At 40.1% G+C, this 115343-nt stretch carries 105 protein-coding genes, 2 tRNA genes and 1 pseudogene (2 of these 108 running past the window's edge); 44 read left to right on the forward strand and 64 right to left on the reverse strand.

The window, feature by feature from the left end:
• The 7 genes from ACE1B6_RS28735 to ACE1B6_RS28765 all read right to left on the reverse strand — a co-directional run.
• On the reverse strand, positions 1–1483 hold the 5' portion of the coding sequence (locus ACE1B6_RS28735; RefSeq protein ID WP_413260733.1) for a glycosyltransferase family 2 protein. The gene continues 722 nt to the left of window position 1, outside the view; the window shows 1483 of its 2205 coding nt (coding positions 1–1483); its start codon is at positions 1481–1483; its stop codon lies beyond the left edge, outside the window.
• 3 nt (positions 1484–1486) lie between these two features.
• Positions 1487–2197 (reverse strand): glycosyltransferase family 2 protein, encoded by a 711-nt coding sequence (locus tag ACE1B6_RS28740; protein ID WP_413260734.1) that lies wholly within the window; start codon positions 2195–2197, stop codon positions 1487–1489.
• Positions 2198–2199: 2 nt separating this feature from the next.
• Entirely contained in the window at positions 2200–2895 is a 696-nt protein-coding gene (locus ACE1B6_RS28745; RefSeq protein ID WP_413260735.1) for a glycosyltransferase, read from the reverse strand.
• Between the two features lie 15 nt (positions 2896–2910).
• Positions 2911–3657: a glycosyltransferase family 2 protein gene (locus ACE1B6_RS28750; RefSeq protein WP_413260736.1), complete on the reverse strand. Its 747-nt coding sequence runs from the start codon at positions 3655–3657 to the stop codon at positions 2911–2913.
• Positions 3654–4739, reverse strand: coding sequence for a hypothetical protein (locus tag ACE1B6_RS28755; RefSeq protein WP_413260737.1), 1086 nt, complete (start codon positions 4737–4739; stop codon positions 3654–3656). Before ACE1B6_RS28755 ends, ACE1B6_RS28750 begins: the two co-directional genes overlap by 4 nt.
• Before the next feature lie 80 nt (positions 4740–4819).
• Positions 4820–5257 (reverse strand): PqqD family protein, encoded by a 438-nt coding sequence (locus ACE1B6_RS28760; protein ID WP_413260738.1) that lies wholly within the window; start codon positions 5255–5257, stop codon positions 4820–4822.
• Positions 5258–5581: 324 nt separating this feature from the next.
• The gene (locus tag ACE1B6_RS28765) at positions 5582–6817 is read right to left on the reverse strand and encodes a nucleotidyltransferase domain-containing protein (RefSeq protein WP_413260739.1); all 1236 of its coding nucleotides are present in this window, start codon (positions 6815–6817) and stop codon (positions 5582–5584) included.
• Positions 6818–7058: 241 nt separating this feature from the next.
• On the opposite strand from ACE1B6_RS28765, the pseudogene ACE1B6_RS28770 reads away from it, so the two are divergent.
• Positions 7059–7543 (forward strand): annotated as a pseudogene (locus tag ACE1B6_RS28770) (RidA family protein); the annotation flags it as partial.
• Positions 7544–7845: 302 nt separating this feature from the next.
• On the opposite strand, the gene carB reads toward ACE1B6_RS28770, so the two are convergent.
• On the reverse strand, positions 7846–11151 hold the full coding sequence (carB, locus tag ACE1B6_RS28775; protein ID WP_413260740.1) for a carbamoyl-phosphate synthase large subunit: 3306 nt from the start codon (positions 11149–11151) through the stop codon (positions 7846–7848).
• A 364-nt stretch (positions 11152–11515) separates the two neighbouring features.
• Between carB and ACE1B6_RS28780 the strand changes: the two genes are divergently transcribed.
• A complete protein-coding gene (locus ACE1B6_RS28780) occupies positions 11516–12244 on the forward strand; it encodes a hypothetical protein (protein ID WP_413260741.1) in 729 nt (242 codons plus the stop codon).
• Between the two features lie 126 nt (positions 12245–12370).
• Positions 12371–13357, forward strand: coding sequence for a CHAD domain-containing protein (locus ACE1B6_RS28785; protein ID WP_413260742.1), 987 nt, complete (start codon positions 12371–12373; stop codon positions 13355–13357).
• Here ACE1B6_RS28785 and ACE1B6_RS28790 read toward each other — a convergent pair.
• From ACE1B6_RS28790 to ACE1B6_RS28805, 4 genes are all read right to left on the reverse strand, one after another.
• A complete protein-coding gene (locus tag ACE1B6_RS28790; RefSeq protein ID WP_413260743.1) occupies positions 13354–15270 on the reverse strand; it encodes an AAA-like domain-containing protein in 1917 nt (638 codons plus the stop codon). The genes ACE1B6_RS28785 and ACE1B6_RS28790 overlap by 4 nt on opposite strands.
• A 295-nt stretch (positions 15271–15565) precedes the next feature.
• A complete protein-coding gene (gene phnE / locus ACE1B6_RS28795) occupies positions 15566–16393 on the reverse strand; it encodes a phosphonate ABC transporter, permease protein PhnE (protein WP_413260744.1) in 828 nt (275 codons plus the stop codon).
• A gap of 16 nt (positions 16394–16409) precedes the next feature.
• Positions 16410–17123 (reverse strand): phosphonate ABC transporter ATP-binding protein, encoded by a 714-nt coding sequence (locus ACE1B6_RS28800; protein ID WP_413260745.1) that lies wholly within the window; start codon positions 17121–17123, stop codon positions 16410–16412.
• 106 nt (positions 17124–17229) lie between these two features.
• Entirely contained in the window at positions 17230–18201 is a 972-nt protein-coding gene (locus ACE1B6_RS28805; RefSeq protein WP_413260746.1) for a phosphate/phosphite/phosphonate ABC transporter substrate-binding protein, read from the reverse strand.
• Positions 18202–18615: 414 nt separating this feature from the next.
• On the opposite strand from ACE1B6_RS28805, the gene ACE1B6_RS28810 reads away from it, so the two are divergent.
• The 8 genes from ACE1B6_RS28810 to ACE1B6_RS28845 all read left to right on the forward strand — a co-directional run bounded on the left by ACE1B6_RS28810 (position 18616) and on the right by ACE1B6_RS28845 (position 29431).
• On the forward strand, positions 18616–20109 hold the full coding sequence (locus ACE1B6_RS28810) for an efflux RND transporter periplasmic adaptor subunit (RefSeq protein ID WP_413260747.1): 1494 nt from the start codon (positions 18616–18618) through the stop codon (positions 20107–20109).
• Positions 20109–23303, forward strand: a complete 3195-nt coding sequence (locus ACE1B6_RS28815) for an efflux RND transporter permease subunit (RefSeq protein WP_413260748.1) — start codon at positions 20109–20111, stop codon at positions 23301–23303. Before ACE1B6_RS28810 ends, ACE1B6_RS28815 begins: the two co-directional genes overlap by 1 nt.
• Before the next feature lie 488 nt (positions 23304–23791).
• Entirely contained in the window at positions 23792–24088 is a 297-nt protein-coding gene (gene fdxB, locus ACE1B6_RS28820) for a ferredoxin III, nif-specific (RefSeq protein ID WP_413260749.1), read from the forward strand.
• Positions 24089–24414: 326 nt separating this feature from the next.
• Positions 24415–25455: a cytochrome c oxidase subunit II gene (locus tag ACE1B6_RS28825; RefSeq protein WP_413260750.1), complete on the forward strand. Its 1041-nt coding sequence runs from the start codon at positions 24415–24417 to the stop codon at positions 25453–25455.
• A gap of 143 nt (positions 25456–25598) precedes the next feature.
• Positions 25599–27272: a cytochrome c oxidase subunit I gene (gene ctaD, locus ACE1B6_RS28830; RefSeq protein ID WP_413260975.1), complete on the forward strand. Its 1674-nt coding sequence runs from the start codon at positions 25599–25601 to the stop codon at positions 27270–27272.
• Positions 27273–27496: 224 nt separating this feature from the next.
• Positions 27497–28129 (forward strand): cytochrome c oxidase subunit 3, encoded by a 633-nt coding sequence (locus ACE1B6_RS28835; RefSeq protein ID WP_413260751.1) that lies wholly within the window; start codon positions 27497–27499, stop codon positions 28127–28129.
• 77 nt (positions 28130–28206) lie between these two features.
• Positions 28207–28689, forward strand: a complete 483-nt coding sequence (locus tag ACE1B6_RS28840) for a hypothetical protein (RefSeq protein WP_413260752.1) — start codon at positions 28207–28209, stop codon at positions 28687–28689.
• A 157-nt stretch (positions 28690–28846) separates the two neighbouring features.
• Positions 28847–29431, forward strand: a complete 585-nt coding sequence (locus ACE1B6_RS28845; protein ID WP_413260753.1) for a DUF2808 domain-containing protein — start codon at positions 28847–28849, stop codon at positions 29429–29431.
• An 82-nt stretch (positions 29432–29513) separates the two neighbouring features.
• Here the strand turns inward: ACE1B6_RS28845 and ACE1B6_RS28850 are convergent, their stop codons facing one another.
• Positions 29514–30989, reverse strand: a complete 1476-nt coding sequence (locus tag ACE1B6_RS28850; RefSeq protein WP_413260754.1) for a dihydroorotase — start codon at positions 30987–30989, stop codon at positions 29514–29516.
• 211 nt (positions 30990–31200) lie between these two features.
• Here ACE1B6_RS28850 and ACE1B6_RS28855 point away from each other — a divergent pair, with 211 nt between their 5' ends.
• Positions 31201–31995 (forward strand): aspartyl/asparaginyl beta-hydroxylase domain-containing protein, encoded by a 795-nt coding sequence (locus ACE1B6_RS28855; RefSeq protein ID WP_413260755.1) that lies wholly within the window; start codon positions 31201–31203, stop codon positions 31993–31995.
• A gap of 206 nt (positions 31996–32201) precedes the next feature.
• Here ACE1B6_RS28855 and ACE1B6_RS28860 read toward each other — a convergent pair whose 3' ends face one another.
• From ACE1B6_RS28860 to modA, 4 genes are all read right to left on the reverse strand, one after another.
• On the reverse strand, positions 32202–32795 hold the full coding sequence (locus tag ACE1B6_RS28860) for a CBS domain-containing protein (RefSeq protein ID WP_413260756.1): 594 nt from the start codon (positions 32793–32795) through the stop codon (positions 32202–32204).
• 849 nt (positions 32796–33644) lie between these two features.
• Entirely contained in the window at positions 33645–35468 is a 1824-nt protein-coding gene (modB, locus tag ACE1B6_RS28865; protein ID WP_413260757.1) for a molybdate ABC transporter permease subunit, read from the reverse strand.
• An 18-nt stretch (positions 35469–35486) separates the two neighbouring features.
• A complete protein-coding gene (locus ACE1B6_RS28870; protein ID WP_413260758.1) occupies positions 35487–36098 on the reverse strand; it encodes a cysteine dioxygenase family protein in 612 nt (203 codons plus the stop codon).
• A 13-nt stretch (positions 36099–36111) separates the two neighbouring features.
• Positions 36112–36909 carry a molybdate ABC transporter substrate-binding protein gene (gene modA / locus ACE1B6_RS28875; RefSeq protein ID WP_459563124.1) on the reverse strand — a complete coding sequence of 266 codons (798 nt, stop codon included), beginning with the start codon at positions 36907–36909 and terminating at the stop codon, positions 36112–36114.
• A gap of 117 nt (positions 36910–37026) precedes the next feature.
• Here modA and ACE1B6_RS28880 point away from each other — a divergent pair, with 117 nt between their 5' ends.
• A complete protein-coding gene (locus tag ACE1B6_RS28880; RefSeq protein WP_413260760.1) occupies positions 37027–37449 on the forward strand; it encodes a TOBE domain-containing protein in 423 nt (140 codons plus the stop codon).
• Between the two features lie 92 nt (positions 37450–37541).
• Positions 37542–37751, forward strand: coding sequence for a TOBE domain-containing protein (locus ACE1B6_RS28885; RefSeq protein ID WP_413260761.1), 210 nt, complete (start codon positions 37542–37544; stop codon positions 37749–37751).
• A gap of 330 nt (positions 37752–38081) precedes the next feature.
• On the opposite strand, the gene ACE1B6_RS28890 is transcribed toward ACE1B6_RS28885, so the two are convergent.
• From ACE1B6_RS28890 to nifB, 18 genes are all read right to left on the reverse strand, one after another.
• Positions 38082–38426, reverse strand: a complete 345-nt coding sequence (locus ACE1B6_RS28890) for a hypothetical protein (protein WP_413260762.1) — start codon at positions 38424–38426, stop codon at positions 38082–38084.
• A gap of 305 nt (positions 38427–38731) precedes the next feature.
• Positions 38732–39040, reverse strand: coding sequence for a 2Fe-2S iron-sulfur cluster-binding protein (locus ACE1B6_RS28895; protein ID WP_413260763.1), 309 nt, complete (start codon positions 39038–39040; stop codon positions 38732–38734).
• A gap of 164 nt (positions 39041–39204) precedes the next feature.
• The gene (locus tag ACE1B6_RS28900; RefSeq protein WP_413260764.1) at positions 39205–39579 is read right to left on the reverse strand and encodes a HesB/IscA family protein; all 375 of its coding nucleotides are present in this window, start codon (positions 39577–39579) and stop codon (positions 39205–39207) included.
• Between the two features lie 64 nt (positions 39580–39643).
• Entirely contained in the window at positions 39644–40390 is a 747-nt protein-coding gene (locus ACE1B6_RS28905; RefSeq protein ID WP_413260765.1) for a HesA/MoeB/ThiF family protein, read from the reverse strand.
• A gap of 11 nt (positions 40391–40401) precedes the next feature.
• Positions 40402–40719, reverse strand: a complete 318-nt coding sequence (nifW, locus tag ACE1B6_RS28910; protein WP_413260766.1) for a nitrogenase-stabilizing/protective protein NifW — start codon at positions 40717–40719, stop codon at positions 40402–40404.
• 2 nt (positions 40720–40721) lie between these two features.
• On the reverse strand, positions 40722–40949 hold the full coding sequence (locus tag ACE1B6_RS28915; RefSeq protein WP_413260767.1) for a CCE_0567 family metalloprotein: 228 nt from the start codon (positions 40947–40949) through the stop codon (positions 40722–40724).
• Positions 40950–40966: 17 nt separating this feature from the next.
• Positions 40967–41449, reverse strand: coding sequence for a NifX-associated nitrogen fixation protein (locus ACE1B6_RS28920; RefSeq protein ID WP_413260768.1), 483 nt, complete (start codon positions 41447–41449; stop codon positions 40967–40969).
• Positions 41450–41502: 53 nt separating this feature from the next.
• Positions 41503–41904, reverse strand: coding sequence for a nitrogen fixation protein NifX (nifX, locus tag ACE1B6_RS28925; protein WP_413260769.1), 402 nt, complete (start codon positions 41902–41904; stop codon positions 41503–41505).
• Positions 41905–41950: 46 nt separating this feature from the next.
• Positions 41951–43258, reverse strand: coding sequence for a nitrogenase iron-molybdenum cofactor biosynthesis protein NifN (nifN, locus tag ACE1B6_RS28930; protein ID WP_413260770.1), 1308 nt, complete (start codon positions 43256–43258; stop codon positions 41951–41953).
• A 112-nt stretch (positions 43259–43370) separates the two neighbouring features.
• Positions 43371–44738: a nitrogenase iron-molybdenum cofactor biosynthesis protein NifE gene (gene nifE / locus ACE1B6_RS28935; protein ID WP_413260771.1), complete on the reverse strand. Its 1368-nt coding sequence runs from the start codon at positions 44736–44738 to the stop codon at positions 43371–43373.
• 108 nt (positions 44739–44846) lie between these two features.
• Positions 44847–45158 carry a Mo-dependent nitrogenase C-terminal domain-containing protein gene (locus tag ACE1B6_RS28940; protein WP_413260772.1) on the reverse strand — a complete coding sequence of 104 codons (312 nt, stop codon included), beginning with the start codon at positions 45156–45158 and terminating at the stop codon, positions 44847–44849.
• Positions 45159–45280: 122 nt separating this feature from the next.
• On the reverse strand, positions 45281–46819 hold the full coding sequence (nifK, locus tag ACE1B6_RS28945) for a nitrogenase molybdenum-iron protein subunit beta (protein WP_413260773.1): 1539 nt from the start codon (positions 46817–46819) through the stop codon (positions 45281–45283).
• A 184-nt stretch (positions 46820–47003) separates the two neighbouring features.
• Positions 47004–48473, reverse strand: coding sequence for a nitrogenase molybdenum-iron protein alpha chain (gene nifD, locus ACE1B6_RS28950; RefSeq protein ID WP_413260774.1), 1470 nt, complete (start codon positions 48471–48473; stop codon positions 47004–47006).
• Between the two features lie 121 nt (positions 48474–48594).
• Positions 48595–49485 (reverse strand): nitrogenase iron protein, encoded by an 891-nt coding sequence (gene nifH / locus ACE1B6_RS28955; RefSeq protein WP_413260775.1) that lies wholly within the window; start codon positions 49483–49485, stop codon positions 48595–48597.
• Positions 49486–49628: 143 nt separating this feature from the next.
• Positions 49629–50513: a Fe-S cluster assembly protein NifU gene (gene nifU / locus ACE1B6_RS28960; protein WP_413260776.1), complete on the reverse strand. Its 885-nt coding sequence runs from the start codon at positions 50511–50513 to the stop codon at positions 49629–49631.
• 124 nt (positions 50514–50637) lie between these two features.
• Positions 50638–51843 (reverse strand): cysteine desulfurase NifS, encoded by a 1206-nt coding sequence (gene nifS, locus ACE1B6_RS28965; protein ID WP_459563119.1) that lies wholly within the window; start codon positions 51841–51843, stop codon positions 50638–50640.
• A gap of 23 nt (positions 51844–51866) precedes the next feature.
• Entirely contained in the window at positions 51867–52214 is a 348-nt protein-coding gene (locus ACE1B6_RS28970) for a 4Fe-4S dicluster domain-containing protein (protein WP_413260777.1), read from the reverse strand.
• A 67-nt stretch (positions 52215–52281) separates the two neighbouring features.
• Positions 52282–53748, reverse strand: coding sequence for a nitrogenase cofactor biosynthesis protein NifB (nifB, locus tag ACE1B6_RS28975; RefSeq protein WP_413260778.1), 1467 nt, complete (start codon positions 53746–53748; stop codon positions 52282–52284).
• Positions 53749–54602: 854 nt separating this feature from the next.
• Between nifB and cysE the strand changes: the two genes are divergently transcribed.
• The 10 genes from cysE to ACE1B6_RS29025 all read left to right on the forward strand — a co-directional run bounded on the left by cysE (position 54603) and on the right by ACE1B6_RS29025 (position 61436).
• Entirely contained in the window at positions 54603–55388 is a 786-nt protein-coding gene (gene cysE, locus ACE1B6_RS28980) for a serine O-acetyltransferase (RefSeq protein WP_459563120.1), read from the forward strand.
• Positions 55381–55644 (forward strand): Asr1405/Asl0597 family protein, encoded by a 264-nt coding sequence (locus tag ACE1B6_RS28985; protein ID WP_413260779.1) that lies wholly within the window; start codon positions 55381–55383, stop codon positions 55642–55644. The genes cysE and ACE1B6_RS28985 overlap by 8 nt, the downstream gene beginning before the upstream one ends.
• A 37-nt stretch (positions 55645–55681) precedes the next feature.
• A complete protein-coding gene (locus ACE1B6_RS28990) occupies positions 55682–55897 on the forward strand; it encodes a DUF2949 domain-containing protein (RefSeq protein WP_413260780.1) in 216 nt (71 codons plus the stop codon).
• A gap of 14 nt (positions 55898–55911) precedes the next feature.
• Positions 55912–57048: a homocitrate synthase gene (nifV, locus tag ACE1B6_RS28995; protein ID WP_413260781.1), complete on the forward strand. Its 1137-nt coding sequence runs from the start codon at positions 55912–55914 to the stop codon at positions 57046–57048.
• A complete protein-coding gene (locus ACE1B6_RS29000; RefSeq protein ID WP_413260782.1) occupies positions 57032–57319 on the forward strand; it encodes a nitrogen fixation protein NifZ in 288 nt (95 codons plus the stop codon). The genes nifV and ACE1B6_RS29000 overlap by 17 nt, the downstream gene beginning before the upstream one ends.
• Positions 57297–57503, forward strand: coding sequence for a putative nitrogen fixation protein NifT (nifT, locus tag ACE1B6_RS29005; protein ID WP_413260783.1), 207 nt, complete (start codon positions 57297–57299; stop codon positions 57501–57503). Before ACE1B6_RS29000 ends, nifT begins: the two co-directional genes overlap by 23 nt.
• 193 nt (positions 57504–57696) lie before the next feature.
• Positions 57697–58302 carry a (2Fe-2S) ferredoxin domain-containing protein gene (locus ACE1B6_RS29010; protein WP_413260784.1) on the forward strand — a complete coding sequence of 202 codons (606 nt, stop codon included), beginning with the start codon at positions 57697–57699 and terminating at the stop codon, positions 58300–58302.
• A 44-nt stretch (positions 58303–58346) separates the two neighbouring features.
• The gene (locus ACE1B6_RS29015) at positions 58347–58754 is read left to right on the forward strand and encodes an ArsC/Spx/MgsR family protein (RefSeq protein ID WP_413260785.1); all 408 of its coding nucleotides are present in this window, start codon (positions 58347–58349) and stop codon (positions 58752–58754) included.
• A gap of 118 nt (positions 58755–58872) precedes the next feature.
• Positions 58873–59250, forward strand: a complete 378-nt coding sequence (locus ACE1B6_RS29020; RefSeq protein ID WP_413260786.1) for a hypothetical protein — start codon at positions 58873–58875, stop codon at positions 59248–59250.
• A 203-nt stretch (positions 59251–59453) separates the two neighbouring features.
• The gene (locus tag ACE1B6_RS29025; protein ID WP_413260787.1) at positions 59454–61436 is read left to right on the forward strand and encodes a PP2C family protein-serine/threonine phosphatase; all 1983 of its coding nucleotides are present in this window, start codon (positions 59454–59456) and stop codon (positions 61434–61436) included.
• A gap of 10 nt (positions 61437–61446) precedes the next feature.
• On the opposite strand, the gene ACE1B6_RS29030 is transcribed toward ACE1B6_RS29025, so the two are convergent.
• The 14 genes from ACE1B6_RS29030 to ACE1B6_RS29095 form a co-directional block, all read right to left on the reverse strand.
• On the reverse strand, positions 61447–62373 hold the full coding sequence (locus tag ACE1B6_RS29030; protein ID WP_413260788.1) for a PrsW family intramembrane metalloprotease: 927 nt from the start codon (positions 62371–62373) through the stop codon (positions 61447–61449).
• Positions 62374–62566: 193 nt separating this feature from the next.
• Positions 62567–63037, reverse strand: coding sequence for a glycosyltransferase (locus ACE1B6_RS29035; protein ID WP_413260978.1), 471 nt, complete (start codon positions 63035–63037; stop codon positions 62567–62569).
• Between the two features lie 167 nt (positions 63038–63204).
• A complete protein-coding gene (cas2, locus tag ACE1B6_RS29040) occupies positions 63205–63477 on the reverse strand; it encodes a CRISPR-associated endonuclease Cas2 (protein WP_413260789.1) in 273 nt (90 codons plus the stop codon).
• A gap of 303 nt (positions 63478–63780) precedes the next feature.
• The gene (cas1d, locus tag ACE1B6_RS29045; RefSeq protein WP_413260790.1) at positions 63781–64785 is read right to left on the reverse strand and encodes a type I-D CRISPR-associated endonuclease Cas1d; all 1005 of its coding nucleotides are present in this window, start codon (positions 64783–64785) and stop codon (positions 63781–63783) included.
• Positions 64786–64792: 7 nt separating this feature from the next.
• Positions 64793–65383 carry a CRISPR-associated protein Cas4 gene (cas4, locus tag ACE1B6_RS29050; protein WP_413260791.1) on the reverse strand — a complete coding sequence of 197 codons (591 nt, stop codon included), beginning with the start codon at positions 65381–65383 and terminating at the stop codon, positions 64793–64795.
• Positions 65373–66200: a CRISPR-associated endoribonuclease Cas6 gene (cas6, locus tag ACE1B6_RS29055; protein WP_413260792.1), complete on the reverse strand. Its 828-nt coding sequence runs from the start codon at positions 66198–66200 to the stop codon at positions 65373–65375. The genes cas4 and cas6 overlap by 11 nt, the downstream gene beginning before the upstream one ends.
• Positions 66201–66348: 148 nt before the next feature.
• The gene (gene cas5d, locus ACE1B6_RS29060; protein WP_413260793.1) at positions 66349–67062 is read right to left on the reverse strand and encodes a type I-D CRISPR-associated protein Cas5/Csc1; all 714 of its coding nucleotides are present in this window, start codon (positions 67060–67062) and stop codon (positions 66349–66351) included.
• Positions 67059–68078, reverse strand: a complete 1020-nt coding sequence (gene cas7d, locus ACE1B6_RS29065; RefSeq protein WP_413260794.1) for a type I-D CRISPR-associated protein Cas7/Csc2 — start codon at positions 68076–68078, stop codon at positions 67059–67061. The genes cas5d and cas7d overlap by 4 nt, the downstream gene beginning before the upstream one ends.
• A gap of 76 nt (positions 68079–68154) precedes the next feature.
• Positions 68155–71547, reverse strand: a complete 3393-nt coding sequence (gene cas10d / locus ACE1B6_RS29070) for a type I-D CRISPR-associated protein Cas10d/Csc3 (protein ID WP_413260795.1) — start codon at positions 71545–71547, stop codon at positions 68155–68157.
• Positions 71531–72001, reverse strand: coding sequence for a type VII toxin-antitoxin system HepT family RNase toxin (hepT, locus tag ACE1B6_RS29075; RefSeq protein ID WP_413260796.1), 471 nt, complete (start codon positions 71999–72001; stop codon positions 71531–71533). Before hepT ends, cas10d begins: the two co-directional genes overlap by 17 nt.
• Entirely contained in the window at positions 71998–72432 is a 435-nt protein-coding gene (gene mntA, locus ACE1B6_RS29080; protein WP_413260797.1) for a type VII toxin-antitoxin system MntA family adenylyltransferase antitoxin, read from the reverse strand. Before mntA ends, hepT begins: the two co-directional genes overlap by 4 nt.
• A gap of 712 nt (positions 72433–73144) precedes the next feature.
• The gene (cas3, locus tag ACE1B6_RS29085; RefSeq protein WP_413260798.1) at positions 73145–75343 is read right to left on the reverse strand and encodes a type I-D CRISPR-associated helicase Cas3'; all 2199 of its coding nucleotides are present in this window, start codon (positions 75341–75343) and stop codon (positions 73145–73147) included.
• A gap of 33 nt (positions 75344–75376) precedes the next feature.
• Positions 75377–75781, reverse strand: a complete 405-nt coding sequence (vapC, locus tag ACE1B6_RS29090; RefSeq protein WP_413260799.1) for a type II toxin-antitoxin system tRNA(fMet)-specific endonuclease VapC — start codon at positions 75779–75781, stop codon at positions 75377–75379.
• Positions 75778–76023, reverse strand: a complete 246-nt coding sequence (locus ACE1B6_RS29095; RefSeq protein ID WP_413260800.1) for a hypothetical protein — start codon at positions 76021–76023, stop codon at positions 75778–75780. Before ACE1B6_RS29095 ends, vapC begins: the two co-directional genes overlap by 4 nt.
• A gap of 176 nt (positions 76024–76199) precedes the next feature.
• Between ACE1B6_RS29095 and ACE1B6_RS29100 the strand changes: the two genes are divergently transcribed.
• On the forward strand, positions 76200–77066 hold the full coding sequence (locus ACE1B6_RS29100; protein WP_413260801.1) for a helix-turn-helix transcriptional regulator: 867 nt from the start codon (positions 76200–76202) through the stop codon (positions 77064–77066).
• A gap of 203 nt (positions 77067–77269) precedes the next feature.
• Entirely contained in the window at positions 77270–78931 is a 1662-nt protein-coding gene (pgm, locus tag ACE1B6_RS29105) for a phosphoglucomutase (alpha-D-glucose-1,6-bisphosphate-dependent) (protein ID WP_413260802.1), read from the forward strand.
• Positions 78932–79197: 266 nt separating this feature from the next.
• On the opposite strand, the gene ACE1B6_RS29110 is transcribed toward pgm, so the two are convergent.
• On the reverse strand, positions 79198–79371 hold the full coding sequence (locus ACE1B6_RS29110) for a hypothetical protein (protein WP_413260803.1): 174 nt from the start codon (positions 79369–79371) through the stop codon (positions 79198–79200).
• A gap of 146 nt (positions 79372–79517) precedes the next feature.
• Between ACE1B6_RS29110 and ACE1B6_RS29115 the strand changes: the two genes are divergently transcribed.
• The 7 genes from ACE1B6_RS29115 (at position 79518) to ACE1B6_RS29145 (ending at position 86177) form a co-directional block, all read left to right on the forward strand.
• Positions 79518–80795, forward strand: a complete 1278-nt coding sequence (locus ACE1B6_RS29115) for a S41 family peptidase (protein WP_413260804.1) — start codon at positions 79518–79520, stop codon at positions 80793–80795.
• Positions 80796–80826: 31 nt separating this feature from the next.
• Complete coding sequence (locus tag ACE1B6_RS29120) at positions 80827–82359, forward strand: DNA phosphorothioation system restriction enzyme (RefSeq protein ID WP_459563121.1); 1533 nt, start codon at positions 80827–80829, stop codon at positions 82357–82359.
• A gap of 146 nt (positions 82360–82505) precedes the next feature.
• The gene (locus tag ACE1B6_RS29125; protein WP_178381606.1) at positions 82506–82679 is read left to right on the forward strand and encodes a hypothetical protein; all 174 of its coding nucleotides are present in this window, start codon (positions 82506–82508) and stop codon (positions 82677–82679) included.
• The gene (locus tag ACE1B6_RS29130; RefSeq protein WP_413260805.1) at positions 82676–84739 is read left to right on the forward strand and encodes an AAA family ATPase; all 2064 of its coding nucleotides are present in this window, start codon (positions 82676–82678) and stop codon (positions 84737–84739) included. Before ACE1B6_RS29125 ends, ACE1B6_RS29130 begins: the two co-directional genes overlap by 4 nt.
• Positions 84729–85370 carry a Uma2 family endonuclease gene (locus tag ACE1B6_RS29135; protein ID WP_413260806.1) on the forward strand — a complete coding sequence of 214 codons (642 nt, stop codon included), beginning with the start codon at positions 84729–84731 and terminating at the stop codon, positions 85368–85370. Before ACE1B6_RS29130 ends, ACE1B6_RS29135 begins: the two co-directional genes overlap by 11 nt.
• Positions 85371–85383: 13 nt before the next feature.
• On the forward strand, positions 85384–85704 hold the full coding sequence (locus tag ACE1B6_RS29140) for a nucleotide pyrophosphohydrolase (RefSeq protein WP_413260807.1): 321 nt from the start codon (positions 85384–85386) through the stop codon (positions 85702–85704).
• 5 nt (positions 85705–85709) lie between these two features.
• Positions 85710–86177, forward strand: a complete 468-nt coding sequence (locus tag ACE1B6_RS29145) for a DNA phosphorothioation-associated protein 4 (RefSeq protein WP_413260808.1) — start codon at positions 85710–85712, stop codon at positions 86175–86177.
• A gap of 49 nt (positions 86178–86226) precedes the next feature.
• Here ACE1B6_RS29145 and ACE1B6_RS29150 read toward each other — a convergent pair whose 3' ends face one another.
• Together ACE1B6_RS29150 and ACE1B6_RS29155 are read right to left on the reverse strand one after the other, a co-directional pair.
• The gene (locus tag ACE1B6_RS29150) at positions 86227–87006 is read right to left on the reverse strand and encodes a Uma2 family endonuclease (protein ID WP_413260809.1); all 780 of its coding nucleotides are present in this window, start codon (positions 87004–87006) and stop codon (positions 86227–86229) included.
• A 131-nt stretch (positions 87007–87137) separates the two neighbouring features.
• Positions 87138–88736, reverse strand: a complete 1599-nt coding sequence (locus ACE1B6_RS29155; protein ID WP_413260810.1) for a DGQHR domain-containing protein — start codon at positions 88734–88736, stop codon at positions 87138–87140.
• A 174-nt stretch (positions 88737–88910) separates the two neighbouring features.
• Between ACE1B6_RS29155 and ACE1B6_RS29160 the strand changes: the two genes are divergently transcribed.
• Both ACE1B6_RS29160 and dndB read left to right on the forward strand, forming a co-directional pair.
• Entirely contained in the window at positions 88911–89192 is a 282-nt protein-coding gene (locus ACE1B6_RS29160; RefSeq protein WP_413260811.1) for a hypothetical protein, read from the forward strand.
• Positions 89185–90228 carry a DNA sulfur modification protein DndB gene (dndB, locus tag ACE1B6_RS29165; protein WP_413260812.1) on the forward strand — a complete coding sequence of 348 codons (1044 nt, stop codon included), beginning with the start codon at positions 89185–89187 and terminating at the stop codon, positions 90226–90228. Before ACE1B6_RS29160 ends, dndB begins: the two co-directional genes overlap by 8 nt.
• On the opposite strand, the gene ACE1B6_RS29170 is transcribed toward dndB, so the two are convergent.
• Together ACE1B6_RS29170 and ACE1B6_RS29175 are read right to left on the reverse strand one after the other, a co-directional pair.
• Positions 90225–92231 carry a ParB N-terminal domain-containing protein gene (locus tag ACE1B6_RS29170; RefSeq protein WP_413260813.1) on the reverse strand — a complete coding sequence of 669 codons (2007 nt, stop codon included), beginning with the start codon at positions 92229–92231 and terminating at the stop codon, positions 90225–90227. The genes dndB and ACE1B6_RS29170 overlap by 4 nt on opposite strands.
• A 6-nt stretch (positions 92232–92237) precedes the next feature.
• Entirely contained in the window at positions 92238–92924 is a 687-nt protein-coding gene (locus ACE1B6_RS29175; RefSeq protein WP_413260814.1) for a hypothetical protein, read from the reverse strand.
• A gap of 165 nt (positions 92925–93089) precedes the next feature.
• Here ACE1B6_RS29175 and dndC point away from each other — a divergent pair, with 165 nt between their 5' ends.
• From dndC to dndE, 3 genes are all read left to right on the forward strand, one after another.
• The gene (dndC, locus tag ACE1B6_RS29180; protein ID WP_413260815.1) at positions 93090–94712 is read left to right on the forward strand and encodes a DNA phosphorothioation system sulfurtransferase DndC; all 1623 of its coding nucleotides are present in this window, start codon (positions 93090–93092) and stop codon (positions 94710–94712) included.
• A gap of 151 nt (positions 94713–94863) precedes the next feature.
• A complete protein-coding gene (dndD, locus tag ACE1B6_RS29185) occupies positions 94864–96864 on the forward strand; it encodes a DNA sulfur modification protein DndD (protein WP_413260816.1) in 2001 nt (666 codons plus the stop codon).
• A 387-nt stretch (positions 96865–97251) separates the two neighbouring features.
• Positions 97252–97638, forward strand: a complete 387-nt coding sequence (gene dndE / locus ACE1B6_RS29190; RefSeq protein WP_413260817.1) for a DNA sulfur modification protein DndE — start codon at positions 97252–97254, stop codon at positions 97636–97638.
• Between the two features lie 72 nt (positions 97639–97710).
• Here dndE and ACE1B6_RS29195 read toward each other — a convergent pair.
• From ACE1B6_RS29195 to murA, 3 genes are all read right to left on the reverse strand, one after another.
• Positions 97711–97794: transfer RNA gene (locus ACE1B6_RS29195), tRNA-Leu, on the reverse strand.
• Positions 97773–98648, reverse strand: a complete 876-nt coding sequence (locus ACE1B6_RS29200) for a M48 family metallopeptidase (protein ID WP_413260818.1) — start codon at positions 98646–98648, stop codon at positions 97773–97775. Before ACE1B6_RS29200 ends, ACE1B6_RS29195 begins: the two co-directional genes overlap by 22 nt.
• Positions 98649–98848: 200 nt before the next feature.
• The gene (murA, locus tag ACE1B6_RS29205; RefSeq protein ID WP_413260980.1) at positions 98849–100216 is read right to left on the reverse strand and encodes a UDP-N-acetylglucosamine 1-carboxyvinyltransferase; all 1368 of its coding nucleotides are present in this window, start codon (positions 100214–100216) and stop codon (positions 98849–98851) included.
• A 370-nt stretch (positions 100217–100586) separates the two neighbouring features.
• Here murA and ACE1B6_RS29210 point away from each other — a divergent pair.
• A tRNA-Leu gene (locus tag ACE1B6_RS29210) sits at positions 100587–100668 on the forward strand.
• 80 nt (positions 100669–100748) lie between these two features.
• Positions 100749–101540 carry a TrmH family RNA methyltransferase gene (locus ACE1B6_RS29215; protein WP_413260819.1) on the forward strand — a complete coding sequence of 264 codons (792 nt, stop codon included), beginning with the start codon at positions 100749–100751 and terminating at the stop codon, positions 101538–101540.
• On the opposite strand, the gene ACE1B6_RS29220 is transcribed toward ACE1B6_RS29215, so the two are convergent.
• A complete protein-coding gene (locus ACE1B6_RS29220) occupies positions 101535–101753 on the reverse strand; it encodes a hypothetical protein (RefSeq protein ID WP_413260820.1) in 219 nt (72 codons plus the stop codon). The two genes, ACE1B6_RS29215 and ACE1B6_RS29220, sit on opposite strands and share 6 nt — an antisense overlap.
• A 250-nt stretch (positions 101754–102003) precedes the next feature.
• On the opposite strand from ACE1B6_RS29220, the gene lpdA reads away from it, so the two are divergent.
• From lpdA to ACE1B6_RS29240, 4 genes are all read left to right on the forward strand, one after another.
• Complete coding sequence (gene lpdA, locus ACE1B6_RS29225) at positions 102004–103443, forward strand: dihydrolipoyl dehydrogenase (protein WP_413260821.1); 1440 nt, start codon at positions 102004–102006, stop codon at positions 103441–103443.
• 156 nt (positions 103444–103599) lie between these two features.
• Positions 103600–104496: an indole-3-glycerol phosphate synthase TrpC gene (gene trpC, locus ACE1B6_RS29230; RefSeq protein WP_413260822.1), complete on the forward strand. Its 897-nt coding sequence runs from the start codon at positions 103600–103602 to the stop codon at positions 104494–104496.
• Positions 104497–104535: 39 nt separating this feature from the next.
• A complete protein-coding gene (locus ACE1B6_RS29235; protein ID WP_413260823.1) occupies positions 104536–104817 on the forward strand; it encodes a DUF5340 domain-containing protein in 282 nt (93 codons plus the stop codon).
• Between the two features lie 362 nt (positions 104818–105179).
• Complete coding sequence (locus ACE1B6_RS29240; protein ID WP_413260824.1) at positions 105180–106331, forward strand: pyridoxal-phosphate-dependent aminotransferase family protein; 1152 nt, start codon at positions 105180–105182, stop codon at positions 106329–106331.
• A gap of 141 nt (positions 106332–106472) precedes the next feature.
• On the opposite strand, the gene ACE1B6_RS29245 is transcribed toward ACE1B6_RS29240, so the two are convergent.
• The 6 genes from ACE1B6_RS29245 to ACE1B6_RS29270 form a co-directional block, all read right to left on the reverse strand.
• On the reverse strand, positions 106473–109109 hold the full coding sequence (locus ACE1B6_RS29245) for a CHAT domain-containing protein (protein WP_413260825.1): 2637 nt from the start codon (positions 109107–109109) through the stop codon (positions 106473–106475).
• Positions 109110–109226: 117 nt separating this feature from the next.
• Positions 109227–112361 carry a two-partner secretion domain-containing protein gene (locus tag ACE1B6_RS29250; RefSeq protein WP_413260826.1) on the reverse strand — a complete coding sequence of 1045 codons (3135 nt, stop codon included), beginning with the start codon at positions 112359–112361 and terminating at the stop codon, positions 109227–109229.
• A 273-nt stretch (positions 112362–112634) separates the two neighbouring features.
• Positions 112635–112970, reverse strand: a complete 336-nt coding sequence (locus ACE1B6_RS29255; protein WP_413260827.1) for a hypothetical protein — start codon at positions 112968–112970, stop codon at positions 112635–112637.
• Positions 112971–113180: 210 nt separating this feature from the next.
• Positions 113181–114008 (reverse strand): DUF928 domain-containing protein, encoded by an 828-nt coding sequence (locus tag ACE1B6_RS29260; RefSeq protein WP_413260828.1) that lies wholly within the window; start codon positions 114006–114008, stop codon positions 113181–113183.
• Between the two features lie 194 nt (positions 114009–114202).
• On the reverse strand, positions 114203–114394 hold the full coding sequence (locus ACE1B6_RS29265) for a DUF2949 domain-containing protein (protein ID WP_413260829.1): 192 nt from the start codon (positions 114392–114394) through the stop codon (positions 114203–114205).
• 881 nt (positions 114395–115275) lie between these two features.
• Positions 115276–115343, reverse strand: the 3' portion of a protein-coding gene (locus tag ACE1B6_RS29270) for a DUF192 domain-containing protein (protein WP_413260830.1). It continues 619 nt past the right edge of the window; the window shows 68 of its 687 coding nt (coding positions 620–687); the start codon falls outside the window, past its right edge; the stop codon is at positions 115276–115278.

Consider the following 115343-nt stretch of genomic DNA (forward strand, 5'->3'; position numbering starts at 1 on the left):
CGACATTTTTCGGGTGTTTGTAGAAGTATACGCGATCGCCACCTACGCGATTAACAATCTCTTGAATCCGATCCTGAATTAAAGCTTCTGCTCCATCATTAATCACTTCTATTTGCATTTGTTCAGGACTATCAGCTTGTTGAAGAACGCTTGTAATCGCTTTTTCAATATGCTGTAATCGATTGTAAACTGTAATCATTACTGACCAAAATGGTCGATGAATATTAGCCGGAATTGGATAAATTTTGGGAAACTCTGGCTCTACTTCTTCTGTGTGCATAATGCCCAATTCTACTAATTGTTGACTGTTTTGCAGCTTCACAGAATGATGGCGATCGTACAAAGTTAAACTCTGATTTTCTGCGATTCCTTTGGCATATTCAGCATACTGCATTCCATTGCCATAATGCTCTTTTCTCGTAACTTCTGTTTCCACATAATTAACAAATGATGAAAAGTATTTAAAGTGCAGCAAACAACCGCTTTCTAAAGCAATTTCTCCTTGGGAACAGTTGGTAAAGTGTTGACCGCCTGCTAACACTCGATCTAAGCTATATTTAATCAGAGGTACTTTACTTAAATAATAACTTCCCTCTTTACCAAAAACTCTTTCTCTGACTCCGCCAAAATAAATTGTTTGATTTTTATATAAACCAGATTGTTCGTATTTGGTATGGTAAAATTTTCGGTCAAAATAAGGGCAGACTTCGAGAAAATTCTGTCCGGGAGTATAGTAAGTTTCCCGAATTGGTTTGTCGGAATACATATCTAGAAGTACAGTATTAAAAGCTTTTTTGTACTTCCGATCTAACTCTTGGCAAAGTTGAGGAATACTTTTGGTTTCGCAATTGGGATAATATAAAAGTTCATCGGCATCAACAATTAAACACCAACGATCTAATCCATAGTTTCTTAACAAAATTTCAAACCAAACAGAACCAAAATTACTTTGATTAAAAGATCGAGTACTATTCCAAAGATAAACATCTGGTTGCTGAATTAAGTAAGATTGGGTGTTATCTGTTGAACTATTATCGACAATAAAAAACTTATTTATTCCTTTTTCTCGATAATAGGACAAGAAATAGGGTAAACGTAAGGATTCATTTCTGACTACTGTACAACATATAATATCATCAGGTTTTTCAACTAAATGATGATTATCTATTCGGGTTAGCTGATAATAATTGAATGCGGCATTTATTCCCTGGTGTTTAATTAAAGCATCGATGAAATTTTTGTGTAATTCGGCTTCATTGGGATTCAATTCAACTGCTTGAGAATAAATCGCGATCGCACTCTCTAAATCACCTAATTCTACCAGTAAACTACCCAGCTTGAGCGCAGCTTTGGCATGATTAGGTTGTAGTTGTAAAACTTCTTTGTAAGTTGCGATCGCAGTGTTTACCTTCCCTTTCAACTGCCAAGCTTTAGCTAACTTAAATCGCACTTCTGCTAAATTATTTAACTCAATATTCTGCATAATTTAATCCTGATTTTCCGTATTTTGATTAGCTGCACGCCGTCTATCTAGTGAAGCTTTAATCATCCGTACATAATCTGTGCGCGATTGCCGTTGCCGAATTCCCAAATTTGTCTCATGCAAACGTCGCCACATTAGCAAATCTGGTAACATTTTCCCTTTAATTCCTAAATCACTTGCCAAGGAATACCAGCTAATAAATTCTCCCATTTGTAAATGTGTTTCAAACTTACCTACCCGCCAAAAACTTTCCCGTTTAATTAGCATTGTTCCCGGATGATATCCTGCCATTAAATCGGGGGGACAATGGATTTTATTCTTTACAGTTTCATCCAATTCTGGACTGTGAAACTGTTGAATATGTCCAAAAACCATATCGATTTCCGGTTCTTCTTGCAAAACCTGCATTTGCTTAATTAATTTATCTTTTACCCAAAAATCATCAGCATCAAGAAAGGCAAAAAAACTACTTTCTGCTAACTCAACTCCATGATTTCTTGCTGCACCTGCACCGCTTTGAGGTTGGTAATAGTACCGTACAGATGGAGCAAAATTCTTGGCTACTTCTGCACTTTTATCGGTTGAACCATCATCTATGATAATAATTTCAATGGGTTTATAAGTTTGATTTAGTACGCTTTCGATCGCTTCTGCTAAATAGCGATCGCAATTATAAACTGGGATAATTACGCTGACTAAAGGAAGGTTTGACATGGTTACTCCTCCGTCAATTGTTGATTGCGTCTGCGTTCAATTGAATTTCGCAAAATCTTTAATAGATTTTGGTTATTAACTGAAGAATTTAAGGATAAATTCGTATTGTGAATATGTTTGTAAAGTAAAACTTCAGGCATCACAGCTACAGGCACATTATGATCCTTAGCACGAGAAAACCAATCTACATCTTCAGCAACAGTGTATTCTGGATTTAACTTGCCGATCGCTTCAAACAAAGTTTTTCTTGCCACTAAAGTTTCCATAATAAAACCAGTATGTTCGCCTTCGAGCAATTCTGGTCTAAATCCCGGTGGAATTGTATGTCCTTCCTCTAAAATAAACTTGACTTTCGCAACAGTATATTGAATTTCTGGATGCTCAATCAAATAATTAACTTGGGTACTCAATTTGTTATTTGTCCAAGTATCATCATGAGAAAGAAAGGCAATTAATTCTCCTTTTGCTGCCTCAATTCCGATGTTATAAGCATTAGCAATTCCCTTATCTGTTTGGAGAAGATAGCGAACTTTTACATAAGACTTCGCAATCTTTTCGGTGTTATCCGTTGATTGACCATCAACTACAATAATTTCATAATGGTCGTAAGTTTGGCTGAGAATACTTTCAATCGCTCTTGCTAAATATCGCTCCCCGTTTTTAACTACAATAATGATGCTAACGAGTGGGTTATTCATACTTCTAAGAAATTTTTAATTATCGCTTTTTGTTTGGTCAATATGAACTAAATTGGGTAGAGTCGCTGCTATTCCTTCCATCTGGCGACGGCGGTCTAGTGATTTTTTCAGTGCTTTGAGAAATAGCGTTTTTTGTTCAGTGCGATCGCGAGTGATATTATCACCATGAATGCGATAATAAAGTGTCACTGCCTCAATTGTTGCCATCGAAATGCCAGCTTCTCTAATTCGCATAAATAAATCTACATCTTCACTTTGTCTTAGCGATGGATCGAAGTAACCCAATTTGTCAAAAACGGATTTTTTAAACAGTCCTGCACCTAAATTAACTCCGATAGAAGGTTGAGCAAATTCTTTAAATTTTACTTCTCCTGCGGTGGTATTTTCCCGCAATAAATACTGAACGCGACCCATGACAATTTCTAGGGATGGTTCTTGATTGAAATAAGCAAGTTGACTACTCAGTTTATTTTCAGGCCATAAATCATCTGCATCTAGAAAGGCAATAATTTCGCCTTCAGCTAACTTTAATCCGGTATTTCGAGCTACTGCTGGCCCTTGATTTTCTTGGTAAACATAGCGTAAAATATTATTGAATTTTTTCGCTATTTCCCAGGTTTCATCTGTCGATCCATCATCTATGACAATAATTTCCAATTGATCGTAGCACTGCTGTTGGATGCTGTGAATTGCTTCTGTTAAAAAAGCGGCTGTATTATAAGCAGGAACGATTACACTAATTAAAGGTAAATGGGAGTTCATCGATCGCCCTTAGTAATAAAATCTAATATAACTTGCGGAATTTCCTGTATATTTGTGCCGAGTTCCAGATAGTAACACTGAAGTTGATTGACTACATTAGTCATAATTTGGCACGCTTCTTTACCCGCACCAGATAGTTGCATCATCGTACTTGGAACCAATGCTGATAATCCAGTAGCGGCAGAAGTTGGGGTTAAAGTAGTGTTAGGTTTTCCAGTAATTCGCGGAATAAAAAGCGCCCGCAGGGGAAAACTCTTGATAATCTTTTCCGGGAAATAGTCGTTTAAGAAATAAACAGCTTTCTCTGTATCTAAGCGATCGCGATTGCTAATTGCCTGATTAAGAAATGGCAATCTTTCCAGATCGTCGGCATTTTTTTTGCCTGTACTGTAAATACTAAAAACGGTGGGTTTCGGTTCGGCAGTGATTAAACTATAATCATCACTGGCATAGAAAAGTTCGGAATTAAGACAAGATAAAGCAGTTGTTGATTTCCCCGATCCTCCTTTACCAACTAATAACACGCCACCACTGGGTAAACCTACTGCACCTGCATGAACTAATTGAATTTTTCGCTGATTCATCCAAATATGAAAAATTGTCCGCAAACAAGCACCTGTTTCCCAATAAGGAATCTGTTCTGTACTATCAACCCAATAAATTGCTAAATTGCGATCGCGATCTAAAGTACTTAAGGTATAAGCACCCCATTGAAAACTTGTATAAATGCGATCGTTAATTAACCCCTGCAATTCCCCGCGTTTGGCAATATGTTGATTTGGACGGGGTGGTGCAGCTGTATTTGTTGAGGCGCTATCCCAAATACAAACTGTTAGTGCTGGATCGGAAATTGGTTCTATTTCCAAATGTGCAATTGCCGGAATTACATAAGGAATTAATGCTTCGCCTGCAAAGCGCAAGCGAATTTTAAATCCTGCCATGCAATAATAGCGATCGATACAACCTCCAACAGAAACCTCAGCTTTTTCATATAATTCATAAACGGTATTGAAAAACTGTAGTGGTTCTTGCTGCTCGATTTGGTTTAAATTGTCCGAATTTTCCCAACTATTTGAAATCATTACAGCTTGATAGTTTTAACTATTTCAAAGTACTAATCGGCAAAAATATGGGAGGCAAACGCCCCCCTTTTGGGAAATAATTAAGCTTCTACTTTAGCACTGGGCCAACCCATTTGTTCGTCAACTTCATGAATCGGATCTAAAGCTAACAATTCTTCCATATCCGTGTATTTGTCCAAACTTGGTGGTTCAAATGGTAATTTTTCGGCGCTGGGAATTGCTTTTGGTTGACTGTTAGATAAATTGTTGTTACTTACTTCATTTGCTGAAGCAAGAACAATCAGTTCTTCTTGTTGTAGTTGGGCAATAAAATTGTTGATAGCTTGCTCTATTGTTTCGCGATCGCCTTCGTAACGCTGAGTTATTTCTGTGACAATCTCGCCTTGAGAAAGTCCTTTTATCAGACCATCCCAAATATCTGCTCCTGCGGTCACTAAACTAAAATAATCTCCTCTCTCTAAATTAACTAGTACTACTTCACCATCAATTGTTTCATGAACAACTTTAGGCTCATTCACTCTAAATTTTGACAACTGATTCATAATTAGATGATTGGTCTTAATGCTAGTTGATATTGGTCAATCGTTAGTTGATTGATAAACTTATCTTAATTATCTGTTAACTTATCTGCCTACGTCAAATAAAATTGTCATTGAGCCTAAATATTTAAACAAAATTTATTTAAATTTAAAGAAAATAAATATTTGTTTCATAAAAGTAAAAACAGGAATCAGCGAAAAGCTTTCGCCCAAGGGAGATAAATAGATCTAGATATAGGAGTAGTTTATATCGTTCTTTTTGACTGTTCGCCACCAACAAATAAAGGGTTAAACTTTATCTTTCTATGTTTGGGATTTTTTCCTTATTTGCTCTCCAATTAACCGGATTGGACGCAAAAAATAGTAAATGAAAGTTGGGAATTTAGCCCTTGGTAATAGTAACCAATCGCAAGTAGTTGGGGTAACGGCAATTTGGTAAAAGTATTGAATTTTATCTTGGATTCGTTCCCTTACTTTCAGGTGAAAGCGAGTATTAGAACCATATTTCAAGGATTCATCGATCTGATTAAATAAAAGCCGATCGCAAACTCGATCTGTCAGCAACTTTACTTCTGTATCGGCCTGTATTTGTTGTAAAATCTTCTCTGGTAGGGGAGTTGACAAAAGATTGTGAGCCAGCATTAAACTTAAAAAAAGCATTCGTTGACCGCCTTTAATGCGAGCTTTTTCTACTAGTTTGACCCAATCTAATTGGGGATGAGAGCGAATATATTCAGCTACATCGCAAATCCGATTAAGTTCAGTCCAACACTCTTTTGTGCCATGTCCGACGATCGCCAACAACGCATTTTCTGGCGAGAGACTAGGTACACTCTTACCAGCAATAGTGACTGATTCCCAGTTTTCCCACAATCCTCGATCGTCGATCGGGTAAGCAAAATATTTAGGCATAATTCCCCAATGAAGTTCTACGATCGCTTCTTTTTGAGGATGGATAAAGGGGTAAGCAGCTTCGCGAATTAATTTATAGATTTGCGGCGATCGAACAAAAATTTCTTCCTGTTCCGCTGTCAATTTGATGCGCTCAATTTTCATCCGATATCCCTGAGCTAAAAACAGCGCCTTCGCCCGTTCAATATCTTCAGCGTGAACCAAAATATCTAAATCACCGAATTGTCGCAGCAACAAATTACCATAAGCAGAAGCTGCTAACACAGGCCCTTTGAAAGGCAAAACTGCAATTCCTTGCTCTTCAAATAAATTCAATAATCTGACTAATTCACCACACAAAAACAAGCAACGTCGAGTATGATACTGGAAGTCTATCTTTAACTTGGTTAAAATCGCTTTCGGTACTGCTTCTGGGCAAATAGAGTTTAAATTCGAGTACAAAAGCGGCATCAATTTGTGTTGACTCGCCTTCTTGAGCAGACTTGCCCAATCTATATTTCCTTGAAGTAAAATTTTTAGCCGATCGACTCTTTCCTCGGTTACTAAAGTAGTGGCACAAATTAGCAGTACTTCCAGTTCTGGACAAACTTTGATTGATGAAACAGATCCAGGTAATATAGCTGTCATTATATATAATCAACAAAACCTATTTTGTTTAGTATTTTATATTAAACAGTATTTTTCTTACAAGTTTATAAATCTTTTGTAACAACTAAAAAAGTGTGTACCATACTAAGCTGTTACGTATTTAAATCACTTATTAAGCAGTAGGGTGCGTCAGACGGTAAAGCCTGATATAAAAAGGAAAATATCCCCTTCTGACGCACCCTACAATATGACTTTTAAAGGCGTAACAGGTTAGCTTGTACTAACTGGTGCGATAATGCCAGATGGAGAAGTTTGTCACCTAGAAGTTTTTCCGGGGAACTTCGCCACCCAGAAGTTTATTTAGAAAAAGTGATAATGGATCGCAAAGTTATCTTTACAGAATCGGCACCCTCGCCTGTTGGTCCTTATAATCAAGCAATTCTTGCTAGTGGACAAATGTTGTTTGTTGCTGGACAAATTGCGATCGATCCCAGAGTAAGCGATGTTGTCCACAAAGAGGATATCACCAAACAAACAGAACAAGTTATGGCGAACATAGAAGCCATTTTAACTGCCGCAGGTGCGAGATGGTCAAATGTAGTAAAAACCTCTGTTTTTCTGGCAAACATGAATGATTTTGCCGCCATGAATGCAGTTTATTCCAAATACTTTGACGAAGCAACCGCCCCAGCACGCGCCTGTGTAGAAGTCTCCCGTTTACCCAAAGATGTCTTAGTAGAAATTGAGTGTATCGCCATGATTTAAATAAGCCTCTTGCAAAAATAGACAATATCCATCTTTCATCCGCATTCATCTGCGTACTAAAAAAAGAACACAGACAAAAACAGATAATTTACATATACCATCTGTGTTCATCTGTGTACCCTACGGGAAGGCTACGCCTACATCTGTGGATATCTGTGGTTAAAAAAAAGCCAGATTTGGAATTGCAAGAAGTCTAGTAATGCAATGGTAGGATGGTGCGTTACGTTATCACTAACGCACCCTACAAATAGAGACTTTGCATAGGTAATAGATAAGAGAAATTCCCGTTACCTATTACCAACCTACACCAAATATTCCTGAATTGCCTTCACGTCTAATGGTGCAGATTGTAACCGAGAAATAGCTGCTGCGATCGCTTTTGCACCTGCAATTGTTGTGATTACAGGTACTTTATAAGCTAACGCAGTTCGCCGCAATAAACGCGCATCTGTTTGCGCTTCTTCTCCAGATGGCGTATTGATAATTAGGTGGATTTTCTCATTTTTAATTGCGTCTACAATGTGGGGACGACCTTCATGTACTTTTAGCACTAATTCAATGCCTTGTAAACCGCTATCTTTCAAGACTCGCCGAGTACCATCAGTAGCGATAATATGAAATCCTAATTCCATGAATTGTTTCACTACTGGAACTACTGCTTGTTTGTCACGATCGCTCATGGAAACGAACACTGTTCCTGATAATGGTAACTTATCTCCGGCACCTGTTTCTGCTTTGGCGAAGGCTTTTCCAAAATCAGTATCTATTCCCATTACTTCACCAGTCGATCGCATTTCTGGCCCCAACAATGTGTCTGTACCTGGGAATTTATTAAATGGTAACACGGCTTCTTTAACTGCGATATGATTGGGAATAATTTCTTTGTTCATTCCCAATTCTTCCAAAGTTTTTCCTGACATAATCAAAGAAGCAAGTTTTGCCAATGGTTTGCCAATTGCTTTAGAAACAAATGGTACGGTTCTTGATGCTCTGGGGTTGGCTTCTAGAATGTAAACTTTTGGGGTGTAGCTGTATGCGTCTGCGATCGCATATTGCACATTCATTAACCCAATTACATTCAAAGCTTTGGCTAATCTGATAGTTTGATCGCGAATTACTTGCAAAACTGCTGGTGATAAAGAAGTAGTAGGTAAGGTACAAGCAGAGTCGCCTGAATGAATCCCCGCTTGTTCAATGTGCTCCATAATTCCGCCAATTACCACATTACCAGTAGCATCAGCGATCGCATCTACATCTACTTCTACAGCATTTTCCAAGAACTTGTCAATTAACACTGGTTTTTCCGGTTCAACTTGTACCGCCAATGTCATATAACGCTGTAAGTCAGCATCAGAATAGACAATTTCCATTGCCCTTCCACCTAATACGTAACTCGGACGTACTACCACAGGATAACCGATTTTTCCGGCAATGGTAATTGCTTCTGATTCATAGTGAGCAATTCCATTTGGGGCGGTTAATAATTGCAGTTTTACCACAATTTCGTCGAAGCGTTCTCTGTCTTCGGCAATGTCGATCGAATCCGGCGAAGTTCCCCAAATCTTCGTTTCTGTAATGTTATGTTTGCTTAGGTACTCTTGCAAAGGAACTGCTAATTTTAACGGAGTTTGTCCGCCAAATTGAATAATAATTCCAGCTGGTTTTTCGGTTTCGATGATATTGAGAACATCTTCTTTAGTTAGTGGTTCAAAATACAAGCGATCGCTCGTATCATAATCAGTCGAAACTGTTTCTGGATTAGAGTTAACCATGATGGTTTCAAAACCAGCATCGCGTAAAGCATAGCTGGCATGACAACAACAATAATCAAACTCAATCCCCTGCCCAATTCGGTTAGGCCCACCGCCTAAAATCATTACCTTCTGCTTACTTGAGGGCCTTACTTCTGATTCTGGCGCTAATAAAGATGTGCCATTTCCTTCTTCGGTCGCTGTCACACAGCCTAATTCATAAGCTGAGTAATGATAAGGTGTAAAAGCTTCAAATTCTGCGGCACAGGTATCCACAGTTTTATATACCGGAATTACCCCTAAATTTTTCCGGTAATGACGTACTTCGTCTTCGCTGGTTTTGGTAGCAAAAGCAATTTGACGATCGCTAAATCCTTGCTGTTTAATCGCATACATTTGCTCTTTGCCAATCTGTTGCAAAGGCGTGCGTTTCAGGAATTTCTCGGTTTCCAATAATTCCTGCATTTTGTCCAAAAACCAAGGATCGATTCCTGTCAGTTCGTAAATGTCTTCTACTGACATTCCTAACTGCATCGCATGGCGAACCGTAAAAATTCTTTCCGGGTTTGGTGTGCGTAACTGGGCGCGAATTTGTTCTAAAGATGGCAATTTTTCCTGTATGTCGCAACCCCAACCAGCCCGCCCGGTTTCTAAACCGCGCAATGCTTTTTGGAAAGACTCTAAAAATGTCCGTCCAATTGCCATTGTTTCCCCTACAGATTTCATTTGAGTTGTTAAAACTGGCTGAGTTCCGGGGAATTTTTCAAAGGCGAATCGGGGAATTTTTGTAACTACGTAATCAATGGTTGGCTCAAAGGATGCTGGTGTTTTCTTGGTAATATCATTATTAATTTCATCCAAGGTGTAGCCCACTGCCAACTTAGCCGCAAATTTGGCAATGGGGAAACCCGTTGCTTTAGAAGCTAAGGCGGAAGAACGAGAAACACGAGGGTTCATTTCAATGACAATTACATCTCCATTCACCGGATTTACGGCAAACTGAATGTTAGAACCTCCTGTCTCAACGCCAATTTCTCGAATGATTTTGATTGAGGCATCCCGTAAGCGTTGATACTCTTTGTCGGTGAGGGTTTGGGCAGGGGCAACCGTGATCGAATCTCCGGTATGAATGCCCATTGGATCGAGGTTTTCAATGGAACAGATAATTACTACGTTATCTGCCAAGTCTCGCATCACTTCTAATTCGTATTCTTTCCAACCTAAAAGTGATTTTTCAATCAATATTTGCGAAACTGGACTAGCGTCAATACCTGATTGGGCAATTTCTTCAAATTCTTCTTGGTTGTAGGCAATACCACCACCAGTTCCGCCTAATGTAAATGCGGGACGAATGATTAAAGGATAAGTACCAATTTGTTGCGCGATCGCTCTGGCTTGGTTAAGATCGCAAGCAATCCCAGAAGGGCAAACATCTACCCCAATCTTCTGCATTGCTTCTTTGAATAATAGGCGGTCTTCGGCTTTTTCGATCGCTTCTAACTTCGCCCCAATCAACTCCACGCCATAGCGTTCTAAAACTCCATTCTTTGACAAGGCTACGGCTAAGTTTAATGCAGTTTGTCCGCCCATCGTCGGCAATAAAGCATCAGGTCTTTCTTTGGCAATCACCTTTTCCACAATCTCTGGGGTTAAAGGTTCGATGTAAGTGCGGTCTGCTGTCTCAGGATCGGTCATGATTGTAGCAGGGTTAGAGTTGACCAACACTACCTCATAGCCTTCAGTACGTAGGGCTTTACAAGCTTGCGTCCCCGAATAATCAAATTCACTAGCTTGACCAATTACAATCGGACCAGAACCCAACAGCAGAATCTTCTTAATGTCGTTACGACGAGGCATAGTTTTTGCTTTATGTTACAACTATACAAATCCCAATCATTTTAAAGGCTTTCACCGCTTTGCGGCCTGCGATTTCACTCTAGTTTTATAAGTTTCGATGACAAATGCTTGGGGACTAGGTACTGGGGGCTGGGGATTGGGTACTAGGAGAATTTTAAGTTTTAAGTTTTGAGTTAAGGAGAAAGATTTTTAAGTGAAAGAATTTCCCCCAGTCTCGTAGGACAGGCATCCTGCCTGTCACTCCCAATCCCCAATCTCTGGGGTGAACTTATGCAACTAAGTATTAAAACTATTGCGATAATTGCATCTGGTTTAAACTTAATGGTATAGGCTAAAGCTAAGTAGTGCTGGGTGGCAATTGTTTATGCTTAATTTGGATACTTTTATTTCTGATGAGGATTTATTTGCTCAACCTCATCCTTTAGCAGAAAACACCAGTTTGTCTCTGGCTAGTTTTCAGGGTGTAACTTCTCCTGAAGAGGTTTGGGAAATCCAAAAACGCGATCGCATTTCCGGTTTACACAAACGTATCTCGCCCTTAGACTATACCAAAGTTTGGGAATATTGGTGGTGTATTCCCGGGAGAATGCTACTGCCAGAAGATATGGAAGTTCTGCGTAGCGATCGCAAAAGAGTAGAAACTATTTTAGAACAACTTGTTTGGTTATTGGGCGGACATTGTTTAGGTGCAAACTGTCACTTTGACGGACAAAATCAACCGCTTTACGATTGGCAAGAAGTTTTACAATTTGTTACTCAATCAGGACTCAATGCTGATATCATCGATATTGATTTCTTCCCCACAACTTTGCAAAGAAATAATAAGCCGATCGCAGATATTCCCCCAGAAGAAATTTCTCACTACGTCGCCATTGAACCTGCACATCTACATCTGGAATTTTTCTCATTGCAAGCCATAGAAGGAGGATTTAAATTACAAGAACCAAAACCTCTGTGTAGCTGTCAAATTTGGACTGGAAAACCATTACTCAAAAATATAAAAACGGGACAAAGTTTTACTCGTTACGATTTGTGTATCTCCTCTCCCTATGATACAATAGGCATTCCTTCAGTAATTTCTCTAAAACATTAAGTTGGTTTTGTACTGAAAGCAAAGTAATTACTAACTAAGTTCACACATCAACCAGATTTTTTTGCAGAGCAAGTTTGTAAAAATAAATTGGTTAACTGAATGTTCCATCTAGTTTTTAAACAACCAATGATGACAGTAGATTCCCCAAAAAAAGCTAATACTTTGGGAGATTGGGCTTATATAGCTGTTGAGAAACACTTCAATAAAACCATGAAGTACGAAGCAGAAGTCCTCAAAGATGAAGACCCAGAAGCCTTGCACCAAATGCGTGTAGGAATGCGTCGCCTGAGAACAGCTGTTACAGGGTTTGCACCTGCTTTAGATTTACCAACCGCAGCCCAAGAAAAGCAAATTGGTAAAATAGCTCGCACTTTAGGAATCTTGCGAGATTTAGATGTACTCGAAGAAGCATTAGAAAATCAGTATCGACCTGCGTTACCCAAGTCTGAACAAAAAGTTATTCATACTGCATTGGATTATTTAGCAACTAAGCGCACGGAAGCTTTTAAACTGGTAAAAAAGACTTTAGAAGGAAAGTCAAATTATCTGAAAATGAAACAAGCTTTTCAGCATTGGTTTAAAGAGCCAAAATATCAAGTGACGGCTCAACTACCAATTCTGGAAGTTTTACCAGATTTATTATTACCAGAAATCAGCGAATTTTTATTGCATCCAGGTTGGTTAGTGGGAGTTGAAAGCAATGAAACTGGAATTCACCCCAAGGCAAATTTAAATCATCAAGCAGTAGAAGAACAGCTACACCAACAAGGAGAAATGCTGCATGATTTACGCAAACAAGCTAAGCGAGTTCGCTACCAAATGGACTTGTTTACCGATTTTTATGGCGAGACTTATGTCTCTTACTGTAAAGATGTCAAAAAAATTCAAGAAGTGTTAGGAAATATTCAAGATAGTATGGTTTTAGGAGAATTTCTCACGGAAGCTTTGCGAACAGAAAAAAGCAAATTACCTGCTAAATTAAGTAAGGAACTAGCAGAAAGTCGCTACCAAGCATGGCAAGAATGGCAAGTTTTACAAGAGCGATATTTAGATTTCTCTGTGCGTCAAGGTTTCCATAAAGAACTGCTACAACCAAAAGGTTTACCGGATTAAAGCTGGTGGAAATTAATTTGATTTCGCCCTAAATTTTTTGCTTGAGCAAGAGCTTCTTTGGCTTTGCGTAACAAGTCATTTGAGCTAGTATTTTTCTTGGGAATAGTGCTAGCTACTCCTAAGCTTACTGTCAATACAGGAGCCGGAAGCCCACCAATTTTAGGATCGTGATTAATTGCTAAACTCACTACTTTTTCGCGAATTCTTTGGGCAACTTCACAGGCTATATTAGCATTAGCATTGGGCAAAATGATGCCAAATTCATCTTCTTGATAACGAGCGACAACATCATGAGATTTTCTCACTAATTGACGTATTACCTCGGATATTTGCTGTAAACACTTATCTCCGGCTTCCTGACCTTGAGTTTTATTGTAAACTTTGAAAAAGTCAATGTCGCAAAAAATTACAGATAAAGGTGATGTTTGTTTGGCTAAGTTTTGCCACTGTTGTTCTAGATATTGTTCAAAGTAACGCCGATTAGCAAGTTGGGTAAAATCATCAATGTTTTGCAGTCGGCGCAATTCTAAATTTTCTCTTTCTAACTGTGTAAAGTTGTCATTGAAAGCATCATTAGTAACATTTTTTTCTGGGCTATGTAAGACTTTTTTCCCAAAATACAGGCGATATAATTCACAGCTGGGAACTACGCGATCGCCATCGATATTCACTAACCCAATACTCTCTAATTTATAGGCAAGTTTAGGATCTAACCGTACAGATTCTTCACTCTTCATTACCTTTTGCAAAGCTACTTCTAATCCCGGTTCTGCTTGCACTGTTGCTAAAGAACAGCGCAGATATTCTTCATAAATTCCTGATTCAGTAGCCGCCTGTTGCAATAATTCTTTGAATTCTACATCTTGGCGATATAAGTGATAGAAAGCTAGTTGGACTAAATAGGGATGTCCCCCTAACAAAGTGATTAATCTTTTAGTTTTTCCATGATCGGTCCAATCTAAGTTATAGCGTTGTGCTAATTCCTGAACTTGCTCAGGAGTTAAAGGTGGTAATTTTAAAGGTAAGCCAATATTAAATGGTGATTGACTCAACTGGATTGGTACATAAATTTCTGTGGAATAAACTACTACAAAACGCAGTTTTTGCCAAACTTCATTATATTTAGCTTGTTCGTGCCAATAACGCAGCAAAGGTAGAAATTCTTGTGCGATTTCGGGATATTCAAAAATCCGATTGACTTCGTTTAAAACTAAAACTAAGGGAGTTTGAATTTGCTCTAGTAAATAAGATTGCCAATAAACAGTGCAACTTACTTTACTGCCAATTTCATCATCCCAGTAATTATCTATTCTTGATTCTAACTCTAACTCTCGGCAAAGATTAGCACTAAACCACCGTAAAAATTTATCAATATTGTCGAAAACTGCTCGATCGGCCTGACGAAAATCTATACTTACAGTGCGATAATTTAAGCTATCTGCATGAGCAACTACACGCAAAACTAAAGAACTTTTTCCCATTTTTCGGGGAGCTTTAATTCGCACTAAACTGCCTGGTTTAGTAATCTCTTCATAGACCAGTTCTTCGATCGGTGGTCGGGGAATGTAAAATTTAGAGTCGATAGCTAGAGGCGCACCAGGAAATTCTATAGATGAAGAATTATTAGAAAAGCTAAAATCTCTAATTAACTGCTGCTGAGCTTTGGTAAGTCGGCGCGGTTCCAAACTAGCCCGAAAGTTGTATTTTGTAATAGCTTCTCCAAAAAATTCACTAAGCAATGCCCATAACTCAGAAGCAGTTTTTCGCAGATATTCATCAACATAATTCCCCTCTGCTGCCATCCGCGAATATGTTTTTCCCTCCCAAGCTTGATGTAATACCCATTCTTGCAACGATGTCAAGGGCTTTTTCTGAGTAGCATTCAACAATTGTACTAATTCATATATGGTCATTGTAAAAACACATTTAAATACAACTTGCGCCCTGGTTAACCACCTAATTATCAGAACTATCTGTGATAAACAGCCTAGTTTGTCACTTTTTAGTAGGTGATGTAGAATTATCGGTAAATTAATTACCTTATATGCGGAAAAATTTACTTTATACGCGACCTGTATTATAACCTTGGAATGACTCCTGCGATCGGCAAAATTTAAGAGATTTATTAATAACTTGGCTGGGGAAAACTTATCTAATTTCCTGTAATAAACTATACAGAGAATTAGTTAGTTAAGTAAAAAGCCTTTGCTAGTTGTTTTTGGGAGTAAAACGATAGCTAGCTTCCAGATGTTGGCGTAATTTACTACTAAGAGCATCAATCACTGTTACCACAACTAATAATACCAACATCATTGTTGTAGCTTTATTGTACTCAAAACCTTTAATATAGTTAACTAGTTCAAAACCAATCCCTCCTGCTCCCACCACCCCTAGAACGGAGGCAGCGCGAATATTGTACTCAAACATATACAAAGTATAACCTAATACCAAAGGCAACACTTGAGGCAGAATCCCATATTGTGCTATTTGTAACCAGGAAGCGCCACAAACCTGCAATGCTTCCAGAGAACGAGGCTCCACTGACTCAATAGCTTCTTGATAAAACTTTGCAAGATAACCAATAGTGTAGATACCGAGAGCCAAAGTTCCCGCAGGTGCGCCGAGTCCGGTAGCGGCGACAAATAATAATCCTAAAACAATTGAAGGAACCGATCGTACTAAGTTTTGTAGAAAGTTAGCCAATAATTGTATCCAACGCGGAGCTAAATTTCGCGCCGAAAGCACTGCTAAAGGTAAAGAAAGAATTGCGCCAATGGTAGTTCCCCAAATTGACATTTGAATTGTCTCAATTAAGCGAACAATGGCGATATCTAAAATTGATAAATCAGGAGGCCATAAGCGAGTGATAAAATCTACTAAATAAGGCCAGCTATCTTTGAGAAGTTTTAAATCTACTTGTAAACCTTGTAATGCCCAAATATAAACTGCTATAACAGCCAATAAAACTGCTAGCCGTTTTAACCATTTAAAGAATAAAGGATATTTAAATTTGACTGTTTTGAAAGTTTTTGTCATTGCTTTAATTTCAGCTTTAACCAGCTTGCATAATTTCTGGTAAATTTTGACTTATGCCGTCATAAATAATCTGTCCGGCTTCTAGGACGATCGCTCTTTGAGCATAAGCAGCCGCTAAACTCAAATCATGCAAAACTACGACAATAGTCATGCCTTGTTCTGCGTGTAATTTAGCCAGAGTTTCCATCACTTGTTTAGCTGCCAAAACATCTAAACCTGTGATTGGTTCATCAGCTAATAATATACCAGGATTTTGAATTAAAGCTCTAGCAATTGCCACTCTTTGTTGTTGTCCACCACTTAAATAAGCAGTTTTTTGATAAGCTTGGTCTTTTAAACCCAACCGATCCAAAAGTTCTAGAGCTAAACGGCGATCGTGCTTGGGAAACCCCCACAAACTTTGCCAAGCAGATAAACTCCCCAACTTGCCACAAAGCACATTTTCAATTGCCGATAACTGACGAATTAACCCACCTCCCTGAAATAGCATTGCCACATCAGGATGATGCTTTTTCTGTTGATTTTGCACTGAGTTATTAACTTTAATTACTCCCTTTGCCAAAGGAACTAAACCAACTATCGCCTTCAGCAAACTAGACTTACCTGCCCCATTTAATCCTAATAAAGCGACAAATTCTCCTTGGTGAATTTTGCAACTAATCTCGTTTAATATTGGGCGATTCAGCGTTGCACTATAGGGAGTTGTTATTTTTTCACATTCAATGGTCATTCGATTTTTAATTTTCAATTTTTAATTTTCGATTTTAGCAGTGATTGGTCATTGGTCAAAAGGTTGAGTCCCACAAATGACAAATGACCAATAACCAATGACAAAATTACGGTTCTATTCCGGCACGTTTCAGTGCTTCGCGCATAGGTTGTAAATGACTGTTGCCGTCAACTTTCACCAACCGGGTAGAATTGTATAAATTTTTCAACAATTGATTGTTTTCTGGTTTATTCAATTCCATCAAAGCGTTAATAATTTTTTCCCTTGTAGCTGAAGAAACACTATCATCAATTGCCACACCATGAGCAGGTACACCTGAGATAGCATACAGTATTCGTAAGCGATTTGCTTCTTGGGGAGTAATATAAGGTGCGCCAAGGGTGTATTCGGAAACTGCGGCTACATCTGCTTGTCCCCGTAAAACTGCTTGTAATGCGCCACTATAACCGTTTCCGTAGCTAACTTGACCAAAGAAATTATTCAAGCGATCGCGATTTGGTACTAAACCTAACTTCACTAATTCTCCCACAGGGAAAATAAATCCGCTACCGGAAGTTGGCGAAGTGAAAGCAATTTTCTTACCCCGTAATTGCTGAAGAGTTGCCGGAGAGTTCCCGCTGCGTAAAGAGCTATCTTTAGGAACTACAAAAATCGATCGGTAAGTGTGTCCTCCAGAATAATTGGGACGTACTTCCGCTAAATACAACTTAGCATTTGCTAACTCTTCCGCTTTAATTGCTGGACGACTACTTAAAAAAGCTACATCGGCGCGATTGGCACGCAGAGCTTCTACCGCAGCCGTATCATCTGCTACGATCGCCTGAACTGGCATCCCCATTTTTTGGGAAAGAAATTGGGCGACTGCATTAGCCTTTCTCTGTAAATCTGCTTGATCTCCCCGCCCAGGAAATGCAATTCTAATTGTGGTGTTTGCAGCTTGAGCAATGGTACTTTCTTTACCATTGGGAATATATTGTGCTTCTGCCTGTTGCTGCTTTTCGGTAGTATGAAAAGTCAAACTAGTTAGCGCGATCAGTGCTGCACCCACACCAAGTAAAAACTTCTTTTTCAGACTCATTAGTAACCTTTAAGATGTAAGACAAATTTTAGACAGCAACTATATTATATGGATTAGTTGAAAAATATTATCACTAAATTTTGAAATTAATTGAAAATTTTCTGCAATAGGAGAAGAAGGGGACTGGGGACTGGGGACTGGGGACTGGGGACTGGGGACTGGGGACTAGGGACTAGGGACTAGGGACTGGGGACTGGGGACTGGGGACTGGGGACTAGGGACTGGGGACTGGGCATTGATTGGCATCTCCTCTGCCCCTCTGCCCCCCTGCCCCTCTGCCCCCCTGCCCCCCTGCCCCCCCGCACCTCTGCCCAAAGGTATAAAGCAAAAGTCTTAGTTTGCAGTTATTCTAGAGAAAGTTAACTTTTGTAAAGTGTTTGAGCTTGGCAATCGGGAGAGAAGTCTAAAGGAAACATGAAAGAAGCCAAGTCGAAATTTTCGTATTCGTACCTTCTCGCTTTTGGCTTTTGTGTTGCGCCGCTGCTGGTTGGGTTAACTGGCTGTAGCGGAATGCCGAAAGCCGAAGCGGAAGCCCAAAATCGGCGACCTGGAGCCGAGAGGGGGCCAACCTCTACGCCAGTGGATGTGGCGATCGCACGTCCCGGAGTACTTCAGGAAGCACCAATATATGTAGGTACAACTAGACCAGCAGTAGAAGTTTCTTTGCGATCGCAAGCGGAGGGGCGACTGCTGAATTTAAATGTGAATGTTGGCGATCGGGTAGGGCGGGGTCAGCAGTTAGGGCAGTTGGATAATACATTATTATTTACCTTAGTCACACAGGCAGAAGCCGAACTAGCTACCCGTGACTCCGAAGTAGCACGCGCCAAAACCCAAGTTAGCAACGCCAAAGCTAGAGCCGAACAAGCTAGAGTTACACTTAAACAAGCTCAGACAACCGCAGCAAGGCGAGAGTTTCTGCAAAAACAAGGGGCAATTTCCCTGCAAGATGCAGAATTAGCCAGAACAGAAGCGCGAACAAACGAGCAAGCAGTTTTAGCCGCAGAAGAACAAATTCGCACCGAACAACAAGCAGTCGCAGCTGCACGAGGCAGAGTTGCTGCCCAAAGAGCCGTAATTGCTGAGTTAAAAGAACGTTTATCTTACGCCAAACTGAAATCTCCCATTGATGGCGTAGTTATGGAACGAGTCAGCGAACCGGGGAATTTGGTACAACCGGGAGGAGAGGTTTTAAAACTAGGAGACTTTAGCCAAGTCAAAGTAGTAGTTCCCCTTTCCGAGTTGGAATTGCCGAATGTTCGAGTCGGACAGTTGGTACAAGTGAAATTAGATGCTTTTCCCAATCAAACTTTTTCCGGCAGAGTTGCCCGCATTTCTCCCGCTGCCGATCCGACTGCAAGGCAAATTCCGGTAGAAATTTTAATTCCGAACCAAAATGGACAAATTGGTAGCGGTTTATTAGCAAGAGTCCAATTTACTCAAGAAACTGCACCAAAATTGTTAATTCCTCAAACTGCTTTGCAAGTGAATAGAGGTAGAGGCAGAGGTGCAGGGGTGCAGGGGAGCAGAGGTGCAGAGGGGCAGAGGGGCAGAGGTGCAGAGGTGCAGGGGAGCAGAGGAGATGCCAATACCCAGTCCCCAGTCCCTAGTCCCCAGTCACCAGTACCCAGTACCGAGTCCCCCAATCAAGGAACGATTTTTGTAGTGATGGGAGAAGGTCGGGAAGGTAAGGTAGCGGCGCGTCCGGTGGTATTGGGCGATCGCGCAAATAGCAGAGTGGAAATAGTTTCCGGTTTAGAAGCGGGGGAGCGGTATGTAGTGCGTAGTGGTAGACCGCTAAAAGATGGGGATGCGGTACGCTTTAGCATTTTGTCCGAAGGAGTGGGAAATCCCTCCTCAGCAGCAGAAAATCGACCAAACAACGCCAGACAAAGGAATCAGCAGTAATGCAGAATACCACTAGCAGTAAATCTGGATTTAGCTTCAGCGCCCTTTCTATCCGTCAACATATTGGGACTTTGATGTTGACTGTGGCAGTTTTGGTGTTGGGAATTTTCTTTTTTACGCAACTACAAGTTGATTTGTTGCCTTCGATTACCTATCCTCGCATTGGTTTAAGAATGAGCGCACCTGGAGTTTCTCCAGAAGTAGCAGTTGACGAAATTACTAAACCTTTGGAAGAAGCTTTAAGCGCAACTGAAGGAGTAGTGCAGGTTTATTCCCAAACTCGTGAAGGTCAAGTAAGTTTAGATTTGTATTTTGAACCTGGGGGAAATATTGACCAAGCACTTAATGATGCAACTGCTACTTTTAACCGTGCTAGAGGTAGGTTGCCAGAAATTGTAGAAGATCCGCGACTTTTTAAAATCGATCCTTCGCAATTACCAGTGTATGAATTTGCTTTAAAATCTTCGTCTTTAAGTGATGCAGATTTACGGGTGTTTGCTGATGAGGAATTATCTCGGGAATTAAATGTGGTTTCGGGAGTAGCTTCGGTTGATGTTTCCGGGGGAGTGCAAGAAGAAATTAGAGTCAAAATTGATTTGAAGCGATTACAAGCTTTAGGTGTGAGTTTAACGGATGTTTTACGAGATTTAGAAGAACGAAATCAAGATGTTTCTGGGGGAAGGTTAAGAGGGGAGGATGCTGAACCTTTAACGCGAACGGTTGGACGGTTTCAAGATGCGGAAGAAATCAGAAATTTATCGTTTAATGTGCCAGCAGTGGCAGGAAGTTCGGCGGTTGTCAATCCCGATCGCAGAGTGTATTTACGCGACTTTGCCGAAGTAATTGATGGCACGGAAGAACAAAGAGTTTTTGTGTTTTTAAATGGGGAACCAGCTGTTAAAGTTAGTGTAACTAAACAACAGGATGCTAATACGATTACGGTTGTGGATGGCGTGAAAAAACGCTTAGAGGAATTGCGAAAAGGTGGTTTGATTACGGAAGAGATGCAAATTCAGGCGACTTTGGATGAGTCGCGGTTTATTAATAATTCGATCGCCAATGTAACTACTTCCGGTTTGATTGGTACGGGGTTGGCGGCGATCGCAGTTTTGCTATTTTTAGGTTCCTTGCGCCAAACTTTAATTATTGTTTTAGCGATTCCTTTGGCAACAGTCGCAGCGATTATTTTAATGCAATTATTTGGACTTTCGATTAATGTTTTTAGTTTAGGTGGTTTGGCGCTAGGTGTGGGGATTGTGGTGGATAACTCGATCGTGATGATGGAGACGATCGCTGAAGGTGCGGGGTTAACTCCCGGCAAAGATTCTCGCTCTCGTTTAAGTTCCAAACAGTTAGTTGAAAGCGCCGTTCATAGCAGTCAAACCGTAGAATCTGCTTTACTTGCTTCCACAACTACTAACTTAGTTTCAGTTTTACCATTTTTGTTAATTGGTGGTTTCTTTTCCCTACTTTTTAGTGAGTTAATTCTCACGATTAGTTTCTCGGTTGCTGCTTCGATGGTTGTAGCTTTAACAGTTGTGCCGATGGTATGTTCGCGACTGTTAGCAATTCGTTGGTCTAGTGGGTTAAGTAACTTTTGGTTTCTGCGAAAGTTCAATGAAAGATTTGAAGCTGCAATGGGTAGTTACAGGCGATTTTTAGGTTTTATTTTGCGGTTTCGGGTGATAGTCATTTTGGCAGCTTTCCTAATTTTAGGCGGGGGTAGTTGGTGGATGGTTGGACAAATTCCCCAAGAAATTTTGCCAAGAATTAGTACTGGACAAGCAAATTTATTCGCTTCATTCCCTCCCGGAACTACCCTGGAAACTAATCGCAAAGTCATGTCAGTTGTCGATGACATTATCCGCAAACAACCTGAAACTGAGTATGCTTTTTCCACTGCTGGAGGTTCGCTTTTTGCGGGAAATACTAATGCTAATCCAACTCGAAGTACGAGTACAATTACACTCAAACCAGGGAGTGATGTGGGTGCTTTTGTGCAACGAGTTTCTAGAGAGTTTGATAAGTTGAATTTAGCGGGAATTCGGTTGCGGGTAAGTCCGGGTCAGGTTCGGGGTATTATTTTAAGTAATTCACCAGTTAGAGGTGCAGATGTTGATATTATTCTGCAAGGTGAAGATCAAAGAAGTTTGGAACGTGCGGGAAGACAAGTATTAGCGGCAATGGATGACAAGGTGACTTTAGCACAGTTTCGTCCTGATGCAGACGATCGCCAACCGGAAATTCAAATTCGTCCCGATTGGGAAAGAGTTGCTAGTTTAGGGTTAAATACAAAGGAAATTGGTGATACAATTCAAACTGCGATCGAAGGTTCGACACCAACGCAATTACAAAGAGGCGATCGCTTAGTTGATGTGAGAGTCCAACTCGATCGCGAATCTGTACAACGCGCTTCTCAATTAGAACAAATTCCCCTGTTTGTTAATAATAATGCCTTAGTTCGTTTGGGTGATGTAGCGACAATTCAACAAGGACAAGCACCGGGGGAAATTCAACGGATTAACCAAAGACAAGTTTACATTATTGCGGGAAGTTTGAACAAAGGTGCTAGTTTAAGTGAAGCTTTAAAACAAGTAGATAGCGTTTTAGCAGAAGTGAGATTACCTGAAGGGGTTTCCCGAATACCAAGTTCCACCGCAGAAACAAATAGAGAGTTACAAAATTCCTTAAAGATTTTGGGAGGTTTAGCTGCTTTCTTGGTATTTGTAGTAATGGCGGTGCAATACAATTCTTTGATCGATCCTTTAGTAATTATGCTGACTGTACCCTTAGCTTTAGCGGGGGGAATTTTTGGACTTTATATTACGCAAACTGCGATCGGTGCTACAGTTTTAGTTGGTGCGGTATTATTGGTGGGAATTGTCGTTAATAATGCGATTATTATGGTGGAAATGGCGAATCAAATTCGGGAAGAGGAAGGACTCGATCGCACCACCGCCATTTTAAAAGCTGCACCCCAACGTTTGCGACCAATTTTAATGACAACTATCACTACTGTTTTAGGTTTATTTCCCTTAGCTTTGGGAATGGGTGAAGGTTCGGAATTTCTGCAACCTTTGGGTGTAGTTGTGTTTTCTGGGTTGTCTTTAGCAACCTTGTTAACTTTGTTTATTATTCCCTGTTTTTACACCTTGCTGCATGATTTCCCTTTCGGAAAACGCTTGTTTGGGTAATAGGGTTTTTTTGAACCGCAAAGGACGCAAAGGACGCAAAGAAAGAAATATATATTTCTTGCAAGAGTAGAGACGTTGTATACAACGTCTCTACAGTCTTTTTTAATGTCTCTACCATCTTTTTTGGAGATCGGTCTGTATTCGTCTGCGGTTGAAAAAAGCTCTATTCGATCGCAGCTAAACTTCACAGCAAGCCCTAATTAAGTTGAGAAAAAATTGTATATTTAATCACAAAAAATTGAGTATTTAAATACTAGTACCCCCTCTGAAAAAATACTCGTACCCTATCCGAAAAATACTAGTACCCCTACCCCAAGAAAATTTGTAAGTGCTTATAAAGAGGAAATTAGAGGCTTTGAGTAGCAGCTTAATTAATTTAATAAGTTTGATCTGCCGTGCTGGGAAACTAGCAAAAAAAGCTGTCTGATATAAACAAATATCAGGAGACAAACACGCACTAATTATTTTAGTTCAAAGGAGAAACACTCATGGCGGTACTAACAGCAACAACCTTTGGCGGTAAAACTTGGACACCACAATTTATTCAGGATATTAAAATTGCTACTTGCTTGGGATGTGGCAGATGCTTTAAGGCTTGTGGACGCGGGGTGATGGAATTAAAATCAGTTAATGAAGATGGCGAGTTTATTGAAGATGAGGATGAAGAAGAAAGTCTTCGTAAGGTAATGACGATCGTCAATGCTGATAATTGTATTGGTTGTGAAGCTTGTTCTAGAGTTTGTCCGAAAAAGTGTCATGTTCATGGCCCATTAGATCTAAATTGATGTTTTCTGCTTTGACTGTTTTCCGATTTTAGATTTTGACTTTGACTCGCCTGAGCGCAAAATCTAAAATCGGCTTTGTTAAATGCAATACATTTCTTCTTAGTGATTTCGCTCCAAACTGCTAATAATCCGGTTTTCGATCGCTTAAATTAAGTAGGATTACTTGCAGCTATTAAGAAATAGTTACGAACGAGACAGCAAATCACTTATGCCTTTACCTTAAATAAGAGTAGGAAACAAGTGCTAAATGGTAGAAATATCTCCATTTGCACAGGCGACTACTCTACCTTAAGGATGAGAGTCGCCCCAATCAAGGAAAAATATCTATGAAACAAATTCCCGTTTCACTCTTAACCTTGGTAGCAGGGGTTGTCATTGCATTTGTTAGCCTTTGGGTTGGTCAAAACCATCATTTGTTGCCCGAACAAGCTTCGCAACAAGCGCCTTTGGTAGATGGTTTTTTCAATGTCATGGTGACAATTGCTACAGCATTGTTTATTGTGGTTGAGGGTGCAATTTTAATTTTTGCGATTAAGTATCGGCACCGCAAAGGTGATGATAGTGATGGTGTACCGATCGAAGGCAACTTCTCTGTCGAAATTTTTTGGACAGCAATTCCGGCAATAATTGTGATTGGTTTAGGAATTTACAGTGTAGAAGTTTACCGAGCAATGGGCGGTTTCGATCCGGCAGGTTACGAGATGGTAGCACATCATCACGGTGGATCTTCTGCAATTGCGAAAATGCCGGGAAGTGCTATAGCTGCACCGATAATCGCTGATTCTGAAGGGATGGTAGCGCAAACAGCTAAGGAACCTGTAGAGAGAAAGTACGGCATTGGTGCGGCACCAGAGGAAGAAGGCAAAGCAGCTAGTTTGGTTGTAGATGTCACGGCAATGCAGTATGCCTGGATTTTCAATTACCCTGACAGCGGAATTACTAGCGGCGAATTGCACGTTCCAGTAGGTAAAGATGTGCTACTTAATATTACCGCTATTGATGTGATCCATTCTTTGTGGATACCACAATTCCGCATTAAACAAGATGCGATTCCCGGACAACCAACTCAGTTGAGATTTGTCGCTACAAAAGAGGGAGATTTCCCGATCGTTTGTACGGAATTGTGCGGTAGTTATCACGGTGGAATGAGAGCAAGAGCGATCGTTGAAACACCGGAAAAATTTGAAAGTTGGATGACAGAAAATCAGATCGCGCAGCAACAAGAATCAAGTCAAATTGTGGCAGCTAATCCCGCTGATTTACCAACTTCAGAGTTTCTTGCACCTTACGCTAAAGAAATGGGAATTGATGCTCATTCTTTAATTCATTTACATCCTGGTGCAATAGTTTCCTCCATGAGTAAATAAAGTCTCTGACTAAATTGGTCATTAGTGATTCGTCATTAGTCATTGGGAGAAAATCCAAGACAAAGGACAAATGACAATTGACGAAACAATTAGTCAGAGAATTTTCTTATAAGAGGCTGATTTTAGCAGACGACAAACGGTTTATGGCACAAGCACAACTTCCCTTAAATACTCCACCAGGTATGTCAGGTGATTCCGCAAAGGAACACCCAAAAGCTTGGAAGTGGTATGACTATTTCACTTTCAATGTCGATCACAAAGTCATCGGTATTCAATATTTGGTGACAGCTTTTTTCTTTTACTTAATTGGTGGGTTGATGGCGTTGGCAATGCGTGCGGAATTGCTAACTCCCGACTCGGATTTTATCGAGCCAACTCTCTACAATGCTTTTTTAACAAATCACGGGACTTTTATGATTTTCCTGTGGATTGTTCCTGCCGCAATTGGGGGTTTTGGTAATTTTCTGGTGCCTTTGTTAATTGGCGCTAGAGATATGGCATTTCCGAAGTTAAATGCGATCGCATTTTGGTTAAATCCACCCGCAGGCGCAATTTTACTTGCTAGTTTCTTTTTCGGCGGTTCCCAAACTGGTTGGACTGCTTACCCACCTTTGAGTTTAATTACAAATAACATCGGTCAATCGATGTGGATTTTGAGTATTGTTTTGGTGGGAACTTCTTCTATTTTAGGTTCGGTAAACTTTGTTGTTACCATCCTATTTATGCGCGTTCCGAGTATGCAGTTGACTCAAGTTCCTTTATTTTGTTGGGCAATTTTAGCAACTTCGGTATTAGCACTTTTTTCAACTCCAGTATTAGCGGCGGGATTGGTATTACTACTTTTTGATATCAATTTTGGTACGTCATTTTTTAAACCTGACGCTGGGGGAAATGTAATTATTTACCAGCACTTATTCTGGTTTTATTCTCACCCCGCTGTTTATTTGATGATTCTGCCAATTTTCGGCATTATGTCGGAAATTATTCCGGTACACGCCAGAAAACCAATTTTTGGGTATAAGGCGATCGCATATTCCAGTTTAGCAATTTGTTTTGTCGGGTTATTCGTCTGGGTACACCATATGTTTACCAGCGGAACACCCCCCTGGATGCGAATGTTTTTTACCATCTCAACTTTAATTGTTGCTGTACCTACGGGAGTGAAAATTTTCGGTTGGGTAGCAACACTTTGGGGCGGTAAAATTCGCTATACATCTGCCATGTTATTCGCCATTGGTTTGTTATCAATGTTCGTCATTGGTGGCATCACTGGCGTAACTTTAGGAACTGCACCTTTTGACCTTCACGTACACGATACTTATTATGTTGTGGGACATTTTCATTACGTTTTGTTTGGTGGTTCTGTTTTTGGTATTTACGCGGGAATCTATCATTGGTTCCCGAAAATGACCGGAAGAATGATGAATGAAACTTGGGGAAAAGTTCACTTCGTCCTCACTTTCATTGGCACTCATTTGACATTTCTACCAATGCACGAATTGGGATTACAAGGAATGCCGCGGCGCGTTGCTATGTATGACCCCCAATTTATCACTTTGAACCAGCTTTGTACCTTTGGTTCGATACTTTTAGGAATCTCGGTAATTCCCTTCTTTTTTAATGCTCTTTGGAGTTGGATGTATGGGGAAAAAGCAGGAGATAATCCTTGGGATGGACTCAGTTTAGAATGGACTACTAGTTCACCACCATTAATCGAAAATTGGGAAGTTTTACCAGTGGTAACTCATGGCCCTTACGATTATGGTATGAATGGTCGTAGTGCGACTACTGATAAAGTGACTGAATCTGTAAGTTAATTTTAATTAGTGGTTTGTGTTTAAGCGTTTTGATCCCCCTAAATCCCCCTTATTAAGGGGGACTTTGAAAAAGGGGGACTTTGAAAAAGGGGGACTTTGAAACAAATTTAAATCTGGTTCCCCCCTTAAAAAAGGGAGTTCTAGTTCCCCCCTTGGTAAGGGGGGTTAGGGGGGATCAAAACCTTGAGTTAACTACAAATCATTGATAATTGCTAGGAGGTACAATGCAAGGCGCAATTGAAACATCAGAAGTTCTTAATTCTTCTGTCGATCCAGCAGCAACTACAGCAGTTGCTCATCATGAGGGACATCCCGATTTAAGAGTTTGGGGTTTGTTGACTTTTTTGGCTTCTGAATCTTTAATGTTTGGGGGCTTTTTTGTCTCTTATTTAGTTTATCGTGGTGGCGCAGTAAATTGGCCTCCCGAAGGTACGGAAGTTGAGTTATTAGTACCCGCAATTAATACTTTCATTCTGGTTTCTAGTAGTTTCGTTATTCATTTGGGCGATACTGCAATTAAAAAGAATAATCTGAATGGAATGAGATTGTGGTATGCTGTGACTGCTTTAATGGGAGCAATTTTCTTGGGTGGTCAGCTTTATGAATACCTAACTTTAGGTTATGGTTTGACTACTAATATCTTTTCTAATTGCTTTTACTTAATGACAGGTTTTCACGGGTTGCACGTTTTTGTGGGTCTGTTGTTAATTTTAGGTGTGCTGTGGCGTTCTCGTCGATCGGGACATTATTCTGCTACTAAGCATACTGGGATCGAAATGGCGGAAATTTATTGGCACTTTGTCGATATTATTTGGATCGTTTTGTTTACTTTGCTGTACATTTTGACGATGTTTTAAGCGAGGGGAAATGGTGCGTTAGCGATAGCGTAACGCACCCTACAAATAAAATTAGCTGTGTTATTAGGTATGAGATTATGCAAGTTACAGATAGAAGTTTTTCTTGGTATGATGTTCCCGCTGATGTGAAAGATTTGTTGGTATTGGCGGCGAAAAATTGGCATAATACTGGGGAGTCGGAAAAGTATATTAATGAGGCTTTGGCAAAAACTGATAATCCAGAGGTTTTAGTTACTGCTTATCGTTATTTTGTTTATAAATATAAGTATCCGCAAGCTTTACGAGTGGCGGAAAAGGTAATGAATATTATTAAAGATGCGGAAAGTTTTCCTGATGATTGGGAAGAGTTGAAGCCTATTTTGTTAAGTCGATCGCAAGACCCCCAAATTAGATTATTTCTTAATGCTTATGCTGCTTCGGGTTTTGTGTTGGCGAAAATGGGGGAACTGGAAAAGGCGAAGGTAGCAACGGCACGAGTTAAGGAAGTCGATCTTAAAAATGAGTTTGGTGCAGCAATTATTTTTGATATCTTGACTCGTCCGCCTGAAGAGGAAGATTAGGAACTTGATTACATATTTAATAGTTGTGTGCGATCGCTTTAGTTTTCTGTTTGCCTAATATGCTGCGGTCGATCGTTCAAAAATCGATCGAAATTGTTGTCTAAAATACATAACTATATGGTAATATAATTATATAAGAAGAGTTGGAGCCAAATAAATGTCTAAAGCATTTACCAAATTTATCATATCGCCACGGAATGCTTACTTTCTAAGTGCAGGAACTTTGTTATTAGGGCTATTTTTACCTACTCCTTTATTGACTTCGCCTACTGTTGCCTCTCCTCTGTACAAACAGGAGACTAGTTCTAGCAGTTCTTGTCGCTTAGTTCGCGCTGCCACTAGCTGCTACCAGATAAATGTTCCTGCAACTTATCACTTTACAATTCAAGTACCTAAGAATGGAAGACCTTTGCAAGCTGTGTCGATCGCGCAAAAAGACAATGCAGAAACTATTAGATTCGATCTGAGCAAAAACCGGGCGTTTATTGGTGGCAGTTTTGCTGGTGGGCCAGAACTTCCTTTAGCTAGTATTGGAGGATCGGAAGTTGCAGATCCTAGTGTAATTACTGTGGTGTTCGATCGACCTGTTGCACCGGGAGAAAAAGTAACAGTTGCATTGCAAGCTGAACAGAATCCGCAATTAGTGGGAGATTATTTATTTGAAGTGACTGCTTTTCCAGTAGGAAGCGATCGCGCTGGTATTGATTTAGGTGTTACTAATTTACACTTTGATTCGGAGTAACAATTCCCATCAAAAAATGAGTTATTGCAGGTGCTTGCGCTTTGGCGCTAGATAAGGGTGCCAAAGCGCAACAACGTACTTTTTATTCTAACGATCGCTTTAAATAAACTCCTTGGGGAGAGCCGATTATTTGAGTGCGATCGAAAATTAAATTACCGCGCAAAAATGTATTTTTCACTTTTCCTGTTAACTCCATTCCTTCAAAAGGAGTGTAGCCTTGTTGGGAAAAAGATTCCGCAGCGCGAACAACAAAAGTTTCATTAGGATCGACTAATACTAAATCAGCATCATAGCCAATAGCGATGTCTCCTTTTTGCGCTAAACCATATCTTTGGGCGGGATTCCAACATAGTAACTTAGCCATTTGATTGTAAGACATTCCCCGTTTGCTGCCTTCACTAATTACGCCAGAAAGTAAATATTCTGTACCTCCAAAACCAGATTTAGCTAACCATATATTATTCGGATCTTGCAAACTTGCCTTTTGTTCCGCCGAACAACAAGCGTGATCGCTGACAATCCAATCTATCTGATTTTCTAATACTGCATTCCATAAAAATTCCACATCTTCACGGGGACGAATCGGCGGATTAACTTTCGCCCATTTACCTGTCGGTGCATTTACATCTAATAATAAATGACCGATCGTAACTTCTCGTTTAAAGTTAATATGAGGAAAAGTTTTTTGCATCATTAATGCTGCTTCTACAGCTTTGCGGGAACTAAGATGCAGTAAATTAATGTTGACACAATTAGTTTCGTAAGCCAAATAAGATGCAATACAAATTGCTAATCCTTCGGAGTGGGGAGGACGGGCGGCGCTGTAAGCATTAAGTCCGGTGAGAGTAGTATCTTGCTGAACAATTTTAGTATAAGCATTGAGAATTTCCGCGATTTCACAATGCAAACTGAGGCTAATTATGTTTTGTTTATCGGGGTAGCGTTCTCGGAGTTGGGACAATCCCCGCATGATAAATTCAAAGTGTGCTAAGTCGTAGCGATCGTCCTTATTAATCATTAAAAACAAATTTTGCTGATCCGACAATCCATGCAAACCATATCCGCCATAAAACATAAAAATTTTAAAAGAAGCAACTCCATGTTCCTCAAATAACCACTGCATTTCCTCAATATGCTGGGGACTGATTGGCGCGATATGATAACCGTAATCAACAAAAAAATTGCCCTTTGACAAAGCTAATACTTCAGGAAAAAATTCCTTGTAAGAACCACCTTTATTCAGATAATATTTACCCGTGCGAATATAGTTCAGAGTGGTTGTTACTCCGCCCATTGCTGCTGCTTTGCTTTCGGTAATCGCATCTTGTTCAAGAGGTTGATAAATCCCCACATGGGTATGAGCATCAACAACACCGGGAAATCCCAGCAAATTTTGCGCGTCAAACACTTCTTTACCCTGCTCCGGGCTAATTTGTGGCGAAATCTGACTAAATTTACCGTCCTTAATTCCCAAATCCAAACATTCCACCGATGATTCATTGGGACGAACTACGCGGACATTTTTGATAATTCTATCCAGCAATAGATTTTCAGACATAGCGCCTCTGGTTAAAGTGAGTTAAACTATTCATTTAAAATAAAACTTCTAACATCAAAATTATATAGCAATCCCAAATCAATTGTGGTATCAAATCCGGGCTAATTCTTTTTTGAACCACGCACACGCTACGCGAACGTGGTTCAAAAATATTTCTGGCAAATCATTTAAACTTAACTATAACGCTCACTCAAACTCAGGAGAAAAGAAAATGACAACGTTTACCGAATATAACTTAGACCCCAAACAGTTTACTTTTTTGAATCATTTACAAGAAAACTGGCAAGTAATTAGAGATGAATTTACCAACTTTAAGAATCAAGCTTCTGAAGAAGAATTGCAGTTTAGTCTTGATGTAATGGGGCCAAAAAATAAAACGATTAAAACTAAAGGTAACTCCAAATATAGTGCTTTTGGGGTGTTATTTCAAGGGATATTTATTGAGGAATATATTCGAGTTCATCAAATCAAATATCCCCAATATGACTTACAAGATGTACCGGAAAAAGCATGGAAATTAAGAGAAAGATATTTTCCTCGGTTGAGTAGTGCGATCGGCAAAACCAACGAACTCACTGATAATATTTTAAGAAACGTTTATTTTGGCACATTTCATCCAGGGTTAGATGTGAAACTTCATGTTAACTATAACCCACATACGAATCGCGGTTATTTAGGATTAATTGTACCTCAAGGAGATGTGGCAATGAAAATATGCCACGATCGGCTTTATTGGCATGAAGGCGAATTTTTAGTTTTAGATCATAGCTATCCTCATTGTCCGCATAATTACACCGACTATGACAGAACTGTTTTGGTTGTAGATTTCTTTAAAACTGATAAACCCAGAGCCGAAGTAAATAAATTTGAACAGGAATTAGTCAAAGAAAGAATGCAAGAAAATCCTTATAGTTTAGGGGTGTTTGGGAAAAACGATAAAGTTCCAGCAGAAGACTTTGTTAAATACGGTTTAAGTCATCAGTTAGAATGGGAAAAAGCTTTGTAGGATTACAACTAAAAAACCTATCAAAACAAGAAATTTGATAGGCAGAAAATTAAGGATTGAGTAATTTTGACAAAACCTAATGAAGAAAAACAAAAGGAAAAAGGTGGTACTTCTTCCTTTTGCCTATTTCCAATTCCCTCAATTTCTCAGGTCAGAGTGTGAAGGTGAGCCAGCTTTTTTAATTTGAGAAACTGAGGAAATACTTTTTAATTCATGACTGCTACCTGTGGTTCTTGGAACAATTCTCTGGCGCTTTTTTCTGGTTTGGGTGCGCCATAGAATAACATTTCAGCTTCAATTTCATCTACCAAATCCCAAGCTTTTACAGCTTGTTCTGATTGAGCGCCCAAGCTGGCATTTGTTGCACGAGCGTTGGAGATTGCTTTTTGCAGTTCTTGTTCTAAATGTTCTAATTTTGGTTGTTCAATGAAATCGCCTTTATTCAGGATATCGGTGACAGAAATTATGCCCATTAATTCACCTTGAATTACTGGCGCACGCCATACACCAGTATTAGCAAATAACCGAGATACATATTCAATTCCCAAGTCAGGATTAACTACAATACAAGGCTTGCTCATTATTTCCGAAACACGCACTTGTTTGGGATCTTTTCCGTAGGCGACAACTTTGGCAATTACATCTGTTTCGGTGACTATACCATAAGCATCTTCTTCACTTCGAGTTTCGACAATTAACGCCCTTACTTCTTTCAGTCTCATTAACTTAACTGCTTGCGCTACTGTTGCAGAACCGCGGATAGTTGCTACATCTTGGGTCATAATATCTTTAGCTTTCATGATTCACCGCTCCATAAATTATGATTACACCAGCAAAAGAAATTTTCGTCACTTGCTGCAATTGTTACGAAATTGTCAACTCCCCTGAAAAGATTTCGATATGATAGTAATAGGAACTTTACTTTTTGTGCAGCCCCTTCAGGGAACCTGGGTTCACCCAAGTAACTGATGTTTAGGGCTGTTTTTTTTGGGGAAGAATTACTTTTTTTGCGATCGCATTTGAGGGAAAATCTATTTTTACCTCTGCAATTGGGAACTAGCCCGGAGTTCGTAATTTCTTCCTCAATTCTTTACTCTTCAGGGCTTGGGTTTGGATTTTTGCGGAAAACCTAACCCATTAATATATTACCAGCAATTTAACTGTACTACGCACCTTTATAGTTTAGAGATTTCAATGTTAAGAAACAAAAACAATTGCTAGAAAAAAAGTTTTTAATGAACTTTTTTAGAAAAATTTTATATTTCAAAACTACTCAAAAATACTAGTACCCCCACTAAGAAAAATTGTTAGAATTAGCTTGTTTATTGACAAGTAGAAAAATCCCGATCGCACCAATTTAACTAACTACAGAATGTTTTAATAATTGATTAATTAGGTTATCGTCAATGATTCCTATTAAAAAAGCCTCAATAGTTCCCAAGCATTGATAAACTTTATTAAACTTTCCCAAAACCTTACTACCACTAAATTGTAGAAAATCAAACTTAAAATTTCAAAGAGTAGCAAGGATAACAGAAAAATATTACAGCAATTCTCCCGATTGTCAAATTATACACTTTATGTATCAATTTCGTAGTAAATGCTTCAGCAGGACAAACGGAAAAATAAAATTAATAGTTTCACCTCCCTTACTCTGACATCAAAATTAGTCTAAGCGGATGCAAATGAACTTGCCAAGGAAAGGAGCGATCTTTCAAACTTGCCCATTTTTCTTTAAAAACCTCCGCTTGTAAGTGGTAATCTTCCGGGCTGTGGGGAGGAGAATTTAGTTTGAGGAAAAGAGTCATTCGGTGTTGAGTTTCGCTAGTGTGGGCTAACCAACAGGGAAAGGTATTTTCGGATTTTTCTGAGTTAGGATCTTTGGGGAAACTGATTTGGTGAGCGCGAATTCCCACATAAGCCAAAGATTCGGGAATGGGTTCGATTAGTTTTAAATTGCAACCCCAATCAATTGCTTCTATTTCTTGGGAATTTTGAGCGACGGCGCGAGAGAAGTTTTTGCATCCGGTAATTTGGGCGGCGCGGAAGTTTCCGGGATGTTCAAAAATGTTTTGTTTGGTATCAGATGCGATCGCCTTTCCTCGATCGAGCACCAACAAATTTTCGCAAACTCGATAAGCCTCCTCTAAATTATGGGAAACCATTAAAGTAACGCCGGGATATTCGATTAAAACTAAGCGCAATTGTTCTTCTAATTGAGCCCGTAAATAAGTATCAAGGGCGGAAAAAGGTTCATCTAATAATAATACTTCGGGATTACTGGCTAAAGCTCTGGCTAAAGCAACTCTTTGTTGTTCGCCTCCAGAAAGTTGCCGGGGATAGCGATCGCCAAATCCCGTCAATCTCACTTTCGCCAATTGCGCGTTTACTAGTTCTTTAATTCTCGTTTTTGGTGTATCTTTGGGTAAACCGAAAGCGATATTTTGGGCGACGGTTAAATGAGGGAATAAAGCGTAATTTTGGAACAGGAAACCGATTTGGCGATCGCGACTAGGTACATTAATTTTTTTCCGCGCATCAAACAACACTTTCCCATGCAAAACAATTCGTCCTCTGTCGGGTGTTTCCATTCCCGCAATACAGCGCAGAATCATACTTTTCCCCGCACCAGATCCGCCTAACAAACCCAAAGGGCGATCGCTACTACTAAAACTTACATCTAAAGTAAAATCAGCTAATCTTTTTTGAATATCGACAAATAAACCGGAATTTTCAGTTTTATTAGTTGGGAATTGGTAATTGGTAATTGGTGTTAGTTCTAGGCGTTGATTAATTTTAGTAACTGTTGATTTTCCTTGTCTTTTTTGTTGCCAAAAGTTGACACTAGTAATTGCCGAGAAAGAAATAGCGATAATTGTTAAAGCCCAAATCCAAGCTTCTTGATTTGCTCCAGCTTCTACAGAAAAATAGATCGCGATCGGCAAAGTTTGCGTTTGCCCAGGAATATTTCCCGCTAACATTAAAGTAGCGCCAAACTCACCCAAAGCCCGACAAAAAGCCAAAGTCGCCCCCGCCAAAATTCCCGGTAAAGCCAAAGGTAAACTTACCCGCCAAAATATACTAAATTCTGAAGCCCCCAAAGTTCTAGCTACCCTTGGTAAATTCCCATCAATTTGTTCAAAAGCACCCAAAGCAGTCTTATACATTAACGGAAAAGCCACAACCGTAGAAGCAATTACTACAGCGTGCCAAGTAAACACAATACTAATATTTAAATACTGTAAAATTTGACCAACCGGGCTATTTTTCCCCAACAACATTAACAGTAAAAACCCCACAACCGTTGGTGGTAAAACCAAAGGAGCCACAAAAATTCCTTCAATTACTGCTTTTCCTTTCCCCCGATAGCCTAACATCCAATAAGCCGCAAAAATTCCCAAAAAGAAAGTTACTACTGTAGCTACAGAAGCAGTTTTTAAAGAAATCCACAAAGGGGATAAATCGTTAGGCATCGGTTTAGTTATACTATTTCAAAACTTCTTCGCTGTGGCAGTTGTCAAATCATATTCAAAGCGATTAGCACTATTAGTTTCACCATAAATATTAAAGGTAATTGTCGGCTCATCACCAATAGCTTCGACGCTGTGAATCGCATTCGGTGTAAAACTAATAATGTCACCTGGTTCTAAAATTTTTTCTCCTACCATTTCAACTTTATGGGGAAAATCTGGATGATTGCCTTTCCGCCAAAAGGTATTTTTCTCTCGACCTTTTAAAATCGCTACTACTCCCCAAGTTCCATGATTATGAATGTTAGAAACCGTTCCCGGAGCGAAGGTAACTGTTTGTACTGTTAAGGGAAAACCGATTTCATCGTACAAAATTAATACAGAAACACCTGTTTTGGGAGAAGCTTCTAAAAATTGAGTTTGCACCCAGTAAGAATTGAGGACTAACTGACGTACTAAGCGCCGAATTTTTGGTAAAAAACTGCTTTCCTCTGAAGCTTGATTTAATACATCTTCGATTTCTGTAAGAAAACGATAAAAGCGATATTCTTCCCGTAATAATTCCCACTCTCTAACAGGTTGACAAGCTTGGCAGATGCCACCGTCAGTTAGTAGCCAATCCCTAGCATTCACTCAATTCTCACTCCTACTTCGCCATCCCAAATCCGTACTTTTTAAAGATACTGCTGGCATTAGCACTCCGCAAAAACTGAGCATATTCCTTAGCAGCTGCTACATTTTTACTATTTTTGAGCACTGCCATTGGATAAACTATTGGAGAATGCAGATTTGCTGCCGCAGTATCTACTACTTTTACTTGATTTGATATCTTGGCATCTGTAGCATAAACAACACCCGCGTCAGCATTTCCGCTTTCTACCGCTGCCAAAACGTTGCGAACGCTGTTAGCGTAAGTAAACTTTGGTTTTAGTTGCTCTAAAATTCCCAAATTTCTAAACACTTCATCAGCGTATTGTCCGGCTGGCACGCTGCGAGGTTCGCCAACCGCAATCCGTTTCACGTTGGGAGATGTTAAACCGCGAAAGTTGGTGACTTTGTTAGAGTTTTTCGGCACAATTAAGACTATGCTATTAGTCAGCAAGTTGCGTCTGGTTTCTGGTAGAATCAAATTCTTTTTTTGCAACTCATCCATCTGCTTTTGCGCCGCAGAAATGAACACATCCGCAGGCGCACCATTTTCGATTTGTCGCTGCAAAGTGCCGGAAGCAGCAAAGTTGTGATTAACTGTGATGTTTGATTTTGCTTTCTGATAAGATTGCTTAACTTCTTGTAAGGAATCTTTCAAACTCGCTGCGGCTGAAACTAGTATTGTGGAGTTAGACTGGGCGGTGAGTGGTTTTTGGTTCAGCACCCCAATTCCAACCGCTACAATTAAGGCAGCAAGTATCCAACCAATAAAGGCAATAATTCGTCTTTTTGTCATTTTATTAGCAACAGAAACTTGTTTGGCTGCGACAGCCAAAGAACAATTGCTCCAGGCTTATTGGTATGATCGAGCCAATGGATAAAATTACTATACCAACAAAGTTGGGGAATGTCTATGCCTAGAAAAGAACAAGGTTGGATTACTTTTCAATCTTCGGAAGAGGAACGCAATCTATTAGAGCAGTATTGCCAGGAATCGCAACGCTCTAAAACTGAAGTATTGCGGGAGTTAGTTCGCGGTTTAACCCAACAATGGCAAAAAATTTCGCAAAATTCTCCTAGTGTATCTGAGGTAAAATCACCCGTTCCTTCTAACTATCAAGTGTTGGGAATTAGCGCCCGGAACAACATTCGCGGTAAGGTGAAACAGGTGTTAATTGGTGATATTACCGCAGAAGTAATTGTGGAGATTGCCCCTAATGTAGAAATTGTATCTGTAATTACTAAATCTTCAGTAGAAAGGTTTGCGATCGCCCCCGGAAAAGAAGTCTGCGTCGTAATTAAATCCTCAGATGTCATGATTGCCGTAGAACATTAAATGTTATGGATTCTTAACTTTATTGGCGAAATAACTAGTGCAATAATCTGCTACGATAACTGAGCAAGAAATTTACCCTTGTAGGTTTAAAAATGAAAATTAGCGCACGCAACACACTGAAAGGAACAGTTAAAAAAGTTAGTCCGGGTGCAATTAATACAGAAATTGTTGTAGAAATTGCTCCTGGCGTAGAAGTCACATCTGTAATCACCAAAGCTTCAGCTGAAAATCTCGGAGTTTCCGAAGGCAAAGAAGCTTATGTTGTGATTAAATCTTCAGATGTAATGGTAGCTGTAGATTAGAATATCAACGGCTGAGCGTAGTTTTTTCCCTAGCTGACAACTATCTCAGCCAATTTTTTTTCGCTCATTTTTTGCTGATTTGTTGCTCATTATTCTTACCTTAATACCTCAGACAATTTTTTTATCTAGTGCTATAGAAGTAGCTTCAACTTGACCGAGCAGTAAATTTGACAATAAAAAAACCCCTTACTTCTATCTCAAAATACTTAACTAAATAGTAATATTTTGATGGAAAGATGGTCAGGGGCTAGAAAAAATGTGATTGATTATGACAATTATAGAGTAACATATAGTTGATTAAATTAATTCAGCAAAAGCCAGTGTTTAGAATTATTTAAAATGTGCAGCTATCCAATATAGTTCCATCCATAAATGGGGATGATCTTCCTTCAATCGAGATAAAGGATCGTGCAATAACTTTGTAGCATTAAGGCAAGTTACATCGATTAAGCCCATGTTTTCGGCAATATCTTTGAGTAAGTTTTTCTCAGATTGTAATTCAATAATTACATTATCTGGACAATATATAGTGATATAGTAAAATCGTTTACGGAGCCTTTTAACGGAAAATTCAGCTACTTTTACATAGCAGCTTTGGAGTAATTTTCCTACTTTGGGGTTAATTCGATCGACTACCTTAGCAAACTCATGAGCTAAGTATTCTTCACTAATCATTGGATTTGGGCTAACACCGACAAGAGTAGCGTAAAGATTTTTAGTGTGCCTGGGTTGAAGGAAGTAAAATTTCTCGGAAAAGTACAGTAGACTGATCGGGTACAATTGGGGAACTTGTCAAATTAAAACTAATTAGTAAATAAAATAGTATTTCCAAACTAGCTAACAAATACCACCGAAAATGTTTCCTCATTTTCTTCCTTCACCCATGTCAAACTGACAGTTAAAAGGTTTTAGATTTGAGAAGTCGTAGAATTTGGGTTAGAAACTACGACTTCTTGATAGAAACAGTCGCAAAACGCACCTTAAACTAGGTAGGCTTCTTGATGAGTGACGATCGTACAGTCCGATCGAGGATAAGTAACACAAAGCAGCGCAAATCCTTTAGCCATTTGATCGTCATCCAAGAAATTTTGATCGGATTGATCTATTTCTCCTTCTGTAACTTTACCAACGCAGCTAGAACAAGAACCTGCTCTACAAGAAGAAGGTAACTCTATATCTTGTTCCTCAGCCGCATCTAAAATATAAGTATCTTCATCGACTTCAATTGTTTGGTCTGAGATGATATTTTTGCCTTTTTTTTGAATCAAACGTACTTTGTAGGTAGTCATTTTCGGAACCTCGGACAATTCTGCAATTTCAGTAATCTGGTTATCGCCACAAACTCTTGTTTTTCATTTGTAGGGGCGAAGCATTCCGGTAGATATATTTGACGATAACCAACAAATTACTGTCGGAATGCTTCGCCCCTACTTTATGACCGTGAACAGTATATTTAACTGCAAGGAACACCTGCGGGGCTGCAATCTCCAACTTTGAAAGACTTACCGCAGCCACAAGATTCTGTTGCGTTAGGATTGAGAAATTTAAAACCAGACTCAGTTAAACCATCGACAAAATCAATAACAATTCCTTCTAATAAAGGCGCACTTTCTTTGTCAATGTAAAACAATACACTATCTTCTTCAATTACCAAATCATCAGGAGCAGATTCGCTGGTAATATTCATTTTGTACTCATAACCGCTGCAACCGCCATCACCTACTGCTAATCTTACAGCTTTCCTTGCAGCTGTTGGGTCTTCTGCATTAGAAGCTCTTAAGAAAGTGCGAAGCCGAAATGCTGCTTTTTCAGTCAAATTAACGGTCATAAAATCTCCTCCAGATCAGAAATAGGTGAACGGTAATTGATTCAAGATAAAAATCTAGTTACTACTAACCTTTATTGCCACAAACAGGACAATTAGGGTCATGATAGGGGCGACGTTTAGCAAAATTTAGCGTTCCCAAATCCATAGTCAAAAGCTCAGATAATAGAGGCTTTTCAAACCCAGTAATTACCTTAATTGCTTCCAACGCTGTCAGACAAGCTAGCGTTCCCGAAACTGCTCCTAAAACACCAAAACTGCGCCGATCCCAATTAGGTTTTTCGGGGAAAATACAAGATAAACAAGGAGTTTCCCCAGGAATAATTGTAGTTAGATAAGCCTCCATTCCATTCATCGCCGCCTCTACCATTGGCTTCCGCCAACGCACACAAGCAGCATTCAACAAATCGCGTTCTTCAAAGTTATGAGCACAGTCAAGGGCGACATCTGCTTGTAATACTAAAGAGTCCACATTTGACGGGGTAACATACTCAGGAATTGCCTCAATTTCTACGTCAGGATTGATCGCAGAAAGAGTTTCCTTTGCTTTAAAAACTCTCGGTTTTCCTACCCAATCATCCGTCATTAAAATTTGACGGTTCATGTCATCTTGGCGCAAATCACCGCCCCTAACTAGCACCAGTCTACCAACTCCAGCCACCGCCAAATATAGCGCCGCCGTACCGCCTAATCCCCCTACACCTGTGACTAATACGGTCGCTTGGCGGAGTTTTCTTTGTCCGACTTCCCCAAAATTAGGAAGCATCATTTGGCGATGGTATCTTTCAATTTCAGTGGGTGTAAGGTTCAACACTTTAATTCTCCTTACTTAGCTTCTAAATCTGAGAGTAGAACTACATTTTTTGGCTTCTCTTTGAACACTTTGAAGAGCTTTTGTTCAACTCCAGAGGAAGTGATAAATAAGTTATAAGCATCGATCAAGGCATCCTTATATTTGGCTAATTTTTCTTCGTCACTATCATTAGGAAAATTAGCATCAATTTCTGCCATTAGCTGAGAGAACTTTTTCAAAATGTGCAAGCGATTGACATTTACCAATTGCTGCTCGTAAGGGAGTTCAAAGAACTGAAAATATTGTTCAGCATCAGTGAGTTTGCGAAATTCAGCTAAACTTTGTGTCATTTTTATTGCTCCCGTGCTTTTAGTTCTTTTTTCAGTTCGTCTAACTCGCGATAAAGCTCGTAAGTTTTGGAAGCTACTTCCATGATTTGCTCGAAGTCTGTTGGTAAACCTTCTGCTAAATCATGAAGTTCCATTTTTAGTTGTCCACCTTTGCTATTGAGGCGTTTAATTTTGGTTTTTAATTCCTCAATTGTCAGTTGGCTAGAAGCGGGAATATCTGCTTGCACCATTGGTTTTTCTCCATTGACTAAAGCTGGGCAATTTCTCCATGTTTGGCAGCTAATTCTATGGCAGAATTGACAATTTTATCACCTTCAGCCGCCAATTTTTCAAAAGATTCAAAGCCAAAACGTTGAGCATCACGGAGAGTTTTTGATACCAACAAGAGGCGACCGGAGAAAATTAATGCCCAGCCAAAACCTTCATGACTCAAGTCAATGACAACTTGCGAGAGTAAGCCTGTTTCTTGTTCTATTCTAGAGGCGATCGCACGATAAAAAGTAGCAATCCTTGACTTAGTAATTGGATCGACTTCTCCTTCTACCGAAATCTTCTTCTTTTGCTCTTTGGTAACAACCAAAGGTTTGATAATTAATTCATCCGACCAATTGCGATAACTCCCATAAGCGTCATGGGCGCGAACTTGGCGTACCAATTCTTTGAGAAACGGCGTACTATTAATCAATTCTTGTATATCAGTACTTTGGGGAGTAGTTTCAGTGGTCGTCATTGTACTTTACTTTCCTTTTGATAAATGCCTAACTTTTTTCTGTTTGGGTGTATTTATTCCGCTTCTAACTCAGCGAAATTTCTTTCCTTTTGTTGCAGTGCTTTTCTTAACCAAGGTGGCGGACTTCCTTTTAAGGTTTCTACTAACCTTTGCAGGATCTCAACAATTTCTTCTTCCTCAGTTTTTGACTTAATTGGAGTGACATTTTTCCGAATTAATCTCGCAGCTGCACTCCCGCCAATTGCGGAAACATAAACAATTGTACAATCAGCTAAAGCTTCTAGTTTGGGAACTAGTTTATCTTCCGATCCATCTTCTTTGAGATCGCCTTCAAACTCTAGGGTATCTACTAATTTATAACCTTCAGTTGACACCTCATAAACTGTCATTTGCTTTGCCCAACCAAAGTGAGCGTTAATATGAATTTTATCATTTGTGGCAAAGGCAATTTTCATAATTGTACTCCTCTCTTTCAAAAATTACCAGAAGAATAGAAATATTTTAATGATGGTGTTTGCTTTCTTCTTCTTCCAACAAAATGTTGCCAATGCGGAATAAAACCTCTGTAGTGCCGCGATAACCAACTGAAGAAAAGTAACCGTTACCTAAGCGATCGTACACCGGAAAACCTTGTCTGTAAAGAGGTATCCCCAACTTTTGGCTAACTCTAGAACCTTGAGAATTAGTAATCAATAAATCTGACCCAAAAGCTAAATTTTCCAGGTCATCTAAATCCCCAATTATCACAGATTCCACGGGAATTTTGGCTAATAAAGGTGACTGAGTAGTAGTAACAGCAGCTTGAATTTCCGCCCCCATTTCCTGTAAAAAACAGCTAAGGGAATATAACAAATCTGGTTCCAATGCTAAAGATACTTTCTTTCGTCCAAAAAAGAAGTGAGTATCTAACATAGCATCTTGTAATTGACGACGTTGGCGGCGATATTTTTCCGGTACAGGTTGCCCACTTAATTGAGATAATTTTACCAGAAAATCATCGACAACTTTTAAACCCATCAAGCGAGGAAAAACTTGATATTCAGTGCCGAATCTTTGCTGTAAAATCTCCGCCGCACCTCGCATACTCTCACCAAAAGCTAACGTGAAAGCCGAAGCACCAACACTTTTTAAATCAGCAACACTTGTACCCCCAGTGGTAACAGCACTAAAGTCACCTTCTGATAAGTGTCCATCTAGAGATTGAGAAAGATCGGGGATGGCGATCGCCTTTAACCCAAAAGCAGTTACAATCTCCTTAATCTCCTGCACATCCCCAGGCGTAAACGCCGAACTCACCAAAATTGTTACTCGATCTTTTTGCCTTTCACCCTGTTCTGGAATCTGACCAACAATCCCTTCGACAGCAGCAGCAAAACCATCTTGTAACCCCCCTTTAAAATCAGGAGTAGAAACCAAAACTAAAGGTAAATTCTTGATACTTTCCCGGCGTTCTCTAATATCTTTGAGAATGCCTTCCATATCATCCCCTCTAGTTTCCGTTAATCCCGTCGTACAAAGTCCAATAATTTCCGGTTTCGCCTTTTCTAATAAAGTTAAAATTGCCGTTTCAACGTTATCTTCTCCCCCTAAAATCGTCGTTACTTCCGTCATCGCCGTAGTGCTTAAAGGAATCGCTTCTCGGAAGTGCCGCACTAACATTACTTTGGCAAAAGCTGTGCAACCTTGGGAACCATGAAGTAACGGCATCATTCCCTTTAAACCTAAGAAAGCTAACGTTGCACCTAGCGGTTGAGATTGCTTCAAAGGATTAATAGCAACAGATTTTTTTGGGTTAAGTACAGTAGCCATTTCTTTCGGTAATTAGTAGTTGGTAATAGGTAGTCGGTAATAGGTGGTTTATGATAGCAATTGGTAGAGCGAAAGGGAAATTCCCCAGTCCCCAATTACCAGTCCCCAGTCCCTAATCCCAAGGTGCTCTTTGACGTACTTGTTCCCAAATAGGACTGTGAAGTGCTTCGTCTAATTCCCTTGCCATTTCCACCATTCCTTCATAACCTGCGTAGGGATGATGGCGTTCTTGGTTAATATCAAGAAAAGGAATTTTTGCCTTTAAAGCTGTGTATTGATTTCGTCCTCCGGCAATTAACATATCTGCCTTAGTTTTATCAATTACTCTCAGCAATTCGGAGGCATTTCCCTTTTCTAGCATGATGCCATCTTTGCCCAACAATTCTTTAATTCTCGCCTTATCTTCTTCAGTACTTTTTTTCGTACTAGTAGCCACTACTTCCATACCTAAATCTTTAGCAGCAGAAATAATTGACCAACTTTTTACACCACCTGTGTAAAGTACCACTCGTTTACCTTGTAACCGGGCGCGATAAGGCGCAAGGGCTTGATTAAGCTTTTCTGTCTCTTCAGAAATTAACTTTTCGGTGCGTTCTTGTAAATCTGCATCGCCAATTTTAGCGGCAATATTTCGCAAGCAGCGATTGATATCCTCAACGCCATAGAAAGATTCTTCAATGTAAGGAATCCCATACTTTTCTTCCATCTTTCTCGCCATGTTGATCAATGCTTTTGAGCAGATCATGACATTTAATTTGGCGCGATGGGCAGTGCAGATATCTCGATAACGACCATCACCTGTAATTTTAGCGAGAACCCGAATGCCTAACTTTTCAAATAGGGGAGTAACATTCCACATTTCGCCAGCAATGTTGTATTCCCCAATTAAATTAATGTCGAATGGTGTAGTATATTCTGGTTCCGCAGTTCCGACAACATATTCTAATAATGTCTCGCCACCGATGCGATTACCCAAGTTTTTGCTACCAACAAAACCAGGAGAATTAACCGGAACTACCGGAATTCCAGTTTTTTGAGCAGCAGCTTCGCAAACTGCATCCAAATCATCACCAATCAACGCAGTAACGCAGGTTGAATAAACAAAAACCGCCGCTGGTTGGTAACGATTTTGAACTTCTAAAATAGCTTTGTAGAGCTTTTTTTCACCACCAAAAATGATGTCATTTTCACTTAAATCAGTGGTAAAACCTGTCTTGTAAATAGTTGGGCCAGAGGAAAGACTACCGCGACTTCCCCAAGAATTTCCGGCACAAGCGATCGGTCCATGAACCAAATGCGCCACATCAGTAACAGGTACTAAAGCAATACTAGCACCATCAAATGCACAACCACCTTGAGCAGCACCAGGTTGAGCTTGTTGTTTACAAGCTTTATTCTTCTTTTCGCCGTCTTTGTGGTGATTATGTTCGCAAGCTTTTTCGTTGAGCAGTTCAGCGATTTTACCTTGAGTAATTTTCATCTTCGTTACTGGTCATTAGTTATTGGTCATTGGTATGAAAGGTAATCAGTCATCAATCATCGTTTTTGCAGAAATATTCACAAATGACGAATAACAAATGACTATTAACTAACAGATATATTTAGTAACATCTTCACCGCAATCATCAGCGAGATAACTAAGGGCACGGAGGCGTAGAGCAACAAATTCGTAATAGAGAGGATTCAATTTACAAAGTGGGGGAATATGAAAAGTCCGATCGAACAAAGTCACATCTCTTTCAAAAGGGCAGCAGCAAGGAATCAAAGTACAAAGTAAATGCGCTAATTTGCGATCGCTTACCCTTAAACTATCCACCCAACGCCGCAAAGGAAATAAAATATCAAACCCAGGGCGGCCTCTGGGAATCGGATGATCGTGATCGTGAGTAATAGTAGACATTGTTATCAAAACCAGGTATAGAGGGGTACAGGGGCAGAGGAGCAGAGGAGCAGGGGAGCAGGGGAGCAGGGAAAAGAGAATTACCCAGTCCCCAGTACCTAGTCCCCAGTCCCCAATCACCTCTACCGAATCAAGTCAAAGGAGATATCAGTCTTACCAGGAATGTCAGTTCTGTGATCCAAATCATCGAGAATGGTATTGACAATCCAGTTGAGTAGGTTCAACGCACCTTGGTAGCCGTAGATAGGATAACGGTGCATGTGGTGGCGATCGAAAATTGGATAACCAATCCGAACCAGGGGCACACCAGTATCACGCCACAAGTATTTAGCGTAGGAGTTGCCAATCAACAAATCAACTGGTTCAGTGAACAGCAAACTTCTTAAATGCCACAGGTCTTTGCCACCCCAAATAGTAGCATTTGCACCATAAGGACTAGAAGCTAACAATGCTTTGGCTTCAGCTTCAAATTTTTCATTGCTGTTACTAACAACAATGTGAACTGGTTCTGCACCAACTTCCAACAAGAAGCTAATCAAACCCATCACCAAATCAGGATCACCGTACATCGCAACGCGCTTGCCATGTAACCAAGATTGGGAATCATTCATTGCGTCAATAGCACGACCCCGTTCAATTTCCAATTCGCGAGGAATCGGTTGTCCGGTAATCTTAGAAAGCGCTTGCAAGAATTCATCAGTTCCGCGAATCCCAACTGGGCGATAAACTGCGGTTTCTTGTCCCCACTCACTATTGATGTAGTTCAGGGTTTTTTCTGTGGAGTAAGCTTGCAATGCGATCGTACCTTCAGCATTAATCGAATCTGCACCTTCTTCCAAAGTTGTCAGACCATTGTACATCACAAATTCGCCTTCATTCGGAGCATCAAAAGAATCCGAATTATCAGCCAAAACCGTGTAATTAACACCCATCAAATTGAAGATTCTCTTCAATTCCCGAATATTGCTGGTATAAGCATCAAAACCTGGAATAAAGTTCCATTTACCATTCTTGGTTTCTGTCTTCTTGTCCTTAGTCAAGCAAGTCAGAATCCCCTTCATCATATTGTCATAACCAGTGACGTGAGAACCCACAAAACTAGGAGTATGAGCAAAAGGAACAGGGAAATCTACCGGAACAGAACCCGCTTGTTTCGAGTTAGTGATAAACGCACCCAAGTCATCACCGATTACTTCTGCCATACAAGTTGTACACAGAGCAATCATTTTGGGCTTGTAAAGAGCATAAGAATTCGCCAAGCCTTCAATCATATTTTGCAAGCCACCGAACACCGCCGCATCTTCAGTCATCGAAGAAGAAACAGCAGAAAATGGCTCTTTGTAATTCCGAGTTAAGTGGCTACGGAAATAAGCAACGCAACCTTGAGAACCATGTACAAAAGGTAAAGTTCCTTCAAAACCAGCCGCCGCAAAAATCGCACCTAAAGGTTGGCAAGCTTTCGCCGGGTTAACTGTTAACGCTTCACGAGAGAAGTTCTTTTCCCGATATTCCCAAGTCTTTGTCCACTCAACTACACGGGCAATTTCTTCATCCGAATGTCTGCCTTCAAACTGTTTTTTGTTCTCGAACAGTGTTTGATATTCAGGTTGGTGGAATAGGTCAAAGTGGTCGGCAACTTTATTTAGATCGTTCTGAGCCATGATTTTTCTCCTAATTTTTTCGCTGTCTGGACTTTTTTTTGTAGTGTTCAGCCTGGGGAGTTTGGGGAGTTTTGAGTTTTGAGTTGTAGGGTGCGTCAGATGCTAAAACCCTTATACTGTCGATCAGATTTATGGTCTGACGCACCCTACTAATTGTCTTGTCCCCTTGTCCCCAAACTAGTCCTTAATCTTCGTTCTTCCAAGGAGCTTTGATTAAACTCCAAGTTGGGTTATTAATTGCCAAATCCATGTCGCGTGCAAACACTGCAAATCCGTCATAGCCGTGATATGGGCCAGAGTAATCCCAGGAGTGCATTTGCCGGAATGGTAACGCCATCTTGTGGAAGACATATTTTTCTTTAATTCCAGCAGCGATCAAATCTGGTTTCAAGTTTTCCGCTAATTGCTCAAATTCGTAACCAGAAACGTCATCGTAAATAATGGTGCCGTCTTCAACGTATTCCGCAGTACGTTTGTAGTCGTCGTTGTGACCGAATTCGTAACCTGTACCAACTACGTGCATTCCCAAATCTTCAAAGGCTGGGATAACGTGACGTGGACGCAGACCACCCACCATCATCATTACGGTTTTGCCTGCCAAACGTGAGCGATATTTTTCAATTATTGCTTCGGCTTGGGGTTGGTATCTGGCGATAACTTCTTCTGCTTTGGCTTGAATTGTTTCGTCGAATTTCGAGGCAATTTTCCGTAGGGAGTCAGCAATTTGAGTTGGGCCGAAGAAGTTGTATTCAATCCAAGGAATACCGTAAGTTTCTTCCATGTGACGGCAGATGTAGTTCATCGATCGATAGCAGTGAATTAAATTCAGTTTTGCTAACGGTGTCATCACTACTTCGTTAAATGTACCATCACCAGAGAATTGGCAAAGTACGCGCAAGCCGATTTCTTCTAACAAAATCCGAGAAGGCCAAATGTCTCCACCGATGTTATAGTCACCGATAATGTTGACATCATAAGGGCCGGGAACAAAACCTTCGGGAGTCTTGCGATATTGGTCTGCTTTGGGTAGTACCCAGTCTCTTACTGTGTCGTTAGCAATGTGGTGTCCTAGAGATTGGGAAACACCCCGGAAACCTTCGCAACGTACAGGTACTACTGGTTTTTCGATTTCTTTAGCTTTCTTCTTGGCAACTGCTTCGATGTCATCTCCAATCAAACCAATAGGACATTCAGATTCAATCGTGATCCCTTGGCTTAAGGGGAAGAGTGTTTCCATTTCATCGATCAGTTTCGCCAGTTTTTTGTCACCACCGAATACAATGTCTCTTTCTTGGAAGTCGGAGGTAAACTGCATGGTACCAAAGGTATCAACACCAGTAACACCGATGTAATAGTTACGCCGACCTGACCAGGAATAGTAACCGCAACCAACAGGGCCGTGACTTAAGTGGATCATATCCTTGACTGGGCCCCAAACCACACCTTTTGCACCTGCATAAGCGCAGCCACGAGTGGTCATTACTCCAGGAACAGACTTGATGTTGGATTTAACTCCGCAATCAGATTTTCCTTCTTCGTAAACGTTGAGGTGTTTTGCCCGTTTCTTACCACCTTTCTCTGGGTAAGCTTCAATAATTTCTTTAAGTAGTTCTTTCTTCTCTTCGTTAGTGGTGGGTGTGTTGGTTGTTGTCATGATTTAGAGCCTCGTTTCAATGTAGGGAGTAGGGAAGTAGGGAGTAGGGAAAGGGAGGAGTTTAGGGAGTAGGGAATTTCTCCTCCCTATCTCTATTCCCTATTCCCCAACAAATAACGGATTAGACGGCAGTAGCTTTTAGTTGATCTTCTTTGATCGCTTTTTCGTATTCTTGTTCACCGCCCAAGATACCGAATTCAACTAGCAATTCTTCCAGTTCGTCCATTGAGATTGGAGTTGGAATTGTCAGGTTCTTGTTGTCAATGATCTTCTTCGCTAATTGACGGTATTCTTCATTTTGTTGGCTGTCGGGTGCATATTCGTTAACAGTCATCCGACGTAGTTCTGCGTGTTGAACAATGTTGTCGCGAGGAACAAAGTGAATCATTTGGGTGTTCAGACGTTTTGCCAAGGTTTCGATTAATTCGAGTTCCCGGTCAACTTTACGGCTGTTACAAATCAAACCACCTAAACGAACGCCGCCAGAGTGTGCATATTTCAAAACGCCTCTGGCAATGTTGTTAGCTGCGTACATTGCCATCATTTCACCAGAGGTAACGATGTAGATTTCTTGTGCTTTTCCTTCGCGGATAGGCATTGCGAAACCACCGCACACAACGTCGCCTAATACGTCATAAGATACGAAATCGAGGTCTTCGTAAGCGCCATTTTCTTCTAAGAAGTTGATGGCGGTGATGATCCCACGTCCCGCGCAACCTACACCTGGTTCTGGACCACCAGACTCAACGCAACGTACATTCCGATAACCAGTTAGCAATACTTCTTCGAGTTCCAAATCTTCTACAGCGCCCCGTTCAGCAGCTAAGTGGAGAATTGTGGTTTGGGCTTTGCTGTGTAACATCAAACGGGTAGAGTCTGCTTTGGGGTCGCAACCTACGATCATGATGCGTTGGCCCATTTCTGCCATTGCGGCGATCGTATTTTGAGAAGTTGTGGATTTACCGATACCGCCTTTGCCGTAGAATGCAATTTGTCTAATATGTTCAGTCATTGCTTTGTCTCCTTCGTGTTATGCTGTGTAATTTTTGTTGCTTGAGTAGTTGAGTGTGGATTGGGCAGAAAATGTGGGTTTGGCGGCGACCGCCCCACAGGTATTCCTGGGGAATCTTGATAATTTTTCATGATTTTTCCTGACTAGACTGATTCGACAACTAAACTGGGTAATACTAATTGTTGTAATTTTTGTTCGATCGCAACTTTCAAAGTCATCGTGCTACTAGGACAAGAACCGCAAGCACCTTTGAGTACAACTTTTACTTTGTCGCCTTCTACGTCGTAGAGTTCCACATCTCCGCCGTCTGCGGCTAAGAAGGGTTTAACTTCTGTCTCCAATACTTTCTGAATCAAGGTGATTTTTTGCAGGTTGGTTAACTGAGGTAAGGTTTCTGGTTCGGGTTCAATTACCGGAACTTTAACTTTTTCTTTTTCCACTCCTTCCCAAACTGCGACAATTAAATCGTCAATATCGGCTAAACAAGTACTGCATCCACCCCCGGCTTTAATATAATTTGTGACTTGTTCTGCACTGGTGAGATTGTTTTCTTTAATCGTCCGTTTAATCTTTGATTCGGTAATCCCAAAGCAGCGACAAATCATGGCACTTTCGTCTTCTTCATGATTCGCTAAGGGGATACCTTTGTAGGAATAAATCGCTGCTTCTAATGCTTCTTGTCCCATCACGGAACAGTGCATTTTTTCTTCGGGTAATCCGCCTAAGTATTCGGCAATTTCTTTGTTTGTCAGACTAAGAGCTTGGTCTACTGTCATGCCGATAATCATTTCGGTTAAGGCAGAGGAAGAAGCGATCGCACTTGCACAACCAAACGTTTGAAACTTAGCCTCCAGAATTATATCAGTTTCTTCTTCAACTTTTAAGTGCAATCTTAAGGCATCTCCACAAGCAATGCTACCTACTTCTCCGGTGACAACTTTCATTCCTGCTTTGTCTGCTGCTTCTATCAATCCTTGGTTTTTTGGATTGTAGAACAAGTCCATTACCTTATCTGTATATTCCCACATAGCCTTGGTTATTTCTGTTATAAATGTTGCAGTTTGAGAAAAGAATCGAAAATCTTGTAAGGGCGGGTTTTGTTGTTAATTTTTCGGTTGGCTAACCAGATTATCTACTAAACCCTCCCCTACATTATTTAGGAGTTGCAGCAAGGGCTTTTTCCTGCTCTTGCAACCAGGCTTCCTGGTCGTTTTTGAAAGGTGATAACGCTCTTAAACGTTCAATAACTGGTGGCATTACTGATAAGACTTTTTCGACTTCTGCTTGTTTGGTATAACGAGAGAGAGAGAAACGAATCGAACCATGTAACACCGAATAAGGTAAACCCATTGCTCGTAAAACGTGGGAGGGTTCTAAGGAACCAGAAGTACAAGCGGAACCTGAAGAAGCACAAATTCCATGTTGATTTAAGGAAAGAAGAATTGCTTCACCTTCGATATATTTGAAGCCTATATTAGTTGTATTAGGAAGTCTGTTTTTGGGGTGTCCGTTTACTGCTGTATCGGGTATTGTATTTAGAATACCTTGTTCTAACAAATCGCGCAAGGCTTGTTCTTCGATAACATTATTTAAATGTTCTAATGCCAATTCGCTAGCTTTTCCTAATGCAATAATTCCGGGTACATTTTCTGTTCCTGCACGTCTTCCTCTTTCTTGATGTCCGCCAATTAACATGGGACGGAACCTCACACCTTTGCGGACATATAAAGCACCAATGCCTTTGGGGGCGTGCAATTTGTGACCCGAAAGTGTCAACATATCCACAGTGCTAGTTTGCATATTCAGGGGAATTTTGCCCACTGCTTGCACTGCATCAACATGAAAGATAGCGCCGTTTTCTTTGACGATTTGACCGATTTGTTCGATCGGAAACACCACACCAGTTTCATTATTCGCATACATGATTGAAACTAAAGCTGTGTTACCCGTGAGGGATGCTTCCAATTCTGCTAAATCTAATTGTCCTTGGCTATCTACAGAAAGATAAGTAACAGTATAACCTTGACTTTCAAGCTGTTTGCATTGATTTAAAACCGCCGCGTGTTCGACTTGAGTAGTAACAATGTGATTCTTGTTTGGACGGGCTGCTAAAGCGGCGCGAATAGCTGCATTATCTCCTTCTGTGCCGCAACTTGTCAAGATAATTTCTGTGGATTGAGCACCTAATAAAGCGGCAATTTGTTCTCTCGCTTGTTTAACTGCTTTACCAACTTGACCACCAAAAGTGTGCATACTAGAAGGATTGCCGTAAAACTCGCTTAAGTAGGGCAGCATTGCCTCTAAAACTGCTTCATCAACTTTCGTAGTTGCATTGTTATCCAAATAAATTACCGACATAATGCTGCTCCTACAGTCTGAGATTAACGAGATACAATGACTTTTTTAAGTTCTTGAGAATAGGTATTAAACCACTTTTGCCAATAGGGGTCTGGTTTGGTTTTACTGATGCGAGTAACTAAGTGGTTATAAGTATTAAACCAAGACTCCCAGTAATCCTCAGAAGAGGCAATAGCACTTAATCTACGAACGCAACCATTATTAGTCGGACAAACCGCTTGACATTGAGGAACACTGTAAAAACCGACGCAACCGTTACACAAGTTAGAGTCTATTTGGTAAGTTTGTCCTTTAACAGAAATTGCCTTAGTTGGACATTGAGGTAAACAGCGATCGCAAGCAATACAGTTATTCGTAATCGTGTAAGTCATTGCCCCCTCCTTAATCAATTTTGGATTTTAGATTTGAGATTGAGGAAAAACCTCAAATCTAAAATTGTTACACTGTTGCAGTTTGAGTTGAGAGCCAATTTTGATAGAATTCCAAAGCCACCTTTTCGATGATGTCGTAAGCTTCCACTGGTTGAATTCCCGCTTTTTGCAAAGTTTCTTGGGGACAATGACCAATTTTGGAAACTAAGACTGCTTTGCAATCTTCCAACATCTTCACCATGCCGTCGAGAGATTCATCTTCACCGACACCACCTTGACAATACTGGTCAACTTTGCGGTGTCCGACGAATTTCACATTTACGCCATCAACTTCGTAAACTTGGAACTCTCTAGCATGACCGAAGTGTTGATTAACTAAACCGCCACCTTTTGTTGCTACTGCAACTAAGATTTTGGGACTGTCAGCAGCTTTCTTCGCTAACGCCTTAGCAGCTTTGATGGCTTCTTGTTCTTCCCGAACTTTATCAATGGCTGCATGGACTTCCTGACGCTTCTCTAGGTCGTATTCCGGTGCCATTTCCAAGAACTTATCTTTGGTAAATTCTTGAGAACGGTCTTCGCCTAACAACCCAACTGCATCGGCGCGACATTGACGACAATGGCGCATCATTTTCATATTGCCGGAACAGCTATCTTGCAATGCCTTCAGTTCTTTTGGTGTCGGGCCTCTTTGACCTGTTAAACCGAAATGTGTACCATGTTCCGGGGCGGAGATTAGGGGCATGATATTGTGCAAGAATGCGCCCTTTTCCCGAATTACTTTGTCAACTTCAACTAAGTGTTCGTTGTTGATACCGGGAATCATTACCGAGTTGACTTTACAGAGGATGTCGGCTTCTTGTAAAGCTTGTAAGCCTTCCATCTGTCTTTCGTGAAGGATTTTCACTCCTTCGATGCCTCTGTAGCGTTTGCGTCTGTAATGTACCCAAGGGTAAATTTTGGTTCCTACTTCCGGGTCTACCATATTAATAGTTATGGTGACGTGATCGACGTTGAGTTGTTTGATGCGATCGACATAATCGGGAAGCATTAAACCATTGGTAGACAAGCACAGTTTAATATCTGGGGCTTTGTCTGCAACTAACTCAAAAGTGCGGAATGTCTTTTCGGGGTTAGCTAAAGGATCTCCCGGACCAGCAATTCCTAAAACGGTCATTTGGGGAATTTTTCCGGCGATTACCAGTGCTTTATGTGCGGCTTCTTCCGGTGTCAGGAGTTCGCTAACGACTCCAGGGCGACTTTCGTTGGCGCAATCATATTTACGGTTGCAGTAGTTGCATTGAATGTTGCAAGCTGGTGCAACTGCAACGTGCATTCTGGCGTAGTGATGATGTGCGTCTTCGCTGTAGCAAGGGTGCTTGGCGATGCGTTCTTGAATCTTTTCGTCGAGGGTTGCTTTTGTCTCAGTGGAAGAAGAACTGCAACCGCAACTGCCAGATTTTTTAGCGTTAGCTGTATCTGACTTTGTTATCGCTTCCGGTGTCGTCGTGACTAATCCTGTGGTTGAAGACATCGAATTTCCCAGTAACTTGCTGTGTTTCCGGCGTGAGTACACTTAGCTGCAAAAGAAGCGAACTTTGTTTTGTGTCTTCTGCTGAAATTTAAGTGCCTGACGTTATTGGATTTATATCAAGTGGTGTTCAGCCAGCTGAGCCTTTGTCTTGGATTCAGATTTATTGAATTTATTAGATTTGTACTCAAGCCCTCAAACCCAATGTAGATTTAGATCCAAAATTTATTTTGGGGTAAGGGTACTAGTATTTATCGGGAGAGGTGTGAGTATTTCTGGTAAGGGGTACGGGAATAACTTGTACTCAGGCGCAAACCTTTATGTAGTGAGGGTTTGCACCTGATTAACTGGCCTAATTTCGCTTGGCAACCTTGTACTCAAAATTGGTCTATAGTAACGCTGGAGCAGGCTTTGTTGGCTACTCCAGTGGTGCGATTTGCGAATTAAATTTTGGTTCTGTATCCAAAATAGCACTTTAATAAATTAAATGGTAGCTATTGCGACAAAATTTGTTACACTTAATTTTGTGACAGACAAGCAGATAGTGATTGAGCAGCTTTAGTGAAAAAAGTTTGCCTTTGAGTACAGGTTAATTTAGTAATAGTATTTTGGTGAAACCCTTGCCAGTTAAGGAAATTAGGGTTTGCTTTTGAGTACAAAAATGCAAGTACCCCTATCAATAAATACTTGTACCTGATGGGAAAAATACTAGTACCCTTACCCCAAAGATTTTTTTGAACTGTTAATTAGCAAGGGTTTGAGAACTTTGAGTACAAAGTTAATAAGTCTAATATTTCCAATCGACTCAGAGCGATCGCAGCTGTGGAAAGTGATTTGTTATAAGCAGGAGAACAGCGTTGGTTCCTTTGTCGATGCTACTGCCTTTTACCAAACCGACTAACAAAGTACCTCTTCTCAAGAGGTTTAGGCGTTCTCCTAGTTCTGAGACTCCTGCATCTAGTTCAGAAAATAGCGATTCTCTAGGATTCAAAGCGATACTGATAGATTTTCAGATTGTTTTCGATCGAGATCCAGCAGCAAGGAATTGGCTGGAGGTGTTAATCTGTTATCCAGGTTTTCACGCCCTTTGTTTGCATCGCATCGCCCATTGGTTGCAGATACATAAGGTAAGTTTTTTCCCTCGTCTGATTTCTCATTTTGGCAGGTTGTTCACGGGAATTGAAATTCATCCAGGTGCAACGATCGGCAAAGGTGTATTTATCGATCATGGCATGGGAGTAGTGATTGGCGAAACTGCGATTATTGGCGATTACTCGCTAATTTATCAAGGTGCTACTCTTGGCGGTACGGGGAAGGAAAGCGGTAAACGCCATCCAACGCTGGGAAGCAATGTAGTGGTAGGTGCTGGTGCAAAGGTGCTGGGTAATATCCAAGTTGGCGATAATGTCAGAATTGGTGCTGGTTCAGTTGTGCTGCGCGATGTTCCTACTGATTGTACAGTAGTAGGAATTCCCGGTCGAATTGTGTCTAAACAAGGTAAAGGTTGTCCTTTGGAACATGGCAAGTTACCTGATACGGAAGCTACTGTAATTCGTAGTTTACTCGATCGCATTGAACAATTGGAACAACAAGTAAAAGACTTGAAAAATTTATCGAGAATCAATCAGGAAAACTATGTTTGACTCTCCTAATTGTCCTTCTTTCGCTAGTCAGATTGTCGGGATTTCTCGCCCCAATCGTTGGCAAGTTTATCATCGTTTACAAGAGTTAATGATTCCTTGTTGGTGTCCCAATGACGGTTCTTTGCGAGTGGAAGTAAATAACAGTATTGAAGCAATTTTAGTTCGCAGTGCTGTCCAACAATTTATGGCTTCTCGTGGGGAATTAATTGATTGGTTAGAACGCTGTTGGCGAACTAAAAATCAGGGATATAAGTAGTTTTGCTCAGGTGAATTCAAGTACGTGAGGTAATGTCATGGAACGCAGTTTTAAAGTTAGCGAATTCATCAATTTTTTACAGTATGATTTGGAAATATCTAGTTCTGCGATCGCAATGGCACTCCGTACTCACCAGCAATGGCACGATCCTTTACCGATGTTACTTTGGCAATATGGATTAATTTCGATCGAGCAGTTAACGAGAATTTTTGATTGGTTGGAAACTCAAACCAGTAAGGATTTTAAACTTTAAAACTTGTAACTAACATGAGTAACATTCAGATTAATGATACGACGCTTCGGGATGGGGAACAAGCAGCTGGTGTTGCTTTTAGTTTAGAGGAAAAACTGGCGATCGCACTTTTCCTAGACAGCATTGGGGTGCAAGAATTAGAAATCGGCATTCCGGCAATGGGGAAAGAAGAACAAAAGGCGATTTCGACGGTGGTAGAAGCCGGGTTACAAGCTAAACTTTTAGGTTGGAACCGTGCAGTTTTAGCAGATATCAAAGCTTCTATAGCTTGTGGTTTAGAACGAGTTCATATTTCTATTCCGGTTTCGGAAATCCAAATTAATGCCAAGTTTCAAGGACAATGGCAAGTAATATTATCACGACTGAAAGAAAGTATTAGTTTTGCCTTAGATAAAGGTTTGTTTGTTTCAGTTGGTGGTGAGGATTCTTCAAGAGCAGATGATAATTTTCTGTTAGATGTTGCATTATGCGCTCAAGAATTAGGCGCTTCCCGATTTCGCTTTTGTGATACAGTAGGAATACTCGATCCTTTTAGTACTTATGCTAAAGTTGGTCAACTAGTTTCGCAGTTAGAAATTCCCATTGAAATGCACACTCATAATGATTTGGGAATGGCAACTGCAAATGCGATCGCCGGAATTTTAGCAGGTGCAAAATCAGTCAATACTACTGTTAATGGATTGGGAGAAAGAGCAGGTAATGCAGCATTAGAAGAAGTAGTGATGGGATTGAAACGAGTCTATGCAATGGATCTCGGTATCAATACCCGTAAGTTTCAAGAACTCTCACAATTAGTTGCCAAAGCATCAGGAAATGAAGTTCCTCCTTGGAAAGCAATTGTCGGTGAAAATACCTTCGCTCACGAGTCAGGAATTCATGCTCATGGTGTCTTAAAAAATCCCCTAACTTATGAACCTTTTGCCCCCGAAGAAGTTGGTTGGGAACGGCGTTTAGTTGTGGGGAAACACTCAGGGAGGCATCTACTAATTAAGGTATTAGAGGAACATAATATTGTTCTCAACGCCGAAGAAGTTGATGCAGTTTTAGAAAAAGTGCGGTATCTTTCAGGACAAGTAAAACGCGGTTTGACTGTTGAAGAATTGTTAAATTTAGTTGATACTCGGAGGATAGCTCATGGCATCATCAGATGAAAATGAATTATTTGGCCCTCCAGCCTTTGATTTAGAGCAAAAGGTAAGGGTGAAAAAGTTAATCCGTAATGACGGAACTTTTCCTAATAAAGAACTTGGAGAAACTTTAGCTAAAAAAGGAGATGTTGGGTATATAGTTGGTATAGGTGACTATTTGCAAATGTACTATATCTACGCTGTACACTTTTTAGAGAGAGGTATAGTAGTCGGTTGCCGGAAAAAAGAATTAGAACTTGTAGAGGATTTTTATGAAAGTAATGTTGCGTCATAATTGCGCCGGACATTTGACTGCTTATGTGCCGAAGAAAGATTTAGAAGAGGAAGTTGTCAAAGAAAAAGAAGTGTCTCAAGGCAAACATTTCGTCTTGGCAAATGGTTGGGAATTAGTAATTCCCGATTTGACAGATCCTTTAAAACTGCCAATGACTGTAGAGGCTAAGGTGATCCGCGACTAAATTTCAACTAGAGAAACAATAATTAAATCAAAATAAGACAATTGGTAAATCTACAATCCTTTTCCCTTTTGTCTTTTGATTTTTCTTAGTTTTGGTTCGTTGTGAGGAATTTAGTCCTTCTATTTTAGGAAGGTACGACTGAAGTCGCTACTACAAACTTGTCCAAATTTGTAAAGATTTAGGAGTTACGACTATGGATATGTGCAATTTTCAACCTCAGTCAAGCTTCTTTTTAGAAGGGAGATTTTTAGGTTTTGCAACCAAGTCTAGTGGGAAAATTAAATCTTTACAAATGGCTGTAGAAAATAATGTGTTGCAAATTAAATTACCGAAAGAAGCTAGGGTGAAATTGAAGCAGGTTTTAGTTCCAGGCGATCGCATTGAAGTGTCTGGAGAAAGAAAACAAAAGCGGTTTACAGATTTACCTAAATTAACAGCATATCAGGTTAATAAAGTTAGTGAATGTGCAGGGAAAGATTGTCAAAATGACTGCTTACCAACAGTAGATATTTTAGAAGCAGCGCCTAAATCTAAAAAAATCAAAATTTTAATGTGTCAAAAATCTGGTTGTATGAAAAAAGGTGGCAAAAAGCTGAGTCAAGAATTAGAAGCTGCTTTAAGCGATCGGGGTTGGCAAAATCAAGTAGCAATTGAATATACCGGATGTTTAAAATCTTGTTCTTCTACACCTAACGTAGTTTTAATGCCAGGAAAAATCCGTTGTAGCAAAATGTCTCCGGCTCAAATTGTCGATTTGTTAGCTGATAAATTCTCCCTGACTATGTACAGCTATCAATAATTTCTCTTAACTTAGTTTTCCCTCTTATTCCCCGAAAACGAACTATGTCTAGTGTAATTTTTTACGAAAAACCGGGTTGTATTAATAATACAAAACAAAAAGCTTTACTCTTAGAAGCTGGACACCAAGTACAACCGGAAAATCTCCTAACTACTAATTGGACTAAAGAAAAATTACGTCCATTTTTCGGAGATTTGCCTGTTAGGGAGTGGTTTAATTATACTGCACCTCGAATTAAGTCAGGTGATGTAAATCCTGAGTTTTTAGACGAAGACACAGCATTAGGATTAATGATTGCAGATCCTTTATTAATTCGTCGCCCATTGATTCAAGTGGGTGAAGTGCTGACAGTAGGATTTAACTTAGAAAAAATTAATGCTTGGATTGGTTTAAAACCTGAAGTTTCAGTAAGTCAGGATTTAGAAACTTGTCCCCGTAGTCAAGCTTATTAAAGAAGGGTAAAGGGTAAAGGGTAAAAGTGAAAGGTGAAAGGTGATAAGGCAAAATTTAAAATTTTCCCTGTTTCCTATCTTTTCACTGAACCATGATACCATTTAACAGGGGATTATTATGAATCTTTCTTCTCTCCCATTTGAGGATTTACCACCCGATACTTCCGGCTTAGAAGATACTTTACAGCGTCTCCAATTGGAAGAAATGCTTGCTAAATATTTTTATGATGCTTGTCATCCTCAACAGCAGGCATTACTTTCTAATTGTGAGTGGTATATTACCACCTACAGCGAAGTACCAACACTAATTATTGAATGCCCAGATCAAATAATTAACTGGCGAGTTTTAAAATCTTTAGTGACAATTGGGGGTGTACTTAAATGTATAGTCAAGCAAGGTAAAATTAGAGTTACTTCGCCAGCAAGTAAAACTGCACCTTTTGAAATGCGAGTAGATGAATTACCTGTTTATCGTTATCCAGATTTACTGAGTTAGTAATCCAGAAGTTAGGGAAAAGACTCTAAAAACCCGATTTCTTGAAGAAAGCGGGCTTTTTTGCTTATAAGTTGTAATTACTGAAACTTTTAGCAATTTTTTGCCTAGAATAGAATTAATTTAGGTGATTAGGTCAATGCTAGGGAGCATCTTGCGTGGATTTGGGATAAAAATCTGCTAGATTGGTTTATTGAGGTAGATGTATGAAAAATTTTTTTAGACCAGCTATTTATTTAATGAACCAACTAAAGTATCCGCAAAAGTTCATTTTAATTACCATGTTACTGGCTTTGCCTCTATCTTTAATTACATATTTGTTTTTATTAGAAACTAATATTCGGATTAATTTTACGGAAAGGCAGACTTACGGAATTAAGTATTTACAACCTTTGCGGGAACTCAGAGGAGCGATATTTGAAGCTTACTTGATTGAGCAAGAATTAAAGTATAACTTTAGTTCGGAGCAATATCAAAATAAGCGTAAAGATGCTAATCAAAAAGCTAGCGAAATTTTGCAAATGTTAATAGCGAGAGATCGACGATCGCGAAATTCATTACAAACTAGTACTAAGTTGAATGAAATCAAGAATACTTGGCAGAAGTTAGAAGAAAATTATCAAATTTGGAGTCCAGAAACTAAAGATGTTTTTTATAATCGTGCGATCGCCCAAACTAGCGAACTTACGGCTAAAGTCGGCGAAACTTCCAATTTAGTTTTAGATCCTTATTTAGATGCTTATTACTTTAGTGATGCTATTCTCGCTAAACTTCCCGAAATTCAAAGGACTTTGATCGAAATAAAAATTCTCGGTAATAGTATTAATCACAATCAAGAAATCACGCCAGAAGAACGAGGTAAATTAGTTCAATTATCAGGCTCATTAAAAGATTACACTGAAGACTTATCTCGTAATTTAGAAGTAGCTTTTAATCAATCTAATTCACCTGATTTGAGGCTGAAATTGGATCGATATTTACAAGAATTACTGATAACTACTAAACAATTAAATAAGCAACTCGATCTTCTCACTAGTCCTTATGCTAATGTTCAACCAATTAGCTATATAAATCAAGCCGATCGAACTTTAAAATTAAGTTCTCAATTAGAAAAAGAAATTTCCCAAGTTTTAAATGAAATTTCCCAAGCTCGAATTAGATATTTAACAACAAGACAACAACTAATTATTATTTTTGTTTTACTAATTTCGGGAATAGTTGTTTATCTTTGGATTGCTTTTTATAAAGCAGTTATGCTGACAGTGGAGCGTTTAGACGAAGCTGCTAAACAAATGACTAGTGGTTTCGTTGGTGGAAATATTACCCTAGAAAACAAAGATGAACTTGGTCAAGTAGTGGAGTCTTTTAATAAAATTGCTACGGCTTTACGCCACTCTAATGAAGAAATTACTCGCTTAAATAAACGATTGGAAACAGAAAATTTACGCATGAGTGCTGAATTAGAAATAGCTAGACAGTTACAAGAAATGATCTTACCTAAACAAGAAGAACTAAAACAAATTGCGGATCTTGATATTTCTGGTTTTATGGCTCCAGCGCATGAAGTTGGCGGTGATTATTACGATGTTCTTCAGCAAAATGGTAAGGTTAGAATTGGCATTGGAGATGTTACAGGTCATGGGTTAGAAAGTGGTGTGGTAATGATTATGGCGCAGACAGCAGTGCGAACTTTGCTAGCTGTAGGAGAAAACGATCCGGTGAAGTTTTTAAACGCTTTGAACCAAATAATTTATCGCAACACTAATCGGATGAAATCTCCTAAGAATATGACATTATCGCTGCTAGAATATGAAGCGGGAATACTACGATTAAGTGGACAACACGAAGAGTTAATATTAGTACGAAATAACGGAAAAATTGAACGAATTGATACTTTTGATTTGGGGTTTCCTTTGGGATTGGAACCAGATATTACGCCGTTTATTCAACAGGAAGAGGTTACTTTGCGATCGGGAGAAGTAGCCGTACTCTATACTGATGGGATTACTGAGGCTGTAAACTCCCAAAATGAAATGTATGGTTTAGAAAGATTTTATGCCATTCTGCAAAAAAATTATCATCAATCAGCTGATGAAATTCGCCAAGCAGTGATTGATGATGTGATGAGTTTTATTGATGAACAAAAGGTATTTGATGATATTACTTTGGTGGTGATGAAACAGAGGTGAATTAATTTTACTACTGCTTCAATGTTTGAGAGATCATTTTTTGACCGTTTCGCAGATAGGTGAGGAATAACAAAATGGAAAATGCCATTACTAAAAGTCCGATCGCAGTTTCCGCAAAAGTATTGTAAAATCCATGTAATACTGCGGGAATTGTCCAACCAATCAAAATAATGGTAGTTTTTCGGGAATTACTGATAGCTGATAACCCCAAAAAGTATCCAAAAATTCCCGCCCAAATAGCATGAAACAGCGGTAAACAGATAAAGCGAATTGTACTAACTAACAGATATTCTCCTAATAAATTTGAAGGTTCTGCATAGCCAAAAAAAGTTGCTGTGATTCCTTCTCCTAATCCCATTGCATATTGCATTGAGTAATTCACACCTTCAGAAATCGCAAATCCTAAACCAGACATCGCGCCATAAAAAGCTGCCGTATAAGGGTCTGTTACTTTACCTGGACGGATTAAAAATAAATAAACTGGCAAAGCTTTGACAAATTCTTCTAACACTCCCACCCCAAAAACAAAACCAATTAAAGTAGGTATTCCACCTCGATCGATTCCGCCATAAAGAAAGTTAAAAGGCGGAATTTGTTGCAATAATACATCTATCGGAATGCCAACTAAAGCAGTAAAAGTGACACAGGTAATAGTATTGCTCCAAGAAAATCGATATGGTTTAATTAAATCATGCAAAATTACGCCCCACATACAAGCATAGTAAATTCCTAAAAACCCAGCAGTTTGCCGTAAACTTCCCCCGACACCTGTAAGGTTAGTTAACCAGCTAAGTACCATTGGAAACAAGGCAAAAAATAGCAGGAATTTTGCTAAACCTTGGCTGTATAATTTTGGATTAAAGGCTTCTTGATAGGGAAGGATGTCTGAAAGGTTTAATGGTTGCTGTGGTGATGGTTGTGGTTGAGAATTTGACATTTTCTTATGTTCCTTAATTCAAATTTGGTAAGTTATATTAAGGATACATAAAAATACAGAGACTTACAGGACGAAAGTACTACTGATTTCAATCCTTGACAGATATTAATGTTTTTTGAATGAATAACTGTCAGTTACAGTACCGAACTGATATCAGTAGAATAGTTGTCTTTGAAAGATTATCTTTGACGATCTAATTCTCAAAAATATGAACTTTATCACTTAACTGATTTTGCTCTTTCCACCCTTTCCACATCTGATTTTCGTCAACTGGCAAATCAATAATATAACCGTTGCTATTATCTGTAATCCATTCTGGAATAGCTCCAATATTACTTCCGATACTTGGTGTAGCAGTTGATAAACCTTCTACAACGCTGAATGCTGCAATATCTTGAAGACTAGGAATTATCTGAAAATGACTTCTATGAAGCAATTCAATAACTTTTTGATTTGGTAGTTGGTTATAATAAGAAACATTCTCGATATCCAGTAATTTCAAATCCCGATCGTAATAACTTTTATCACGAACATCAGTTGGTACACCATCACCTAAACGAAGAGACGAAATAATTTTAACTTTGATAGGTAAACCTTCTTGAAGAGCTTTCTTGGCAAATCTTAAAACTGCAATACCTCCTTTTCTAGCGAAGTGACTACCAATAAATTACCTCAACTATTTATTAGGTTTTATTATAGTTTAAGTACGACAGAGCCTAATAATTATTTAATTATATTTTTATATTGTTTATAGATTCAATAGCCGAGTTACCTCCACCATTTCTTCTCCAAAACGGTATTCATGCTGAAGTACATCCATTCATCCTGCATTTAAACAAAGAAAATCGTTTCATCACGCACTTGTTCGCCGCCGATTCTTTCGATTTTACCGTGACAGCAAGCACAGAGAAAATAGAAGAGGATGCTATCTTGATCGGGCTTAATCTTTTTTTTGAGACGCGATCGCAATTTAGCATATTGAGTCTCAGTCAAATTGCATTCAAACAAACTAAACTGCATCCATTGACCATAAGATTTAAGAATGCTGTGAATCTTCGTCCGTCGATTATCATCCGAAATATCGTAAGCAACAATAACGTGCATAATAACAACCCCATTAATTTACTGTAGGGGCGAAGCATTTGGGCGACAATTTATGAATCCCACCAAAGATGTTTGTATCCAAATGCTTCGCCCTGTCTTGGCGCAAGATTGTAGATAGATTGTAGATAGAGATTGTCTGTGTAATTGTAGCCATTTCAAGTTTTGTGAATTGTGCAAGATTGTAGATAGATTGTAGATAGAGATTGTCTGTGGGGGAGGGCGAAGCATTCGGATTGTTATATTTTGGTTGAGATTCATAAATTGTCGCCCGAATGCTTCGCCCCTACAGTATCTAAACCCCCATTATTTAAGAACCAAAGGCGGATAAAGTTGCGTTTCACCCATCAGATATTTCGCCAAAAGACGAGTTTGAATTTCAAAAGCTTCTTGATAAGTGCATTGTTTTTGTAATACTGGATGTTTGAATTTTGATTGTTTCTTTTGTTCGTACAATCTTAGGAAAGTTCGCAAACCTTCATCGGTAAGACGCACGGCATTACTCAGCGGTTCGGTGGTAAAATCTTTGGGGAAAAGCGATCGCTTATTCACCGCCGATAAAACCACAGCATCCACCACCAAAGGTCGAAATTCTTCCATCAAATCTAACGCTAAAGAAGGTCGTCCATAACGTTCGGTATGCAGATATCCTAAATAAGGATCGAAACCGACAATATTAACAGCACTTTGAAGATCGTGCGCTAACAAAGCATAACCAAAACTCAACAAAGCATTAATCGGATCGGTAGGTGGACGACGGCGACGCGATTCAAATTTGAAACCTTCGGCGCGAATTAATTTGTCGAAACTGCCAAAATAAGCCGCACTTCCCGCACCTTCCAAACCTCTTAAAGAATCAATGCTTTCGGTTTTGTCGATCGGTGCAATTACTTGATCTAATCTGGTAATTGCTGATTGCAAATTTAAAGTTTCATTCTCTCTTTGAGCGCGAAGGAAACTATTACGATAATTCTTCAATTTTCCGCGCACAAAACCTCGGACAACATGAGTAACTTTTGCTGGTTCTTGCATAACATTCCATTGTGCCGATCGCACAAATATATTCTTAGTTAACTGCGGTTCCAAACGTCCTAAATACTTACCATTTACGGTGAGAAAACTTAAAGGAATTTGCCGTTGTAACAATTCCATTAATGCGGCGGGGGAAATTGTCGATCGCCCCAACACCACCACACCATCAACCTTAATTAAAGGTACATCCAACAAAGTCTTTTTCTCAGCTTTTACCTGCAAACGTTCGTCAGTTTTGCCGATAAAACTTTCCTCTTGCGTAATATAAATTGTTCCCATTTCTTTGTTAATTCGCCTCCTGATAGCGATTAATTTTTGTCCCGACTTGGGGTAAACATTGCGAGTAAAAACTGCATCCTTGACAACGCGGAGAATAAATTGGTAAAGGCATTTTTCCAGTTTCTAAAAGCGTAGTGACTGACTGGATAGTGGCGATCGCTTCTTCCCGCAATTGGGCAGTAATTTTTACCTCTTGTCTTTGGTGAGATTGAGCATAATAAACATAGCCCTTACTCACAGTTTTCCCCGTCATATCTTCTAAACACAAAGCTTGTGCAGCGACTTGTAATTCATCATTATCAAATTCGCCTTTGTGTCCTCTTTTATATTCAACTGGATACCAACAACCTTGACTTTCTTCTACTAAGTCAGACTTGCCAATTAAGCCATACTTTTCTGACTTTAACCAAATCGCCCGAACTTGCCAAATTTCCTCCCTTTGTCCTGAGTCCAAAGTGTGAACTCGTTCATGTAAACTAGTCCCTTCAATGGTGTATTGATTATCAACAAATTCCCCTGCACAAGACATTCGCCAGCAACGATGAGGGCAATAACTGTATTGATTTAGGGATGCGATCGCAATATAATCATTTTGCATGATTAATCCTCCTTACCATACCCATTCCCATCGGTGTTTTCCGTCCAACTCCGCTATAAATAGCAAAGTCAGCCAAAGCATTAATTTGTTTAATTTTCACAGATTCAACTTCTCCTAAAATCCGAAAATTCATCACTCCCACACACCCGATAAATTTGCTTCGCGCATCGCTAACAACCTCGGTGTGAATATCAAAAAAACTGGGAAAAATCGGCTCAATTAAATCATCAGAAAACTCAATTCCGCTATACTGATTCCACTTTCGCAGCAAACTATTAAACACTAAATCCCTAGTAGGTAAAGCCGTATCAAACTGCATTTGGCGAAACGCAGTTGGCGTACAAAAAGCCAAATTAATTTGCCGTTCCTCCTCCGAAGCTTGAGCATAAATATCGGCATAAGTAGCGTAATTTGCCCAAGGAAAATCAGTATGAGGAGTACCCAAAATGCTAGTAATTTGTAAGTTTGCTGGGCCTAAATGCCAAGGTTGTTCGGGATTAAGATTTAACCAAAGTTGAGTGAGATTGCCAAATAAGGAATCATTCAACAAAGCAATGCGCCACCAGCAAAGAGTTCCCGATCGAATTGCCGATTTATGTTCATGTTGTAAGGTAAAATCATGAGAGTTAGGGCGACCAATTTGTAGGGGACTAAGGGTAAAAGCTTTGTCTGTTTTTTGGTCGTGAAGATGGGTGCCTAGAGTGCGATCGACCGAACTTACCAAGTTTAAAAACAAAGCATGAAGATGTTTCCCTTTTAGGTATCCCGGAGGAATCGGAGACTGAGGAATTAGGGTAAGAATGAGGCTATGAGGCATAGAGTTTTAGTTAGTTAGAAAGCGATTTGAGGAACTATTACCCAGTCTAAATGAATTGTGAAAAATTCTTTCTCTCTTCTTCCTTCGCGCTCTTCGCGTCTTCGCGGTTCAAAAAAATCATTTTCACAAATCATTTAGGCTGACTATATTAATTCCTAAAACGATACTGCATCCGCGCCGGAATTTTCAGACTATCTTTCATTCCTTCAAAAGTGTAATATTCTCCTCTCATCCGCACATTGCGAATTAAACTCACAGGCGGCATATTGATAGTGTCATAGCTCAATACTTGATTAGTGAACATCACATCAAGCGGATTAACAGGATAAGGAAAAGTAAATTCTCCCTCTTGATGTCGTTTAGGTTTTGGAAGTTCAGAAAGCGTTAATTCACCTTTACTCATCCATTTACCTAAACGAATCCATTTTGGTAGTTTTAGAGTTTTTTCAGAGATGATGAAAAACTCAAACTCACTCTCTGGCGCAATTTCTTTTGCTCTACCAAAGCTGGGAATATTTTTCTGCGTTTTCTCCATTTCAACATGGTAATTGTTATTAGCATATTTCCAAGTATTGAGAATAGCAGCATGATTAACTGCTCTAGCGGGAGTCACATAAATTCCCTGTTGATTTAGCGGTGTTAAATGTTCCTCATATTTGGGAACTTGTTCGGGGCAAAAGTAGCGATAAGAATGTTCTTCAGAAACAGTAGTAGAGTAAGTTTCACTATCTACTAATCCCAATGCGTAGCACAAAGCATAGTTGTGTAAAATTGGTTCCGTTTCGTACAATCGACCAATTTCACGAGTTGCAAAATAGAGGCTGTCGTGCAGTTCTAAAGTGCAGCGATAGATGATTGTCATTCTTTTTTACCTGCCTTTGCAGCTGCTTTCTTTTTACTAATATGTTTATCGGCGTAAGCTTTAGCTTCTGCATCAGCTTGTTGCAAAATTGCTTTGATTCCTTCCTCACTTCCAGTAAGCGTTTTCACTTCATTAAGTAGAGTTTTGAAGCTATCACCAATAAAGTCAGTATGCACAATAAATTCTTCAGACATTAACTCCTCAATTGCTGTTTTTGCAGCAGCTATTACATCATCTTCGTCCAATGGATCGGGAGAATTTAGAGTATTGTTTGCTTTCATTTGGTCATAAATTGCCTGAGTCCAACGCAGGTTACTAGTAATTTCTCCATCGGCAAATACAACACCAATTAACTCATTTCTCACTCTACCTGTACGAGTAGTTTGTGCTCCGTAATGACGAGTTCTCAAAATGTTATTAAATACGTAGAGAAATCCGGCTTCAGTTGGATCTTTTAAAGTCACAATGCTAGGGAAGAAAACTTGGGGAAGAATGTGATCTTGTTGGTTAATTCTGCTAGTTACTTCTCCGGGTTTAGAACCAGCTTCACCTTTAGATGCCATTGTGCCATTTTCGTAAGGAGCATTCAAGGTAAATGATTCATGAGATCGATCGAAAGCTGTGATCGAAAAGGCAGTATCAACTACAACTTTTGATTTTTCAGAACCAGAATCACCAATGGCAAATCCATAGATAATACAATCAGGATTGTCCATAGCGAAATTAACATTGTATTCGCATTCTTCGGCTGTTATTAATCCGTAGTTACGAAGTAATTCTCGACCAACTAAACGTTCAGGTGTAGATTGTTTACGCTTGAACATGGAAAGGCGACTGATAGGAGTTTTATTTTCAATTCCTGCTCTAACTCTTGCTTTGTTCAATTCGCCATCTGTTTGAAATAATGGGTAAGATTCGGTAACTCGAATGGTAAGGAAGTGGACATATTTTCCCATTGGTTTGTAGGGAATTTCTTTGTGGAAAAACTTGGAATCAACAGTTTTGAGCAATGCCATGATTTGTCTCCTGAAATATTTGATAATGTTGATTAAACTCAGTAAATTCATTCCTAGATGAACTTACTGAATTCAGTTACTCTGCATCAGAGGTTTCTGTAACTTGTTCGCTTCTGGCTTGGTTTTCTTTGTCGTCTTCGAGGCGATACAAAAATTCACAAGTATCTCGAATTAAATTCAGTTGTTTACCTGCAATACGTGCGCGATCGCCTGCAAAAGATTTCTCAAACACATCCACTACAAAATACTGAGCAAATTCTAAAACCGCTTGTCTTTCTTCCTCACGGTTACTAATCACCCAGCGTCCTTCTGCGGTAGAAGCATGAACTCGATCCATCAATTTGAAAACTTCAGCAGCAACCGTCTGCACTAAAGATTCGCCTTGAAATACAGTTGAATCAGCTTTAAGAATAGTATCTGCTGCTAAATCAATTGGTTTTAAAACTGCATTAGCTTTGGGATTATATCGCTTGTTTGCTCGGTAAAACTTGCGAAAAAGCTCTGTGAGTTTTTTCGGATGGTTTAAAGGAGATTCTTCTCCCACAATCATTTCCTCCAAATTAGAATCAAATTTGCTGTAAGGGTCAAAGCAGGGATAGAAATAATAGGCGTAAAGCTTAATTTTTTCTACTTTTGCTGTTTCAATTCCCTGATTACGAACCCAACGATTTAAGTAACTGAAAACATACAAAGGACTGGTTTCAAAATCCTTTGCTAATTCTGTAAATCTGCCCCAATTGGCATCATAACCTCCCTTAGCTTGCTTGGCATTAACATCTAAATGAATTGCATAAGCAGCAGTGAGAACATTTAAAGGTGCCGGATGTTTGATATTGTTTTGATCTTGCCAACCTTCGAGGATGCTATCTAGGCGAAAGCGATCGCGTCCCACTAGCACTCGAAATGCCTGTGGCGCACTATCGAGAAATACGCTTTCTTCAAATTCTGCTCCATCGTTGAAAGGTGGAATAGGTGATTCTGAAACAACAGTTTTGACATCTAAAATCATTGGAAAAGTGAAACCTAACCAAGCTGGCATTACCCAAGATTCGGTATCAGTTGGATCTTTTCCTGGCGGTAATGCCATGAAATAGAATGTCAAAGCTTGATCTTCAGGATAGGAAAGTTTGAAGGTACGATCTCTCTTATATTCTCGATCGTTTTCCGGCAAACTTTTCTTATGTTCCAGATTCTCATCAATTAAAAAAGCATCTACATTTTGGTAGCGTTCTCTCTCCAAATGAGCATTCCAATCTTTAGTAATAAAATGATTGCGAATGCTGGTATCAAAGCGAGTTTGAGCAATACCATTATAAGCTTTTTGGAGAAACTTGTTAGTTTCAGGAGTGAAATAATAGGTTGGGTAAAAATAAAGATAGCGATATTTTCCATCTTCAAATCTCTTACCAACTGCCTGGGTTTGATTCATCAAAATTTGCCGCAACATCATTTCCACACCTGCAATACTAGAAATGTTTCGCTTGGCATTAGAACCACCTAACATTTGTTTGTTAGTGTAAACTTGCGGAGTGAATAAAACCGATGATTCCATCTGTTCTGTGACAGTGTAAGGAGAGTGAGAGATTGAGCAAATTAATTGCCTACCTCTACCTGATTTTTTCGCGGCATTGTAATTATCTAATTCCCGCAAAAATACCTCTACACTATCAGTAACAGAATCACTTTTTTGAGTTGGTAACATCACAACTCGTTCTACCCAAAGCCGCAAATCATTCCAACCATCTGCTAGTTCATATTGTGCAACAATTGGTTCAATTAAATCAGCAATATAAGCAATTACTTGTTCACAGTTTTCTCGAACGTTTTCAATTCCAGAGTGATGTTCTAAATATTTTGCTGCTAGGTAATACCATTCATAAGGAACGCCACCAGTATTACCTTTTAAGCCGTTTTCTTTCAGGCTTTCATTGATTCGTTGAATTTCCCGAATTTGTGGTAAGTATTCTGTTAATTTCCAAAATTCAGCGACTTTGTGAGTTAAGTCAAAGTTAGGAAGTTCGGGTAATTTTTTGTTCTGTTTCCGTAAATTTAAAATCTTATCAACTTTTTCACCCCAAATTTTACGACTTACTAAATCCCCAAATTCGGCAATTTGATCGATGCGGATATCATCAGCAAATTTGAAGTCATAGTCAGCTGATAACACTCCTTGTTGCTGAAACTTAATTAGGTTATCGCTGCGACTTTTAGCAACTGAACTTTTGTTAGCAGATAAGATGCGAAGGGTTGCATCTAAGGCTATTTCCATTAATTGGCGATCGTTACAAAACAAATTATAATATTCAGCATATTTCATCCCTTTACCATCTCGACCAAAACCTGTTTGTCGTAAGCGTAATTGTCCTGTACAAAGCTCTTTTATTTTGGCAACTACTTGGTTTGGTAAATCAGTAGTATCAATGGAAAGAGCATCTTTTTTAGCTAAATAAATTACACCTGTAGGCAAGTAGAGTAATGGTTCGTAGTAGATACAATCCTTTGCATTGAGATTAGTATGAGCTTCCATCAAAGTGTTGTTAACTACATTGGTTAAAACACCTCTGTTTTCAGCAATGCTGTGATAAGTGAATCGCAATTTACCATCGCTGAGATTGTGAATTAATTCGTTTAATCTGGAATTTTCTGCATCTTGAGGATGTTTGATAATAGAAGCAAGAGAATCAGCTAAACAAGTTAAGTCACAAAGACTGCGAAGAATGCGATCTTTGAGAATTGGATTTAACCCAAATTCGGAAAAATTCCAGTTAGTATCCCAGCGACGTTGTGCGTTATATGCCATGCAAAGCAAATCGTCTATGTAATCCCGATAAGCTTCTGGGTTGTTAGGATTAATAAAATAGTTTAGTCCTAGTTGGCGAATTTTTTCGTCTATGATTTGGCGGTGTTGTTCTAGTGATAATTTGCGGCAATCTTCGGGAGCGTCAGGAAACTTTTCAAAGTCGTGAAGAATGAATCCAGCAATAACTAATCTGCGTTCTCTTTCTCGCACAATTCTCTTGATAGTTGTGTCTAATTTTTCTAAACGTTGCTCGATTAAATTGGCAGGAAATAAGCCATTTAATAAGTGAGTATTGAGTGATTGATCGGCAGCATTGCGTCTGCTAATAGTTTTCCCTTGTGCTGCTAATTCTTTCTCTTTTTGCTCAAACCATTCACCACCTTTGGCGGTAACTCCGATCGCTATTTTCAGCAAATTTGGCAGCACATATTCGGCAAAATCCCCCATTACTGAATCATCAGGATTTTGAGCTTTAATTGCTTCTCGCAGCAATTTGAGGGTAAGGAGTTCTCTTTGGGTGATTTCGATCGTGCGATCGCTATCTCCATCAAACCCAAAATCCTCAGAGAATAAATCATCATCAAATTGTTCAATATCTGATTCTGTTTCTTCCTTTAATAAAGGTAACTCTTGCTTTCGATTATCTGAGTTTTTACGATTCTTCGACATCTTCTATCTCCATTGAATCAAGGTAAGTTTGAATTTCTGTAATATATTGGGGGTACTGTATCAATGCTTGCTGTAAAGCTCCATAAACTTTACTGGGGAGTAGGTCATCATAAAGATGTGCTAGTACATTGCGGAATTTTCCTGACTCTGCTAATTGCTCTGCTAACTCTCGTGACATAAAGCCATTTTCACCAGCTAGTTTGAAGATTTCAGCATTAGTTAAAGCTTCAGAATCTCTCTTGAGGCTGATTCCTTTTACCTGCTTTAAGAGTATCTTGTTGATATCAATTGCACCTTGAATAATCAGTTCTAAAAACCGTTCAATGGTTGCTTGTCTAATTTCATCCTGCTCATATTCCTCTAGCGTCAAATCTCTATAAGCTGCTAGAAAATTCAGCCGCTTTGCCATTCCAGCTAACTTTTTGCTAATTCCCTCAGCATCAAAATTGCTCATTTTACCAACCCTTTGAGAGACTCTTTAATTTTTTCTCTCTGCTGCTCTCGAAAAGTTTTCAATTCAGATGAAGTCATCAAAGCTTGTTGTTTAAATCGCTCAAATTCGCCCGATTCTCGCTCATAAAGGAGTTTTCCATCACGAGCAATAGTATGAGCCATAATGTTCGAGCAATCATTTAAAATGACTACATCTACTTTGTTTTCTGGTAAGTCGAATACTGTCTCTAAAACTGACCAAATTTTTAGCCAATCCCATCCACTTTTTTCATGAATTTTGCGAAGTTCAGGATCATAAAGTACAGCAAAATCCCAGTCGCTATCTTCATTTGCATTACCTTTAGCTCTAGAGCCAAAGAGAATTAATAGCTTTAAGTATGGAATTTGCTCTGCAACATCTGAGATTTTCTCTAATAGTTTTTGCTCGTTCATAACACATCTTTTACAGAGTAATGTTTTGCTTGAAAGAAAAGAGAGGGAAGTTTTAACTAAATTTGTTGCATTCGTTTTAGGTGGTATGGGTGACTCTCACCAGCCATCTGCTTTGTTGCATCAGGGGGCGGAGACTGCCTACGCCTGTCCTTACTACCGCAAGCTACTCATCAACTTCCCTTCTCCTTTTTAGGTAGAGATTCCCCAAGCGGGGAACCTCCCCCACTTAAGCTATCGGATTAGCTAGACTGCTGGCATCCGGTACTCAAATCTGTTGTGACCGATTTTGCGTTTCTCGACCACATAGCCTTTCTGACGAGCCTCGAACACTGTATGTCCGAAACGCCAGCTTACTTTGCTTGCTAGTTCATCGCCTGAATGCCACTGCCTATCTCTCAGCAGTGTTATCAAACGTTGCAAGTTGCTTGGTTCTCTCATTTTGTTTCACCTCTTTGTGTGGTTTGAGATCTTCGATAAACCTAAGCTAGTAATTGCGATAGCTGATGTCAATACTTTTTAAGCATTAAGATAAGACTTATTCAACACGCAGTTACCTCTGACGTATTCAACCATGATAAACTGATGTTTGGGAGAAGTTGGCTCTGTACCGATTGCATATAATCCCTTTCAGGGATTGAAACGAATAGGTCTGGGCTTATTGCCGCAAGCTTCTTCCCTTGTTTCGTCTCATAATCCCTATCAGGGATTGAAACTAAGCGATCCATAATTCGCCTCCTTCACTTTTAAAGCGATAAGCAAGGGTATCTAGGAGTAACGCACTTTGCCCGAAGGCTACAGAATAAGGTGCGATCGCATCGTGAAAACTGTAGTTGTCGCTGATGGGATAAATTTGAAAGTGCATTGGTAGCCTTAGCCGCATCCTTACTTCGCTGACTGGGCGACGAATGACGTAACAAACTAAGCCTTCCTTTCTCAGACGTTTGTTGATTTCGGTTGCCCAACGGTTGTCAGGTTGCCAAATTTCAACGCCAGTCAGAACTTGAACTTTCCAAGCATCAGCAATTGGTGTCAAATCTCCGGGATAAGCAAATTTCCAGTTTGATCGCTCTTCCCGATAATTGTGCAACTTCATAAATGCTAGACAGTGGGAAAAGCGTCCTTTGGGAATTGGTTGTCCTGTGCGTTGGGCGGTTTGCTGAAGCGATCGCATAAACCCTGCTTCTGTCCAAAGTTCTATTTCCAAATTGCTGAGAATTCCCGGTAAATCGTAAGTTTTAAAGCGATCGATTTCGCTAGTTTCTGTTAAATCATAAATTCCACACTGTAAAGGACTAGAACCGCGAAAACTACAAGCATCATCTGCAATGGGATTACCTTTTTTCCCAGAAAGTTGATTCCATTCTTTTGCCCAACCGTTAATTTTTCCGGCGACTTTCCGCAAACTTGTATCAAAAACTTGTTCGCAAGCTTGTTGAAATTTCTCCCGACTTTCGGCATATTGCTGTTTAATTTTGGCATCTCCCAAATCCCAACATAACCGAAATGATTGCACTGCACCCCATCGGGAATAGTAACCGCGAAAATCATTAATTTGGCGATATTTTTCCCGAATTGTGTTGTTGAGGAAAATGCGATCGTAAATTCCTTCTGTTTGCAAAGGTGGCGCATCTCCATCAAACAACCGTTCTACCAGAAAATTGGGTACAAGTGTATAAGCAGTAAACCCATCAAATTTGATTTGAACACCATTTTTTTGATAACCATCATGTCTGCCTAACCTTCCTAAACGCTGAATAAAATTCCCCGCATCTGATGATTCAAAAATCAGAAAATTAATTTTAAAATCAACTCCAATATCAATTGTACTGGTGCCAAGAACTAAGTCAGCATTGAGCGATCGCTCTTTTTCTCCCTTCCCCGATAATCCAGTATTTTCCCCAACAGTTAAACCGTAAGGTTGTAAAAGTTCTTGAAAAAACGGAATCAGCCGTTTTACTGCGGCTATTGAGTTAAGGATAATTGCGCCTTTACTACCTGGATGCTGTTGAAAATGAGCCAAAATCAAATTGCTATTTTCTCGCAGCCAAGTTTCCGAAGCCTTAGCAGCAGATTCCAAAGGCACAAAATTTAATTTGATTTCCCTGGCAACCTCTCGCCAATTTTCTGCTTTTAGTTGTTGTTGTAATGCCGATGTTTCTGGGAATTGGTATTTGTTTTGTGCAATTGGATCGATCGCATAACAACGAAATCCAGCTTTTTCTAAGCGTTCGATTAATTGGGTATTGGGTGTAGCTGAAAGAAACAGGAATTTTTTGCGATCGCCACTTTGCCGATTTAAGCCGCTAGTATAGCGAATTAGCAACATCGTATTAATTACGCTAGCAATTTGCGGTTCGCCAAAAACGTGAAATTCATCAAATATAAATAAGTCAAAATTTCTATCAATTCGACTCCACATTTTATCAGGGTTATCGTCTTTGAGGACGTAAGCACCCCGATAAATATAATGAAGTATATCTGGATTAGTAACTAAAATTTCTGATTGTCCGGTACGAGTAGCGATCGCACCTGCCTTTTTTAAACCTTCAGTTTCCGCATAAATTTCTAATTCTAAACTACTTAATCTGTTAGTGCGTGGAGAGTGTTCTGGTTTAAATGTTTCAATATAACTATTAATTTGGATTTCTTGATCGCGTGCTAGTTCGTTGGTGGGATAAAGTCCGATCGCACAATAATACTCCAGCAAACTTTTCAAATAGGCAGCGAGGCTCTTTCCATCACCTGTCATTGCACTGTTGAGGATAACATCAATATTCGGATCGCTCAAAGCTTTAAAAGTTTCCGCTTGATGCCAGGAAAGAAACCAATTTTCCGGTAGCTTAACATCCTCTGGCACTTCCGTTGCTGGACAAGAGTAAACAGGTTTAAGTGTGATAGAGTTAGTATTCACAATTAGACTTCCAAGTTATAAATTTACGCTTTATTATTCGGTTTCCCAATCTTCGATCGCCAAACCCTCAACCCTCTCAAACTCACGGGTATTATGTGTAACTAGAGTCAGGTTGTTTGCTAGAGCGATCGCAGCAATCATTAAGTCATAAGAACCGATTGGAGTTCCTTGACTAGTCAACTGAGCGCGGATTCGACCGTGAATAAAACCTGCTTGATCGTCGAACGGTAGAGACACAAACTGTGACCAAAATTCTTGCTGACTTCTCAATGCTTGTGTGGGATTGTTGCTCCGCATTGCACCAAAGAAAAGTTCAGCTTTAGTCACAGCAGACACAGCTACATCCGTAGGACGAAGTGTTCTCAGCCTGCGAGTAACTATTGAGTTGGGAAACTTGAGATGATGGATACAAACATTGGTATCCAGCAAGTAAATCATTCCAATGGCTCCCGTTGCTGGAGTTCTTCTTGGGGAGGACGTTCTAAATCAGGAATCGATCCAGCTGTGCGTTCAAAAAAACCCGGTAGCCATCCCAATTCTTCTGGTGTTTTCGCTGAATCAGCCTCGACAGCTTGGTAAATTACAATTACTTCTATGTCCTTGTCAGCATGACCAACGGGGACTTGCAGCTGTAAAATTCCATCTGAACCAACGTGAGAACGTAATTTGATACTCTGCATTTCCAACTCCCAATCAATTTTAGGGTGAGCTTTATTTATTAGAAGTATATGCTCCAGATGGAAAGGGGAACTTCCATAAGCCTCTGGGATACTTTCGGCATTCAGAATTAAGCTTTTACATTTACAATAAATATAGAATAGCACATCAAATTCAAAAGTCAATGTATATTTTGTAAATGTCTCGCAAAAAAGAAGCACTTACACTTTCAGTTCCACCAGGAACCAAAGAACAACTAGAGACGATCGCACGCCGTCTAGGTATCTTTTGGGGCAAAAGTCCCAGCCCATCGGGGTTGGTGGTGGCGATCGCCCAACAACAACTCCACGTTGGTCAAGAAGCTTTTAGCTTGGACGCAAAGCAGGTAGATGCTTTACTACAAGCCAGAAAAGCCTTGATTGATGCAGGTCACGTCGAAAAAGCCGAAATCGTAAATGCACTTTTAATCAACCAAGGCAACCTAGACCCACCCCTGCGTCAAGCACTGCTGCAACAGTTGCATCAACCGATCCAAGATTGGCGCAACCAAATAGACCAACTGAAAAGCGATCGACAACCGTTCCGCCTCCGCTACCGTAACGCCAAAGGTCAGGAGTTAGAGTACACAGTTCGTTATGCAGAAGTTCGCTTCTACGAAAAACGTTTCTACTTACAAATTTGGTGCGAAGAAACCGCAGAAGCAGAACTCGACAGCCCCGATATGCCGGAAATTTGGCACAATCGTTGCTTAAGGTTCGATCGCATTTTGCATATTGAACCCATTCCCGGTGTATGGAAAGGAGAATTAGACTCGCTCAAAGTGTACTTACATTTTTATCGAGGGCTAGCCAATGCCTATGAGCCCAGACCTGACGAAGACCTAGAAAACACAGTTTTGGGAGACATTCGCCAAGTCGTGCGGCGAGTCGTCAACCCCTTCTGGCTGATTCGGGAGTTGCTGCGTTACGGCAAAGATTGCGTCATTGTCGCGCCTGATAGCGTCAGAGAACGCTACAAGCGAGAACTGCGGGAGATTTGCACTTCTTATGGCATAGAACTTCCGTAAGCAAGTAGGGTGCGTTAGTGCAACGTAACGCACCATCTTTTTTTTGAACCGCGTTCGCGTAGCGTGTGCGTAGCACGTAAGACGCGAAGGACGCGAAGGAAGAACGAGGAAAGGTTAGCAAAGTTAGCTGCCACACTCCAGGCAGGGACATTTCGAGCTATTCTTTACATGAAAAACATGATGGGATTTGGACAGAGGGCAAAATGCAAACAGCGGAAGAAAAAGTGAATCAGTTGGCGGGAAAACCTGCGCCAGACGACATTTTGATTGATGTTGCTAAACTTTTAGATGACTATTACACAGTTCATCCCGACCCTGCAAATCCGCTGCAAAAGGTAAGTTTTGGCACTTCGGGACATCGGGGTTCTTCCAGCAACGGGACTTTCAACGAAGACCACATTCTCGCCGTTTCCCAAGCTGTGGTGGAATATCGCCACAGTCAGGGCATTAATGGCCCATTGTACATGGGAATGGATACTCACGCTCTTTCTGCACCCGCGCAAAAGACCGCATTGGAAGTGTTAGCGGCGCACGGCGTAGAGGTTTACATTGCAGCTGGGGAAGGATACGCTCAGTTTACGCCAACTCCGGTGGTTTCTTATGCCATTCTCACTTACAACCAAGGCAAAACTACTGGTTTGGCAGATGGAATTATCATCACACCTTCGCACAATCCCCCTTCTGATGGCGGTTTTAAATATAATCCCCCTTCTGGAGGCCCTGCGGAACCAGAAATTACTAAATGGGTGCAAGATAGAGCGAATGAATTGTTAGCAAATAACAATCGGGATGTGCGGCGAATTTCTTATGAAGCGGCGTTGAAAGCATCAACAACTCATTTTTATGATTTCATTACTCCCTACGTCAATGACTTAGAAAATGTGGTTGATATTGATGTAATTCGATCGGCAGGACTTCGCATTGGTGCCGATCCTTTGGGTGGTTCTAATATAGCTTATTGGCAACCAATTGCCGATCGCTACAACCTAAACATTACCTTGGTTAATAATACCGTAGATCCAACTTTCCGGTTTATGACCGTAGATTGGGATGGTAAAATCCGCATGGATTGTTCTTCACCTCATGCGATGGCGAGTTTAGTCAAAATTAAAGATGATTATGACATCGCTTTTGGTAATGATACCGATTCCGACAGACATGGAATTGTGACTCCTAGTGTGGGATTAATGAATCCAAATCATTTCCTATCTGTAGCTATTTGGTATTTGTTTACTAATCGTACAGGTTGGTCGGGAGAAAGTGCGATCGGGAAAACTTTAGTTAGTAGTAGTATGATCGATCGGGTAGCCAAAGAAATCAACCGCAAACTGAGCGAAGTACCAGTAGGTTTCAAATGGTTTGTTGACGGTTTATTAAACGGTTCCTTTGGATTTGGCGGAGAAGAAAGTGCTGGAGCATCTTTTTTACGCAAAAATGGTACAGTTTGGACAACCGACAAAGACGGAATTATCATGGATTTGTTAGCCGCAGAAATCACCGCCAAAACCGGAAAAGATCCAGGCTTACATTATCAAGATTTAACCGCACGTTTAGGCACACCTTACTACAAACGCATCGACTCACCCGCCACTCCCGAACAAAAAGCACGCTTGGGTAAACTCTCCCCCGAAGATGTGAAAGCAGCGACAATGGCAGGAGATCAAATCACAGCAAAACTTACCAAAGCGCCTGGAAATAATGCCTCAATAGGCGGACTAAAAGTAACCACAGAAAACGGTTGGTTTGCGGCACGTCCTTCCGGCACAGAAAACGTTTATAAAGTCTATGCCGAAAGTTTTCAAAGCGAAAATCACCTAGAACAAATCTTGCAAGAAGCACAACAAATAGTCACCGACGCACTTTAGGAAAAGGCGCAGAGGAGAAGATAAAACTAATTTTCTCCTCTCTCCAAATTGTCGAATTTGAAAGCAAAAAAATCTCAATCAACCCACAGTAAATCTAGATATACATCTGCGTTCATCTGCGTTCATCTGCGGTTTATCTGCGTTCTAAAAAATTATTCATCTTGAGAGTGGGGATTTGGCGATCGATCGCCCCGCATCCCCACAATAAATACATATCTACATCTGTGTTCATCTGTGTTCATCTGTGGACATCTGTGGTAAAAAATTTATTCATCTTGGGAGTGGGGATTTTGCGATCGATAACGCCGCATCCCCTTAGAAAGATAAGCAATTAAAAAAGTAGTCAACCCCATCATCGCAAAATTATAAGAATGACTAAACCAAGTAGCTATGCCAATTACCAATAAACCCAGTAGCAAGTATTTGACCTTATTAGACATTTTCTAAACTACCTTTAACTTAATTAATTTTGAACCACGAAGACACGAAGGACACGAAGAAAGAAGAAGAAGTACTTTATTATAACTGAAAGCAGTTATGGAGAAAATTTATTAGAATTAGGCAACATAGCTATAAATAGACAGAGATGAAAAGATTCAAACTCATCAGGAAGAGAAACTCAGCTTTAATCATTTTATTTAGCATCTCTATTTTACTCCTTAGCTGGCTAATTTCTCCAGTCATTCCCCAAATGCTGGCTACCCAGTCCAAAACTTTTAATGCTGTCTGGGAAACTGTTAACAATAACTTTTACGACCCGAAATTTAATGGCATAGATTGGAAAGCAATGCAATCTAAATATGCTCCTCAAATTAGCAAAACTAAAACAACCGACGAAGCAGCAGTTATCATCAATCAAATGTTGGGAGAATTAAACACCTCTCACACTCGATTTTACACCAAAAATGAGCCAGCTTACTTTCAAATTTTGGGCATTTTCGCCCCGATGAATCAAGAATTACAAAAGCAATTAAAACCAATATTCCCATCGGGAAAGATTGAATACAGCGATATCGGCATTTACACCAAAAACCTTAACAACAAAACTTTTATTAACACAATTTTAGACGGAAGTCCCGCAGCTAAAGCCGGATTAAAAATAGGTGACGAAATCATTACTGCTAACAATGAACCATTTCATCCTATTCAATCATTCGCGGGAAAAGCAGGACAAAAAGTCACTCTAAAAATTCAGCGTCAAGCTAATGCTAATAGCCAGCAGGAGATTACCGTAACGCCGAAAATGTTTGATACAACCACCATGTTTTTGGATGCTCAAATAGCTAGTACTCAAATAATTGAAAGAGAAGGCAAAAAAATCGGTTATGTTCACATTTGGTCTTATGCTGGCGACCAATATCAGCAACAATTAGAAGATGACTTAATTTATGGGCGTTTAAAAGATGCAGATGCCTTAGTTTTAGATTTGCGCGATGGTTGGGGTGGTGCGCCAATGGGTGCTTTAAATATCTTTTTAGCACAACCAGGTTTTTCCTTAACTAATATCAACCGCAATGGGAGACGCTACACTTATTATTCTCACTGGAAAAAGCCAATAGTAATGTTAGTAAATGCAGGCAGTCGCAGCGCCAAAGAAATCATAGCTTATGGCTTTCAAAAATCCCAACTTGGGCCTGTAGTTGGCACTAAAACTGCTGGTGCAGTAGTCGCAGGTAGACCATTTTTATTAGCAGATGGAACCTTGCTTTATGTCGCAATTGCAGATGTTTATGTCGATCAAAATCAACGTCTAGAAGGAAAGGGTGTAACTCCCGATATTGTAGTACCTTTTCCCATTGAATACGCCCAAGGAAATGACCCCCAAAAAGAAAGGGCGATTAGGGAGGCGTTAGCAAAAATATAAAATTTGCTGATTCTCGATTACAATAAATAAAATGGGTAAGGGCGATAAAACTGTGAAAGCGAATTCTCAGGGTGTTTATAAAGTAGAAAAGCGGACAAATGACCGAATTTCAATTGAAACTTTACTTCCAGTCAACCAACTTTTAAAAGTATCATCTACTAAAGGAACTTATCACCTCGAAGGGAAACAACCTTTATCGGGATGTCCGAAAATTCCTGACTCTTTGCAATTGCGCCCTTACCAAAAACAAGCGGTAGAATCTTGGTTTGCTAACCAAGGGAGAGGCACTTTAAAAATGGCGACGGGTAGTGGAAAAACGATTACCGCTTTAGCAATTACTAGCGAACTTTACCAAAAAATTGGATTACAAGTTTTGTTAGTTGTCTGTCCTTTTCGCCATTTAGTCACCCAATGGGCGCGAGAATGTGAAAAGTTTGGTTTGTCGCCAATTTTGGCTTTTGAGAATTTGCGACGTTGGCAAGATAAACTTTCAACTCAATTATATAATGTGCGATCGCAAAAACAACCCTTCCTCACAATAATCACCACCAACGCCACTTTAATCAGCGAAGGTTTTCAATCTCAACTTAAGTACTTCCCGGAAAAAAGTTTAATCATCGGCGACGAAGCCCATAACTTAGGTGCTCCCAAATTAGAGGAAAGTTTGCCTCGACAAATCGGTTTAAGACTCGCACTTTCCGCCACTCCCGAAAGACACTTTGACGACTTGGGCACAGAATCTCTATTTAACTATTTTGGCACAGTTTTGCAACCAGAATTTAATTTAAAAGATGCCATCCAAGCAGGCGCTTTAGTTCCTTATTTTTATCATCCAATCTTAGTCGAACTCACCGAAACAGAAACCCGGAGTTATATTAAGTTAACTCGCCAAATTGGACGGGCGTTACTGTATCGTCAACAGGAAGGAAAAACATCTGCTATTTCTGATGAAGAAAATGAAGATTTGACACCTTTGTTAATTCAAAGAGCGAGATTAATTGGTGCAGCAGCGAATAAGTTAAAAGCGTTGCGAAACTTAATGGCTAACCGTTTGGAAACTTCTCACACTTTATTTTATTGTGGGGATGGTTCGGTGGAAAGTACGCGCCAACTCAAGGCGGTGACAAAGATTTTGGGAACGGAGTTAGGCTATCGAGTCAGCACTTACACAGCGGAAACTCCTTTGGATGAAAGGGAAGATTTGCGGCGACAATTTGAATCTGGAGAATTACAAGGTTTGGTGGCGATTCGTTGTTTGGATGAAGGGGTGGATATTCCGGCAATTGAAAATGCAGTAATTTTAGCAAGTAGTAACAATCCCCGGCAATTTATTCAACGTCGCGGACGAATTTTGCGTCCTTATTCCGGCAAACAAAGGGCAACTTTATTCGATATGATTGTGCTACCTCCAGAATTAGACCGGGAAACTTTGGAAGTGGAAAGGAATCTGTTAAGAAAAGAGTTGCGCCGCTTGGTGGAATTTGCTGATTTGGCGGTGAATGCAGGGGAAGCAAGGATGAAATTACTCAGTTTGCAAAAGCGATATGGGTTGTTAGATATTTGAGAAAAATTGCGTAGGATAGGCATCTTGCCTGTCCTACGTGGGAATTCAAGCAAGCAGATTAAGTAAATTAGTAATTTTACTGTTTAGAATCCTGAGCAAATACAATAGATTGATAAAAGATTACCAATTTCAGAGTAGCAGTAAAGATGAGCGAAGAACTCAACCTGAGTTATGTACAAGAACCAATTACCACTGCGCCGCCAGAAGTGCGACAAATCATTGATAGGGTGAGACAAGCGGAAAAAGATAAGCTTTATATGAAAACACCTTATAAAATTAATGAAGACATTTTACTCATCGTTAAGGATGTAATTCGATGAGGTTAATTTCCATCAAACTTTGTAATTTTCGCTGTTTTTATGGCAAGAGTCCAGAAATTTCCTTTGCTTATGGAGAGGAACAAAATACCACAATTATTCACGGGAATAATGGTTCAGGAAAAACTACTTTACTCAATGCTTTTACTTGGGTTTTATATAACAAATTTACAGCGGCTTTTGCTTCGGAAGAATACTTAGTAAATAAAAGAGCAATATCAGAAGCTAACTCTGGAGATGTTGTGGAGTGCTGGGTAGAAATTGTTTGGGAACACTTCCAAAAACGCTATCGCGCTAAACGCGAATGTCGCGGTTATAAAGGCGAAATTATTGAACAAGGTGAAAGCAAATTGTATATGCAAATTGCTGGCGATGACGGTAATTGGAAACTTCCTACAGAACAACCTGATGATATTATTGGCAAAATTTTACCCGAAAGCTTGCATCAATATTTCTTTTTTGATGGAGAACGAATTGAAAGAATCGTTCGTTCTGATAATAAAATTGAAATTGCCGAAGCAACTAAAACTATGTTAGGTGTGGAAGTTTTAAATCGTTCTATCAAACATTTGGGAGAAGCTAAGAAAAGTTTGGAAGATGAGTTAAAAACTATTGGCGACACGGAAACAAAACAACTATTAAAACAACAGCAGCAGAAAGAAAAAGAAATTGAACGTTTAGAAAATCGCCAAGCCGAAATTTCTCAAGAATTAGCCCACCAAGAAACACTGAAGCGAGAAACTAGTACCCGCTTTCGAGATATTAGCGGCGCGAAAGATTTAGAAGAAAGACGCAAAGAATTAGAAGCACAAAAAACTGCTAGCAGAGAGAGATTGAAAAAAAGTAAGGAAGCGTTGAATCGTGCTATTTCTAACAAAGGTTATACTGTTTTATTGCCAGAATTAACTGCTGAATTTCGCACAATTCTTGAAGATTTAAAACAGAGAGGTGAATTAACTGCGGGAATTTCCCGTGAATTTATTCATCAGTTACTTAATTCTCAGCGTTGTATTTGCGGTGCAGATTTAAGCGATGGTACGCATTTTCATGAAAACGTTAGCAGTTGGTTGGATAAAGCTAATATTGCAGCAGTTGAAGAAACAGCAATTCGCATTAGTACACAAGTAGATGAAATTGATCAACAAGCGATTAGTTTTTGGGAAGATGTGGACAAAGAACAGGCGAGTATTAACCAATTTCGCCAAGAAATTTTCCAAATAGAAACGCAGTTAGAAAGTATTAGCGAACAGTTACGCAAAAACCCCGCTGAAGAAATTCGTAACTTACAAAAGCGACTGGATGAAATTGAAAGTAAAATTCGGGAATTAACTTTAGAAGAGGGAGAGAATAAGCAAAAAATATCCGACTTAAAAGCAGAAATTGATGTGCTAGTTAAACAGATTACTAAGCAGCAATCTAACGAAGAGAAACAATTGTTAGCGCAACGAAGAATTGCTGCAACTCAAGATGCTATTTCCCGATTAAATGAGTATAAATCTCGGTTAGATCAGCATTTTCGCAGTCAGTTAGAAAAGCGGGTGCAGGAAATTTTTAGTTCAATTTCCTTTAAAGCTTATATTCCCAAACTAAGTGAAAAGTACGAACTAACTTTGATTGAAAATACATCGGGGAAAGAAGCGTTAGTTGGTGCTTCAACGGGAGAGAATCAAATTCTCAGTCTCTCATTTATTGGGGGAATTATCGATCGCGTGCGAGAATGGAGTAAAGAGGAAATGATGGTGCCTGATAGTAGCACTTTTCCGATCGTCATGGATTCCCCTTTCGGTAGTTTAGATGAAATCTATCGCCGCCAAATTGCCAAAATCATTCCCCAATTAGCAAATCAATTAGTAGTTTTGGTGACGAAAACTCAATGGCGAGGTGAAGTCGCTGAAGAAATTACTAATAGAATTGGTAGAGAATATGTGTTAACTTATTACTCTTCTAAACCTGATTGCGAACAGGATATCATTAATTTAGGTGGTAAAAATTATCCTTTAATTAGGCAAAGTCCGAACGAATTTGAATACACAGAAATTACGGAGGTGGATTATGGTTTCTAGTTCTACTTTCGCTACTGATACCTGGGTAAAGGCAACTTGGGAAGAGTTTTTAGAGTTAGCTGATAACCCGGAATATGAAAAGGCAAGGTTTTATTATCATCAAGGTTACATGAGGATTGAAATGGCAGCACTTGGTTCTCGTCATGGACGGCAAAATTCTTTAGTTGCCAATGTGATTACCATATTTGCCACATTGAAAAATATTGAAATTGTCAGTTTAACCAATACCAGTTACAGAAAAGAAGGGATAAGAGAATTTCAACCTGATTCTTCTTTTTATATAGGTTCAGGATTAAGAATACCTCCTGAAAGTGATTCACCTGTAGATTTAAATGAGTACGATCCTCCAACCTTAGTTTTAGAAGTTGGATCGACAACTCTTAGTGATGATTTAGGCTTTAAACGCTTACTTTACGAACAAGCAGGAGTAAGAGAATATTGGGTAAATAATGCTAAAGCAGGTGAAGTAATAGGTTTTTCTATTTCTGAAGGGCGCAGTGGACAAATTCATCAATCCTTGGTGTTGCCAGGGTTAAGTTTATCAGTAATTAATGAAGCGTTGCAACGTCGGAAAACTCAGAAAGATAATGAAATCAATCGTTGGTTAATACAAACTTTTAACCAAATGTAAAGGAGAAATTTGGATGCGAAAAGAATATCATAAGCTGGTAAGAGATAAAATTCCTGAAATCATTCAACAAAGTGGGTTGAAATGTGAAACTTTAACGCTTGCTGAATCTGAATATCGGGAAGCTTTGCGCCAGAAAGTAGTTGAAGAAGCGCAAGAAATAGCGGTAGCTGAGGAACAAAATTTAATTACAGAATTAGCTGATATATATGAAGTTATAGATACAATTATAGAAACTTACGGGATTAATCGGGAATTAATTATTGCCGAACAAATACGCCGTCGAAACGAACGAGGCGGTTTTCAAAAACGGATTAAACTTTTGTGGACTGAGTAATTAAAATGGGTGCAAATCGTGTTAGAGTTGGGAAAGATAAAGCTGATTTAGTAAAAGCTTTAACTTTGGGAAATGATACAACTGGGCCATTTCAAACTTATGCAGATGCGATCGCCTTTGCCGCTGCTTTAGGTGCAAAAAGGAAGAAACGGGTTGCTTTGCAGGAAGTTTCTAAAAAAGAACCGGGTGCGATCGCGCAAGAGATATTCATTTCTAGAGGTTATGATAGACTAATCAAATTATTAGCCATATCCGAAACAAAAGACATTAATATTATTTCCCCCAATGACGCAGAAGCAGAAGAAACACGCATTGCAATTTTTGAAGAATACGCCAATGGCGGATTAGAAATTTTGCAAGAAGAATTGCGAGGTGCAGTTGATTATACCGAGAGGTTGCTGTTAATGATGATTTCCGAAAGAGATCAAAAAAATCAGCCGGAAGGAGAATTTAATTTAAGTAGATTTTTGTAGGATTGGACGGGCAAGATGCCCATCCCACAAAAGTTTTAATTGTGATTACTCACAAAGCAATTTCATCAGGATTAATTCCCTGAGAACGTAGGTATTCAGCTAATTTTTCAGCGCGTTGATGTTCTTGTTCAGCGCGTTGGCGTTCCTGTTCGGCGCGTTGACGTTCCTGTTCTACCAATTCCACCGCCCAAAGTAAAATATTTCCGGCTGCATCCCACCAGCGTAACCAATAACCTGTTCGTTCTTCTTTTTTACCTCGCCAAACTCCTAAAAACAAATTCATTTCTGCTAACCAATGACGACCTTCTTCATCAGGAAATTCTAATTCATAGCGTCCATTTTGTAAGCGATACAACTCTAAAAGTCCGGTTGCAGGGGCAAAAATCACATAAATTGGAACTTGTAAAATACGTTCGTAAAAAAACCATTTTCCAGGGGGAAAAGTTGGTTTAACCGAATATTCTCCGCCATCGGTATCTGAGAGAAACTCCATCACAACGTAGGGATTTTCGCCTTCTAAATTAGGAGTGTAACTTTTGCGATCGCCCTCCGATTCCCCAGCTAAAACCGCAGGAACAAAAACCCAATCCGGCGCTTTAATCACCAACTCACCATTAACAGTAGCGCAAAGACCAAAATTGGCAGCAATTAACATTTCTGATTTAATAAATCCTACCAATTCCAAACTTTCTCGTAACGCCCCTGCAATTAAAGGTTGCCCAGTATTTTCCACAGGATTATCTTCCAACTTAAAATCATCAGGTAACTTCTCCCAAGTAACAGTCAAAGTTGCCAATTGATTACCCTGATTCCTCTGAGTAGTAACCATTTTTCAACCTCCCATAATGTATTGCTAGTTATAAGATTAGTCTTATTCTTTGTACGTAGTTGGGCTTTAGCCCTCTTAATTTACCTGGCATAAGAGGGCTAAAGCCCAACTACATACCTTTATAAAAAACCCTAACTCAACAAAACAGGCAACCCCACCTTTCGAGGTTCCACAAACTTGCCATTAAAACCGATCGCACGATCCTCAACCGTCCTCGCCTCCGCCACAGCGCGACGAATTTCCGCCCGTTCCATATCATCCTCAACCCCGCCAACCAAATAAACAATTAACTTCGCCGCCAAATCCCTCCCCGACACCAAAACCCGCTTTTTATTAGCATCAAATAAAATCCCATACCACAAAGATTGAGGACTTTCCATATTACTAAAACCCCCATCAGCATCATACTTTTGTAACTTTTCAAACACCGATTCTAACGAAAAACCCTTTTTAAAAACCAGAATTCCCAAAGCTTGAAACAAAGCAATTTGCCCCACCGGACGAAACAATAAATTACCCTCACCAGCAGGTTTTTCAAAACTAAAACGGCGCAAATCAGTAGTTTCCGTTCCCCCATATTCCAACCGTTCAAAACTCAGCAGATTCGCCAAATTATCAAACACCGCTTTAAAACTTTCTATTCCCGCTTCCAACTCCTCATCTTCAGGACGTAAAGGAATTAAACCCTTTTTTTCTAAAGGTTTCCAATGGGGAAATTTATGCTGCAAATACCGTTCCGACATCTCCTTAAGTGCTTGCAAAGTTGTTAACACAGTAGCCTTAGCAGCAACAGTTGCACTATCCCAATTAACGCGAGGATTTCTGCCTTTAATATCCTTCAATAAAGGATGAGTAACCGCAACTTTTCTCGCCACAATTGAGAACCCATCATTTTCATCTAATTGGGCTAATTGTCCTTTAGTTAAAGGTACTGCCATTAAGTTAACATGAACAAAGATCGATCGCACTCTCCGCCTAGCTTCCTCATAACTTTCCCCAGGAATCACCGCCGAAATAAACTCAATCCCAATCTTTTCTTTAGCCAAATTTTGCAAATAAACCGGATCAACTTGATACTGTTCCCGCAAATCTTCAATAGTAATCACGCTACCCGAAGGTTTCTTATCTTTTTTATAACGAGGAAGCTTTCCAGTTTGCAATAATTCCATCAAACCTTGCACGCCCATTAAGCGATGTTGACCATCCAAAGCGAAGATTGTCACATCAGGAGAAACATCCAATAAACCGACTTTATTATCTTTATCCAAAGGCATAAAGTTAGCAGCAGATTTTATCGCCCTTCCCTGATTATTCCATTCATTAGCATGAGGAATATCGACCCAAGGTTGATTAATTACTACTAAAACTGGGGGAAATTTGTGATGTTTTCTTGCTGCTAAATATTGCGCCAGAGAAGCTTGGCGAGTCCAATCTAACGGACGTTGTTGAATTTCCTCAATGCTTTCCGCGTCAATTTCTACATTTTCCGTGTGGGTGTCGAACTTTTGCCGCAGCAAAGGTAAGCGAGAAGCAAAACGAACGCGACTGGCGAACCATTCCAGAGTAACGGAACCAATATAAGCTTCACTTCCCCCCATTTCGATTTTTTGTACCAAAATTTGGTCGTTTCTGCCCAAATATCGGTCAAGTAGGAGGGCGATAGCTTGTTTCTCCTGATTTTCTCTCTCCAAAATTTGACTTGCCAAGTCGCTAGCCGGGTTGTTATTCATGGGTTAGTTTTTAAGTTACTGGATCTGATTTTAGAAAAAATCCGGTTTGAAAAGTTATGTGTAAAGTTAGTTTTTGAAAACTTAGGGATATGTAATACTAAGATAGTGGTAAATTCTCTCCTAATAGTATATAGTATTAAAAATGTCAATATGTATGAATACTCAAATAAAAAGATGTCCCAGACACCAACTAACAGTAATTCCTCTGATAGATTAGACCGCATTGAGGCGATTTTAGAACGGTTTATCGAACAAAGCGATCGCAATATCTCCCAATTAGCCCAAGAACAAACTATCACCAACCAAGTATTAAGGCAACTAATAGAAACTCAAATTCAAACAGATAAAGCGATCAATCAAATGGTACAAATTCAGGCAACTTTAGCCGCAGAACAAGAGAAACAAGAGAGACTTTTAGAATATTTAATCCGACGACTTGAGGTGGGAAATGGTTAAAACTGCGATCGCTAATTTTGAATATATTTTACCTGTGATTCGGGGAATTCAAGCCGGACGCGAGTATTATGTTTCTATGTGCCCAGTGCGAATTTTGCCGAAACTTTTCCCCTTAGATGAAGAAGAAACTCCCCCAGAATTACGGGCAAGTCGCGAGATTAATTTAGCACGAATTCCCGAAATAAGTCAATATATTTTAAAACATCCAACTACTTATATATTTTCAGCAATTACCGCTTCTATCGATGCAGAAATTGCATTTGAACCGATAGGAACGGAGGCGGAAGAACGGAAAATTGGGCGGTTGCGAGTGCCAATGGATGCGAAATTTTCGATTAATGATGGCAAGCATCGACGGGCAGCTTTGGAGTTAGCATTAAAGGAGAATCCTGATTTAGGTTATGAGACGATCGCACTGATTTTGTTTTTGGATATTGGGTTAAAGCGATCGCAACAAATGTTCTCGGATTTAAACCGTTTTCCGGTAGTGACTGACTCTTGTTTAAATATACTTTATGACCAGCACGATCGCACCGCTGAGTTAGTTAGAGAAGTGGTGAAACAAGTTACAGTTTTTCGTTGTTTGACTGATACTGAACATAGCGTTTTGTCGGCGCGATCGGGGAAGTTATTTGCGATTGATCGGATTTATAATGCTACTATTAATTTGTTGGTTAATTGTCAGCATCTCCCTTTGTCTCAACAGCTAGATTTAGCTGTGCGGTTTTGGCATCTTGTGAGTGAAAATATCCCTGATTGGCAACAGGTTTTATCTAAAAAAGTGGCAGCAGGAGAGGTGCGAAGAGATTACCTTCATTGTCATCCAGTGGCGCTTTTAGCTTTGGGTGAAGTTGGGGCTTTTTTGCTTTCTTTGGATGGTTGGGAGGGTTATTTGCAGGGGTTGAAGGAGATTGATTGGTCACGTTTTAATGGGGATTGGCAAGGGAGGATTTTGGTTAAGGGCGGGTTTTCTAAGTCTCGTGATAGTGTTAGTTGGTTGAGGGGGTATATTTTGCAGCGTTTGGGTTTACTTTAACTTTCTTGTGCTGAGTCAAATTCATCTTCGTCCTCAGAAACCCCATCATTTGATAATTGCCTATCAAATTGCGGTAAGCCAGCAGCAAGTAAACTAGAAAATCTATCACGTACCATTTCTTCCTTTCTTTCTTTAGTTAACTGTTCGTGATCTTTTCCGTAAAAGGCATTGGTATCAAAACCTCTGTATAATACTTTATAAGCCTCATTACAATTAGGCCACTGTGTTCTATTTGCTTCTGCCTTAAAGAAGTTTAGAAGTTTCCGTTTAGACAAAATAGGTTCTCCATTGGCAATATCAATTTCTATTTTGCGCGAACCGAAGTACCATAAGCACAACAAATAAAAAATTCTATCTTCTACTGCTTTGGCAACCTTAATTTTGTCATTACCAGGGTTTATAGCTACAAAAGTCCATAATCGAAATGGATAATTTGACAAGCTTGTATCTACTTTCAGAACGCCTTTGTCATATAGCCGATCAAGAAAGCTCAAAACATTATCTATATTGCCTAAGTTTTTGTCTTTTCCTTTGTATTCAAACTCCACCATTCTTCCTAATCGAACCATTGCTTTCTGGAATATAGCTTTGAAAGCCCATTGTTGTTCTTTCATAGTAGCAATTCCAGTTTGATGCGCTAATATTTCTCGCTTATGCCAATCACTATCTCTGGCAATTTCTTGTTCTCTGATAATACCTTTGTGTTTACTAGTTTGAGCTTGGAACATACCGAACTTACCTTCAATTAAATTATGCTCACGAGCATAGAGAAGTAAATTCCGGTATGGCTTAAAATCAAGTAAAAGTTTAATTAGCCAGGGACGAAAGTTTACTTTGAAGCCTTTTATTGCTGACTCAAGATAATTCTCTGGTAAACGTGCAAATGGTGTATCAGGTTCTCCATCTTCATCACAGTAATCTTCTGAATAGTATTTACTAAGTGAGCGTCCCTCATACTCAACTTCTTGTTCATTTATGCCAAGTGAAGAATTAATACTTTCTATGAAATCCATAACTTGTTTTTTTTCCATCGGATCACGAGGTGGTTTCAGATCTAATGTTGCCGAAACTAAGAGATCCAGATGTACTAGGGAATTTAGGTAATAAGAACTATCAAACCTGTTGGAATCATCTTGCCAACGTACTAGAGAAAGAGGAAGTCTATCTTTGGCATCTTCACCTGTTTTTTCAGTAACCAATGTCCTGACGCATTGTGCATTAATGCTCTGGTCATCAAGTATAAGCTCTCTAGCCTTATCTACAGTCTTAGCATTCTTATTTAAATCAGTGAATAACTCACGAGCAATTCCCCGAATAGAGTAATCTGCTTCACTTTGGACATTCTGGAACCCAGCATTATGATGAAGCAAGACGAATATTACGGGAATTTTAGTTTGTTGTTCTACAGTCCGAAGAGTGCCACCTCGAAACTTTTGATCCTCACGAAATGTACGAAGTGCCCAAAGTCGGTGTTGCCCATCTACAGCAACTGCTAGAACACGATCTTCATCCCATCTAAGCCTTGCGGAGAGTCCGATGGAAACAAATTGAACTCCATTAAAGTTAGCTATTTTAGCGTCTTGATGCTTCCATTGCGCGTCTTCGGGATCAGTACCATCCCAAGGAATCGGTGGAGGTTCTATAGCTATAGAATCATCAAAAGTATCCTGAATCTTGCCATCCTGTCCCTTTGGCATAAGTACGATGGTAATAGCATTGAAAAACTTTAGCTTTTTGGGATCTAAAAGATAACCTTTAACAATATCATCTTCTACTCTTTTTTCATCTATTTCTCTCTGGAAAAGCTCCTTTAGAGACCATTTTGTGTCTAAGGAAGCGGGAATTTGTTCAGCAATTTTAAGCTCATCAATAGCTCGGTTGATCTCAATTAGAGAAAGAAAGTACGGAAGTGCTATTCCTTCAGATAAAGTATAAGTTCCAGTTAAACCATACAGTGGTTTATTGAACCTTGCTTTGCCTTCATTATTGGAAATAATTAGCATATTTTATCACCCATATCTGAGAGTAAATGATGGAAGAAATAACCTAGATAAAATATCTTCGATTAGGATCTCTGAACCAAACTCCGAGAATTCACAATCTTGAATGGCTTGATGATCAAATTCGTTGTCATCAACAGTATTATCTAGATCTATATCAAGGCTTGATGTATTAAGCGAAGTATAAATTAATAAAAGTCTACACCGACTAATATTATGACCAGCTGCACCAAGGCGTTCACGTAGAATACTGCCTTCACGAAGATGGTTACGAATTCTACAATATAGATTTGTTGCCCTACCTATATATAGTGGTTGCTGAAATATAAGGGAATTATTCAGCAGCATAAAAAGTAGTTCGCGGAAGGCTGAATCAGCAGATAGCTCTTTCAATATAAGTTCTTTAGAAAATGAAGTTTCTGGTTTAAGTATTATTCTATACATTGGGGGAAGTCCTGTCTCTCTGGGAGCCGAGTGATCTTTGCAAAGTTCATCAAGAATAGAGTTAACGAATATATCAGGATCATTCTTCGCATTAGGATCAAGCTCAAAGCGGCGATACCAAGCATATACGCCACTAATATGTTCAGGAATGCGACTCAAAAGAGCGTTCTTTCCTCGCATTTGAGCTAGATCGTAAAGTATTACATTTTCACTAAGCTGCTGCACAGCATCATTTGTGTGTAGCCATGCCACAAATTATACTCCTCTCAATATGAAGTTATTGTATCTTGTTATTTTTAGTATTCCCATTGTCATTGATTTAAATACATAAAAATCTTAAAATTTCATACGCTAGGTTCATACAGCTAGGTTAGAAGATAAATATATTAATAAGTAAATAAAACGTATAAATGTGCTATGATACCACAAAAAAACAATACAAAGCAAGAATCACGCAGCGTTACAGATTTAGTCGAGTCTGTTCAAGCTATTACTACTGAGATCCAAAATTTGTATAGCTTGGATGCAATACCTTGGATTGTAGGATATTCGGGTGGAAAAGATTCAACAGCGGTATTGCAGCTTGTATGGAATGCGATCGCAGAACTTCCAGAAGAAAAAAGAACCAAGACAATTCATGTAATCACTACAGACACAAGAGTGGAAAACCCTATAGTTTCTGCTTGGGTTCGCAATTCTATAAAACGTATGAAAATTTCTGCTGAAGAGCAAAAGATGCCCATTGAACCTCATCTACTTCATCCCGAAATTAAAGATACATTTTGGGTGAATTTAATGGGTAAGGGGTATCCAGCGCCACGAAATGCCTTTCGTTGGTGTACAGATCGCATGAAAATTCAACCCGTTAATAACTTCATCCGCGATATAGTTCGGCTCAATGGAGAAACTATAGTTATCTTGGGTACTCGAAAGGCTGAAAGTGCTAAACGAGCAGCAACGATGAGTAAGCATGAAGTAGGTAGAGTACGCGATCGTCTTAGTCCAAATGGTCGGCTAATTAACTCTTTAGTGTACAGTCCGGTAGAAGATTGGCGTAATGATGAAGTTTGGATTTATTTAAATCAGTGGCAAAATCCTTGGGGTAATAGCAACAAAGATTTATTCACTATGTATCGAGGTGCAACAGCAGATAATGAATGTCCTTTAGTGGTTGATACTTCTACCCCTAGCTGTGGTGATTCTCGCTTTGGCTGTTGGGTTTGCACGATGGTTAGTAAAGATAAATCTATGGAAGCAATGATCCAAAATGATGAAGAGAAAGAATGGATGCAGCCTTTACTAGACATTCGTAACGAATTGGATATAGAAGACGATCGAGAACGAAGAGATTTTCGCCGCATATATGGGAGAGTTGAGCTATTTGGTAAAGAAATTGTAGAACCAATTCCCGGCCCATACACTAAATATTGGCGCGAACATTGGTTAAGAAGAGTACTCGAAGCACAAACCCAAATTCGCAAAACCGCCCCCGCAGAAATGCGCGACATCACCTTAATAACAGAAGAAGAACTCAGCGAAATTCGCCGCATTTGGCTAGAAGAAAAACACGAATTTGACGACAGCTTACCCCGCATTTATGAAGAAGTCACAGGTGAACCCTTCCAAGACACCCGCCCAGGAGTAGAAAGAAGATTACTCGGAAGCGACGAATGGGCAGTTTTAGAAGAAATATGTGAAGACCAAATGCACTTAGAACTGATGGCGAAACTATTAGATACCGAACGGCAATATTACACCAAAACTCGCCGTACCGGAATCTACGACACCATAGAAAAATCCTTCGATACCAGTTCTCGCCCCAAAGAAGAAGCAATAGAAAACGCCCACTACCAACGTCACTTAAAAAACGCCGTCGAATCCCTCAAAGAAAACGCTGAAAACATTGATCAAATCAGACCAGTATTAAACGGCGAAACCCCCGAACCTAACAAAAAAGACGAAGAACAAGAAACAACAGAAGACAACGAACAAGGCAAACAACTCTCTTGGGCAGACCTAAAATTTGCCCCCAAAGAGTAAGCAGAGGGGCAGAGGGGCAGAGGGGCAGAGGGGCAGAGGAGAAATAAATTTATCCTTCTACCTTTCCCAGTCCCCAACCTCTCCATCGTCCCCAGTCCCCAGTCCCCAGTCCCCAGTCCCCAGTCCCCAATCCCCAGTCCCTAAAAAAACCGTGATTTTCCTCGAACTTTCCTTAGAAAACTTTGGCCCTTACCTGGGAAAAAATATCATCAACTTGCGCCCAGAAAATGATGGCGAAACTCGTCCAATTATCTTATTTGGTGGCATGAATGGCGGCGGAAAAACCACCCTCATGGATGCCATTCGCCTCACCCTTTATGGAAATCGTGCCCAATGTTCCACCAGGGGAAATTTAAGTTATAGCGAATTTTTAAATCAGTCAGTACACCGCAACACCCCACCCACAGAAACTACCCGGATTGAATTAACTTTTGAACATATTCAAGAAGACAAACCGACAATTTTTAAAGTCGTCAGATATTGGACAAAAGAACCCAAAGACGGCAAAGAAACATTAGGAATTCTCGTTTACGATGATTATCTCAAAGAATGGTGGCCCGACAAAGCCTTAACAAACGCTTGGGATGAATATATCGAAACTCTCTTACCATTAGGAATTTCTAACCTCTTCCTTTTCGACGGCGAACAAGTCAAAGAACTCGCTGAATTAGAAACACCACCACCCTTAGTTGTGGATGCAATTCGTTCCCTTTTAGGCTTAGAATTAGCCGAACGCCTCTCAGTAGACTTAGACATATTAGTTAGCAGAAAACGCAAAGAAATCGCCGGGGCAAAAGAACTCGCCGCCCTGGAAAAATTAGAAACCAAATTTAAAGATTTGATTGTCGAAAGAGACATCGCTACCCAAGAACAAGGTAGCTGTAATAATCAATTAATAGACAAACAAAACAAACTCCGCCAAGCCGAAGAAAAATTCATTTCCGAAGGCGGAAAAATTGCCGGAGAACGGAATCAATTAGATCAACAACAAACCGACCTCAAAGAACAAGCCAATACCACTCGGCAAACAATGGTAGAATTAGCTGCCGGAGTATTACCATTAGCCTTAATAACTCCGCTGTTAAACCAAATCCAAATTCAAGCCGAAATTGAAACCCAACAACAACAGGCAAAGATAGAAAAAGAAGCCTTACAAAAAAGAAGCGATCGCCTAATCCAATATATCACCAAACTCGACCTAAAAGCCAAACAAATCGAGCAAATAAAAACCTTCCTCGACCAAGAATATCAAGAACTAGAACAAGCCGCCAGCAGTAGCGAAAAACCCTGGTTACAAGCCGACACAGAAGTAATTGAACAACTAGAAAACCTGCTGAAATACGAACTAAAAGCCAAAGAAGAAATCGGCGCAGAAAAAATCAACCAACTCAAAGAAATCGAGAAAGATATTGAATTTTTGGAGAGACAATTAGCGATCGCCGCCTCCCCCGAAATCTACGAACAACTGCAAAGAAACGTCCGCCAAGCCCAAAAAGAATTAGCCAAAGCCCAAGCCGCCAAAGAAATGGCAAATCGGCGCGTCGAAGAAAGCAAAAGAGAACTAGAAAAAACCCGCAAAGAAATCGAACAATACAGCCAAGAACACATCAAACTAAGAAACAATCAACATATCATAACTTCTGCTGCCAAAGTACAAAATACCCTCAAACTATTCAAAGAAAAACTAACCCTAAAAAAACTCAACAAACTAGAAAAAGAAGTAACCCAATGCTTCTGCTATTTATTACATAAAACCGACCTAGTACATCGCATAGTAATAGACACCCAAAGCTTCAGCCTTTCCCTATATGATACCCAAGGAAAAGCCGTACCCAAACATCGGTTATCTGCTGGAGAAAAACAACTATTAGCCATCTCATTTTTATGGGGATTAGCGAGAGTATCAGGGAGACATTTACCAGTAGCGATCGACACCCCATTAGGAAGATTAGACTCCTCCCATAGACAAAACTTAATAGAGAGATATTTTCCCGCAGCTAGTCATCAAGTAATCTTGCTTTCTACAGATACAGAAATTGGTAAAACAGAAGTAGAGAACTTGAGAAAATTGGAAGCGATCGCCAGAGAATACCTATTAAAATATGATGGAAATGAGCGCCAAACAATTGTAAAAGATGGGTATTTCTGGTAATATGAATCAGATTAATTTGTTGTATATTTAACCAAAATTCTGTAGGGGCGAAGCATTCGGGCGACAATTTATGAAACACAACCAAAATATAACAATCCGAATGCTTCGCCCTCCCCCCACAGACAACCTGTATCTACAATCTTGCGCCAAGACAGGGCGAAGCATTTGGACAGAAGTATTTTTTGTAAGTTACAAAATTTATCGCCCAAATCCTTCGCCCCTACAGCACGTTAATATAACAATCCGAATGCTTCGCCCTCCCCCACAGATAACTTATATTAACCAAGACAGGGCGAAGCATTTGGACACAAATATTTTTAGTAAGTTGCAAAATTTATCGCCCAAATGCTTCGCCCCTACACTAAATTAATTGTTTAAAAAAAACTTATGGAACCCCCAGTAAACACCATCAAACTATCCCAAACAGCCAAAGACCAACTACTAAAACTGCGCCGCCACACCAAAATAGACCAATGGAACATCCTCTGCCGTTGGGGATTTTGCCGTTCTCTAGCCGAAGCAAGCATCCCCTCCCCCGTCCCCATCCCCGCCGATAGCAACGTCGAACTCACCTGGAAAGTCTTCGGCGGCGAAATGTCCGACATCCTGATCCTCGCCCTCAAGCAACGCTGTCACAACGACAAACTAGGAACAGACAAAGAAACCCTCGCCCACCAGTTCCGCCTCCACCTCCATCGAGGCATCGGCTACCTAGCAGGCGATCCCAATATTAAAAAGATAGAAGATTTAATTGCGATCGCCACTAAAAAGTGACTGGGTACTAGGGACTAGGGATTGGGTTAACAGAGTTTTCTTGCCCCTCTGCCCCTCTGCCCCTCTGCTTCATGGGCGGGGAGAGAATCGAACTCTCATTCCCTCGCGGGAGCTAGATTTTGAGTCTAGTGCGTCTACCAGTTTCGCCACCCGCCCTTGGAATCGGCTTTATTACTATAACGCATAGTCTCTCCTTTTAGCAACCCCTGATATTCTTTACTACTTGCCCAGCGATCGATCTCCCTAGCCCGCAACACAGGCACAGGATGGGTCAAATTCATCGTCTGCGCCTCTTTCAGCATTTGCCCCAGTTCATTATTGCTAATGTCATCGTAAGCCCTAGCCTGAGCCAAAAACGCATCCAAATTCAACTGCGAAGCTAAAGTTGGGGAACCACCCGCCAACTTCATCAACAACGAACTCACTACACGGGGATCTTGAGTCGCTAGCAACGCCGCTCGATCGCAAGTAAACTCCGCACACCTTAGCCACTGCAACATTTGCTGCTGTAACCCTTGAGCCAACACCGCACCCCAGCTAGGTAACTGCGATGCTGCTAACACGATGATATTAGCGATCGTCAAAAAAACCCCATGATCGCACTTCAAATGTCCCAACTCATGAGCAATCACCGCTTGAATCTCCGGTGGTGAAAGCAACTCCAGCAAAGAAGTATGCACCACAATAAATGGCTGTTTCCCCCGCATCGCAAAAGTATAAGCATTAGGAATCGGATGCTGGCGCACGTAAAGCTGTGGCGCTTCCATATCCAGAACTTCACAAGCCTCTAACAGCATCTTGTGAAATTCCGGCAACTGTTTCTCACCCACCAGCACGCTAGCCGCAATATTTTCTAAATAAAAAAACTGTTCCGCCACCGGGCCCAACAAATTTCTGACCATTAAATCAATCCCTGGCAACTGCTTAATCGCCTGAGTTGCCTCTAAATCCAGAGGATGACGAAAATGATCTGCTTTTAAACCGAGTAAAGTAGTCTTTGGGGAAAACATGAGGCGAACTTCTTTAGTAAACAACAAATAAATCTGGCTTAGTTTAGGAAAAGATCGATCGCTCACCACCAGCAAGAAATCAACCCCTCCTCAAACGATCCTAGTTTTAGATTTGAAATCAATAATTAATATTATCTCCCCTGCCTCAGAAGAGTGTGAAAAGGTAGCCTATAGAAGCTACCCACACTCACACCTAAACGTTATCCAACTACATTGAGCGAATTTTCGTTTGCTGATTCAGTTTCTCCTTCAAACGGAATCCGACGTAAACGAGCACCTACTTTTTGCAGCTTTATCTCCAGATTTTCATAACCTCGATCGAGGTGCTGTAATCCTTTGATAATCGTTGTTCCTTGCGCTGCTAGCCCCGCCAGCACTAACGCCGCCGAAGCCCTTAAATCCGTCGCCAAAACAGGCGCACCGGACAAAATAGGTACACCACGAACGATCGCATGATGACTTTTGACGCGAATATCCGCACCCATTCGATTTAACTCTGCCACATGGCGCAAGCGATTCTCGAACACAGTTTCGGAAATTACACTGTCTCCTTCACTTAAAGTCAGCAAAGACATAAACTGAGCTTGCATATCCGTCGGAAATCCCGGATAAGGCAAAGTTTCAATATCCGTCGCACTCAGCCGTTCTCTAGCAACTATTCGCAAACAATCAGACCCTTCGGTAAATACCTGAGCCCCCATTGCCCGCAATTTAGAAATTACTGCCATTTGATGATCTGGAACTACAGGATACAAACTCAAATCCGAGTGGGTAATCGCTCCTGCTACCAAAAAAGTTCCAGCTTCAATCCGATCGGGAATAATACTATAGTCCGTAGAATGGAGGCGCTCAACTCCATCAATCACAATCGTTTTAGTTCCTGCACCCTTAATCCGCGCCCCCATTGCTCGACAGAAATTCGCTAAATCCACGACTTCTGGCTCTTGCGCCGCATTTTCGATCGTCGTTTCTCCTTCTGCTAACGTCGCCGCCATCATGATTGTCTCAGTGGCACCAACGCTGGGGTAATCCAAGTAAATGTGGGCACCTGTTAAGCGACGGCTTTTCCCTCGAACAAAGGCATTAACCATCCCATGCTCGATTTGCACATCTGCCCCCATTAATTGTAAACCCCTGACATGAAGATCTACAGGTCTGGCTCCGATCGCACAACCACCCGGAAGCGGCACCTTTGCCACCCCTAACCGCGCCAGCATTGGCCCCATCACAAAAAAACTAGCCCGTAACTGACTAACTAATTCGTAGGGTGCTTGGGATTGGCTGATGTCCTGGGCGTTGATGTCTAAAACGTCCCCATCTTGTTTTACCTTCACACCTAAAGCTGTCAGAATCTCACCCATTCGCCGGACATCCATCAACGATGGAACGTTTCGCAAACGGCAATCTTCTGAACAGAGCAGAGCCCCTGCCATAATCGCTAGGGCGGAATTTTTCGCCCCGCTAATTCTGACCTGCCCTGAAAGGGGAGTGCCACCCAAAATTTCTAAAACCGATTGGTCTTCTTTGGTGTTGGCATTAGTTTCGGTTAAACCAGTAACGCGAGTAATTGTCCTGTCCTCCGAATTACTTCACAATTCGTGCGTCTTCATTAATTTTGGTTTAGATTCTACAGTAAAGTTTCCAGATGTCCATAATGCAGAAGTTTTTTTTATAACACGAAATGGGGACTGGGGACTGAGAAAAGGCAGAAGGCAGAAGGCTTCAAGGGCAGAAGGGCAGAGAGGCAAAAAAAAAACTCTGTACGGGCGGGTTTTGCTATTAACTCTTCTGCTGTGAACACAGATTTATCTGCTAAACCCGCCCCTACAAACTCAAAACTCCTCCTTGTGCCCTAGTCCCCAGTCCCCAGTCCCCTATTGACAAACCAAATAACTTACCCCATAATGGTAGATTGTGTGCTAAATTAATAAAATACAAGCGGAACTGGCGGAATTGGTAGACGCGCATGATTCAGGTTCATGTGGTGCAAGCCTTCCGGGTTCAAGTCCCGGGTTCCGCATTTCAATTTTCAATTTTGGATTTTAGATTTACGATCGACCATTCAATCCAAAATCTAAAATCCAAAATCTAAAATTTATCATGTTAACCAGCCTGCAAAACCCACTGGTAAAGCAAATTCGCAAGCTGCACCAAGCCAAAGATCGGCAAGAACAGCAGCTTTGTTTATTGGAAGGAACTCATCTTTTAACAGAAGCCATTGCCGTTGATTATCCAATAATCACGGTTTGTTGTACTCCGCAGTGGCAGAAGAAATACCCAGAACTTTGGCAGCAAGCTTCGGAACGCTGTCAGAGATTAGAATTAGTTAGTGCAGATGTGATAAAGGCGATCGCAACTACCGTACAACCAGACGGTGTAGTAGCCACAGCCGCCCGTGCAGCCACGTTCCGCACCCAAGTTCCGTACATTGGGTCAGTACTAGCATTAGAAACGATTCAAGACCCCGGCAATTTGGGGACAATGATTCGTACCGCAGCCGCAGCCGGAGTTTCTGGTTTATGGTTGAGTTCTGATAGTGTAGACTTAGACCATCCCAAGGTATTAAGAGCCTCAGCTGGACAGTGGTTTCGCCTACCAATAGCAGTTACAACAGATTTAAAAACTGTGGTTGCCGAATGTCAAAAACAGGGAATGCAGGTAGTAGCAACCTTACCAGAAGCAAATTTAACTTATTGGGAAACGGACTTTCAAAAACCTAGCTTAATTTTATTAGGCAACGAAGGCGCAGGATTATCCGCCGATTTGGTAGCTTTGGCAGATAAACAAGTGAAAATACCCCTTAGTCCAGGGGTGGAATCTTTAAATGTCGCGATCGCAGCTGCCGTAATTTTGTACGAAGCCCAACGGCAAAGACATCAGAAAAACTTATAATTCGGGCGGCGATCGCTTTTCCATAAACTCATCAATATCAGCCAACGCCTCCTCAAAAAGATCCACCTCTTTCTTTTTGCTAGGAGGCTTCGCTTTTCCAGACACAGAGGGAGACTTTTCCTCACCCTCAGCAAACATATTCTCGAAGTCGCCAAGAGATGCCATAAAAGCTTCGGCAGCCGCTTGACGCATTTTTCGTTTATCGTTCTCCATAACTAACTCCTAAAGTGGGATTGGGGACTGGGGATTGGGGACTGGGGACTGGGGACTGAGGGAAGTTTTGAGTTTTAAGTTCATAAACTTCCCTATCCCCCCATCCCCCCACCTCCCCACCGCTTCTGTCTTCTGCCTTTTTTAATATGCCCAATTGTGACATGATGATTGCTGGTTGAAAAAAATGTTGTCTAAATTACCCTCACTAGTTAAGAATTAATAAGGGCTGTGAGCAACTGGAGAAGTTTAGGTGAGTCAGGGATTTGATTACGACTTAGCAATTATTGGTGCTGGCGTGGGTGGACATGGTGCCGCCCTTCATGCAGTCAGCTGTGGTTTAAAAACTGCGATCGTCGAAGCTGGCGATATGGGTGGAACCTGTGTTAATCGTGGTTGTATCCCATCAAAGGCGTTATTGGCAGCTTCGGGTAGAGTGCGAGAGTTACGCAATGCCCATCATTTGAAAACGCTAGGAATTCAAGTTGGCAATGTACAATTTGACCGAGAAGCGATCGCAAATCACGCAGTTAATATTGTCTCTAAGCTGCGGGGAGATTTAACCAACAGCTTAAAACGCATCGGCGTAGATACAATTTTAGGCTGGGCAAAATTGGCAGGCCCACAAAAATTATCCATTTCCACCAATGATGGTCAGGAAAAAATTATTACTGCCGAAAATATCATTATTGCCTCTGGTTCCGTGCCTTGGGTACCCCCCGGAATTGAAGTTGATGGCAAAACAGTTTTTACCAGCGATGATGGAATTAAATTAGATTGGCTACCGCAATGGGTGGCAATTGTTGGTAGTGGTTATATTGGGTTAGAATTCTCTGACATTTATTCCGCTTTAGGATCGGAAATAACCTTAATTGAAGCATTACCAGAATTAATGCCAGGATTCGATCGCGACATTGCTAAAATAGCCGAAAGAATTCTCATTACTCCCAGAGATATTGAAACTAAAGTTGGTCTTTTGGCGAAAAAAGTTACACCAGGATCGCCAGTAATTATCGAATTAGCAGATGCTAAAACTAAAGAAACTGTCGAAATTTTGGAAGTTGACGCTTGTTTAGTTGCCACAGGGAGAATACCCTTTACCCAAAACTTAGGTTTAGAAAGTGTCGGCGCAGAATTAGACCGTCGGGGATATATTCCTGTTGACGATCGAATGGCTGTACTTTCGGGTGGCGAAGTTGTGCCGCATCTTTGGGCGATCGGAGACGCTACTGGTAAAATGATGCTAGCTCATGCTGCTTCTGCCCAAGGAATTGCCGCTGTAGAAAACATTTGTGGCAGACAGAAAACAGTAGATTATCAAAGTATTCCCGCAGCTGCATTCACTCACCCAGAAATTAGTTTTGTGGGCATGACTGAAACAGCAGCGAAAGAATTAGGAAGTAAAGAAGGTTTTGAAATTGCCAGCGTGCGGAGTTATTTTAAAGGTAATTCTAAAGCAGTTGCCGAAGGAGAAGCAGACGGAATTGCTAAAGTTATTTACCGAAAAGATAACGGCGAAATCTTAGGCGTTCATATTATAGGTTTGCACGCTTCCGACTTGATTCATGAAGCATCAAATGCGATCGCAAATCGTCAATCCATCCACACCCTAGCATACCTAGTTCACGCCCATCCCACACTCTCCGAAGTCTTAGACGACGCATACAAACGCGCCGCCGAAGCAGCTAAATAGGGCAGAGGGGCAGAGGGGCTCCAGGGGCAGAGGGGAGGAGAATTCAAAACTCTCTCACTCCCGAAACTGTCCCTAACTCAAAACTCAAAACTTCCCAAGTGTCTCCTAGTCGCCCAGTCTCCTAGTCCCCCATTACCCAGTACCTAGTCCCCAAAAATGGAAATTCGTCGTCGTCCCCCAAATCCTTCAGTTGCAGTGCAAGAATTACGCTATCAAATTGTCACTCCTGATGCTGCACCAAAAAACATTTTGGAAGAAATTGTTTGGTATAAAGAAACCGAAGTTGACCAAATGCGGGAACGTCTACCTTTAGTAGAATTACAAAAGCAAATTGCTAATATTTCCCCACCTCTCGACTTTGTTGCAGCTTTAAAATCAGCAGCTAAAAAACCTGCAATTATTGCCGAAGTAAAAAAAGCTTCTCCTAGTAAAGGACTATTGCGGGAAGATTTCGATCCAGTAGCAATTGCCCAAGCTTACCAAAATGGTGGCGCTTCCTGCATTTCTGTGTTAACAGATACTAAATTCTTTCAAGGCGGATTTGAGAATTTAGCTTTAATTCGCCAAGCAGTAGACTTACCATTATTGTGTAAGGAATTTATTATCTATCCTTACCAAATTTATTTAGCCCGTTCCAAAGGTGCTGATGCCATCTTATTAATTGCAGCGATTCTTTCTAATCAGGACTTGCAGTATTTTGTTAAAATCGCCCAAGCCCTGAAAATGACAGTTTTGATTGAAGTTCATACCTTAGAAGAATTAGATCGAGTGTTAGCCTTAGAGAAGGTCAACTTGGTAGGGATTAACAATCGTAACTTGAAAGATTTTTCTGTGGATTTACAATTAACCTGCGATCTTCTCGCTAGTCGCGGTCAACAACTAAAAGAACGCGGTATTGTGGTAGTGAGTGAGTCAGGATTGCATACTCCTGATGACTTACACTTAGTTGCAAAAGCTGGTGCTACTGGTGTACTCATTGGTGAATCATTGGTGAAACAGCCAGATCCAGAAAAGGCTATAAAATCTTTAGTTAGTGAGATCAAACCTGACTAATTGATTTCTTATTCGTTAACCTAATTTAAGTTGACATACATGGAGCCCATACCTCTTCCCTCTCCTGTCCAATACGAGTTAATACTGCAATTACTAGAACGGAAAACTAATTTTGCTGTGTCTAGTAATACAGAAGTTAAAGAAAAGGTGAGGCAGCTGATTATTACTTTGCGGAAAGCTATTGCCCAACAAAAGCAAATCGAAGATATTTGTTCTCAGGCGCAACTTCCTACAGAGTATTTTTGGTCTTTAAATCATGTTGTTGAACGTTCAGCAGCAGAGGCAAAAAGCGATACTGAAAAAAGTCAACCGCCAGTTTGATGATGAAAGATTTTACTGATATCTCAACCGAAAACTCACCAAGTACGTTGTTGCGCTTCAGCGCCAATTCTTGCGCTGAAATGCAACAACGTACTGTATAATCGAAAGTTCGCCATTGCTTAGTTATACTATTCCTGGCATGGGAGAAAAGGCTATTGCAGCATGGCAGAAATAATTTAGTTGAAAAGGTTGAGTTGAAAAAGCTTCCTTTACGTTCTGCCTGATGTGTTGTGCCTTCTTACACTAGAGTTTTGAGTTGTTTAGGTTTGAGTTAAGAAAATTATTTAATTCCAAATTTTCTGAGAAATACTAAATTCAGAACTCACAATTAAAAAATAGCTGACTGTATCTAGGAGAGACTGATGGACGATAAGTTAATATTAATGATTCCGGGGCCAACACCTGTACCCGAACAAGCTTTACTCGCTTTGGCGAAACATCCGATTGGACATCGTAGCAGCGAGTTTACCCCAATTATGGGGGAAGTTTTCCAGAATTTGAAGTGGCTTCACCAAACCGAAAATGATGTGCTGGTGTTGGCATCTAGCGGTACTGGGGCGATGGAAGCGGGGATTATTAATTTTTTGAGTCCTGGCGATCGCGTTTTGGTAGGATCGAATGGTAAGTTCGGCGAACGTTGGGGTGAAGTTTGTCAAGCTTATGGCTTGAATGCAGACATTATTACCGCTGAATGGGGTAAACCTTTAGATACCGAACAATTCCGTGAAAAGCTAGAAGCTGACACCCAAAAGCAAATTAAAGCGGTAATTGTGACTCACAGCGAAACTTCCACAGGCGTTTTAAATGACTTGGAAACTATTAACCGTCATGTGAAAGCACACGGGGAAGCTTTGATTATTGTAGACGCAGTAACAAGTTTGGGCGCGGTGAATTTACCCATTGATGAATGGGGAATTGATGTGGTAGCTTCAGGTTCCCAAAAAGGTTATATGATTCCTCCAGGTTTAGCTTTTGTCAGCGTGAGTGCCAAAGCTTGGGAAGCTTACAAAACTGCCAAGTTACCTAAGTATTATTTGGACTTAGGTAAGTATCGCAAAGATGCGGCGAAAAATAGTTTTCCTTTTACGCCACCAGTTAATTTAATTGTGGCATTACAAACTACTTTGCAGATGATGCAAAAAGAAGGTTTGGAAAATATTTTTGCCCGTCATCAAAGGTTGAAAAATGCCACTCGTGAAGCAGTAAAAGCTTTAAGTTTGCCGCTGTTTGCGCCAGATAATGCTGCTTCTCCTGCGATTACCGCAGTTGCGCCAGTGCAGGTAGAATCTGAGCAAATTCGTAAGGTGCTCAAGAAGCGTTATGATATCGCAATGGCGGGAGGACAGGATCATTTAAAAGGTAAAATCTTCCGCATTGGGCATTTAGGTTTTGTTAGCGATCGCGATATACTAACTGCGATCGCATCTCTAGAAGCAGCCTTACTAGAACTAGGTTACGATGCCTTCACCCCCGGCGCAGGTGTCGCCGCAGCAGCGAAGGTATTTAAGAGTTAGGGGAAAAGGGGAAAAGGGAAAGGGGAAAAGGGGAAAAGGGGAAAAGGGGAAAAGGGGAAATTTAATAATTCAAAACTCAAAACTTTCTCCTCTGCCCCTCTGCCCCTCTGCCCCTCTGCCCCCCTGCCCCCCTGCCCTCCCCTAAAGCCAATTTCCCACCAAAACATAAGGTGCCCAGAAATAAGGATTTCGGTAACGTCGATTATTCAATAAAGTAATTTGCGCCCGACGTAAAGCTTCCGCTTTGGTAATTCCCGGTGTCGCCAACTCTCGATAAAATTCCGTCATTAACGCCGCAGTAGACTCGTCACTAACTTTCCACAAAGTCGCCAAAGTACTGCGTGCCCCCGCCCTCACTGCTACTCCGGCTAGCCCTAAAGCCGCCCGACTGTCGCCAGTAGCAGTTTCGCAAGCACTTAAAACTAATAACTCAATTTCGCTGGGTAAATTGGGATTTTTATTTCGCAGTAACTCATCTAGTTGTTTCACATTAATCGGTCCATCCCAAGCCAAAATAAATGTTTGTTTAAAGTTAGAACTAAACTGTCCATGAGTAGCCAAATGAACTACTGGAAAAGGTAATTCTGCTACTTGTTGTTCCAAACTGCTACTAGTAAAATTTTGATTTAAAAGCGTAATTCCGGGAACTTCGGCATTAATTTGTTCTAATTCTAACTTGACTCCTGGTAATGCGGAAAAGCCTTCCCTTTCTTCGCTTAAACCTCCTGTTAATGCCCGTAATCTTTCCCGATTTAAGGGCTGAGTTCTTAATAATTGTAACCCAGGAGTTAGGGCAAGATTGTATTCTTCAACTAAATACTTTTCTCCATTATGTAAAGCCGCCATTGGGATATTCCGCAAAGAACCATCTGAGATAAACACCAAAGTTTCTACACCACTCGCCTGTAAATCTGCTTGCAAGGGACGAATTAACCAATCGTAGACTTTTTGAGAAATTTTCAGGCGTTCTTCTTGGTTAGAATGGCGAATTGCTAAGGCTTGTTCGAGTTGATGAATAGTAGTTTCAACTTGATTTTGTGGAATTAATACCCGATAATTTTTTAAAGGTTGTTGTGGTAAGCTGGCGATAATTTCTAACCTATCCGAGAGAATTACTGGATAAATTACTGCTGCTTTTACATCCAGTTTATCAATTTGTTCCGGTTTCGCATCTAAACAAGCTTCGCGGAAAAAGTTATCTAATTCAGCTAACTGCAAAGACTCAATTACTAGACGTGCTTTTATAAGTTTAGTTTGATTAACTTCTGCTTGCGGTTGTAACAGTAAATCAACTAATTGACGATAAACAGGTTCTACACTATCTCGAAAAGTAAATTGTACTTCTGGATTAATAGTTACTAAGTCACTGCGAAGGGATTTTAAAGTGTTGACTGCTGTGGTGTAGAATGCGATCGCATCATCCCACTTTTTCTGCTCTTTGTAAAGTCTCCCCAATTGCCATTCCCACAAATAGCTAATATCCGTGGCATTAATCGAATTAGCTTGTTGTAAAGCTTGTTTAGTTAACTGTTCTGCATCCCAAAATTGTCTGGTTTTTTCGTATAATTCCCCTAAAACACCCAAAGAGTATGATTCGGCGCGTTTATCTGTTAAACTTTTCGCTTCTTGAACTGCATTTGCCAGTAACTTTCCTACACTCTGCGGTTGGGTGAATTCTAAATCGGATTTAGGAGATTTTAACAGAGAATTTGCTAAATTAATTTGAGCAAAAACTTTACTTCTGCTAGCCGGAGTTTGAGGAAGTTCGCTTTGAATTTCTTGCCATAAAGTTTCCGCCTCTCGCCATCGTTTAGTTTCCAGTAAAAGACGCATCTGATTAACTTGCGCTTGCAGCTTTTGATTACCTGAATTCGCTAGATTTGCAGCTTTTTGATAGTAGTTTAAAGCTGCTAGTTTTTTTTCTTGTACTTGTTGATTATCTATTGTACCTTCGGCGATTGATTCGGCTCTTTTCGCCAAGGCAAATTCCGTATTACCTAAATTAATTAAAGCTGTAGTTAATGCAGATGGAGATGATAACTTTTCGGCTATTTCTAAAGCTTGTTCGCCTAATTTTCGTGATGTTTCTAGATCTCCGTTTGTGCGAATAATTGCACTTAAACTAAGTAAACCTTTAAGTTTTAACTGTGAATTGGTTTGATTTTGAATATTTTGTTCTAAGTCTGTTAGAATTTTAATCGATCGCTGATAAAAACCCAAGCTTTGTAAACTTTGCGCTTGATTAATTAAACTGCCAATTCTCCCTGACTCATCCCCAGCTTTTTGGTAAGCCGCGGTAGCTTTTTGTAAAGTAAAAAGAGCATTTTCTGTTTGTCCCAATGAGCGTTGCAAGCGTCCTTGAGTATTTAAAGCCGTTGCTAAAACCTGGTGCTTGTCCCGGTTTGAGTCGGGAATTGTTTGTAACAAACTTAAGCTTTGGTCAATTGTGGATTGGGCAGATTGGCGATCGCCTAATTTCTGATAAGCTAAAGAAAGAAAACTCAGAGTTAATGCTTGGTTCAAAGTATCTTTTTCCCCAGTAAACTCGCGTTCCGCCTGTCGCCAAATTTTGATAGCCTCAGCAAATTTTTCATCTTCGTATAAACTTTTTCCTTGTTGGAGTAACTGCGGAGAATTAAACTTAGAAGCAATTAAACGCTCCAGACGCAGAGAGGAAAAATTTGCTATTGCTGGAGAGGGAACAATTAGATTTTCCCAAGAGAGAGCAATCACTAGTCCCAAGCATAAAACTAAACTGAATCTAAATAATTTAAACATATTCCTAAAACTCATTCATAGTAGCGACTTCAGTCATTCCAGTTCGTCGTTCGTAGTAGCGACTTCAGTCGTTGCATTGCCAAAAAGAAGAACTGAAGTTCCCACAACAAACCTACTTTACCTTGGACGACAAGCAGGTAATTTAAAAGGTGCATCATGCAAAGTAAACTTAGCAGTTTCAGCAGTCAAAATAACCTCACCTTTATTCCCAATCACCCAACCTTGAGCTTCAACAATAGTCGCATTTGGGTAACTCTCCCCTGCTTCCCTGCGCCCCTGCGCCCCTACTCCCCTGCTCACTTGGGGAATGCGTAAATCTTCCCAGAATAAATCCCCACTTAAAGGTTCATTAGGATGAGCAGGAATTCCACCCCGCCCAGTAACATAAAAAGTACTAACTTCCTCACCTACAGGACAAATTTGAGCAATTAAATTAGTAGCATCTACAACTTCTACTTTCGTCATTTCCGGTGCTTTTACTTCCATCTCACTTTCAATTGTCAATTCTCCACGAGCATTGATAATACTATCAGGTGAAACAATCAATACTAACTCCGAACCACTAGGAGCAGAAATTCTAATATTACTTCCACCTGTGGGAGATTCGGCATCAGTAAATATCTTGCTTCCTCCTGATAAAATCATAATTTCAGTATTAATATTAATATTTCCCTCTTTTCCCCCTGCACCTGCATCAGCGGAAATTGCACCTTGACGGCTTAAAATAATATTGCGGGAATTAAGGTTAACATTTCCTCCAGTACCTTTTTGAGATGCAGCCGAAATATTGCCTTGATTATTTAGCAAAATACTAGAAGAATCTATATTTAAACTACCTGGAACCCCCTCACCTGTAGATAACACCGAGATTTGTGCAGGGTTAGCAGTTCCATCAATATTCTTACCAACTCCCGCTACTTCTACATTATTGGCGCGAATTGTCACATTTCCCGCTTTCCCTTGTGCTAATGGATTTAATGATGCTTGAGTTAAAGAAGCTGCTGCTACTCTTGCGCCATTTGTGACAGTCAAACTTCCGGTTTCTACGATTAAATCTCCGCCGTTTCCGGTAGCGTTTCCTTCCACTCTCGCTAATAAACTACTGGGAAAAATTCCATTTGGAGAACGACCATTTAATTGTACGTTTTCCGCTTTAACAGTTAAATTTCCCCCGTTTCCACTTCCGGTAGTAGAAGCAGAAACTTGACCGCCATTTTCCACTGTTAATTTTCCAGATTGAATTTCTAAAATTCCCCCCGCACCTGTTCCAGTAGTTAACACAGAAATCTGGGTTGGGTTAGAACTACCATCAACATTTTTACCCACTCCATTAACTTCTAGGGTTTCCGTCACCCGAATTGTTATATTTCCTGCCTTTCCTTCTCCTAAAGAAGATGCTGTGACTCTTGCACCATTAGTAATAGTTAAACGTTCGGTTTCTATCACTACATCTCCAGCATTTCCTGTGGCTTTTGGTTCAACTCTAGCTAACAAACCACTGGGAGAAATTCCATCAGGAGAACGTCCAATTAATTGCACTTCTTCCGCTTTTATAGTTAAACTTCCACCATCACTTATTCCTTGAGTAGAAGCGGAAATTTGACCGCCATTTTCCGCTATTAACTTCCTGGTTTGAATGTCTAAAGTTCCTGCTTTACCACTTTCCAAAGTTAAAACTGATATTTGGGTAGGATTAAGTGAACCATCGATATTTTTGCCGACTCCTGTTACTTCTACGGTATCTTGAGCCCGAATAGTTAAACTTCCGGCTGTTCCTGCGCCTAAAGAAGCTGCGGCTATTCTTGCACCGTTGGTTACAGTTAAACTTTCCGTATTAATCCTGATATCGCCAGCCGTTCCCGTAGCTCCCTGTTTAGTTCTGGCTAAAATTCCACTAGGCTGTGTACCATCGAATGACCTACCATCAATTTTAATCTGATTAGCTTGAACATCTATGTTTCCCGCATTTCCGCTGGCGAAGGTTTCTGAAGATATTTGTCCCCCTTCACGAGTGACTAAAATTCCGGTTTGAATTGCTATCTTTCCGGCATTTCCTTCACCTGTGGTTTGGGTAGATAATGCACTGGGGTAAATGATAGTTTGAGCGTTCTGAGTAACATCTTTTACACCTACTATTTCTAATTTATCTGTTACTTGTACGGTAATATTTCCGGCGTTAGCTGGCGCATTTGTTAAGGAAGAAGCCGCTATTCTTGCCCCACCTTCGAGTTGCAAATTTTTGGTGTTAATGTTGATACTGCCACCGTTTCCAGTAGCGTTTGACTCAACTCTGGCTTGCAAGGCGCTGGGAGTTCCGTCTGCTAATCTACCAATAACCTCTACAGATTCAGAGGCATTTACTATAATATTTCCGCCCAATTCTGCGCCTAAAGTGCTGGCTTTAATTTGGGAACCGTCAGTTAATCTTAAACTTCTGGCGTGAATTAAAATATTACCACCACCAACACCACTGGTATCAACTGTGGCTGTTTGGGAAAGTTGAATGTCTCCTGGTTGGGTGGTTAATGGTTGAATGTTACTAAATAGTGACCATGAACCATTGGTAATTGATGCTAATTCAATCCTTCCCTGTTCTGCTGTCAGATTGCCACCAATAAAGTTGATTTGGTTAGCTACTAAGGAAATAGTTTGACCTGGTTGTACTTGTAAGTTCGCACCTTGAACTGTAATTCCAGGGAGAGAAATTGCGGGGGAATTTATCTGTAAACCAAGGGGGACGCTGACGGTTAATAGCGGCGTGGTTCCTGTGGAGTTGGCGCTAAACTGGGTACCATCAGCAAAGTTAATTGCTTGGGCGGTAGTGGCGATAAATGCACCACCGATGTTTAATTGGGCGTTTGGCCCAAAAATAATCCCGTTGGGATTTAAGATAAAAAGGTTGGCGCTACCGTTGGCTTTAATTAATCCGTCAATGTTAGAAATTGAGTTACCTGTAACGCGAGTGATGATATTTTGAATATCTACTGAATTATTGAAGTTGGCGCTGTGTCCCGTAGGAAGGGAAAATTCTTGAAAACTATGAAATAAATTATTCCCCGTTTGTGTTCCGCCGTTAATCAGGTGAATTACGGTTGTTTGTCCTGGGGATGTAGCGTTATTTGGTGTAACTACGGAATTATTTGGCAGAGTGCTGTCAGGAATTATCTGTGCTGAGGCGGGATGAGATAGAACTAAAAAAAATAAATAACTCCCTAGTCTAAGCCAGAGTCTAATATCAGCTATTTTGTTCATAAAATTTTCCTTAAATCCAACGAAATAAAAGGTTATTTTATGAATCATTTTAACTTGTAAGGGACGTAGGTAGTGATTTTGGGTATTCGACATAGAGGACTGGTATTGGTTTTATCCTCTGGCTAAAGCAGAAGGGTTTGATACTAGTTTTGGTAGGTAAGGATTTAGTTAAAAAACTTGGCGACTCTCTTTCCTGCTTCCTGCTACCTCAATCAACTAACTTCAGTGGCTAATAACTGACCAGTCCTCTTGCTTTGTAGTTAGCTGTAATGATTAACCTTTTCTGGGTGGTTTTTTGCCACTTTTTGCTTCTAGCCCAGTTTTCACCTTACTTTGAGAAGATTGTAATTCCAGATTTTTACTGTTGGTAATTGCTACGTTATGGGCTGGGTTATTGGTAGTTGTACCAGTATTAGTAGCCTTGTTTGTGCAGTTAATTTCCCGGTTTTGTGTGACAGAGATCACTGTGTTTAATGCAATTAATTGATAGTCATCGACAAAATTGTCTGGATAGAGAAAAATCGCTTGGGCTGTAGCCGTTTTGGGTGTAAACAAGCAGCATAAAGAGAAACTGCTTGCTAAACAAATTCTGTAGATTTTCGAGTTCATGATGCGTTTTGTAGTAGATGCTTCCTTACTAAATTGTAATTAAATTTTATTTTTTTTCAACTATTTTCCGTACTATTAATTATTTTTTTGTAACGAGATATTTCTACTTAATATAAATAACAAAAATAGCAAGTTCTCTGAGCAATTGGCTATTTTTGTTCGAGATTTTTCAGCAAGTTTACGTAATCACATGAAAACTTTATAAAGTTTTCATGGAGTAGTTAAAATTTGCTCAGAGATTTCACTGAGGCCAGCCGATCGCAATAATTCGCCCCACTCAGCAGTAACTGGTGAGTTTTGTGGTGAGGAGTAATGTAATTCAGCCAAATCAGCTAAAGCGTCATACCAAATTTTGTACTGACGTAAAAGAATGGCGCGATCGCGTAATTCAGCTTTTTCTATTTGTTTTCTAATGGTAGGAAGCAACTGAGTGCGCCAAATCCAGCCTTCTACAACTAAATCTCTTTTTCGATTTGCCGGATCGCAGCGAACTACGAAATACCACTGATAGCTTTTACCTACATCCAAAGCGGGTGCATTTTCGGGAAGTTTAAAGCCAAAAATACCTGGAAATTTCGGAGTCGGGAAATTAGTCCGGTAGACTTCTCTTTCCTCAGAGTCATTAAGGATAAACTCTACAGTAGGAGCACTAGTCTGAGGAAGGTAAACAAAAAATGTCGGATGTGACTTTAGGGTTAATCCTATGAGTTGAGAAACTTTCTGGCGCGAGTTAGCAGTTTGTTCCTGAACTTTTGGGACTAAAGCTGTTAGTGGTGGATGAGGAACTTGTAAGTCGTTGGGACATTTTAGTTGAGTGGAAATTTCTCCCGGACGATTTCCGCCTGATTCTCTTCTTCCGGGAGAACCAATATCTGGTGGTGGTTCATAAACGGATGAGCTATCTATTTCCCAAGGACTAGAACTACTTTGATTAGTTATGGTTTGCCCTGGGGTGGGTAAGGGAGTAATAATAAAAAATTTCCCAATTAGTAACAAAGTTAAAGGGATGAGATGGGAAGAGAATCGTTGCTTTAACATAATTTCGTGTTAATGTTTACCCCTACTATTTTAAATTTTCTCAGTTACCAACAATGGCATAAAAGAAAGGGTTAGCGATCGCTAACCCTTTCTTGCTCTGGTATGGAATTGTGGATCACCCCTCGATTTTTGAGTAAACTGCTAGGAAATACTCGGTTTGACATGATTACCAAATCCTTGGGGATAAATAAATATTAAGCTTGTTCCAACCAATCATATATCCGGTCTAATTGTTCTAATGTTACCAAACCATATTGCCAAAGAATCATTGGTAATGGCCCTGGATCTTGTTTGCTGTGTCTGAGGGCGATCGAAAGCGATGCGCCAGAAATTGACAACTCTTCTTGCAAAAATCTAATAAATCTCGAATAGTTTGTGGGTGCCACTCCTACCTTCACCTCCTTGACTAGACACCATTTTCCGATCTTTGTCTCCCTGACGGATAAATCCAGTAGACAGTATTCTCTTTGTCACCGTTCATGAGTTTAAAAGTACCCTTTTTAATTTAGTCAATCCCGGATGGAATCAGACTTTTACAGTACAGCTAACACTCAAATAAACTGAGCAATTGAGATGACGAGTTGAGGATTAATTTTATTTGTTTTTAGCAGCTTTTTGGCTAAAACTCATCTTTTTAAAACAGCTTTTTATTCAGCTTTTTCACCTCAACAAAGTTGTTTTTTATTGTGATCTTGTTTTACCTCAGCACTTTAACTAACCTCATCTCTAACAAGGAAGATGTCTGACTACTTCCGCCACTATATCCATAGAGGTATAGTGGAAGATTTCCAGCATCTTTAGTGCATAATTTTGACTTTTTTAAGTTAACCTTTCTGGAGATGTTGCGATCTCACGAAAAGTTCTTCTCGCCAAAGTCGGCAATTTTCCTGTTTAACTTGGTTCCCTTAGTTCTGGTTCTTAACTACTCTCGCCTCACACCTAATTCCCGTTTGCTGGAAGAGAAATATAACTAAGCTTCAACTCGCAATTCTTAGGTTTTACTCTCTTGTTAGCTTCTCAAAGGAATTGAGAACTCAGAACATCAAGAATTTAAACACTGCCAGTATCTTAAGCAAGCATACTTTACTGATAGTAACCTACTTTTTGACTGACTCAACCTTGCTCTTCCCGTAATTTTGCCTACTGTCAGGGCAAGTCTCTCCAGAAATTGGCACTGTCAGGACAGCGTAGCAAATTCTTTCGGTTATTTATCAATATAGACACCAATGTTAACATTTAGGTTCAAAACTTATAAGATTTGAACAAGTTATGGTAAAGATTTTGTATGGTTAGAGGGTTGGGGCGAGAAAAACTCAATTTTCACCTGTTGACCGA

The sequence above is a fragment of the Floridaenema fluviatile BLCC-F154 genome, assembly GCF_041929135.1.
Classification (GTDB): domain Bacteria; phylum Cyanobacteriota; class Cyanobacteriia; order Cyanobacteriales; family Aerosakkonemataceae; genus Floridanema; species Floridanema fluviatile.

Bases quoted from the DNA above. Each gene is read 5' to 3' on its own strand.
- nifW (WP_413260766.1), bottom strand. From the start codon at position 40,719: ATGACACAAAGTTTAGCTGAATTTCGCAAACTCACTGATGCTGAACAA.
- cas6 (WP_413260792.1), bottom strand. From the start codon at position 66,200: ATGCCTCATAGCCTCATTCTTACCCTAATTCCTCAGTCTCCGATTCCT.
- ACE1B6_RS28740 (WP_413260734.1), bottom strand. From the start codon at position 2,197: ATGTCAAACCTTCCTTTAGTCAGCGTAATTATCCCAGTTTATAATTGC.
- dndE (WP_413260817.1), top strand. From the start codon at position 97,252: ATGGAACCCCCAGTAAACACCATCAAACTATCCCAAACAGCCAAAGAC.
- ACE1B6_RS28825 (WP_413260750.1), top strand. From the start codon at position 24,415: ATGAAACAAATTCCCGTTTCACTCTTAACCTTGGTAGCAGGGGTTGTC.
- cas2 (WP_413260789.1), bottom strand. From the start codon at position 63,477: ATGCACGTTATTGTTGCTTACGATATTTCGGATGATAATCGACGGACG.
- nifB (WP_413260778.1), bottom strand. From the start codon at position 53,748: ATGTCTTCAACCACAGGATTAGTCACGACGACACCGGAAGCGATAACA.
- ACE1B6_RS29160 (WP_413260811.1), top strand. From the start codon at position 88,911: ATGTCCCAGACACCAACTAACAGTAATTCCTCTGATAGATTAGACCGC.
- cas5d (WP_413260793.1), bottom strand. From the start codon at position 67,062: ATGACAATCATCTATCGCTGCACTTTAGAACTGCACGACAGCCTCTAT.
- ACE1B6_RS29170 (WP_413260813.1), bottom strand. From the start codon at position 92,231: ATGCTAATTATTTCCAATAATGAAGGCAAAGCAAGGTTCAATAAACCA.
- nifN (WP_413260770.1), bottom strand. From the start codon at position 43,258: ATGGCTACTGTACTTAACCCAAAAAAATCTGTTGCTATTAATCCTTTG.
- pgm (WP_413260802.1), top strand. From the start codon at position 77,270: ATGCAAACAGCGGAAGAAAAAGTGAATCAGTTGGCGGGAAAACCTGCG.
- ACE1B6_RS29235 (WP_413260823.1), top strand. From the start codon at position 104,536: ATGGAGCCCATACCTCTTCCCTCTCCTGTCCAATACGAGTTAATACTG.
- ACE1B6_RS28815 (WP_413260748.1), top strand. From the start codon at position 20,109: ATGCAGAATACCACTAGCAGTAAATCTGGATTTAGCTTCAGCGCCCTT.
- ACE1B6_RS28785 (WP_413260742.1), top strand. From the start codon at position 12,371: ATGATGACAGTAGATTCCCCAAAAAAAGCTAATACTTTGGGAGATTGG.
- ACE1B6_RS28840 (WP_413260752.1), top strand. From the start codon at position 28,207: ATGCAAGTTACAGATAGAAGTTTTTCTTGGTATGATGTTCCCGCTGAT.
- ACE1B6_RS29120 (WP_459563121.1), top strand. From the start codon at position 80,827: ATGGGTAAGGGCGATAAAACTGTGAAAGCGAATTCTCAGGGTGTTTAT.
- nifV (WP_413260781.1), top strand. From the start codon at position 55,912: ATGAGTAACATTCAGATTAATGATACGACGCTTCGGGATGGGGAACAA.
- modA (WP_459563124.1), bottom strand. From the start codon at position 36,909: ATGACAAAAAGACGAATTATTGCCTTTATTGGTTGGATACTTGCTGCC.
- ACE1B6_RS28915 (WP_413260767.1), bottom strand. From the start codon at position 40,949: ATGGTGCAAGCAGATATTCCCGCTTCTAGCCAACTGACAATTGAGGAA.
- dndC (WP_413260815.1), top strand. From the start codon at position 93,090: ATGATACCACAAAAAAACAATACAAAGCAAGAATCACGCAGCGTTACA.
- ACE1B6_RS28800 (WP_413260745.1), bottom strand. From the start codon at position 17,123: ATGACCATTGAATGTGAAAAAATAACAACTCCCTATAGTGCAACGCTG.
- ACE1B6_RS29095 (WP_413260800.1), bottom strand. From the start codon at position 76,023: ATGCAGAGTATCAAATTACGTTCTCACGTTGGTTCAGATGGAATTTTA.
- trpC (WP_413260822.1), top strand. From the start codon at position 103,600: ATGGAAATTCGTCGTCGTCCCCCAAATCCTTCAGTTGCAGTGCAAGAA.
- nifH (WP_413260775.1), bottom strand. From the start codon at position 49,485: ATGACTGAACATATTAGACAAATTGCATTCTACGGCAAAGGCGGTATC.
- ACE1B6_RS28780 (WP_413260741.1), top strand. From the start codon at position 11,516: ATGCTTAATTTGGATACTTTTATTTCTGATGAGGATTTATTTGCTCAA.
- ACE1B6_RS29110 (WP_413260803.1), bottom strand. From the start codon at position 79,371: ATGTCTAATAAGGTCAAATACTTGCTACTGGGTTTATTGGTAATTGGC.
- ACE1B6_RS28805 (WP_413260746.1), bottom strand. From the start codon at position 18,201: ATGAGTCTGAAAAAGAAGTTTTTACTTGGTGTGGGTGCAGCACTGATC.
- mntA (WP_413260797.1), bottom strand. From the start codon at position 72,432: ATGAACGAGCAAAAACTATTAGAGAAAATCTCAGATGTTGCAGAGCAA.
- modB (WP_413260757.1), bottom strand. From the start codon at position 35,468: ATGCCTAACGATTTATCCCCTTTGTGGATTTCTTTAAAAACTGCTTCT.
- ACE1B6_RS28845 (WP_413260753.1), top strand. From the start codon at position 28,847: ATGTCTAAAGCATTTACCAAATTTATCATATCGCCACGGAATGCTTAC.
- dndB (WP_413260812.1), top strand. From the start codon at position 89,185: ATGGTTAAAACTGCGATCGCTAATTTTGAATATATTTTACCTGTGATT.
- ACE1B6_RS28985 (WP_413260779.1), top strand. From the start codon at position 55,381: ATGTTTGACTCTCCTAATTGTCCTTCTTTCGCTAGTCAGATTGTCGGG.
- carB (WP_413260740.1), bottom strand. From the start codon at position 11,151: ATGCCTCGTCGTAACGACATTAAGAAGATTCTGCTGTTGGGTTCTGGT.
- ACE1B6_RS29115 (WP_413260804.1), top strand. From the start codon at position 79,518: ATGAAAAGATTCAAACTCATCAGGAAGAGAAACTCAGCTTTAATCATT.
- ACE1B6_RS29140 (WP_413260807.1), top strand. From the start codon at position 85,384: ATGCGAAAAGAATATCATAAGCTGGTAAGAGATAAAATTCCTGAAATC.
- ACE1B6_RS29000 (WP_413260782.1), top strand. From the start codon at position 57,032: ATGGCATCATCAGATGAAAATGAATTATTTGGCCCTCCAGCCTTTGAT.
- fdxB (WP_413260749.1), top strand. From the start codon at position 23,792: ATGGCGGTACTAACAGCAACAACCTTTGGCGGTAAAACTTGGACACCA.
- ACE1B6_RS28900 (WP_413260764.1), bottom strand. From the start codon at position 39,579: ATGACCGTTAATTTGACTGAAAAAGCAGCATTTCGGCTTCGCACTTTC.
- ACE1B6_RS28860 (WP_413260756.1), bottom strand. From the start codon at position 32,795: ATGAAAGCTAAAGATATTATGACCCAAGATGTAGCAACTATCCGCGGT.
- ACE1B6_RS29020 (WP_413260786.1), top strand. From the start codon at position 58,873: ATGAATCTTTCTTCTCTCCCATTTGAGGATTTACCACCCGATACTTCC.
- ACE1B6_RS29260 (WP_413260828.1), bottom strand. From the start codon at position 114,008: ATGTTAAAGCAACGATTCTCTTCCCATCTCATCCCTTTAACTTTGTTA.
- nifT (WP_413260783.1), top strand. From the start codon at position 57,297: ATGAAAGTAATGTTGCGTCATAATTGCGCCGGACATTTGACTGCTTAT.
- vapC (WP_413260799.1), bottom strand. From the start codon at position 75,781: ATGATTTACTTGCTGGATACCAATGTTTGTATCCATCATCTCAAGTTT.
- hepT (WP_413260796.1), bottom strand. From the start codon at position 72,001: ATGAGCAATTTTGATGCTGAGGGAATTAGCAAAAAGTTAGCTGGAATG.
- ACE1B6_RS29135 (WP_413260806.1), top strand. From the start codon at position 84,729: ATGGTTTCTAGTTCTACTTTCGCTACTGATACCTGGGTAAAGGCAACT.
- ACE1B6_RS28890 (WP_413260762.1), bottom strand. From the start codon at position 38,426: ATGATTAGTGAAGAATACTTAGCTCATGAGTTTGCTAAGGTAGTCGAT.
- ACE1B6_RS28940 (WP_413260772.1), bottom strand. From the start codon at position 45,158: ATGTCTACTATTACTCACGATCACGATCATCCGATTCCCAGAGGCCGC.
- ACE1B6_RS29200 (WP_413260818.1), bottom strand. From the start codon at position 98,648: ATGTTTTCCCCAAAGACTACTTTACTCGGTTTAAAAGCAGATCATTTT.
- ACE1B6_RS29145 (WP_413260808.1), top strand. From the start codon at position 85,710: ATGGGTGCAAATCGTGTTAGAGTTGGGAAAGATAAAGCTGATTTAGTA.
- ACE1B6_RS29010 (WP_413260784.1), top strand. From the start codon at position 57,697: ATGGATATGTGCAATTTTCAACCTCAGTCAAGCTTCTTTTTAGAAGGG.
- ACE1B6_RS28745 (WP_413260735.1), bottom strand. From the start codon at position 2,895: ATGAATAACCCACTCGTTAGCATCATTATTGTAGTTAAAAACGGGGAG.
- ACE1B6_RS29125 (WP_178381606.1), top strand. From the start codon at position 82,506: ATGAGCGAAGAACTCAACCTGAGTTATGTACAAGAACCAATTACCACT.
- ACE1B6_RS29130 (WP_413260805.1), top strand. From the start codon at position 82,676: ATGAGGTTAATTTCCATCAAACTTTGTAATTTTCGCTGTTTTTATGGC.
- ACE1B6_RS28970 (WP_413260777.1), bottom strand. From the start codon at position 52,214: ATGACTTACACGATTACGAATAACTGTATTGCTTGCGATCGCTGTTTA.
- ACE1B6_RS29215 (WP_413260819.1), top strand. From the start codon at position 100,749: ATGTTAACCAGCCTGCAAAACCCACTGGTAAAGCAAATTCGCAAGCTG.
- nifE (WP_413260771.1), bottom strand. From the start codon at position 44,738: ATGAAAATTACTCAAGGTAAAATCGCTGAACTGCTCAACGAAAAAGCT.
- ACE1B6_RS28835 (WP_413260751.1), top strand. From the start codon at position 27,497: ATGCAAGGCGCAATTGAAACATCAGAAGTTCTTAATTCTTCTGTCGAT.
- ACE1B6_RS29030 (WP_413260788.1), bottom strand. From the start codon at position 62,373: ATGTCAAATTCTCAACCACAACCATCACCACAGCAACCATTAAACCTT.
- ACE1B6_RS28755 (WP_413260737.1), bottom strand. From the start codon at position 4,739: ATGATTTCAAATAGTTGGGAAAATTCGGACAATTTAAACCAAATCGAG.
- ACE1B6_RS28855 (WP_413260755.1), top strand. From the start codon at position 31,201: ATGACAACGTTTACCGAATATAACTTAGACCCCAAACAGTTTACTTTT.
- ACE1B6_RS29250 (WP_413260826.1), bottom strand. From the start codon at position 112,361: ATGAACAAAATAGCTGATATTAGACTCTGGCTTAGACTAGGGAGTTAT.
- ACE1B6_RS28880 (WP_413260760.1), top strand. From the start codon at position 37,027: ATGCCTAGAAAAGAACAAGGTTGGATTACTTTTCAATCTTCGGAAGAG.
- ACE1B6_RS29015 (WP_413260785.1), top strand. From the start codon at position 58,347: ATGTCTAGTGTAATTTTTTACGAAAAACCGGGTTGTATTAATAATACA.
- ACE1B6_RS29150 (WP_413260809.1), bottom strand. From the start codon at position 87,006: ATGGTTACTACTCAGAGGAATCAGGGTAATCAATTGGCAACTTTGACT.
- ACE1B6_RS28810 (WP_413260747.1), top strand. From the start codon at position 18,616: ATGAAAGAAGCCAAGTCGAAATTTTCGTATTCGTACCTTCTCGCTTTT.
- ACE1B6_RS29245 (WP_413260825.1), bottom strand. From the start codon at position 109,109: ATGTTTAAATTATTTAGATTCAGTTTAGTTTTATGCTTGGGACTAGTG.
- ACE1B6_RS29220 (WP_413260820.1), bottom strand. From the start codon at position 101,753: ATGGAGAACGATAAACGAAAAATGCGTCAAGCGGCTGCCGAAGCTTTT.
- ctaD (WP_413260975.1), top strand. From the start codon at position 25,599: ATGGCACAAGCACAACTTCCCTTAAATACTCCACCAGGTATGTCAGGT.
- nifS (WP_459563119.1), bottom strand. From the start codon at position 51,843: ATGTCGGTAATTTATTTGGATAACAATGCAACTACGAAAGTTGATGAA.
- nifD (WP_413260774.1), bottom strand. From the start codon at position 48,473: ATGACAACAACCAACACACCCACCACTAACGAAGAGAAGAAAGAACTA.
- ACE1B6_RS28990 (WP_413260780.1), top strand. From the start codon at position 55,682: ATGGAACGCAGTTTTAAAGTTAGCGAATTCATCAATTTTTTACAGTAT.
- ACE1B6_RS28750 (WP_413260736.1), bottom strand. From the start codon at position 3,657: ATGAACTCCCATTTACCTTTAATTAGTGTAATCGTTCCTGCTTATAAT.
- ACE1B6_RS28765 (WP_413260739.1), bottom strand. From the start codon at position 6,817: ATGACAGCTATATTACCTGGATCTGTTTCATCAATCAAAGTTTGTCCA.
- cas1d (WP_413260790.1), bottom strand. From the start codon at position 64,785: ATGGGAACAATTTATATTACGCAAGAGGAAAGTTTTATCGGCAAAACT.
- ACE1B6_RS29025 (WP_413260787.1), top strand. From the start codon at position 59,454: ATGAAAAATTTTTTTAGACCAGCTATTTATTTAATGAACCAACTAAAG.
- cas10d (WP_413260795.1), bottom strand. From the start codon at position 71,547: ATGTCGAAGAATCGTAAAAACTCAGATAATCGAAAGCAAGAGTTACCT.
- ACE1B6_RS29155 (WP_413260810.1), bottom strand. From the start codon at position 88,736: ATGAATAACAACCCGGCTAGCGACTTGGCAAGTCAAATTTTGGAGAGA.
- ACE1B6_RS28885 (WP_413260761.1), top strand. From the start codon at position 37,542: ATGAAAATTAGCGCACGCAACACACTGAAAGGAACAGTTAAAAAAGTT.
- nifX (WP_413260769.1), bottom strand. From the start codon at position 41,904: ATGAAAATTGCCTTTGCCACAAATGATAAAATTCATATTAACGCTCAC.
- cas4 (WP_413260791.1), bottom strand. From the start codon at position 65,383: ATGCAAAATGATTATATTGCGATCGCATCCCTAAATCAATACAGTTAT.
- phnE (WP_413260744.1), bottom strand. From the start codon at position 16,393: ATGACAAAAACTTTCAAAACAGTCAAATTTAAATATCCTTTATTCTTT.
- ACE1B6_RS28850 (WP_413260754.1), bottom strand. From the start codon at position 30,989: ATGTCTGAAAATCTATTGCTGGATAGAATTATCAAAAATGTCCGCGTA.
- ACE1B6_RS29255 (WP_413260827.1), bottom strand. From the start codon at position 112,970: ATGAACTCGAAAATCTACAGAATTTGTTTAGCAAGCAGTTTCTCTTTA.
- ACE1B6_RS28895 (WP_413260763.1), bottom strand. From the start codon at position 39,040: ATGACTACCTACAAAGTACGTTTGATTCAAAAAAAAGGCAAAAATATC.
- ACE1B6_RS29100 (WP_413260801.1), top strand. From the start codon at position 76,200: ATGTCTCGCAAAAAAGAAGCACTTACACTTTCAGTTCCACCAGGAACC.
- cas7d (WP_413260794.1), bottom strand. From the start codon at position 68,078: ATGGCATTGCTCAAAACTGTTGATTCCAAGTTTTTCCACAAAGAAATT.
- ACE1B6_RS28790 (WP_413260743.1), bottom strand. From the start codon at position 15,270: ATGACCATATATGAATTAGTACAATTGTTGAATGCTACTCAGAAAAAG.
- nifU (WP_413260776.1), bottom strand. From the start codon at position 50,513: ATGTGGGAATATACAGATAAGGTAATGGACTTGTTCTACAATCCAAAA.
- ACE1B6_RS28920 (WP_413260768.1), bottom strand. From the start codon at position 41,449: ATGACGACCACTGAAACTACTCCCCAAAGTACTGATATACAAGAATTG.
- nifK (WP_413260773.1), bottom strand. From the start codon at position 46,819: ATGGCTCAGAACGATCTAAATAAAGTTGCCGACCACTTTGACCTATTC.
- ACE1B6_RS29240 (WP_413260824.1), top strand. From the start codon at position 105,180: ATGGACGATAAGTTAATATTAATGATTCCGGGGCCAACACCTGTACCC.